Source organism: Faecalibacterium sp. PGM34 (assembly GCF_054456555.1).
Genome location: NZ_CM136898.1, coordinates 282,355 through 391,882, shown reverse-complemented (window position 1 = coordinate 391,882; position 109,528 = coordinate 282,355). Strand labels below are relative to the sequence as shown.

Sequence of the window (109,528 nt, the reverse complement as noted above, 5' to 3'; positions counted from 1 at the left end):
AGCCTACCAGGCAAAGGGTCAGGGCCAAAACCATGGCCAGCAGGATCGGGGCGATCTTTTTCATAGAAAAGCACTTCCTCTCTTTCGGTATGTTGGTTTCTGTTTCTCGGAGAGTCCTCTCTAGATTTATTGTACCATACTGCTTTATTTTTTCAACTATCATCTTATTTTTTTGTGCTCATTTACATCTTCTCGGTCTTGCACCAAAGAGCTGTCTGCTGTGTTTTTTGCCCCACCGGGGTCGGGGGTCCCACCTTGCATCCCGGTTTGTCAAACTTTTATCAAAATGTCGGTTTTTCCCCGTCCCGCCTTATTTTTCACAGTCTGCATCCCTGCCGGGTTTCGTGAAATTACTTTATGTGGGAAAGCCTGTTTATGAAATTTGTTTCTTTTTTGCAAACAGAACCTTCCATTTATTGCTTTTGGAAAGCTTTTGTGTATAATGATAGACAGGAGAATTTGCATTGCACCGTTCTGTGCTGTCTCCCCCTTATGCGGTGTCCGTACCATAAATGGCGCTGCATCTCCTAGGGTGCATCTGAAAAGTCGAAAATTTAGTCTATTTCTACAAGCACAGCTGGATTTTGCGTGAAACAGCCTTGAAATCCACAAAGGATTCCTGCGGCTGTTTGCCTTAAATCCCGCTTGCGCTTGCGAAATATTCGTCATTTTCTTTGTTTTCAGATACACCTCACACAGAGTTATGTAAGGATCAAACGAAAGTAGAGGTACGCAAATATGGCAAAGTTGGATCTTACCAAGTATGGCATCACCGGCACGACTGAAGTCGTGCACAACCCCTCCTACGAGCAGCTGTTCGCAGAGGAGACCAAGCCCGAGCTGGAAGGCTACGAGAAGGGTCAGGTCAGCGAGCTGGGTGCTGTGAACGTGATGACCGGTATCTACACCGGCCGTTCTCCCAAGGATAAGTTCATCGTGATGGACGAGAACTCCAAGGACACCGTGTGGTGAACCAGCGATGAGTACAAGAACGACAACCACCCCGCTTCCGAGGAGGCTTGGAAGGCTGTCAAGGAGATCGCTCAGAAGGAGCTGTCCAACAAGCGCCTGTACGTCGTGGATGCTTTCTGCGGCGCCAACAAGGATACCCGCATGGCAGTGCGTTTCATCATGGAAGTGGCCTGGCAGGCACACTTCGTTACCAATATGTTCATCCGTCCCACCGCTGAGGAGCTGGAGAACTTCGAGCCTGATTTCGTTGTTTACAACGCTTCCAAGGCTAAGGTCGAGAACTACAAGGAGCTGGGCCTGAACTCCGAGACTGCTGTGCTGTTCAACATCACCAGCAAGGAGCAGGTCATCGTCAACACCTGGTACGGCGGCGAGATGAAGAAGGGTATGTTCTCCATGATGAACTACTTCCTGCCGCTGAAGGGTATTGCTTCCATGCACTGCTCTGCCAACACCGATATGAACGGCGAGAACACCGCCATCTTCTTCGGCCTGTCCGGCACCGGCAAGACCACCCTGTCCACCGATCCCAAGCGTCTGCTGATCGGCGATGACGAGCACGGCTGGGACGACAACGGTGTGTTCAACTTCGAGGGCGGCTGCTACGCTAAGGTCATCAACCTGGATAAGGACTCCGAGCCCGATATCTACAACGCCATCAAGCGCAACGCTCTGCTGGAGAACGTCACTCTGGATGCCGAGGGTCACATCGACTTCGCTGACAAGTCTGTCACCGAGAACACCCGTGTGTCCTACCCCATCAACCACATCAACAACATCGTGCGTCCCGTTTCTTCTGCTCCCGCAGCAAAGAACGTGATCTTCCTGTCCGCTGACGCCTTCGGCGTTCTGCCCCCGGTCTCCATCCTGACCCCGGAGCAGACCCAGTACTACTTCCTGTCCGGCTTTACCGCAAAGCTGGCAGGCACCGAGCGCGGCATCACCGAGCCCACCCCCACCTTCTCCGCTTGCTTCGGTCAGGCTTTCCTGGAGCTGCACCCCACCAAGTACGCTGAGGAGCTGGTCAAGAAGATGAAGGCCAGCGGCGCAAAGGCTTATCTGGTCAACACCGGCTGGAACGGCACCGGCAAGCGCATCTCCATCAAGGATACCCGCGGCATCATCGACGCCATCCTGAGCGGTGCCATCAACGAGGCTCCCACCAAGAAGATCCCCTACTTCGACTTTGAGGTTCCCACCGCTCTGCCCGGTGTCGACCCCGCCATCCTCGATCCCCGCGACACCTACGCAGATGCCGCTCAGTGGGAAGAGAAGGCAAAGGATCTGGCCGGCCGCTTCGTGAAGAACTTCGCTAAGTACGAGGGCAACGAGCACGGCAAGGCTCTGGTCTCCGCAGGCCCCCAGCTGTAAGCTGAAAGTCGCATTTTTCTTCTGAACTCCATATAAAATAAGCGCCCGCCCCGTGGTTCTGCTCGAACCATAGGGCGGGCGCTTTGCTGTTTGCGCGTATTGTATTTTTAACCGGTTTATGTTATTCTATAAAAAGAAAGGCACTGCGCTGTAGTTGCAGGTGGTCAAGTTCCTCCCGGCATCCAATGTCCGGGGGGTGCTCAATTTTTTGTGTTCCTCCGGACGGTTTGAATGTTCTTACAGGATACCGAAAGGAGGAATCCGTTATGGATTTGTTAAATATTGTTTTCAGTGTACTGAACCTTCTGGCTACCGTCATCATTGGTGTCGTTCAGGTGACATGGATGATTTCGCGGGATGTCTTTCGGAGCAGACCCAAAGCAAAGCATTGTTTCAAAAACAAAAAAGATTGACCGCCTCTGTTCTTCCCCAACCGAGCGGTCAATCTTTTGACATAATCCCGGGAAGGAACTGACCACATCTACAGCCAGTGCCTTTCCTCTGTTTTTATTATAGTAGCATCGCCGCTTTTTGTCAAGGCACCCTCAGGGTGCCTTTTCTTGTATTCAGCCCAGCAGCTCCAGCACACCTGCCTTGGGGCGTGCGCCCACAGCCTGACGCACCAGCTTGCCCTGCTCAAACACCAGCAGGGTGGGGATGCTCATCACCCCGAACTGCGCCGCCAGATCCGGCTGCTCGTCCACGTTCACCTTGCCCACCTTTACATCGGTGCGCTCTTCAGCTACTTCGTCCACCACGGGGCTCAGCATCCGGCAGGGGCCGCACCAGCTGGCCCAGAAGTCCAGCAGTACCGGCTTTTCGCTGTGGAGCACTTCCTGTGCAAAGTTTTCCTTGGTAATGTTGATGACTGCCATATTTTTTCCCTCCTGAATGGGTGTTGTGTTTTTACTGACAGCATCAGTATACCCCATACGCCGCCCGCTTTTCCGTGACCGGGTCACGCAGGCAGCAAATACCAGCCGTGCCGCATCGGGCGTTGCAACTGCTGTCATAGAAATTTCCTCCGTTTCGTGATTTTTGGCTGCACTTATCCAAGCCGTCCGGCAAAACCCGCCGGGCAGTTTACTTCTTGTTGTTTATGTGGAGCGGTTTACTCCATGTATGCGCCCTTCATGGGGCTGACAGCGTGCTGAGAGTAGAGCTTCAGCAGACCCTTGGTGTACTTGGGAGCCTTGGGCTTCCAGTTGGCGCGGCGCTCGGCAAGGATGGCGTCCATCTCCTCGGGGGTCTTGGGCTCGCCCTTCACGCCCACAATGGCCAGCTTGCGGTTATGGACGTCGATCTGGATCAGGTCATCCTGCTCCACCAGTGCGATGGGGCCGCCCACCGCAGCCTCCGGGCTGACATGGCCGATGACCGGGCCGCGGCTTGCGCCGGAGAAGCGGCCGTCGGTGATCAGCGCTACGCTGGAAGCCAGCTTCGGGTCGGCGCAGATGGCCTCGCCGGTGTAGAACATCTCGGGCATACCGCTGCCGCGCGGGCCCTCGTAGCGGATAAAGATGGCGTCGCCGGGCTTTACCTCGCCGTGCAGCACAGCGGAGATGCACGCCTCCTCGCTGTCGTAGGGCTTGGCGCGCAGGGTGGCTTCGAACATATTCTTGGGGCAGGCGGTGTGCTTGATGACGCAGCCTTCCGGGGCAAGGTTGCCCTTCAGGATGGCGATGCTGCCGTCGGTGCCCTTGGCGTGATCAAAGCTATGGATGATATCCTCGCGGCTGACCGGACGGGCAAAACCGGCGGTCTTTTCCGCCAGAATGGCATCGCAGTGCTGGTAGAAGCCGTTCTTCTTCAGCTCTTCCAGATTCTCGCCCAGCGTCTTGCCGGTGACGGTCATCACGTCCAGATGCAGCATGGACTTGATCTCCTCCATCACCCGGGGCACGCCGCCTGCATAGTAGAAGTACTGGGCGGGCCAGTCGCCGGAGGGACGGATGTTCAGCAGGTAGTGTGCGCCGCGGTGCATCCGGTCAAAGGTGTCGGCGTCGATCTCGATGCCGAACTCGTGGGCGATGGCGGGCAGGTGCATGGTGGCGTTGGTGGAGCCGGAGATGGCGGCGTGCACCATGATGGCGTTCTCAAAGCTCTTCTTGGTCACGATATCCTTGGCGGTGATGCCCTTCTTGACCAGCTCCATCAGCTGCTTGCCGGCATCGTAGGCGGCCTGCTTCAGCTCCGGGGCGGTGGCGGGCATCAGGGCGGTGCCCGGCAGCATCAGACCCAGTGCCTCGGCCATGATCTGCATGGTGGAAGCAGTGCCCATGAAGGAGCAGGCACCGCAGCTGGGACAGGCGTTGTGCTTGTAGTAGTCCAGCTGGCTGTTGGGGATGACGCCGGTCTTCTCCCATGCATCAAACTTGCCGATCTGCTCCAGCGTCAGCAGCTCGTTGATGGCGCAGGCGGGGTCGCTGACCACATACTCCTTGGGCAGGGTGTGGGCTTCCATGACGCCGCCGGTGACCACGATGGCGCTCATGTCCTTCAGGCGGCCGATGCTCATCAGCATGGCGGGCACGGACTTGTCGCAGCTGGCGATGAACACGCCGCCATCGTAGACGCTGGCGTTTGCCTGTGCCTCCACCAGATTCACAATGGCGTCACGGTGGGGCAGCGAGTAGTTGATGCCGTCATGACCCTGTGCAATGCCGTCGCACATATCGGTGGCAAAGTAGCGGGCAGCCTTGCCGCCGTTTTCGTTGACCGCCTGCACAGCCTCCTTGACGAACTGATCCAGATGGGCACTGCCGGGGTGGCTGTCGCCGAAGGTGCTCTCCACCATGATCTGGGGCTTTGCAAGGTCATCGACCTTCCAGCCCATACCCATCTTCAGCGGGTCATTCTCGGGTGCTAAAGTGCGGACTTCCTGTGAGCGCAACTCCATATCCATACCTCCAAATACTGCTTGCTTTTGTCCTTTTTTCTGTTGGGCCTTTTTGTGGCTTTATTGTAAATCCGCAGACGTCTCTTTGCAAGTTGTCACGGGTATGTCCTACTTTTTGTGCAAAAACTCTGGGATACATCATGCACACTGCCCAAATCCGGGCGAATTTTGCCCAAAATCAGCCGTCAAAGCGGCTTTTGAGAAAAACGCGGAGGAAAAGTCATCTGATGACTTTGAAAGAACCCTCTCAGTCACGCCTTGCGGCGCGACAGCTCCACCGAGGGGACGCCCTCTCAGGCGCTCCTGCGCCAGCTCTCCCGAAGGGAGAGCTGGCAAAGCCGTAGGCTTTGACTGAGAGGGCGCACGCCGTTAGCCCTGTCACTAATGTATCAAAGGTAACGAGAAACTTTCCCGGCATCACCAAAAGCCGTCCCCTTGGGGAAGGTGGCTGCGAACGAAGTGAGCAGACGGAAGGGGTGAGCTGCCGCTAGCTTTCCCCATCAAAAGTATTCTTTCCTCTGATGATAACGAAAAAAGCTCCCCCTTTCGGGGGAGCTGGAGAGGGTTCAGTCCTCTTTCTTATCCATGACATACGCCGCCATACCGATGGTGCCGTCATCCGGGTCCTCGCCATCGTAGACCTTTTTGATGTAGCTGCGGTTGAAGTTCAGGTGCATCACCATGGCAGCCTTTGCGCCGATGGGGTCGTGGTTGGCAATGGCTTCGGTGATCATGCGGTGGGTCATGATGGTCTCATCAATGAGCTTTTTGTGGGTGACGTTCACGAACATCATCACCGCCGTGTCGATGACCGGGATCAGCTGCCCCACCACCAGATTCTTGCTGCTCTCGGCGATGCAGGTGTGAAAGGCGATGTCGTCCTCGATGTAGCGCTCGCCGCTGTGGATCTTGTTCTCCACCCGCTCGCACAGCCGCCGCAGCCGCTCGATGTCCTCCGGGGTGGCATTCTGCGCCGCCATCTCCGCAATGCCCGGCTCCAGCAGCAGACGGACGTTTACCAGATCAAAAGCCAGCGCGTTCTTGTCCTGCACGCTGCGCAGGTTCAGCGGGTCGGAAAGACCCTTGACCGTGGTCACCACATAGGTGCCGGAGCCCTGCCGCACCTCCACGATGCCCTTGCTGGACAACAGTTTCACCGCTTCGCGGATGGTGCTGCGCCCCACCCGGAACTTTTCTCCCAGCGCAAACTCGTTGGGCAGCTTTGCCCCCGGTTCCAACGCTTCGTCCAGAATATAATGGTAGATCTGGTCCTCCACCTGCTCGGCCAACAGCTTGTTTTTCAGGTGTGAAAATTCACTCATGGCAGCTTCCTCCGCGTCCTGCGCATCTGATGGTTTGGTTACCTGCACACACTGCCGTCCGGGGCAAAGAACTGAACGTGCTTTTGCCACTGGGTGGGGCTGATGGTGCGGCGGTAGCAGTCGGCCAGCGCCTCTACCACAGTCTCTGGGGCAAGGGAGGCGCAGCCCGGGCAGTCCAGCACCAGAATGCGGAACCATGCGTCAAAAAGATGCTCGGTGTAGTGGGTGTCCCATGCGCCGCAGCGGGCGTAAAAGCCCAGACGCCGCACGGCCATAGCGGCGTCCTCGGCCTTTTCCGGCATCTCGGCCTCGATGAGGATCGCTTCGGCATCGCCCTCCTGGGCGGGCAGCTGTGCCAGCAGCTGTGCTCCGATGCCGTGGGCGCGGTAGGCGGGCACTACGGCAAAATAATCCAGCTGGCTCACCCGGCAGCCCTCCGGCCGCACCATCAAAAGATAAGCCGCCAGCGTGTCGCCGTCAAACACGCCCCATGTGTGGGCGGTGCCCTCCGCTTCGCTGGTCAGGATCATGCTCAAAGGCTTCAGCTCCCCGGCGGGAAAGTCCCGGCGCATCTCGTTCAGATACACCGCGGTCAGCTCGGGGCCGGTGAGCAGCCGCCATGTGAAGGTTTTGGTACACATACGATAAAGATCCCTTTCCGATGCTCCTTTGCGCAGCATCACATTTTTTCCTGTCCTGTATAGCATACCGGATGTTCTGCCGAAAGTCAATCTGTGCGCCTTTTCGGGCGGCAGCGCCGCCGGTTTTGCCGGGGGGCTTGCATCCGGGCGCAGAATCGGGTACTATACAGGTGACAGAATTTTTCCCTCCGGCGCTGCCGGAAGGGCTAAGGTGTATCTGAAAACAAAGAAAATGACGAATATTTCGCAAGCACAAGCGGGATTTAAGGCAAATAGCCGCAGGAATCCTTTGTGGATTTCAAGGCTGTTTAACGCAAAATCCAGCTGCGCTTGTAGAAATAGACTAAATTTTCGACTTTTCAGATACACCCCAGGATACAAAAAGGAGACTTGTACTATGGAATGGACCGATATCCGCCTGACCGTGGCCAAGGCTGATGCCGAAAACGCCGAAGCCGTTGCCACCCTGATCGCCGAGGGCGGCATCTACATCGAGGATTACAGCGACATCGAGCAGCAGGTGGCCGAGATCGCCCATGTGGACCTGATCGAGCAGGAGCTGCTGGACAAGCCCCGGGATACCGTGATCATCCATCTGTATCTGGAGCCGGGCGCTTCTCAGGTGGAAACGCTGGCGCTCATCGCCGCCCGCATGGAAGCCGCCGGCATCCCCTACACCGTGGAGACCGAGGGCGTGGAGCAGGAGGACTGGCAGAACGGCTGGCGCAAATACTACCACCCCATGGAGATCGGCAGCCGTCTGGCTGTGGTGCCCTCGTGGCAGCAGTACGACACCGACCGGGTAAAGCTGATCCTTGACCCCGGCCTTGCCTTCGGCACCGGCGGTCACGAGACCACCAGTCTCTGCCTTGAAGCGCTGGACGAGCAGGTGCGCGGCGGCGAGCGGGTGCTGGATATCGGCACCGGCAGCGGCATCCTTGCCATTGCCGCCCTCAAGCTGGGCGCTGCCAGCGCCGAGGGCGTGGACATCGACCCCGTGGCGGTGCGCACCGCCGGGGAGAACGCCGCCCTGAACGGCGTGCAGGATAAGCTCACCGTGCTGGTGGGCGACCTGTCCGATAAGGCCAGCGGCACCTATGATATCATCACCGCCAACATCGTGGCCAACGCCATCCTCAGCCTTGCCCCCGCCGTGCCCGGCCTGATGGCCGAGGGTGCAACCTTTATTGCCAGCGGCATCATCGACAGCCGCAAGGACGAGGTGATCGCCGGGCTGGAAAAGGCTGGGCTTGCCGTGGTGGAAGTGAAGGAAAAGCGCGGCTGGGAGTGCATCGTCTGCAAAAAGGCCTGAGATTCAAATATTGTAAGAAGGAGCGTACAGTATGCCGCACCGCTACTTTACCACTGAAATTGCCGACGGCACCGCCACCCTGCGGGGTGCGGACGCCCATCACCTTGCCCGGGTGATGCGGGCAAAGCCGGGAGATACCGTCATCCTCTGCGACGGCAACGCCGTAGAGTACACCGCCACCATCACCGGCTTTGGGGAGGACAGGGTGGATTTTGCCGTAGAACCGGGCTACCCCAGCGCCGCCGAGCCCACCGTGGAGGTGACGTTGCTGGCGGGCTATCCCAAGCAGGACAAGCTGGAACAGATCATCAAGCACGGGGTGGAGCTGGGCGCTGCCCACATCGTACCCTTCTTCAGCCGCTACTGCGTGGCTGCACCCAAAAAGGAGGAGCAGAAGAACGAGCGCTACAACCGCATTGCGCTGGAAGCCGCCAAGCAGTGCGGCCGGGGCGTTCTGCCGGACGTAGCCCTGCCGCTGCCGAACTTCGGGGCGGTGTGCCGCAGCTTTGACCAGTACGACCTGGTGCTGTTCTGCTACGAGTGCGGCGGCGCACCCCTGCGCCAGCTGCTGGCCGAAGCAAAGCCCGCCGACGGGCAGAAGCTGCGCCTTGCCATCGTGACCGGCGCAGAGGGCGGCTTTGCCGCCGAGGAGGCCGAAATGGCCGCGTGCGCCGGGGCAAAAACGGTGGGCCTTGGCCCCCGCATCCTCCGCTGCGAGACCGCCCCGCTGGCGGTGCTCTCTGCCGTCATGACCCTGACGGGGAATCTGGAGTAATAAACAATAAAAGGCTGCTGCACAGGATTTTGTGCAACAGCCTCTTATTATTTTTCTGTAAATCCGTTATAAGTAGAAAAGCCCAGCATATAAAATGCCATTGCAATCGAAATGCCCTTCTGGTCTGCGATTTCTTGCAGTTCCTGCATGACTGTATCATGCGGAATACGGATATCTGCGGTATTCACTACCGATTCAATAACATCGGGCAACACCATGCACATCTGATAAAAAGCGTCCTCCTGCCCTGTAACCAGTGCATAGAACCGATCCAGACTAACCCTGCGAATCAACCGGTGCGACACTTTTCTCTTGTCTACCGTGGTTTCCCATTTTATATCCTGCGAACGCTTGGCGATTGCTTCCACAAGATAGCAGGCACAGTCATCATCTTGCAGCAGCTGATTCTGCATTTTGATATATGTCTTGCCAGCAGCGGCAGCATTCATGGTATTGTGCTTGTTCTTCATCTCGACGTAGATGGTGTGCACGCGGTCTCCCGTTGCCAACAGAATCCCATCCGGGTCTTGAAAAATCACATCCCAGCCACCTTCTTTTCCATTTGGTGGAACATGGCACTTATCCATATACTGAAAAATGCGCTGATGAAAATATCCGATATCGTTATTATTGGATTTATCCCGCTGACGGAAAATTTCGTTCTTTACAATTTCTTCCCATGTGGAACGATATACCATCTTATCAAAAATAAGCTTGACAGGGTCAACAATATTGCTGTTAAACCTGCGTATATCGTAAGAATCAAGCTTTTCGCCGTACTTCTCAATGGTAGCAATCACATGATTCCTGAAATCTGCTTCGGAAATGAAGGTCAGCGGCCAAGACATTATAACTCCTCCAATGTTGACTTGATACTCAATCCAATCTCTTTTGCTAAATTGACAGGTACAGCATTACCAACTTGCTTATACCGTTCCGAAAGTTTGCCGCAGAACTCCCATTCATCTGGGAATGTCTGAAAACGAGCATTTTCACGGTAAGAAAAAGGTCTTACCTCAAGTGGATGGCATCGGTCAGTTTGCTTCATGCCGGGATTCGTAAGAACAGTCAAAGACGGTTCATCAAGACTCAACCTACGCAAAATACCGGTTCGTCCACCTTCCATATCCCAACAAGTTTTCATGTAGGCTTTAGCAATCGTGGGGTCGATATTGCGCCAATAGCCACCCGGAGGAACCAAGGCAAAAACAGCAGCTTTATTTTCAGAATATTTTGCGCACTCTGTTGAAGGAGGTGCAACATCAAGTTTAATATCTCGGACTACGGGCTTATAGTCGTGCTTTTTGGGAAATTCAAAATAGGCTTTATTTACAAGGTCGTTTCTGATGCCAATTGTAATGAGACGTTCTCTTTTTTGCGGTACGCCATAATCCCAAGCGTTCATCACTTGATGATATGTGGTATAGCCCTCATCCTCAAAAATACCAAGAATTGTTTTGTAGGTTCGGCCACTATCATGCGACAGCAACCCCTTTACATTCTCAAATAAAAACATTTTGGGCTGAAGCTTGTGTAAAAAAGTAGCATAGTGATAAAACATTGTGCCACGCACATCTTGAAGTCCCAGCCGCTTGCCCGCATAACTGAACGATTGGCAGGGTGCGCCACCCGACAGCAAATCCAGTTCATACTTTTTTATGGAAAATTCTTTTTCCAAATCCCTTTCTGCTGTTTGTGCAATATCTTCACAAAGAACATTCCAATTGGGTCTGTTCTTCTTCAAGGTTTCAGCGGCATCACGATTGAACTCAACAAGTCCAATATGTTCAAAACCAGCTTGCTCCAATCCCAAAGCAAGCCCGCCTGCTCCGGCAAAAAGTTCAATCGATTTGTACATTATACTTGTTCTCCTCAAATAGGATATTATCTTTGACATTATACCACAAACCCGATTTTTTTCAATCCAAACCGCTGCCATCAGCGCAGTTCACTTGTCGTTGAAAAAAGACATCTGTACCCTTTCTGGCAGCACGAAAGGATACAGATGCCTTATTACTTCGCATTATATTACGCTTCGTAAAACTTTCTCAGTTGTTTTCCCCTGCATCCGGGTGGGCATCGGTGTCCAGCAGGGCTCGCTTTACCTTGAGCAGGTTCTGCGGGCTCACCGAGAAGCTGCGCAGACCAAGGTGCAGGTACTGCGCCGTGTTGGCGGGGTTGCCCACGGCAAGGCCGCAGATGGTCACCGGGACGTGGTGCGCATTGGCGGCATCCATCACCATGGTGATCAGCTTTTTCATGGCAGGGCTGGCGGGGCGGTAGTAGTGCTCTGCGCTGGCAAGCTCCCGGTCGGCGGCGTGGGTGTACTGGGTCAGGTCGTTGGTGCCGATGACCAGAAAATCGCAGCCGTGGGCTACAAAGTCCTCCACGGTCAGGCAGGCGGCGGGGATGCTCAGCATCACGCCGAACTGGGTGTTTTCGTTAAAGGGCACGCCCCGCTCCTGCAGGCTCTGGCGGCAGTGCTCCACGATGCTCATGGCGGCGTCCCAGTCCTCTACATCGGTCACCATGGGGAACATCACCCGCAGCGGCCCCCGGGCGGCTGCGCGCAGCAGGGCGCAGATCTGGGTCTGGAACTGCTGGGGCTGGCGCAGGCTGTTGCGGATGCCGCGCAGGCCGAGCTTAGAGGACTGCGGCCCCTGATTGGCATCGGCCACGGTGCGGTCAGAGCCAAAGTCGAAGGTGCGCACGGTCACCGGGCAGCCGTTTGCCGCTGCCAGACAGGAGCAGTAGAAGAAATACTGCTCCTGCTCGTCCAGAATGCGCCCGGGCAGCATCATGTAGCCGCTGCGCAGCAGCCCCACGCCCTTGGCACCGGACTGCATGGCGGTGTCGATATCCTCCGGGCCGAAGCAGTTGGCCAGCAGCTCAAAGGGTTCGCCGTCCCGCGTTTCGTCCGGCAGGCTGTGCAGCTGCTTCATCTCCGCGTCCTCGCGCTGGAGCTGGCAGATCCTGGCTTCCGCCTGCTGGCGGGCTGCGGCGTCCGGGTCAAGGATGCAGTTGCCGTTGGTTGCGTCCAGAATGACGGTGCGTCCGTCGCAGTCGTCCAGAAAATCCTTGCCCACCTGCATGATGCCCGGGATGTTCATTGCCCGGGCAATGATGGCGGCATGGCTCTGGCCGCTGCCCTCGGCGGTGATGACACCTAAGATCATGCCGGAGGGCACACTGAACAGGTCGGTGGGCATCAGCCGGTCGGCGGCAAGGATCACCGGATGATCCAGCGCCAGCCACACCCGGGGGCGGTTGTTCAGGATATTGATCACCCGGCGGGTGGCGTCCAGAATATCCACGCTGCGCAGCTGCATATAGGGGTTATCCTTCATGTTGGCCAGCTGGTCGGCGTAGCGCTGCCCTACCTGATGCATCGCCGCCGAGGCGCTGATGCCCGCATTGATGCAAAAGCGCACCTCGTTCATCATGCCCTCATCGTCCAGCATCATGCTCTGGAACAAAAAGATGGCCTGCTCGGTGGGGGCGGCGCGCTCCGCCATGGAGTCCAGTTCCTTCTGCGCCGTGTGCACGGCATTTGCCAGCAGCTGCAGCTCCCGCTCCGGGTTGAAAGGCCCGTGGCTGAAGGTCTCCACGTGGTGCTCCAGTCGGCTCACCTGACCCAGCACCAGCCCAGGGGATGCGGATACGCCTTTATAAACCTTCATCTTCTGTCACCTCCGGCAAAGCCGATGCGGTCAAAGTGCGCCACACCAGTGCCTGTAAGAATGTATTGGGCAGCAACGCGGCCAGCGCCGCCTGCCCGGCGGTGCTGCTGCCCGTAAACAGCGGGGTAAAACTTTCCATACGGTCCTTATCGCACGCTGTCAGAAACGCCTCGGCCAGCGTCCGGGTGGTGTAGAAGTGGGTGGGGTCTACCCCGGCGTCCTCGGCGGCGGCTTCCAGCGGGGCAAGCTGGGCGTCCTTCATCCGCGCCAGCAGCAAAGCGGCATCGGCGGTAAGGGTAACAGGGTACTTCTCCCGCACCTCCTTCTGCACTGCGTCAAAGGCTGTGCGGAAGGCTTCGGCATCGGCGCTGCTGTCCGCGCCGCTGTCCACCGCGTAGGCACAGCCCCGGATGCGTCCAAAGGCGCGCAGGGTGTCGTAATAGCCCAGCTCCATGTTGCGCTTTGCGGTGTCGGGGTCGAAGTGGAGGATATCGCCCAGTTCCCAGTAGCTGCGGATCATGGTGGTGGGCAGGCCGGTCAGGTTGGGGCGGGTGATGCCCACGCCCTCAAGATCCACACAGACCAGCTCCTCTGCGCCCATGGTCTTGGCAAGGCCGGTGGGCATGTTATCGCTGTACCCGCCGTCCAGAAACTTGACCCCGTTGATCTGCCGCGCCCGCAATGCGGGGAAGCAGGCCGCCGAAGCCATCAGGTAGTCCCGCACCTGCCCGGCGGGAATATCCTCCAGCGTCAGCTCCCGGGGGCGCAGTCCGCGCTGCTCCACCGTCACGATGCCGAACCGGATGGGCGCCGCCCGCAGCGCGTCCTCGTCCAGCACCCGCTCCACGATCTCCTCCAGCGGGGTCACGTCCATGCCGCCTTCCTTTACCACCCGGCGCAGAAACTGGTGCAGGGCGGAAAGGTCGGCGTTTTCCTCCGGCAGCTCCATCACATCCCGGCTGCGGATGGTCAGCCACATATCCCGGGCAGTCTCGTACAGGTCCAGCACGAACATGGCACCGTTCAGCCCGCCCACGCTGGTGCCGGTGATGATCTGCGGGTGCCAGTCCAGCTCCATCAAAGCCCGCCAGACGCCCACCTGATAGCTGCCGCGCGCACCGCCGCCTGCCAGCACCAGCGCCTTTTGCGTGGGATCTCTGCGTTCCATATCAAACCCTCCCGTGCACGTTCCCGGTATTTCCGATATTGTTATAATTATACCATACTTTTGCGGAAAATTCTCCCGAATTTTCGGATATCATGCCTTTTTCCTGTGAAAGTTTCGTGCTATACTAGCCGGAGATAAGTATAGAGGCCGCCCGGAGGGGCGCACAACAGGAGGAAAGTATGCACTGCAAACAATGGATCTTTGATATGGACGGCACCCTGACCGACAGCATGGTGGTGGTGTGGGAGAGTGCCCCGGAGGCGCTGCTGGCGCGCTTTGGCCGCACCCCGAAGGCAGACCTGCACGAGACCCTGCTGACCATGGGCATGGAGGACGGCGCACAGTATCTTATCCGGGAGTATGCGCTGCCGCTGGATATGGACAGCTACCGGGACGTGATGTACAAGGTGATCGCCGCCCTGTACGAAAAGGTGGAGCTGAAGCCCGGCGTGCGGGACACCCTTGCCCGGCTGCGGGCCGAGGGCGCACGGATGTGCGTGTGCTCCAATACACGGAGCAGCCAGTGCCGCACCGTGCTGACCCGCCTTGGGGTGGACGAATACTTTGATTTTTATATCGAAGCACGGGGCGCTATGAGCAAAAGCAGCCCCGCGCCCTTTATGGAGGCGCTGCACCGCCTTGGCGGCGCAGACCCCGCCGGGTGCGCCGTGTGCGAGGACGCCCTTTACGCCGCCCAGACCGCCCACGATGCCGGTTTTTATCTGGTAGGCATTCAGGACACTACCAGCGGCGCAGATGCCCCCGCCCTGCGCCGGGTATGCGATCAGTTCTTGCCGGACTGGAACGCGCTGGACTGGGCGCAAGTATAAACTGCCTGCTCCCGGATGGATAAAACGCCCATCCTCTTGCATTTTGCGTGCCACAGGAGTATGATATTATAAATAATTACGTCTTTTTTACAAAGACGTGCTTTGGTGAAGCGAAAAAACCAAACCTTATCGTCAAAAGGAGACTCCTGTCATGACAAACCCGCTTGTCAGCGTTATTGTGCCTGTGTACAACGCGCGGAATAGTGTTGCCCGCTGTCTGGAAAGTATTTGCAGCCAGACCTATCAGGAACTGGAGATCATCGTGCTGAACGATGGCTCTACGGATGACAGCCTTACCATCTGCAATCAGTTTTGTGCAAAAGACCCCCGTGTGACGGTGGTGGACAAGGAAAACGAGGGCCTTTCCATCACCCGCAATGTGGGTATGCGGCTGGCACAGGGCAAATATTTGCAGTTCGTGGACAGTGATGACCACCTTGCTCCGGATTTCACCCAGCGTATGGTGACTGCCGCCGAGCAGTATGATGCCACGCTGGTCATCTCGCCCTACTGGATGGAGATCCCCCGGGATACCCAGAAGGAGCAGTTGCGGGAAAAGGCCAAGGCAAGCAACCCGGAGGACATCGCCAAAAAGAAGCTGCGCCGGAAAAAGCCGGAGGTGGAGTACCGGGAGTACGGCTTTCTGCCCGCCGGTGTCTACGACCAGAAAAGCTATGCGCTGCACCTGATGGAAAAGCCCGTGACCTTTTTTTATAATGTGGTGTGGAACAAGCTCTACCGCCGGGACGTATTGAACGCCCACGGGCTGGAGTTTACCAACGAGCTGATCCACGCCGAGGATCAGCAGTTCAATATCCTGTATCTGGAGTTTGTGGAGCGGGTGGTCTCGCTGGAAGAGCCGGGCTATTACTATGTCCAGAACCCCCAGAGCATCTGCCACACCCAGATCAATCTTTCTACCATCATGCAGAACCGTCTGCAAATGATAGATTACTATAAGGATCTCTATACGAAACTCGGCCTTTACGAGGAGGTGCAGACCCAGCTGCACGCCTCGCTGCTGGGTCTGGCAGAAAGCGTAAGCCCCACCCTCAGCATCCAGAAAGCATTGAGCGACGCGGCAGAGTACTGGTACGCCTTTTTTGCCGGCAGCGACGAGGAAGCGGAGCTTGCCGCCGAGCGCAGCGCACGAAAAGCTGCCGCCAAGAAAAAGCAGAGGCTCGGAACGGAGTAAGCCTGTGAAGGAGGAACCCCATGAACACCCCGCTCGTCAGCGTGATCGTGCCCGTTTACAACGTGGAAAAGACCCTTGCCCGCTGTCTGGAAAGCATCTGCGGCCAGAGTTACCAGAACCTTGAGATCATCGTGGTGAACGATGGCTCCCCGGATGGCAGCCTTGCCATCTGTGAGCAGTTCCGGGCAAAAGACCCCCGTGTGACGGTGGTGGACAAGGAAAACGAGGGCGTTTCCCGCACGCGGAACGCCGGAATGTGCGCTGCCCACGGCAAGTATTTGCAGTTCGTGGACAGCGATGATTATATTGAACCCACCTTTACAGCCCGCATGGTGGAAGCTGCCGAGAAGAACTATGCCGATCTGGTCATTGCACCCTATTGGATGGTGATCCCACCGGATTCCAGCAAAAGCGGCCAGCGCACCGAAAAGCTGCTGATGCAGCTGGGCGTACAGACCGGCACCGCCGAGCCGGAGGTGAACGTTTACAGCTTTCTGCCCGCCGGGAACTACGGCCAGAAGGCGTTTATGCAGGAGTACATGAAAAAGCCCTCCTCCTTCTATTTCAATATTGTGTGCAACAAGCTGTACCGCCGCAGCCTTTTGATGAACGCGGGGCTCTGGTTCACCCGCGAGATCTACAACGAGGATCAGCTGTTCAACGTGCGGTATTTCCGGCTGGCAAAGGCGTACACTGCCCTTGCCGACCCGGGTTATTACTACATCCAGAACCCCCAAAGCTTGCTGCACACCAATGTGGATCTTGGTAAGATCGTGAACAGCCGCTTGCAGATGTTCCCTCATTACAAGCAGATGCTGACCGAGCTGGGGCTCTCCCGGGGCAATCAGATGCGGCTGTACCACACCCTCATTGCCCAGTCGGAGCGTTTCACGCCTGCAGGCCCTGTCCAGACCCTGCTGAAACGCAAAAACCAGCCCAAGTGATAATTTTCCGTAAAACAAAAGCCGATGCAAATGTCTTTTTCCTCTATGCTCCTTTTATGAAAATGCGTTTGTCGCGCTCGGTAGAGCGCGACAAACGCGAAATGAAAAATATTCTTTCCGCTGAATATGGCTAAAGCGCAGCGGAAGCCATTTTGAATCGTCAAGCAAAAAAGTCGCTGCACGAATGTGCAGCGACTTTTTTCTTTTTACCCCACCCGGGCGCAGAAAGCCTCCCGGACGGCGGCTTCCCGCCCGCGGGGGATGGGGATGCGTGCCCCGCTGCGCATCCGTACCTCGCCGGGTGTCAGCAGCTGCACTGCTTCCAGATTGACCACATAGGAGCGGTGCGGCTGCACAAAGCGTCCGTCCGCCAATAGCGGCTGTGCCACGGCGGAAAAAGGTACCCGCAGCGAGAGGGAGGCCACATCCTCCCCGGTGGTCAGGTGGAAGTGCACGATGTGGTGGGTGCATTCCAGATATTCGATCTCTGCATAGGCCAGCGCCCGCACACCGTCTGCGGTGGTCACGGTAAGGGTGGGGCCGTATTCCGGCTCCACCGCCCGCTTGAGCAGGGCAGAGACTTCCGTCTGGTGCACCGGCTGCAGCAGGTACTGCATGGCGTCCACCCGATAGGCGCTGTATGCGTGGGCCGGGGTGCGCGCCACAAAGGCCAGCGGCGCGCGGCGGCCCCGGCGGCGCAGTTCTGCCGCCGCCGTAAGCCCTTCGGGCCGGGCCACCGCCGCAAGCTCGATGAGGTACAGCTCGTACCGCAGCCCGGCGGCATCCTGCTGCAAAAGCGCCTCCGGGCTTTGCAACTGCTCCACGATGCAGGCGTCCTCCCGCCGGGCGAAGAACTCCATGCACTGGTGTTCCAGCCTGCTGCGCAGCGCCCCGTCCGGACTGCAGATCGCAATATGAAAGATCATGGTTCGGTTTCCTTTGCAGGGTAGACGAGCTACCGCAATTTTCAAAAAATGCTGTCAAAACGGAACGTGTCCGCAGCTCAGTGGGTGCCTGTGGCAGGTTTGAACTCAACATGAAGGATCATCCCCATGCCTGTCGCCAAGCGCTGCAGGGTCTTGATGGAAGGATTGCCGCCGCCTGTTTCGAATTTGCTGATGTCGGATTGAGAGATGCCGGTTTTTTCTGCCAGCTGCTGCTGCGTCAGACCGGTGCGCTTGCGTGCATCGATCATGGCCTGAACCAGTGCGCGTTCCGGCTGCAAAGTATCCCATTCAGCCTTGAGCTCCGGATCCTCAAGCTGTTCATCAAGGAATTTTCTAAAGTCACTCATGAGAGATTCTCCTTTCGCTCTATGTATTCCGCGCGGTATTTTTTCGCGGCCGCTATCTCAGCACGGGGTGTTTTCTGGGTTTTCTTTGTGAATCCGTTTGTAAGGACGATCTTCTTTCCTACAAAAAAGAAGTACAGCACGCGTGTGATGTCCGACCCCTGCTTCGCCCGGAGCTCAAAGATCCCGTCCTCAAGATGCTTTGAATAGGGCTCTCTGAGCTGTGGACCGTTTTCTTCCAGCAGGTCGAGTTCCACCAAAAGCTTTGCCCGCATCTTCTTGTCAAGAGAGAGCAAAAACTCTTTTACCGGACAATCGCCATTTTCCTTTATGAAGAAGTCAACATCGTATTCCCGCATTTTTATATCCTCACATCGAAGCTTTCCATCTATATTTTATCGGATAAAACCGATAATGTCAAGGAGCGTCCTGCCGTAAAGAGATATTTTACAAAAAACGGCCTGAACCCTGTACCATACAGGCTCCAGACCGTTTGGTTTTTATAATAGTTTACGCCTTAACGTACAAGCGCAGCTACTTTTCAGCAGCCGATGGCGGCGCACTTCTCAGCCAGCCATGCGCGCTCGTCTTCGTTCAGGCGGGGCGCCAGCTGCTCGAACACCTTGCGGTGATAGTCGTTCAGCCAAGCGACCTGCTCCTTGTCCAGCACGCCGGGCACGATGGGAGAGGTAGCGATGGGCACAAAGGTGAGGGGACGGAAGGCAAGGAAGGTGCCGTACTGGTTGTCGGCCTTATGGTAGCACTCGATCTCGTTCTCGATGCGGATGCCCACCTCTCCGGCCTCGTACACGCCGGGCTCGTCGGTGACGATCATGCCTGGGCGCATCAGGGTGGTGTTGCGGCCGTTCAGAGCGTGGGGACCCTCATGGACGTTGCCCACAAAGCTGACGCTGTGGCCGGTGCCGCAGCGGTAGTTGATGAGGTGACGCCACAGCGGCTCGCGGGCGATGGTGTCCAGCATGTGGCAGTCGCAGTAATCCAGCCAGACGGCCTTGGCAATGTCGATGTGGCACTGCAAGGTCCAGGTATAGAACAGCCGCTCGTCCTCGGTCAGCTCGCCCAGCGGGTAGGTGCGGGTGATGTCGGTGGTGCCGTCCATGTAGGTAGCGCCGCTGTCCACCAGCAAAAAGCCCTTGCGCTGCAAGGTGGCGTGATCCTCCGGGGTGGCATGGTAGTGCATCATGGCTGCATTGCCGCCGTAGGCTGCAATGGTGCCAAAGCTCTCCACAAGGAACTTCTCGTCCGCGCTGCGGTACTTATGCAGGATCTCGTCCACGGTCAGCTCGGTCAGCTCTTCCCCGGCAGCCAGACGGTTTTCCAGCTCGATCTGGAACCGCACCATGGCAACAGCGTCCCGCAGATGGGACTCGCGCAGATGTGCCAGCTCCACCTCGTTCTTTACGCCCTTCATGGCCAGCAGGGGGTCGGCGGCGTCCTTCACGGTCAGGGCGGGATTGTTTTCCAGCACCTGATACACGGCGTAGTTCACGGTAGCGCTTTCTGCCAGCACGGTCTGCGGCTCGGTCTCGGCGGCCATCACGTCCAGAATGCTGTCGTAGTCGGCCAGCGTCACGCCGTTGGCTTCCAGCTCTGCCTTAGCCTCCGGGGTGATCCGTGCCTGATTGATGAACAGCACGGCGCGGCTCGGGGTAACGTAGCAGTAGGCCATGGCGTAGGGGGTGCACTCGATATCCATGGCGCGCAGATTCAGAAGCCAAGCCAGATTATCCAGCTTGCCCACCAGCTGGGCGGTGCAGCCCTGCTCCTTCAGCTTTGCGCGCAGCTGCTCCAGCTTTTCCGCCGGGGAGAAGCCTGCGTACTCCTTGGGCAGGATCCATGCCGGAGTAGCCGGGCGGGCAGGGCGGCCCTCCACCCACAGCTCGTCCTCCAAAAACAGGGTCTTGATGCTGCCGTGCTTGGGCTCCAGCTCCTTTTTCAGGTTGTTGACCAGTGCGCAGTTGGCGGTCAGGCCGCACAGACCCAGCGTGCCGCCCTCGGGCAGCACCTTGCCGCAGTATTCCTCAGCGGTGGGCACGCCCGGCTCGCCCATGCGCATCAGCTGGATCTCGGTGCCGGCGATCTCCTTTTCTGCCTGCACGAAGTACCGGCCGTCTGCCCAGACGGCGCTCTCGGTCATGGTGACCACAAAGTTGGAGTTTTCACCATGGAAGCCGGAGAAGTAGGTCAGGGAGGTGTAGTGGTCGGGCAGATACTCGCTGGAATGCGGGTCGCCCACCGGGATCAGATAGACGTCCACGCCGTTTGCCTGCATAGCGGCACGCAGCGCGGCCAGACGCTCGGGAACCGTGTTCATACTCATAACAAAAGCCCTCTTTCTATTATTTGCCGGAAAAACGTCCGGCGGCGATGGTTTGCTGCTGCTATTGTATCATTCTGCGGGGAAGAATGCAATGCGGGGGAGGGGACGCACGCTATTTTCAGCGGGCTCGCCCTCTCAGTCAAAGCCTACGGCTTTGCCAGATTCCCCCTTTTGTCGCTGCGCGACATCTTCCCCCGGAGCGGGGGAAGTCTTTCCTCAAAGGGAGAGCCAAGAGCACTGCCGGGAGCTTTCTCGTTATACCTAATACTTTAGTAACGAGCTTAACGGCTTGGCTCCCCCTTTGGGGGAGCTGGCGCGGGAGCGCCTGAGAGGGCGTGCCGCTGCCGGGAGTTCGTCCACGCCCCAAAACGCCGTCAATTTGCAAAAAAAGTTACAATTTTTTCTTGAAAAAGGGCGGTTTCCCATTGACAGGCTTGTTATAATAGAGATGTAGTATTTTTATGGGTCAGCACTCTGCGGCCCTTTGCGCTAACAACTGCGAATATTGCGATAAAAAGAAAGAGGCATCTGGAACATGACTAAAATCGATATCTTCTCCGGCTTCCTTGGCGCCGGCAAAACGACCCTGATCAAAAAGCTGATCACCGAGGCCTTTGCAGGCCAGCAGGTGGTGCTGATCGAGAACGAGTTCGGCGAGATCGGCATTGACGGCGGCTTTCTGAAGGAAAGCGGCATCCAGATCAACGAGCTGAACGCCGGCTGCATCTGCTGCTCTCTGGTGGGCGATTTCCGCACCGCGCTGCAGCAGGTGGTGGAGCAGTACCACCCCGACCGCATCGTCATCGAGCCGTCCGGTGTGGGCAAGCTCAGCGATGTGACCCGCGCCGTGGAGGGCGTGGCCGAGCATCTGGACGTGCAGCTGAACAGCTTTGTCACCGTGGCCGATGTGAACAAGGTCAAGATGTATATGAAGAACTTCGGCGAGTTCTACGATGACCAGATCAGCCACGCAAGCTGCATCCTGCTCAGCCGCACCCAGACCGCCAGCGAGGAAAAGATCGCCGCTGCCGTGGCAATGCTGCGCGAAAAGAACCCCACCGCCACCATCGTGACCACCGCATGGGATCACCTGACCGGTGAGCAGATCCTGAAGGCCATGTCCACCAAGGACGACTTCAAGGCTGAGCTGATCGCCATGGCTGCCAAGGCCAACGAGGAGCACGCCCACGAGGACGAGGAAGAGGAGCACGAGCATCACCATCATCACTACGATGAGAACGGTGTGTGCAGCTGCGGCCATCATCATGATGATGACGAGGATGAGCACGAGCATCATCACCACGACCACGACGAGCATGATCATGATGACCACTGCTGCTGCGGTCACCACCACGATCATGACGATGATGACGACGAGCACGAGCACGAGCATGAGCATCATCACCATGACCATGACGAGCATGATCACGAGGAGCACGAGCATCATCACGACCATGACGGTCATTGCTGCTGCGGTCATCATCATCACGACCACCACGCCGATGAAGTGTTCACCAGCTGGGGCGTGGAGACGGCCCGCAAGTTCACCAAGGCCGAGGTGGAGCACGCCCTCACCGAGCTGGATACCGGCAATTACGGAATGATCCTGCGCAGCAAGGGCATCGTGGACGGCGGCGCAGACGGCTGGCTGGAGTTCGATTATGTGCCCGGCGAGTGGGAAGTGCGCAGCCGCAGCGCAGACGTGGGCGGCAAGCTGGTGGTCATCGGCTCCAAGCTGAACGAGACCGCCATCGCCCAGCTGTTCGGCTGCTGAGAACCCCATTATTGAGAGAAGGAGCAACCATTTATTATGGCAAAAGAGATCCCGGTCTACCTGTTTGTGGGCTTTCTGGAAAGCGGCAAGACCAAGTTTATTCAGGAGACCTTTGAAGACCCCAATTTCGACTCCGGCGACAAGACCCTGCTGCTGATCTGCGAGGAGGGCGAAGAGGAATACAACGAGAAGAAGTTTGCCTTCCCCGGCGTGACCGTGAAGGTGCTGGAGGATAAGTCCGAGCTGAACCCCCAGAACCTTGCAAAGCTGGGTAAGGAAGCAGACGCAGGCCGCGTGGTCATCGAGTACAACGGCATGTGGCTGCTGCAGGACTTAGCCGAGGCCCTGCCCGAGAACTGGCTGGTGTACCAGTGCATCGCCACCGCCGACGGCACCACCGCCCTGACCTACGCCCGCGACAACTCCATGCGCAGCCTGATGCTGGACAAGATCGCCCGCAGCGAGCTGATCGTGTTCAACCGTGCCGAAGCCGTGAACAACGATGACGCCCGGCAGGAGCTGCACAAGCTGGTGCGGCAGGCCTCCCGCAAGTGCGATATCGCCTACGAGTTCAAGGACGGCAGCGTAGCCTATGACGATATCCCCGACCCGCTGCCCTTTGATATCAACGCCGACCCCATCGACATCCCGGATGACGATTTCGGCATCTGGTACATGGACTGTCAGGACGAGCCCCAGAAGTACACCGGCAAGACGGTGCGTTTTCTGGCACAGGTCTGCCAGACCAACCGCGCCGGTAAAAACAGCTTTGTGCCCGGCCGCTTTGCCATGACCTGCTGCGTGCAGGACATCCAGTTTGTGGGCTTCCCCTGCAGCTACGATGGCTACAAGGCGCTGGAGCAGCGCGCATGGGTGCGGGTGACCGCCAAGGTGGGCTACAAGTTCCACAACATTTACCGGGGCAAGGGCCCGGTGCTTACTGCCGTGTCGGTAGAGCCTGCCGAAAAGCCCCTGGAAGAGGTCGTAACGTTCTCTTAACGTTTCTTTATAACAAGGAGGTTCTGGTATGAAAACTCTGTTCCGTATTCTTGGCACGGCTGCTGCCGTGGCCGTCACCGGCGCTGCCATCGTGGTGCTGGACAAGATCCTGAACCAGAAAGACCCGCTCCATGTGGAGGAGGTCGAGTTCCCGGAGGAAGCCGAGCAGGACGCCGAGGAGGCCGAAAAGACTGCCGAAGCCTACGCAGAGGCTGAGGCCAAGGAAGAGGCAAAGGCTGCCGATGCCGCCGCAGAAGCTGCCGAAGAAGCCGCACCGGAGACACCCGCCCCTGCTGAGAACGCACCCCAGACCCAGCCGGAGACCGCCGCCGAGCGCCCGGTGTACGACCCCGAAGCCCCGAACGCCAACCCCGTGGAGGCCGGCCCCGCCGTTGCCCCCAAGGACGAGAACGGCAAGTTTGATGCCACCAAGATCGCCGATGCCAACGATTTCGGCGACTGGGAAGAGCAGGGCTGCAAGGGCTGAGAAAACGGCATAGACCCTATCCGGCTCCCCCGAAAGGGGGAGCTTTTTTGTGCTTGCAAAATGCCGCGCAGTTCACTATACTGGAAGAAAAAACACCGATGGAGGGCAGCACCATGGCATACACCGATGATTGGGAAAGCTTGATGAACGGCGTGTTCGGCGCGGGCGGCAAACTGAAGTTCGGCGGCGCACAGCCGCAGCCGGAAAAGCCGCAGCCCGAAAAACCGGCGGGCAGCAGCCTGCCGGACCTGAACGCGGCGCTGCTGGAACAGCAAAAGCAGCTGGACGAATTGCTGAAGCAGCAGAACGCCCGGCTGAAGGCGCAGGATGCCGGGGTGCAGACGGCGCTGGAGGACAGCCGCCGGATGCTGCGGGATATGGAAGCAGACGGCCTGCTGGCAAAGGGCACGGCAGACACAAAACCGGAGCAGCTCGGCAGCTTTGAAGGCCTTGTCGCCGAGGTGAAAAAGACCGTCCTCGGGCAGGATGCCTTTGTGGACAGCGTGGTACGGGCCATGCGCCGCCCCTTTGTGCTGGGCACCGGGGGCGCAGCCGCCCGCAATGTGATCCTGCTGTGGGGTGCACCGGGCACGGGACGGCACTTTGCGCTGGCCGAGACCGCCCGCATCATGGCGGCGCGGGGGCTGCTGCAAAGCGACCGGATGGCGGTGATGGATCTTGCACTCTACCCCGACCCCGGTGCGGAAAAGCTGTTTTTGCAGGACCTGTACGCCGCCCTGCACGCCCCGGGCGAGATCGTGGTGTTCGAGCACTACGAGAGCTGCCACCCCGGCTTTCTGCGCATCCTCTCCGACCTTGCGGTCAAGGGCAGTGCGCCCCTGTCCAGCCGGTATCTGGTGAACAAAGAGGGCATTCTGGTGGAAGCCGGTACGGCGCTTGCCCCCGGCGCAGTGAGCTGCATCGACCCCTGCGGCAAGTACCTGATTTTCTTCTCCCGCAAGGGACGGGAGGCGCTGGCAGATAAGGTCGGCGCGTCCTTTGTGGCGGCGGTAGGGGATGTGTGCCAGACCGCCCCCTTTACCCCGGAAGCACTGGCTGCGCTGGCGGCGCAGCAGCTGAACGCGCTGGCGCAGCGGGTGCACAGCCGTCTGGGGCTGACCCTCGCCGCCGGGGCAGAGGTGCGGGACTATGTGGCGGCGCAGTGCTCCAAGGAAAAGGGCGCAGAGGGGCTGGCAGACTGCTGCGAGCGCATCTTCCGCGCTCTGAGCGAGTACTGCTTGCAGACCGATGCAAAGCTGTCCGGCACGGTGGCACTGACCGCCGCGCCCGAGGGGCTGCAATTTGCGCTGAACGGCGCCGCCCCGGCAGACCTGTTCAGCCTGCTTCCGGCGGCCTACACCGGCGCGGTGGAGCAGATCCGCGCCGAGCTGGATGCGCTGGTGGGGCTTGCCCCGGTCAAGGAGTATGTGTTCGGTCTGGCAGACAATTTACAGGTGCAGCAGCGCCGCGCGGCGGCGGGCTTTAAGACCGCAAGCCTGTCCATGCACATGATCTTTACCGGCAACCCCGGCACCGGCAAGACCACCATTGCCCGGCTGGTGGCAAAGTACCTTAAGGCCATCGGCGCGCTGGGGGGCGGGCAGCTGGTGGAGGTGACCCGCGCCGACCTTGTGGGGCGCTACACCGGTCACACCGCTCCGCTGACCAACAGCGTCATCGAGAGCGCACTGGGCGGTGTGCTGTTCATTGACGAGGCGTACAGCCTGTACCGCGGCCAGCAGGACAGCTTTGGGCTGGAAGCCATCGACACCCTTGTAAAGGGCATGGAGGATCACCGGGACGAGCTGGTGGTCATCCTTGCGGGCTACACCAAGGAGATGGAGGTGTTCCTCACCGCCAACAGCGGCCTTGCCAGCCGCTTCCCCAACAAGATCGAATTCCCGGACTACACCGCGGACGAGCTGCTGGACATTACCACCGTGCTGGCCAAGGGCAAGGGCTACCGCCTTGCCGAGGGCTGCACCTTCCCGCTGCTGGGCTACTACAAGCGCCGTCAGGCGCTGGACAGCCGCACCGCCGGCAATGGCCGTCTGGCGCGCAACACGCTGGAAAAGGCTATTTTCAACCAAAGCCGCCGCCTTATCGCCGAGCCCGCCGCTCCCCTTGACCTCATCCAGCCCGGCGATCTGGAACTGAATGAGTAAAATTTCTTATCCATTGTCGTTGGATTTTATAAAAAAAGCTGGAAATCTCTGTCTGTTTTTCCAAATTGCGCTCCTCCCGTTTGGCATGATATAATCAAACCAAAGGAGGGATCTGCATGAAAAAAATCTTCAAGGGCATTTTGCTGACGCTTCTGGTTCTGGTACTCGTTGCGGTCTTCGGCTTTGCGGCATTTTATTTTTCCCGCATCCGCACCATCCAGAGCCTGAAAAAAGTGACCGACTACGAAGACTACAACCTTTACCGGATGGATGTCCGGTATTCATACGACCTCGACCGCCTCATTTCCTATGGCATCTCCAGCAATCAGGACATGCTGGACGCCATCCTGAAGGAGTCTATCCCGCTTCTGCCCATCCACATGAAGGCTCCGAATTACGGATGCAGCGCCTTCAGCATTGCGGACAGCAGCCAGAATATCCTGATGGGGCGGAACTACGATTTCAAGATCGACACCTCTTCGCTTCTGGTTCACTGTACCCCAAAAGACGGCTATGAGTCGGTGGCCTTTGCCGCTCTGAGCAACATTTCGGCCAATCAGCCAGACGCCAGTCTGACCAAGAAGATCGCCACGCTGACGGCTCCGTTCATCTGTCTGGACGGCATGAACGAAAAGGGTGTTTCCATCGCTGTGCTGACGTTGGACAGTGAGCCGACCGTCCAGCAGACCGGCAAACAGACCATCTTTACGACGCTGGCTATTCGTCTGGTGCTGGATCGTGCGGCTACCACACAGGAAGCCGTAGATCTGCTGGACAGCTACGACATGTTCGCCACCAGCGGTCGGGACTACCATTTTTATATCACGGATGCGAGCGGCGATGGACGTGTCGTGGAATATGACTGCGACGACCCCGCCCGCCCCCTTGTGGCGACCCCCATCCGCGCCATTACGAATTTCTACGGCCTGTATGCAGACCGTGTTCTGCCCAACCAGAGAAACGGTATCTACGGCCACGGTCGGGAGCGCTATGACAGCATCGAAGCCGTTCTGAACGAGACGGACACCTACACCGTAGACACCGCATGGAACGCCCTGAAGGCTTCGGCACAGAACCCCAACCCCAACGATGTGACCAGCAACACCCAATGGTCGCTCGTTTACAACGATACCCAGCGCACCGCGCAGTTTGTTCTTCGGCGGGACTGGGACAACCTCGTTCTTTATGACCTCAACACCAATACCGTGACTCTTCGCCCGGAGAGCTGAATCCATCGCAGCAAAAAACGGACCGCCGAAACGGTCCGTTTTTTCTTGTTTAGCGATGTTCTTTCGCCAGCCGTTCGGCCAGTGCCCGCATCCCGGTGCGGACTTTTTCGGGCGCGGTGACCTCTACCTTGCCGCCAAAGCCGCACACCCAGCCGAAAAACTGCTGGCTGACGCAGATGGGTACGTCAAAGTGGAAGTGCTCTGCGTCCTCCGGGCAGAACACCGGCTCCCGGCCAAAGCGCTCCCGCATGACCGGCTCAAGGTCGGCAGCGCACCGCAGGGTGACCCGGTACTCGGTGCCGCCGAACATATTGAAGTGCTTGCGCAGGTAGGCGGGCAGGTCGAAGGTACGGAAGAACTCCTTGCCCCGGCGCGGCTCGTCCAGCACCAGCACCCCGGCCATCCGGTCCACCCGGTAGTGGCGCACCGGGGGCGCTTTTTCGTCCTGATAGGCGATCAGGTAATAGCAGCCGTTTTCCCATGCCAGCTGCCACGGGCTTACGATGCGCACGGCGCTGCTGCCCTTGTAGCGGAACTGCACCAGACACCCCCGGTTGATGGCGGTGTGCAGCGCGTCGATGCTGTACAAAAGGGTCTGGCTGTCGGTCTTGGGGCGTCCGTCCACATACACCTGACGCTGCAATTGGGTACCCTCGTAGTCGGAGCAGAGGGCTTCCAGCTTGTGGATGATGCGCTTGCTGGTGCGTGCCGAGATGACGCTGCTGGACTGTACCGCATCCACCAGCAGTTTCAGCTCCGAAAGCTCGAATGCACGGCTGGCCATCCAGTACCCGCCGCCGCGCCCGCGCTGCAGCTGGATGTCGTAGCCCAGACTGCGCAGGGTGTCGATATCGCTGTAAATGCTCTTGCGCTCGGCCAGAATGCCCTGATTTTCCAGCAGCTGCACCAGCTGGGGCACGTTCAGGCGGTGGGTCTCGTCGGTGCGCTGCTCAAGGATGCGCAGCAGTGTTACCAGCTTGGATTTCTGTCCTTCCTGCTTGGGCATGGGGCAATACCTCCGTCACGGTTTATTCCGGCAGCTTTTTGTCAAAGGCGGCGCGGCGCTGGGTGGAAAGGCGGAACATCTGTTCCAGCTTGTCCCGGTCGTCCGCCACAAGGGCGGCGCGCATCTCCTGCAGGGCAGAATCAAACTGGTCGATCTCGCTGATCAGGTTCTGCTTGTTCCACAAAAACAGTTCTGCCCACATTTTATCGTTGATGCGTGCAATGCGGGTCAGGTCGCGGAAGGAGTCGCCGGTGTACTCGCACAGCGAGGAGTTGTCGTTGGCGCACATCAGGCTTACGGCGATGGCGTGGCACAGCTGGCTGACATAGCCGATCATCCGGTCGTGCTCCTGCACCGTCAGGGTGCAGATGTGCTTGAAGCCCAGCACCTCGGCCAGCTCCCTTGCCCACCGGATGCCCGCCGGGGTGTTTTTCTCGGTGGGGGTGATGATGAAGTTGGCCGGGGCAAAATTCACCTCGGCGGCGTGCTCCACGCTGGAGGTCTCGCGGCCCGCCATGGGGTGGCTGGCGATGAACTCCACCCCCGCCGGGCACAGCGCCTGTATCGGCTCCACAAGGCCGGTCTTGACGCCGGAAACATCCGTAAAGATGCACCCGGGCTTGAGCAGGTGGCCGTAGGTACGGAACCAGTCCAGCAGCGCGGTGGGGTACAGGCCAAAGATGATATGGTCGGCCTGCCGGACAAGGTCCTCAAAATCATGGGTCTTACCGCTGGCGATATAGCCGTGCTCCAGCGCGTACTGCAAATGTCCCTCGCTGCGGTTGATGCCGTCCACATGGAAGCCGGCGCGGGTCAGCTCCAGCGCGTACTTGCCGCCCAGCAGACCCAGACCCACTACGAGATAACGTTTTGTTTTATCAAGCATCTTCTACCTCCACGCCAAGCGGCGCTGCATCTGCAAAAAAGCCGGGCCAGCTCTTCTGGATGGCTTCGGCGTCGTCCACGGTCAGGGGCAGTGCGGCGGCAGCAGCCAGCACCGCAAGGCTCATGACCACCCGGTGGTCGTTGTGGCCGTGCAGGGGCGCGGCGGGGGCGTGCAGAAGCCCGGCACAGCCGTGCACCGTGATGGTGCCGCCGTCGCTTTCCAGCACGCCGCCGCAGGCGCGCAGCTCGGCTTCCATGGCTGCGATGCGGTCACTCTCCTTCAGGCGCAGCCGCTCGGCGTTGCGGATGACGGTGGTGCCCTCGCACAGCAGACCCAGCACCATCAGCACGGGGCCAAGGTCGGGGCAGTCCGCAAGGTCGATGTCCACCCCATGCAGGGGAGCTTTTGCAAAGGTGACGCTGTCGCCTTTGCGGGTGAACACCGCGCCGCACCGGCGCAGGATGTCCAGAATGGCAGCATCGCCCTGCAAGGTGTCCGGCGCAAGGCCGGTGATGGTCACCCCGCCGCACACCGCGCCCAGCACCGCCGGAAAGGCGGCCTGACTGTAATCGCCCTCCACGTTGTAGTCGCAGGGGCGGTACTGCTGCCCGCCCGGCAGCAGCAGGGTGGTTTCGTCCAGCCAGCGGCTGTGCACCCCAAAGGCGGCCTGCACGGCGCGGGTCATGTCGATGTAGCTGCGGCTCTCCACCGGGGGGATGAGGTGCAGCTGGCTGTCCCCGGGCAGCAGCGGCAGCGCGAACAGCAGCCCGCTGATGAACTGGCTGGACACGTTGCCCGCCAGCCGGTAGTCCCCGGGTGTCAGCGCACCTTCCACGGTCAGCCCGGTGGGAGACTGCTCAAACCGTAGATCCTGCTCACGATATAACGTTTCGTATACGGATTGCGGGCGCTCCATCAGCCGTCCGCGCCCGGTAAAGGTGACCGGCTGGCCGGTCAGGCTGGCAATGGGGATCAAAAACCGCAGGGTGCTGCCGCTTTCGCAGCAGTCCACCGGGGCGGTCAGGGGCAGAAAATGCCCAAGCCCCTGCACGGTGGCATCGTCCGCGCCGGTGTCCACGGCGGCGCACAGCTGCGCAGCGGCGGACAGGGTGGCAGAGATGTCCTTGCTGAATTCCAAATGGGTGATGTGGGAGCGCCCCACGGCCAGCGCGGCGCACAGCACGGCGCGGTGCGCCATGCTTTTGCTGGGCGGCGCGGCGATCACGCCCCCGATGCCGCCGGGGGCAGGTCTGATGGTTACAAGCATAGCGGTGTTATCCTTTTGCAGATTTCCCCCGGGCAACGCTTCAGGCGCCCCCTTGGGGGAGCTGGCGCGTCAGCGCCTGAGGGGGTAAACGGTTTACATCTCCCGGCCGATGGCCCAAGCCACCTGACGGCACTTGGCCATGGCCTGTGCAAAGGCGTCCGGGGTCAGGCACTGTGCGCCGTCGCTCCATGCGTGCTGGGGGTCGTAGTGCACCTCCACCTCCAGACCGTCCGCACCGGCGGCTACGGCGGCGATCATCATCGGCTCTACCAGATTGGCCTTGCCGGTGGCGTGGCTGGGGTCTACCACGATGGGCAGATGGGTCTTTTCGTGGATGATGGGCACAGCGGAAAGATCCAGCGTGTTGCGGGTGTACTTTTCAAAGGTGCGGATGCCGCGCTCGCAGAAGATGACCTGCTCGTTGCCGCCGGCCATGATGTACTCGGCGCTCATGATCCACTCCTCGATGGTGTTGCACAGACCGCGCTTGAGCAGCACGGGCTTGTGCATTTTGCCCACCGCCTTGAGCAGCTGGAAGTTCTGCATATTGCGTGCGCCGATCTGCACCACGTCCACATACTCCTCAAATTCCGGGATGCGGTCCTCGCTCATCAGCTCGGAGACGATGGGCAGGCCGGTGGCTTCGCGAGCCTTTACCATGTCTAAGATGCCCTCGGTCTCAAGGCCCTGAAAGGCGTAGGGAGAGGTGCGGGGCTTGTAGGCGCCGCCGCGGAACAGCGCCGCGCCGCCCGCCTTGACCCCCTGCGCGATGCGCAGTGCCTGCTCGGCGTTCTCAATGCTGCAGGCCCGCCATGACGGCGATCTTTTCCTTACTGCCGATCTTCACGCCGCCGCAGTCGATGACCGAGTCTGCGGGGTGGAACAGGCGGTTTGCGCGCTTATAGGGCGCAGACACGCGGGTGACGTTGTCGATCCACGGGTTTGCCAGTACGTCCCGCTCGTCGATCTTGGTGGTGTCGCCCACCAGACCGAACACATTGTAGTCCTTGCCGGTGATCAGGGTCACGTCCAGACCCTGCTTTTCGAATTTGTCAACGATCTTTTCCAGCTCCTCTTTGGGAGTGCCTTTTTTGGTGGAGATGATCATGAGAGGTCGTTCCTTTCCTGTTTTTAAGATTGAAGTCTGCTTTGAATGGTATTGTCTATCTGTGTACAGACGGCATTAAAATGGTTGTCCACATCGTTATTTGCAAAACGGAAAACCAGCAGTCCATACTGTTCAAGAACCGCACTTCGTTCTGCATCGTAAGCCTTGCCCTGCTCGGTATAGTGTTGAGAACCGTCCAACTCGATCACAAGCCGTGCCTGTGCACAGTAAAAGTCAACGACAAAGGATTCAATGATCCGCTGCTTGTAGATTTTTACAGGATAATCACGCAGAAACAGATACCAAAGCTTTCGCTCCTGCGCAGTAGATGTGCGGCGCAGAGCACGTGCAGTACCAAGCATTTTATAATTTTTGTTGACTGTGGCGTGTTTCATGAACGGCTTCCTTTGTGGTAACGGGCACGCCCTCTCAGGCGCTCCCGCGCCAGCTCTCCCAAAGGGAGAGCCAAGGTCTAAGGCTCGTTGCTAAAGCATTAGGAGCAATGAGAAAGCTTCCGGCAGTGCTCTTGGCTCTCCCTTTGGGAGAGCTGTCACCGCAGGTGACTGAGAGGGCGCACGCCGTTGGCTTCGTTGCTGAAGTTTTAGGAGCAATGAGAAAGTTTCCGGCAGTGCTCTTGGCTCTCCCTTTGGGAGAGCTGTCACCGCAGGTGACTGAGAGGGCGTACGCCGTTGGCTTCGTTGCTGAAGTTTTAGGAGCAATGAGAAAGTTTCCGGCAGTGCTCTTGGCTCTCCCTTTGGGAGAGCTGGCACCGCAGGTGACTGAGAGGGCGCACGCCGTTGGCTTCGTTGCTGAAGTTTTAGGAGCAATGAGAAAGCTTCCGGCAGTGCTCTTGGCTCTCCCGCTGGGAGAGCTGTCACCGCAGGTGACTGAGAGGGTTCGTCCTTTACATCACGATATGCGCCTTAGTGGAGCCGTCGGTGCGCAGCAGCTGCGCCAGCCAGATGCAGGCGTGCAGGTAGCCCTGCGGGCCTTCGCCGATAAAATGTCCCTGACAGCCAAAGGACACCACGTCCGTTTTGCGGAAGGGCTCGCGCTCGTCCGGGGCGTCCAGCATCACCTCTACGGCGGGCACGCTGCACAGCCGCAGCGCGTCCAGAATGGCCACACTGTAATGGGCGTAGCCGCCGGGGTTCAGCACGATGCCGTCCACCCGTCCCGGGGCAGACTGGATCTCGTCGATGAGATCGCCCTCGTGGTTGGACTGGCAGATGTCCGTCTCGATGCCAAGCTGGTCGCAGCCCGCCTGCACATAGTCCATCAGGCCGGTGTAGTCCACTTCGCCCGGCACGCCGGGCTCAGTCCAGCGCGCCAGATTGATGTTTGGCCCGTTAAGAATCAAAAATTTCATCCAGTGCCTCCTGTGCAGCCGCCAGCGCTTCGGCCAGCGTGCCGGTGTTAGAAATCACCGCATCTGCGGCGGCAAGGTACAGCGGGCGGCGCTGGGCTTCCATGGTGCGCAGCGCCTCGGCGCTGGAAGAAAGCGGACGGTTGCCGCCCACAGCCAGCGCTTCCACCGGCCGGTCAATGAACAGCACCACGCCGTTCTGGCGCAGGGCGCGGACATTCTCTGCCCGCTTTACCGCACCGCCGCCGCAGGAGAGCACAAGCCCCTTTTCCTTGCCGAAACGGGCGATCTGCGCGGCTTCCTTTGCGCGGAAGCCCGCTTCGCCCTCGGCGGCAAAGATATCCGGGATGCTGCGCCCGTCTGCCTTGACGATCTCCTCGTCCAGATCCACAAGCGGTCTGCCCAGCTGCTTTGCCAGCAGGCGGCCAAGGGTGGATTTGCCGCAGGAGGGCATTCCCACAAGGGCGATGTTCAGCGTCTCGCGGCGCAGCGCAGCGGTAATGCGCCGCACCTCGCCCGGGGCGTCCTCGAACTTGCGGCTAAGGAAGTATTCGGCGGCGTACACCGCCTGTGCCACCAGCATCTCCAGCCCGCCTACGGCTACCGGCACACCGGCTTCCTCGGCGCGGAGGATGAGTTCCGTCTTGTTGGGGTTATAAACTACGTCCACCACGGCTTCCAGCCCGGGCATGGCAGCCACGTCCAGACTGCACACGCCCACGTTGGGGTACATCCCGGCGGGGGTGGTGTTGAACACCACCTGTGCGCCGCTGCGCACGGCTTCGGCGTAGCTCAGCTCGCCCTTTTCCGGGTCGGGGGTGCGGCTGACCGTCAGCACTTTTGCTGCGCCCTTGTCCAGCGCCACCGCGCGGGTGGTGTTGTGGGTGCCGCCGGTGCCTAAAATGAGTATCGTCTTGCCCGCAAGTTCTACGCCATGGGCTTCGCATAAATGGGCAAAGCCCAGATAATCGGTGTTGTAGCCGTAGAGTAGGCCGTTTTTGTTCACCACCGTGTTCACCGCGCCGATGGCGCGGGCGCGGGGGTCGATGAAGGAGCAGTACTCCATCACCAGCTTTTTGTAGGGGATGGTCACATTGATGGCCTTGAACTGCCGCCGCCGCAAAAAGGCGCGGGCGTCTGCCTCGGTGGGCAGGGGGCACAGCTCGTAGCTGTACCCGCAGAGCAGCTCATGGATGGTCTTGGAGTAGGAGTGTCCCAGCTTGCCGCCGATGAGTCCGTATTCCATCTCAGTCCTCCTTCCGGTAGCCGGTGGGGTCGGTCATCCACCGGGCACCGTACCGGGCGGTGAGCAGATCGCCCACCGCAAGGGCGGCGGCGCAGGTCTGCACAATGGCGGCCCGGGGCACGATGCAGGGGTCGTGCCGTCCCTGAATGGACAGCTGTGCGTCCTTTTTTGCAATGTAGTCCACCGTATCCTGCTGCTTATAGATGCTGGGGGTGGGCTTGACGGCGGTGCGGAACACCACCGGCATACCGTTGGCGATGCCGCCGTTGATGCCCGCGTTGTGGTTGGTGGCGGTGACCACCGCGCCCTCTGCCGTCATGCGGAAGGCGTCGTTCGCTTCCGAGCCGCGCAGCCCGGCAAAGCCGAAGCCGGTGCCGAACTCGATGCCCTTGACCGCCGGGATGGAAAAGGCCAAGTGGGCGATTTCGCTCTCTACACTGTCAAAGTAGGGCTCGCCGATGCCGGCGGGCAGGCCGAGGATGGCAGTTTCCAGCACGCCGCCCACGCTGTCGCCCTCGGCACCGGCGGCACGGATAGCGGCTTTCATGGGCTCTTCCACGGCGGCGTCCAGCACCGCAAAGCCTTCGGTCTTGGCGGTAAGTGTCCCCAGCTGTGCCGCAAGGGCGGCGGGGTCGTCCAGCGCAAAGGGGGTATCTGCAAGCCCTGCGCACCGGGCGATGTGGGTGGTGATATCAATGCCCGCCCGCTGCAATGCGGCAAGCACGATGCTGCCGCCTGCCACGAGGGCGGCAGTCACCCGGCCGGAAAAATGCCCGCCGCCCCGGGCGTCCTGAAAGCCGTGGTACTTTGCATAGGCGGTAAAGTCCGCGTGGCCGGGGCGCAGAAGGTCGGCGGTCTTGGCGTAGTCCGCGCTGCGGGTGTTCTGGTTTTCGATCATCAGGGCAATGGCGGTGCCGGTGGTGTGGCCGTTCACCACACCGGACAGCAGCTGCACCGCATCCGCCTCCACCCGGGGGGTGGAAAGGCCGTCGCCCCGGGCGCGGCGCTTATCCATGCAGGCGGCGAGGAAGCTCTCGTCCACCGGCACACCGGCGGCCATGCCGTCCAGCACCGCACCTACGGCGCGGCCGTGGCTCTCGCCGAAGATGGTCAGCGAAAGGTCGCTGCCAAAGGTATTTTTCATGGGTCAGTCCTCCATGCCCAGCAGCGGGCGCAGCCCCTCCACAGGGATGGTCTCGGCGCGCCAGCAGCCAAGGCCGGGCACCTTGATGATGGTGATCTGCCCGCCCTGCGCTTTTTTGTCGTGCAGCATCTCGGCCAGCACCTTTTCCTTATCGTAGGCGGTGCGGGTGGGCAGGCCTAAGCGGCGGTACACATTGCGCACCCGCTTTTGCAGCGCTTTGGATTCGATCATGGGCAGCATGCCCAGCGCCACGCACTCGCCGTGGAACAGGCCGGTGGTGCGGCGCCCTTTGATGCCCTTCACGGCCTCGATGCCGTGGCCGATGGTGTGGCCGAAGTTCAGCGCTTTGCGCATGCCCTGCTCGGTCTCGTCCTGCTCCACGATGCTCTTTTTAAAGCGCAGACTGCGGCAGATGATGTCGCCGATGCGGTCGTCCACGTCCTCTTTTTCAAAGATGGAGAACAGCTCCGGGTCGGCCAGAAGCCCGGCCTTGACCGCCTCGGCCAGACCGTTGATGAAGTGGCGGCGGGGCAGGGTGGACAGGGTGTCCGGGTCCACGATGACCAGCTTTGGCTGCCAGAAGGCACCCACGATGTTCTTGGTGTCGCCCAGATCCACAGCGGTCTTGCCGCCGATGGAGGAATCGATCATGGAAAGGGTGGTAGTGGGGCAGTTGATAAAGTCGATGCCGCGCATATAGATGGAAGCGGCAAAACCGGCAAGGTCGCCCACCACGCCGCCGCCTACGGCCACCACAAGGTCGCCCCGGCCCATGCCGAAGTCCAGCATCTGCCGCAGCACGGTCTCAAGAATTTTAAAGCTCTTGCTGGCCTCGCCCTGCGGTACGGTGATGATGGTGGCGTCCTTGCACTGGTCGGCCACCATCTGGGCGTACTGTGCAGGCACACCGCTGTCGGTGACCACCGCCACCCGGCGGTCCAGCCGGGCGAACTGGTACAGGTTTTCCAGCGAGCCGCGCTTGACGATGATGTCGTAGCTGCGCTCGCCCAAGTTCATGGTCAGCTTGGTTCCGATAAAATCACTCATTTTGTATACACTCCTAACAGCCGCACCGTCCGGCAGGTGCGGTCAAGCTCGCGCAGCAGCGCGGCGGTCTCGCCGGCGGCGGCATCGCCCACCAGCTCTACATAAAAATAATATTCAAAGGGGACGTGCGGCATGGGGCGGCTCTTGATGGACTCCATATTGAAGCCGCTGGCACCGATGACCTGAATCACCTCCGCCAGCTTGCCGGGTTTGTTGTCCACCGTGAACAGCAGCGAGAACCGGTTGCCCGCCGTGGGCTTTTCGCGGCTGAGCACGATGAACCGGGTGGTGTTGTCGCCGTCGGTGTTGATGTTGGGCACCAGAATTTCCAGCCCGTACAGGGCGGCAGTCTCGGCGCTGGCAATAGCGGCCTTTGTCGGGTCTTTGCTTTCTGCCACGAACTTTGCAGCCATGGCGGTGTTTGCCATGGCGGTGGCGGGCAGACGGAACTGCTTTAAAAAGGTCTCGCTCTGAGCGATGGCCTGCTGGTGGCTGTACACCGTGCGCAGCTGGGAAAGCTGGGTGCCCGGCAGCACCAGCAGGTTCTGGGAGATGGGCAGGTCGTACACGTCCACCACCCACAGCTCCGGGTGGTTGTAGCACAGGTCCAGCACGGCGGAAACATCCCCGGCGTGGCTGTTTTCAAAGGGCACTACGCCATGGGCGGCTTCGCCGGAGACCACGGCCTCGAACACCTCGTCCCATGTGGAGTAGCTCACGGCTTCGGCGTGGGGGAACAGCGCCTTGAGGGCGATGTGGGCAAACGCCCCCTCCACCCCCTGATAGGCAGCGCGGTTGCGTCCCAGCACAGCGGCCTCGTACTGCTTGGCGAGATCCATCATGTGCTGGACATGGTCTTTATAGTAAGGGCGCAGCGCGGGCTGCTGGATGCGGGCTGCGGCCTTTTCCAGCACGGCGGCCTCCCGGGCGGCATCGTAGATGGGCAGGCCGTGCGCCCGCTTATATTCGGCCACCTGTAAAACAGCAGCCATCCGGCGCTCGAACAGCGCAGCCAGCTGCGCATCCACCGTGTCAATTTCGGCACGGGCTTGTTCCAGTGCGTCCATGGGGGTCACATCCTTTTTGGTCGGTTTTTGCGGGGATACCTAGTAAGTATACCATAACCGGGACAGGGAAACAACAAACCGCTCTTTATTGAGGGTGGAGAAAATTTCAAATCAGCCATGGGTAAAAAGACGAAAATAGAAAACAGAAAAGACGAACCCTCTCAGTCTGCTCCCGGAAACTTCCTCATTGCACCTGACACTTTAGTGGCAGGGCTAACGACATGCGCCCTCTCAGTCAAGCCCTGTCGGGCTTGACAGCTCTCCCAAAGGGAGAGCCAAGCCGTAAAGTTCAACACTAAAGTGTTAGGTGAAATGAGAAAGTTTCCGGTAGTGTTCTTGCCTCTCCCTTTGGGAGAGGTGGCATCGCGCAGCGATGACGGAGAGGGCGCACGCCGTCAGCCTTGTTTTCTAAAGTGTTAAATGCAGGGAGAAAACTTCCGGGCGCGCCAAAAGCTCCCCCTTTCGAGGAAAGACTTCCCCCGCTCCGGGGGAAGATGTCACCATAGGTGACAAAATGGGGAATCTGGCGCGGGAGCGCCTGAGAGGGCGAGGACGCTGCACTGCGGAGAGGGTTCGTACCTTGCAAAAAAAGCTGCCGCACAAAATGCTGTGCGGCAGCCCGGGTCAGTCTGTTGTTTTATTCTTCAAAATATCCTCCCAGCTGCGGGCTTTGCCGTAATAGCGCCCGTAAGGGTTATCAAGGTCTGCGGCGCGGAGGACAGGCGGCACGGGTGGCTGGGGCTTTGGGGTGCGGTCAAAGGTAAACCGTGCGGCGGGGCCGCCGGTTTTGATGCGGAAGCGCATCTTCAGTGCCCCTCCCCGGCGGTGGACACTGCCCCGGCGGTCAGGTTTGCCCAAAGGGTCTCGCTGTTTTCCAGCAGGGAAGCGGATTCCTTCAGCCATGCGCCCCGGATGCCGATATAGTAATCTGCCAGCAGCTGCTGGCTGTCGCCGCTGGCGCTCTGCACCGCGTCCGAGGTGTAGCTGCCCAGCTCCAGCCCGGTCAGCACCGGGCAGTCCGTCCAGCGGTAGACCATGTTCCACCAGTCGCTGTCGGCGTCGGACTTGGGCAGGTGGCCGTCCAGATACCGCAGCGTGCCGGTGGTCTGCTGGAAGCCGGCGGGGTCATACAGGATAAAGATGGAGCTGAGGGAGCTTTGGATATCGGTGGAAAGCTTGGTGGTGCCCGCCATATCCAGATAAGCGTCCGAGTCCTCACTGTTGAAGGCCATGGTGTACTGGTTCAGTTTCACTACCACCTTGCCGTCGCCGTTGCAGTCCTCGCCGTAGGCGGCAAGCTGCTGTTGCAGGGCGGTGACGGTGGCTTCGGGCAGGTAGTAGGGGCTTACCACCGCCACGTTGTAATCCGGGTGGGTGGTCAGGAAATACTGCCCGATAAAGCAGTACGCCACGAACGCACCCGCAATGCCGAAGAGGAGCACCCATTTCAGGTTATAGTCCCACCAGTTTGCCCAGCGCTCCTTGCGGCTGTACTGCCGCTCCTTGCGGGGCTTGAGGTCCTTGGGGTCGATGTCGCGTTCGTAACGGTAGCTTGCCATAAAATAGTTCTCCTGTGTGATGAAACAAGCGGGAAAGGCTGTTACTTCAGGGCAGCCAGAATGGTCTGGCGCACGGCATCGGGCAGCTGCTTCTGCTCGGCCTTGCTCATGCCGGCGGTCTGGATGGGGGGCATGATCTTGATGCGTACGCTGCCCGGGCGGCAGCGGTTGCCATTGCTCTCAAACAGGGCGCGGGCACCGGTCACAGCCACCGGTACCACCGGGGCGCCGGTCTTGACCGCAATGCGGAAAGCACCGGCCTTGAACTCGCCTGCGCCGCCCTCTTCACCCTTGTAGCGGGTGCCCTCAGGGAAGATGACAAAGCTGCGGCCTCCCTCCACGATGGCGGTGGCATCGTTCAGTGCCCGCACCGAGGCGCGCACATCGTCACGCTGCACGAACACGCAGCCCAGCAGCTTCATCCAGCGGTTGAGCAGGAAGATCTTTTCCAGCTCCTCCTTGGCAAGGATGCCGTGGGGCTTTTCCAGCCCGGCCAGCAGCAGGGGGATGTCGTAGTAGCTGCGATGGTTTGCCACAAACACGCAGGGGCGGTCTTTGGGGATGTTTTCCAGCCCGTCCACCGACAGGGAAACGCCAGTCACTTTTAAAATGCCCCGGCTCCAGCGGGGGATATGCTGGTTCACGATCTGCTCCACGGTGGCGGTATCTCCGGCGGCTGCGGCGCGCTCGGCGCGGCGCAGGACGCCGTAATGCAGGATCATGTATCCGAACAGATAAATAAACATCGCAATGGTGCGAAGAATGCTCATAATGGTTTCCTCCTATTGCAAAAAATGCCATTGTCATTGTAGCACACTTTGGGCAAAAAAGGGAGAGATAAATATTTTTTTACAATTCGCCCCGGTTGTATCTTGCAAAGTTGACAAAATACAGGTATATTTATATCTGTAAAGTTAGCACAATGGCACTTTCCAGACAAAACGCCTGCGGTGCCGGTTAAAAACGTAAGAAAGGTACCGCAGTTATTATGGGTCTTTTTCCTTCTGCCAATGATTTCAAGGCTGGTAAGGGTGTCGAAAAGGATGCCCCCCGCAAGACCGGCATCGGCCGCTTTTTTGAGCTTGTAGGCCGTGATATGAACGGCATGTTCCTTGCAAACCTGCTGACCTGCATCGGGTTTGCACCGGCCATCTGCTTGGTGTACATCGGCTTTTTGCAGAACAGCCTGCCGGTGATGCTGGGCAGCGCCGCCGTGGGCGGTCTGCTGGCCTGGCCCGCACTGGCCGGAATGTATGATACCGTTCTGCGCGCACTGCGCGACGAGGCGGGCTACTGGTGGGTGACCTACCGCAAGGCCTTTAAGCGCAACTTCAAGGCCAGCCTTGTGCCCGGTGTGCTGTACACCGTGGTGGTCACGCTGCAAATTTTCCTTGTTTATTTCTGCTTCAATATGCTTTACCACGGCACCAACGTAGGCGTCCCGCTGTGGGTGGCTACGGTGCTCAATCTGGTGCTGTTCCAGATGCTGTTTGCCTATATGTGGCCGCAGGTGGTGCTGCTGGAACAGCCTTTGAGCCTGACTTTGAAAAACAGCATCAACTGCATGATCGCCTTTCTGCCCCACGCACTGGCTGCCGCCATCGTGCAGGTGCTGTTCTGGGGCGTGGTGATCCTGTGCATGCCGCTGGGGCTTTTCCTGATGCTGATCTTCGGCTTCTGGTTCGTCACCGAGGTGTCCTGCCAGATCGTGTACGGCGACATCGACCGGGTATTCCACATTGAGGAGAACATCCGCAAAATGAAGGATGCCGCGCTGGAAGCCGCCCTCAAGGAGGACTACGCCGACGACGACACCCCGGAAGAATAAGCGCTGACACTGCGGAAAGGAGCGATGTACCATGGAACAACGGAATAATCTTGTGCTGCAGGGGACGGAGACCTTTTCCCGCGGGCAGCTGGACAACGTTGCGCTGGAAAACGGCGCACTGGTGCTGGACAGCGTGGCAGGGCGCAGCCTTTTGTACGGCAGCTACACCACCCCGGAGTTTGCCATGCCGGCCTTCTGCAACCTGAACGTCAGCTGGAACGCCCATGCACCCCGGGACACCATGGTGGAGGTGCGCTGCCGGGTGTACGCGGCAGGGGCGTGGACAGGCTGGATGAGCTTTGGCAAGTGGGCACCGGATTACCCCCGGTGCAGCGTGTCCAGCCAGAGCGAGGACGGCATGATCTTTTTGATGGGCGATACCGTCACGGTAGCCGCCCCGGGCGGCGGCACCGGTGTGCAATTGCAGGTGAACCTTTCCACCAACAACGATAAAGTCACCCCGGCGGTGCGTCTGCTGGCGGCGGCGGTGCGTCCTCTTGCGTGGGAAAAGCGCAACGGCCATGCGCTGAACCGGCGGCTCTATCTGCCGGAATACTGCCTTTCCGCCCACGACCCCAGCTTTGGGCGGGAGATGGATCTGCCGCTGGTCATGGCGGCGCTGATGAACCGCTGGGGCGAGGATATCCTGCCGGAGGAAGTGGCCTACGCCATGGAGGACGGCAGCACCCGCAGCACCGGCAACACCGCCTTTGCGGCGGCCGCCGCAGGCTGCTGCGGCTACCCCTGCTGGCAGGCATGGATGAACCTTGCCGACCTGCGGGAGCAGATCCACGACGGCTGCTCGGTGGCAGTGCAGGTGGAGCGGCGGGTGCGCGGCCAGCGCGACCCGGTGCGGCTGTGGATGGGCTTGCGCGGCTTTGGCCACGATGACGCCGTAATGGCAGATTTTGTGCTGCTGAACGACCCCACCGCCGATACCGACGGCGCAGTGAACTGCACCATGGCGCTGGTGGATTTTATGCGTTACTTTACCGGCAAGGCCATTGCCCTGCGGCCAAAGCGGCGGGAGGCCGAGGCCGACCGTCCCCGGCGGCTGCGCTGCGACCTGCGCGCCGGCAGCGAGCCGGGCGTTTACTACTTTGAGCGGCGGGGAGAGCCCGCAGACCTGCCGGAGGATTTTTCCGGCTGGATCGCCTGCGCGCCCCACGATGGCGTGGCGCACGCCACCACCGCCCACCGCACCTTTTTGCGCTGTACCCGCACCGAGGACGGCGGGGTACAGTTCCCGCCGGAGCTGCTGGCCGCAGGCGGGCGCTACAGTGTGTATGCAGTGAACCAGACCGGCACCATGCGGGTAGCAGAGGTGCGGCTGCCGAAGCCGACCCCCGCGCCCGCCAGCACAGAACCCCAAGCCAGCGGCCAGACCGGGGACGCCCCGGCACAGCCGTAAGCTTTTTCAGGGCATATATGAAACAGGAGGAACACATTATGGCAAAGACGATCATCACTTTGGGTCGTGAGTACTGCACCGGTGGACGCTACATCGCAGAGGATGTGGCAAATGCGCTGGGCATCAAGCTTTACGACAAGGAGCTGATCACCATGGCAGCAAAGAACTCCGGCTTGTCGGAGGAGGCTGTTGCCGCCAGCGAGAAACGGCATACCCACAGCCTGCTGTACAGCCTGTACACCATGGGCAACGAGCTGCCGCTGGGCGATCAGGTGTTCATTCTGCAGAGCCGTATCATCAAGCAGTTGGCCGAGGAAGGCCCCTGCGTGATCCTTGGCCGCTGCGGTGACTACGTTCTGCGGGAGCGCAAGGACGTGCTGCGGGTGTTCGTGTATGCACCCAAGGAGTGGCGCCTGCAGTACGCCAAGACGAACCCCTTGGTAAAAGCCAAGGACGAAAAGGGCATCAAGGACGAGGTGGAAAAGACCGACCGCAACCGCTCGGCCTACTACAACTACTATACCCAGAACCGCTGGGGCGATGCCCATAACTACGATCTGGCCATCAACGCCGCCCTTGGCCGCGAGACCTGCGTAAAGATGATCCTGGACGCAGCCGCCGCAAAGGAAAAGATGCTGTGAACCCCGGCAAGACCCAATAAACTACGACAGAACGTGGGCAGGGCGCTTCTGCGCTCTGCCCATGTTTCCGGCAAGGAGAAATCGTGAAAACAAGTCAATCGCAGACCGCACCCGCCGAGGTGCGGGAAAACATCATGGGCACCATGGAGATCAACCCCCTTTTGCTCAAGCTCAGCATCCCGATGATGATCTCCATGCTGGTGCAGGCGCTGTACAACGTGGTGGACTCGGTATTCGTGTCCCATGTCAGCGAGAGCGCCCTTACCGCCGTATCGCTGGCCTTTTCATTGCAGAACGTCATGATCGCCGTAGGCGTGGGCACCGGCGTGGGCGTGAACGCCCTGCTGAGCAAGAGCCTTGGCGAAAAGAACCAGAGCCGCGCCAACGCCACCGCAGAAAACGGCATCTTCCTTTCCCTGTGCAGCTTTGTGGTGTTTTTTGTCATCGGCCTTACCTGCATGAAGCCCTACTTCTACGCCCAGACCAGCGACGCCGTCATCGCGCAGCAGGGCATCCGGTATTTGTCGGTGTGCTGCATCTTCAGTCTGGGCATTTTCACCCAGACCATGGGCGAAAAGCTGCTGGCGGCTACCGGCCGCACCTATCTGAGCATGATCAGCCAGCTGGTGGGTGCAGTGGTCAACATCATTCTGGACCCCATCTTCATCTTCGGCTACTGCGGCGAGGCACTGTCCGGCACCACCGGCGCAGCGGTGGCAACGGTCATCGGCCAGTTCTGCGGCGCAGGCATGACCCTGTACTTCAACACCCGCAAAAACCCGGATATCCAGATCAGCTTCAAGGGCTTCCGCCCCAGCGCCAAGGCCATTGGCCGCATCTACACGGTGGGTCTGCCCAGCATCGCCATGCAGTGCGTGGGCAGCCTGATGACCTTCGGCATGAACCTGATCCTGATGGCCTTCTCGGCTACGGCGGTGGCGGTGTTCGGCGTCTACTTCAAGCTGCAAAGCTTCGTGTTCATGCCCATCTTCGGCCTGAATAACGGCATGGTGCCCATCATCGGCTACAACTACGGTGCCCGCAGACCGGACCGCGTGAAAAAGACCATCAAGCTGTCGGTGTGCTACGCCGAAGGCATCATGCTGGCGGGCTTCTGCGTGTTCCAGTTCGCGCCCGGGCTGGTGCTGAGCATCTTTGCCGCCAGTGACGCCATGCTGGCCATCGGCATCCCGGCCATGCGCATCATCTGCCTGCATTTCCTGCTGGCAGGCGTCAGCATCGTGCTCAGCTCGGTGTTTCAGGCGCTGGGCAACGGCGTTTTCAGCCTGATCGTTTCGGTCTGCCGTCAGCTGTTCGTGCTGCTGCCGGCAGCGTGGCTGCTGGCACAGACCGGCAGCGTCAACAATGTCTGGTGGGCCTTCCTCATTGCGGAAGTCGTCAGCATCCTGATGAGTCTGGCCTTCTATGCCCGTATCAACAAGACCACCATCGCACCCCTGTACCACTGACCCGGGTGCGGGCAGCGGCCCTGCAAACGAAAGGAACGTGATCTCTATGGTAAAAAAGCTGAAGTGGAACCTGATCCTTATGAGCCTGTTGTATGTCGGGCTGGGCATTTTTCTGGTCATGAAGCCCGGCACGGCGCTGAACATCGTCTGCTACGCGCTGGGCGGCGTGGTGCTGGCCTGCGCAGCCGTACAGCTGATCCGCTACTTTGTGGTGGGGCGCGGGGTGTTCCAGAGCCAGCTTACCCTGATCTCCGGCCTTGTCTGCCTTGCACTGGGCGTTTTTCTGCTGCTGCGCAGCGATATCGTGGTAAGCATCCTGCCCATCGTGTTCGGCCTGTTCGTCGTCTTTGACGCCATTGGCCGGGTGCAGAACGCCTTGGATCTGCGCCGCTGCGGCTACGACAGCTGGAAGGGCTTTCTGCTGCTGCCGGTGCTCAGCGTGGTGCTGGGCGTCATCCTGATCGCCAACCCCTTCGGCGCCATGGAAACACTGGTGATGGCTATCGGCGTCATCCTGATCGTGGAAGGTGCCATCAACCTGCTCAGTGCCCTGTACACCATCCTTGCGGTGCGCCGCTTTGCCAAGCTGCACCCGGAGACCCAGTCTGTGCTGGAAGCCATTGCGGGGGATGACCTGAACGGCGATGGCGTTGTCGCCCCGGACGTGACCTGCACCGATGCAGAAGCTACCGCCGTAGAGCTGGATCATGTGGACGAGAGCGCCACCGTGGAGCAGGAGGAACGGGAGTAAGGAAAACAATCCCGCCCTCTCAGGCGCTCCCGCGCCAGCTCTCCCGGAGGGAGAGCCAAGGTCTAAGGCTTGCTGCTGAAGCTTTAGGTTAAATGAGAAGGTTTCCGGTAGCGCTCTTGCCTCTCCCTTTGAGGAAAGACTTCCCCCGCTCCGGGGGAAGATGTCGCGCAGCGACAAAAGGGGGAGTGTGGCATCGCGCAGCGATGACGGAGAGGGCAAGCACATTCCACCAAATCATAAATGAGTAAATCTATAACAAGAAAAGGAACAAAATCATGGAAAAGTACGATCTGATCATCGTGGGTGCGGGCCTGCCGGCATCTTTACCGCTGTGGAGCTGCTGCGCCGCGGCAGCAAAAAGAAGATGCTGCTGGTGGAAAAGGGCAAGCCGGTGGAAAAACGCCACTGCCCCAAGGCAGAGGTGGGCCATTGCGTCAACTGCCGTCCCACCTGCGCCATCACCACCGGCTTTTCCGGTGCGGGCGCGTTCTCGGACGGCAAGCTGAGCCTTTCCTATGAGGTGGGCGGCGACCTGCCCACCCTCATCGGGGAGGAGCTTGCGCAGGAGCTCATCGACTACACCGATAAAATCTATCTGGAGTTCGGCGCAGACCCCCATGTGGAGGGCATCTACACCGGCGAGGACATCAAGGAGATCCGCAAAAATGCCATCCATGCAGGTCTGAAGCTGGTGGACTGCCCCATCCGCCATCTGGGCACCGAGAAGGCACAGGAGCTGTATCTGGCTATCCAGAACTATCTGGCAGACAACGGCGTGGAGATGCGCTTCAATACCGAGTGCGAGAATATCATTCTGGAAGAGGAAGGCTGCAAGGGCGTGCTGCTGAAGGACGGCGACAGCCTGCTGCCCGTGTACGCGGACGAGGTGGTCATTGGCACCGGACGCCGCGGCGCAGACTGGCTGGAAAAGCTCTGCGCAGAGCACCACATCGCCCACAAGCCCGGCACCGTGGACATCGGCGTGCGCGTGGAGTGCCGTAACGAGGTCATGGAAAAGGTGAACAAGGTGCTATATGAGTCCAAACTCATCGGCTATCCGAAGCCGTGGAAGAACAAGGTGCGCACCTTCTGCCAGAACCCCGGCGGCTTTGTGGCGCAGGAGAACTATGACAACGACCTTGCGGTGGTCAACGGCCACAGTTTCAAGGAAAAGAAGAGCCCGAATACCAACCTTGCCATTCTGGTGTCCCACAACTTTACCGAGCCCTTCAACCAGCCCATCGCCTACGCCCAGAAAGTGGGCGAGCTGACCAATATGCTGGGCGCAGGCCACATCATGGTGCAGCGCTACGGCGATATTCTGGACGGCAAGCGCACATGGCAGAAGGAGCTGGCGCAGTCCAACGTGAAGCCCACGTTGAAGGACGCCGTGGCGGGTGATATCACCGCCGCCATGCCCTACCGCGCCATGACCAACATCATCGAGTTCATCAAGATGCTGGATATGGTCGTGCCCGGCTTTGCCGCCAACGAGACGCTGCTGTACAGCCCGGAGCTGAAGTTCTACTCCAACAAGGTCAAGATGGACGAGAACCTCGACACCAACATCAAGGGCCTGCACTGCCTGGGCGACTCCTCCGGCTGGACCCGCGGCTTGATGATGGCGTCCGTCATGGGCGTGCTCATGGGCCGGAAGCTGGCTGAAAAAGAAGGCTGCTAAAAGTTATCTATAATAAAAAATCCCGACACCGCAAGGTGTCGGGATTTTTTGTTATCACATTTTAGCCCTCGATGAGTTCCACGGTCTTCATCTTGACCGGGGTGGTGGGCTTGTCGTTCCAGTCGGTGCGGACGGCTGCGATCTTATCCACAACGTCCATGCCGGCAACGACCTTGCCAAAGGCGGCGTACTGGCCGTCCAGATGAGGTGCATCCTGATGCATGATGAAGAACTGGCTGCCTGCGCTGTTGGGATTCATGCTGCGGGCCATGCTGATCACACCGCGGGTGTGCTTGAGGGGGTTGTTCACGCCGTTAGCGGCAAACTCGCCCTTGATGTTCCAGCCCGGGCCGCCGGTGCCGGTGCCCAGCGGGCAGCCGCCCTGGATCATAAAGCCGGGGATGACACGGTGGAAGGTCAGGCCGTTGTAAAAGCCTTCCTTGACCAGCTTTTTGAAATTCTCACAGGTGATGGGGGCAACTTCCTCGTTCAGCTCGATGTCGATGATGCCGCCGTCTTCCATAGTAATGCGAACCATAACGCTACAATACTCCTTTTGTGTTGACCCCGCAGCGGGGGTGTTGGTGGCAGAAATGACTGCCCGGATATCCCTTATAGTATACCATAGGTTTTGCCCGTTGCAACGATGCAGATGCAACGTTTTTGTGAATTATCTGCCCCAATAGGCTGAAAATGTGCGCCGCAACCGGAGTTTGCGCTCTGGTTGGTGGACGCAACCGGGCTTTTGTGCTAGAATCGTGCCACAGAAAAAATAATTACAATTCCCCCTGCATCTCCACCATATCCGCCCAGAAGCGCTTGGGGCAATGGGTCATGCGGCCTTTTTCGTTGTGGCGCGCCTTGATTTCCAGCGTTTTGTAGAACTGCGTCCACAGCGCCTGAAACTGCTGCTCCCGCGCGCTGGGCGGCGGCAGCTCCAAGGGTGCTGCCAGCTCCAGCAGCCGGGTGCTGTGCCCCTCGTGCAGCAGCACTGCCTGATGGACGGCATCGTAGATCATAAAGTCCTCCTCCGGGAAGCGTCCGCAGAAGTGTGGGCGCAGCAGGGGGAGGATATAATTTTTGGGGTGGATGACCGCGCCCAGCATGCCGTCGTGCTCCTCGAAACGCACAAAGCCCTGAAACTTGTCCACCTCCCAGTCCAGACTTTTTTTCATGGCGTAGAGGGGTGCGACCACCGGATGCCCCTCCCGTTTGACCGTGCCCGGGCCCAGCGCAAAGGCCAGATGCAGAAAGCGGAGCAATAGTAGCTCCTTGTCCTCCTGCCCGGAAAGAAAATCCCGGCTGACGAGGTACTCGGTCTCTGCACCCAGCTTTTTGCCAAAGCTTGCGAACACCCGCCGGGCAACGGCGGGGTCGGTGGCGATCTCCTTGACCGGGTAAAGGGTAGCAGTCTCCCGCTGGGGCGTCCACACCGCAAAGGGAAGCTCGTGCTGGGCAAAGCTTTCGTACACGCAGCACAGAAAGCCCTTAAAGCTGCCGTCGTACAGGTAGACCACGTCGGCATCGTGCAGCTTGCGCGCCCCCTTGGGGCTTACAGCGCCTTGGCAAGACATTGCACAGCCTCCTCCCTTACCATGCGGACAGCCGCCCGGGGCGGCACGCCCTGCCCGATGAGGTTGTCCACGGCGGGCGGGCTGAACAGGCTCAGCTGCTCGCAGCTGCCGCTGAATACGTTGGGGTCGATGAGCGCCCGGGTGATGCGCTCTCGCCCGGCGGTGCCGCGCCCCGGGTGCGCCCCGGAAAAACCCCGGCAGGTGATGAAGTACTGCGCCCGCTTGAGCACCACGCCCATGCGTTTCAGCTCGTCCAGACCCAGCGCCGCCTGCTTGCGGGCGCGCCAGATGCGCCGGGCGCTTTTCGGGCCGATGCCCGGCACCCGCAGCAGCATCTCGAAGGGGGCACGGTTTACGTCCACCGGGAACAGCCCGTAGTGCTGCACCGCCCAGTTGCATTTGGGGTCCAGATAGGGGTTGAAGTTGGGGTTATCCTTATCTAAGATCTCGTCCGCCTCGAACTGGTAGAACCGCAGCAGCCAGTCTGCCTGATACAGCCGGTGCTCCCGCAAAAGGGGCGGCTTTGTGTCCAGCGCGGGCAGGCGGATGTCCTCGGCTACCGGGATGTAAGCGGAGTAGAACACCCGCTTCAGCCCGTATTTGTGGTACATCCCCTCGGTCAGCTTTAAGATATGGTAGTCCGTCTCCGGCGAAGCACCCACGATCATCTGGGTGCTCTGCCCGGCGGGGGCAAACTTGGGCGCATGGCGGTAGAGGGTAAGCTCCTCCCGGCTGGCAGCGCCGGACACCGCGATCTGCTTCATGGGGCGGAAGATGGAGTGCCGCCCTTTGTCCGGGGCCAGCAGGTTCAGGCTGCGCTCGCTGGGTAGCTCCACGTTCACGCTCAGACGGTCGGCCAGATACCCCAGCTGCTGCACAAGCTCCGGGCTTGTTCCCGGGATGGCCTTGGCGTGGATGTAGCCCCCAAAGCGGTATTCGCCCCGCAGCAGCCGCAGCACCGCCAGCATCCGCTCGGTGGTGTAGTCCGGGGTGCCCAGCACCGCGCTGGACAAAAACAGCCCCTCGATATAGTTGCGGCGGTAGAACTCCATGGTCAGCTCTGCCAGCTCCCGGGGCGCAAAGGTGGCGCGGGGGATATCGTTGGAGCGGCGGTTGACGCAGTAGCCGCAGTCGAAGGAGCAGCAGTTGGTCATGAGCACCTTGAGCAGGCTGACGCAGCGGCCATCGGCTGTAAAGGCGTGGCAGCAGCCTGGGGCATAGCAGCTGCCCACCGTGCCCGGGCGCGCGGTGCGGGATGCCCCGCTGGAGGTGCAGGCAACGTCATATTTGGCGCTGTCCGCCAGAATGGTCAGCTTGTCCGTCAGGGTCTGTTCCATGCAGAATGCACCTCCAAAAAGGATAAAACCGGGAAAAAGGGTCAAAAAATAAAGCCATGCGCAAAACAGCAGATGGCTTTATGAAAAAATAGGGGGAACTCCCTCAGGGAGGGAGCCCCTTTGGCACACACACAACGTTTCCGGTGTGCCGGAAACTGTGCCGTTGCCGCCGAAGCCTTCCCCCGTCCGGGGGAAACCTTTAACAGCGAAATCTTAAATCGCCCGACTTACCACTTGGCCTTGGTCTCTACCACGCGGCCTGCAATGTGCAGGTGGTTCAGCTCCTCGCCCTTGATGACCATTTCATGATAGGCGGGGTTGAAGGGCTGCAATACCACGCAGTTGCCGCGCTGGATGTAGCGCTTCAGGGTGCCCTCGCCCTCGTCGCCGTAGATCAGCACGCCCAGATCACCGTTTTCCAGCGTGTCCTGCTTGTGCACCAGCGCAAGGTCGCCGTCCTGAATGCGGGGCTCCATGCTGTCGCCGCGCACCACCAGATAAAAATAGTTGGCGGGGTCTTTCACCCGGGCGTACTCCTGCCCGTAGTCCTCTTCAAAGGCCAGTGCGCCGTAGCCGGCCTTCACCGTGCCGATGACCGGGATCAGGCTCTCGGTGTAGCTGCCGAAAAAGCGCTCCTCGGGGGCAGAAACGTTGCTGACCGGGCGGTACAGCCCCAGCAGATAGTCCGCCGTGGTGTTCAGCAGCTCCGCAATGCGGGCCACGGTGGAGGGGTCGGGGGAGGACTTGCCGCTTTCCCACTTGCCGACAGCCTGCTGGGTGACCCCCAGTCTGGAGGCAAGCTCCGCTTGGCTGACGCCCTGCTTTTTGCGGCACTGCTTCAATAGCTCTGAAAACGACATGATGATGCTCCTTTTCCCGATGGGTGGTTTATGTTGGTTTTATTATACAACAAAAAGGTGTTTCTGTAAAGAGAGATTCCAAAAAAACTTCGAATAAAGGTTGTGATAATTGCGCCCGTTGTACAGTTGCCGTACAGAAAAAAGAAAAAATTTGCATAAGGGCTTGACAGAACGGCGTAAATCTGGTAAAGTAAGTAGGCATTCGACACGGCGTAACGCGAGTGTCCACAAGGAGAGATGTCCGAGTGGTTTAAGGAAGCAGTCTTGAAAACTGCCGTACGGCAACGTACCGTGGGTTCGAATCCCACTCTCTCCGCCATTTTTTATTGAATAAGTGTAATGCACTTTGCTCTGGAGTAGTACTCAAGAGGCCGAAGAGGCGCCCCTGCTAAGGGCGTAGGTCGTCTAAACAACGGCGCGAGGGTTCAAATCCCTCCTACTCCGCCAAGAAAATCCCTCGTAGTTTCGTGAAAACTGCGGGGGATTTTCCTTTTTGTAGCGTTTTTACGCGTAAAAAAGGGTCCTGAAAAGCCCACAGGCTTTTCAGGACCCCAAAATTATAAATGCCTGTTCGCAAAAACTTTACAGCAGCAGGTTCGTGATAGCCGCCAGCACCAGCAGGTGCACCGGGTAGAACCAGTAAAAGGCCTTCTTTTGCAGCGGACTGCACGCGCCGCGCTGCCCGTTATAGAACCAGACCAGCACAAAGGCCAGCGGGGCGGTGAGCTCGAACAAAAACAGCAGCGCGCCCGCAAGGCACTGCTGCTTGCGGTCTGCGCGGGTGAGGTACAACGCGCAGATGATGATCACGCCGCTGGCGTTGTAGTCGGTATTGGCAGCCAGTGCCAGCGCGGCGCACCCGCCCGCCCACACAAGCCCCTGCCAGCCGGGCAGGCCGTTTTCCTTTTCAAAGCGCTTGAGCCCTGCCATAGCCAGCACGCCCAGCGCCAGCGTCCAGTAAACGTTCTGCGCATCCGAGTAAAAGGGGGTGCGGAAGAACGCAAGATCAAAGGGTACTTCGCTCACTAGGCCGAACAGCACCAGCCGCCCAAGGTAGCCTTTGACGTTGTGGGTGTGCACAAAGCCCTCCACCAGTAAAAAGCAGAACAGAGGAAAGGCCAGCCGTCCGGTGAAGCGCAGCACCATGTCCAGCCGGTACAACGGGTAGGCGGAAAGGGTGTCCTGCGAAAGGACACCGGCGTCCAGTCCGGGCGTAAGGATGCCTGCCTCGATGCAGGACGCACCGATGTGGTTCACCAGCATAGTGATGCAGGCAATGGTTTTCAGAGCGGTGCCGCTGAAGCTGCGGTGCGGGGATAGTGCGGCCATAAAAAACACCTCGTTCAGGTCGTTAAAAATCGTTACAGGAACCATAACGGAGGAAAGGCGGCATTTCCTGCAAAAATCGCGGCAAAATCTGCACAGAACGTGCAAAAATCGGGGCAAAATGCTTGACAGAAAAGGCGCGGGATAGTACAATCAAGAAGATAATTGAACTATCTCAAATGAAAGATGAAAAAGATTCACAGAGAATCGGGCGTCTCCGAACCAGTATAGACGGAAGGAGGCTTTGGGCATGACGCTATTTTCCTACGAAATTTTTGATGCTGTGGCGCGGCAGGGCAGCTTCAACAAGGCGGCACAGCAGCTGCACCTGACCCCCTCGGCCATCAGTCACGCCATTGCCGTAATGGAGGAGGAGCTGGGCTTTGCCCTGTTCAACCGCGGCAAAAACGGCGTATCCATGACCAGCTACGGCGCTTCCCTGTACCCCTCTATCCGCGATGTGCTCAACAGTGACGAGGCGCTAAAGCAGAGCATCGCCCGCCTGAACGGCTTGGAAAAGGGCAAGGTGAAGCTGGGTGTATTCAACTCGGTGTGCGCCTCGCTGCTGCCCGGGCTGCTGAAAAGCTTTGCGGCGCATTATCCGCAGATCGAGATCGAAGTATATCAGGGCACCTACGATGATGTCAAGGAGTGGCTGCGCACCGGTCAGGTGGATATCGCCTTCCTGTCCTCCACCTGCCGGGAGGAGTTCAACCTCACCGAGCTGTTCCGGGAGCCGCTGCTGTGCATCGTGCCGCAGGACTGGCCGGAGCCGCAGGACGGCGTAATGACCCCGGCGCTGATGAACGGCCAGAGCTTTGTAGTGCAGTGCGACGCCACCGATGCCGAGATGCGCCAGTTCCTCAAGAAATACAAGATCGGCACCGAGCGCCGCTGCCATGTCATCGACGACCAGTCCAACATTGCCATGGTGGAAGCCGGGCTGGGCATCTCCATCATGCCGCGGATGCTGCTGCGGGACTGCAAGGCCGCCGTCAAGGTGTACCCCATCGAGCCGGAGGAGTACCGCGTGGTGGGTCTGGCCGTGCAGCGCCCGGCCTCTATGGCCCCTGCCGTGGAGCAGATGTTCCACCATATCGTGGAATACTGCCACGAGCTGGATCTTTCGCTGTAATAAAGAATATTCTTGTATCTGTCAACCGGGAAGTTCTGCGGAGCTTCCCGGTTTTTGTTGACTGCCGCAAGTAAAAATTGCATCCGGCGGTAAAAAGGATTATACTATAAAAAAGCCTGCGGGGTACAGGCCGCAGAAGCGGATGTGAGGGGATGGAACCATGAAACGACGGGATTTTTGCAAGGGTCTTGCGGTGACCCTTGCGGCGGGGGCGCTTGCTCCCGCTGCGGCGCTGCCGCAGGCCGGGGCAGCTACGGCGCTGGTCGGCCGCGCCGTGCCGGACGACTACTATACCCTGTGGTACCGCAGTGACCGCAACAGCGCCGACCTGCGGCACGACTACTATTACAGCGACAGCCTGTTCGACCACCCTGCCACGGAGTACGACAACCAGCTGGCGCTGGCCACCTTGGGCATGGCGGCAGCCGCCGATTGTCCATGGGAGAGCGACCAGCGCTATTGGATGGAGGGCGAGGTCGGCCGCGCCGACCATATCCGGGACGCCTTTGCAAAGCTGGGCTTTACCGAGGTGCAGCTGTTCAACTATACCCACAGCCTGAACAACACCCCGGACACTGTGGCCTGTGCCATCGCCCGCAAAACGCTGGTGCGCGGCGGAAGACAGGTGACCATCATCGGGGCGTTTTTGCGCGGCTCCGGCTACGGTGCCGAGTGGTCCGGCAACCTTCATGCGGGGCCCGGCAGCGCCCATACCGGCTTTGTGACGGCGGCGCGGCAGCTGGTTGAAAAAATACGCGGATACGTTCAGGCATCGGCAAAGCGTCAGCCGCTGGGCACTTTGAAGCTCTGGATGGGCGGGTACAGCCGGGGCGGCGGCGTGACCAACCTTGTGGCGGCGCGCCTGCCCGCCGTGCTGCCGCAGTTGGAAAAGAAAAACACCTACGTCTATACCTTTGCCGCTCCGGCAGCCCTGACGGCGGCAGACTGCCCCGATTTACAGCAGGATTTTAACAACAACCACGCGGCAGACGGCAGCCTGAAAAAGAACTGGGGCACCAGCAATATCTTCAATATCGTTTCCAGCGGCGATGTCATCCCCCGCATTCTGCCCGCAGAGTGGGGATTTTACCGCAACGGCAATGACCGCTTTCTGCCCTCCACGGTCATCCCGGAGGAGCTGGAGAAGCTGAACGACCGCAGCGCACGGATGGAGGGCACGCCGATGGACTTCGGGCGGCTGGCGGTCACCGAGGAGACCGATGCCGTGCTGCAATCTATGCTGAACCTGTTCTGCGACCGTCAGACCTACTACGAGGATTACGAGGACGCCATGCGCTGTATGCTGCAATGCGCCAACACCCGCTCGGAGGCGGAGGTGACCCGGGGCATCGTACGGGGCGATACCGCCGTGGTGGCGCAGCTGCGCAGCATGGAGCTGATGCGGCGCTTCCCGCAGGAAAAGGTGGAGCGCTGCGTACAGGCAGCCTCGGCGCTGAGCCGTCCTGTACTGGAAAAGCTGGGCAGCGCGGTGCCGCTGCAGGCGCAGCAGGTCGTCATCCCCATGCTGGCGGTTGGTCTGTGCTTTGAATTGCAGCCGGATACTGTGCAGCTGGTGGCAGACTTTGTCCTGTCCACCATCACGGTAAAGGGGCAGCTGAGCGGCATGCTAAAGACGGTGATGTGCCACTTTCAAGAAAACTACATCACCGTGCTGGAATCCTACGACCCCGCCGACCACGGTATGGAGCCCTACACCCGGCAGGAGGAGCTATAAGCAAAAGGCCGCTGCGCAAACATCGCGCAGCGGCCTTATTTTTTACAAAGCAGCTCAGAACTTGAACAGGTTCAGCCCGGTAACGGGGTCGTACTGGCGGTCTACCGTTCCGTCCAGAACATCCACCACCATCTCACAGGTGGCGCTGACCACCGCCCGGTTCAGATGCCCGCCGAACACCTCACCCTTGTCGTTGCCGGCGCTCATGTGCAGGTGGGCGTAGAATTCACCGTTCATGGTGTTGATGGTGCCAGTCAGGGACACGATCTCAAAGCTGCCGCTGAAGGTGTTGGCGTAGTATTTCTTCTCCGCTACATTATATACGCCCACCGTGAAGCTGTTGGCGGCGCCCAGCGCCTGCACAGCGGCAAGGCGGATGTTTTCCTTCAGGGCAAGCTCTTTGACCTGTTCAAGAATCTCCTCGTCCTTGTCGATGCGGACAATGATCTTATTGCCAAAACGTTTGTATTCCATGGTGAAGGTTCTCCTTTATGTGGTTTTTTGTGCGCTGTTCTTTGCCGGGAACGCGTGCAGCTTTATTGCTCTTCTGAATCTGATCCGAGTTTTTCCAGTTCTTTTTCGTTTTGGATATCTTCATCGGTTTTCTCTCCCGTGATAGCACGGTAAGCTTCTTTGATGCCGTTTCTCACTGCCCATTTGATAACGTAATACAGCGCGATCAAAATAACAATTGCGGTTCCACCGCTGATACCTAATTCATTCCACATGATTCGCCCCTCCAAATTCCGATTTGTTGAACTAAGCCGAGTATATCACACCCGCCAAGGAAAGAACACCCCCGATAAGAGTGAAATTCCCGGTTTGCTGTTCCGGGCTGGCGAACGACAACAAAAAATCCCCAGACCGAATGGTCTGGGGATGTGGTGGAGCATTGTCCAAGGCAGTCGAACCTTCAGGCGGGCATATCGTTGCTGCGGTCAGAGCGCTTCAAACCGAGAAACGGCGGCACTTCGGAACGCTTCAGCCCTTGTTCGTGTGCTTTTTTCAGTTGGTATTCGTGCAGGGCAATGCTGTCCAGCAGATCACGCTGATTCTGGGAGACTGCATAGTAATCAACGCTGAACCGTTTGCAGACTGCACTGAGTTGGTCAAGCATTTCAACAGCAGTAGGGGACATTCGTTTGACCTCGATATCCATAGGAGCACCACCTTTCAGGAAAGATATGTATTGAAAAGAGAAAGCGCCGCATTATCGGCAACCATCAACATGATCGGTCCACCGGACTGTTTGGCAAAGACCTGAATTGCGCCAAAATCCCGGATATAATGTTTTGCGAGTTCATCCGTCTTGGCTTCAAAGGTGACAACACCATTTTTACCGGAATCAATGGAAAGCTGGATGCCGAATGCGATCATCATGCGCCCAATATCCAGATATTTGCGTTTTGCAGTTAACGTAGGGTTACTTTCTGGGTGACTTTCGATGTATTCAATATACACGAACATACTGGCTTCTGTTTCGCGGTAAGCACCCAATGCTACGATTTCGCCGCCTTCGGTCTTGGCGGTATACTTTTCCAGTGCGGGATCACCGATGAACTCGCTTGTCCAGTCGGTCTGCCAACTCTCTTGGGTCGCTGCAAGGTCGGCAGAAGTTGATTTTTCGATTTCAACCGGAATCTTATTGCCCGTATCGGATGCTATGACAAAATACTGCAAAATTATAGTGCCCACCTTCTTTCAGTTTTATTATAACGAAAATACGGTGGATTTACAAGCGGTGCAGCACCCACCACAAACAAAAAACCCAGACCGAATGGTCTGGGGATGTGGTGGACGGTACAGGACTCGAACCTGTGACCTCCTGCACGTCAAGCAGATGCTCTACCAGCTGAGCTAACCGTCCATATTCTGTTTTGCTGAAATCAGCTAGATTATAATACCATAGCCTGTGACAAAAAGCAAGGGCTTTTTTCAAAAATTGTAAAACTTTTTTGAAAAAAGCACCCCGGAACCCGGCTTCTGTGCGGTGCAGCGCGGGTTTTGGGACGGCGGGCGACAGCTTTCTTGTTGCCCCCAACCAGACGTTGTGCTATAATAGAAAACTATAATAGGAGTAGTGTCGGAAAGGGAACGCAGCATGAGAGTTTTGGGCATCGACCCCGGTTACGCCATCGTGGGCTGGGGCGTGGTGGAGTATGCGGGCAACCGCTTTGCGCCGGTGGATTTCGGCGCGGTGTGCACGGACGCGGGCGTGCCGTTTGAACGGCGGCTGGACGAGGTGTATACCGGCATCAAGGAGGTCATCGAACGCACGCAGCCCGAGGTGCTTGCCATCGAAAAGCTGTTCTACCAGCACAACCAGACCACCGTGATCGGCGTAGCTGAGGCGCGCGGGGTCATTCTGCTGGCGGCGGCGCAGGCGGGGCTGCCCATCTACGAGTACACCCCCATGCAGGTCAAGCAGGCGGTCACCGGCTATGGCAAGGCCGTGAAAAAGCAGGTGCAGGAGATGACCCGGGTGCTGCTGCATCTGCCTGCCGTGCCAAAGCCGGACGATACCGCCGATGCGCTGGCCATGGCCATTACCTTCTGCCATACCAACGGCAACCAGCTCAACCGCTACACCCGCCGGGTGGCGGGGCCCATCTGACCGCATACCACAGCCGCCCTGCGGGGCGGCGGGTCTTGACTGAGAGGATTCTATGATCTACTGTCTGACTGGAAAAATCGTGAAAAAAAGCCTGAACGCCGTGGTGCTCAGCTGCGGCGGCGTGGGTTACTATACCCAGTGCCCGGCCAGTGTGGCGGGGGCACTGCCCGGTGTGGGGCAGGAGGCTACCCTGTACACCGTGATGAGCGTGACCGAGAACGATGTAAGCCTGTACGGCTTTGCCACCGAGGAGCAGCAGGCCTGCTTTGAGATGCTGACCGCCGTGTCCGGCGTGGGCCCCAAGGTGGGGCTGGCTATCCTCAGCGTCATGGAGCCGCAGCGGGTGGCGCTGGCCATCTCGGCGGTGGACCACAAGGCCTTTAAGGCTGCTTCCGGCGTGGGGCCGAAGCTGGCGCAGCGCATCGTGCTGGAACTGAAGGATAAGGTGGCGCGGGGCTTTGTGGACGGCATCTCACTGGAGGATGTGGCGGGCTCTGCCGCCGACACGCCCGCGACTCAGAGCAGCGCACAGGCCATTGCGGCGCTGGTGTCGCTGGGGTACAGCCAGAGCGAGGCGGCGCTGGCCATCGCAAAGATCGACGCCGCGCTGCCGGTGGAAGAGATCATCAAGCTGGCCTTGCGCAGCATGGCAGGCAGGAGGTAAGCAATGCAGGACGATACCGCGCTGTACGGCGCAAAAATGATGCAGCCCGTCATGACCCCGGCGGACAGTGAGGAAAATAACCTCCGCCCGCAGCATCTGGAGGACTACATCGGGCAGGAAAAGGCCAAGCAGAACCTGAAGATCTATCTGGAAGCCGCCAAGCGCCGGGGCGAGCCGGTGGATCACATTCTGCTCTATGGCCCGCCGGGTCTGGGCAAGACCACGCTGGCGGGTATCATTGCCAACGAGATGGGGGTGCAGATCCGCATCACCAGCGGCCCTGCCATTGAAAAGCCCGGCGACCTTGCTGCCCTGCTGACCAACCTGCAGGAGGGCGATGTGCTGTTCATCGACGAGATCCACCGCCTGTCCCGGCAGGTGGAGGAGGTGCTGTACCCCGCACTGGAGGACTACGCGCTGGATATCATGATCGGCAAAGGCCCCAGCGCCCAGAGCATCCGCATCAACCTGCCCCGGTTCACGCTGGTGGGCGCTACCACCCGCGCCGGACAGATCACCGGCCCGCTGCGCGACCGCTTTGGCGTGCTGCTCAAGCTGGAACTGTACAGCCCGGACGAGCTTTCCCGCATCATCATGCGGTCAGCGGGCATTCTGGATCAGCCCATCACCCCGGAAGGCGCTTACGAGCTGGCAAAGTGCAGCCGGGGCACGCCCCGCGTGGCGAACCGCTTTTTGAAGCGCATCCGCGACTTCGCCACCGTGCTGGGTGACGGCATCATCGATCAGGACGTGGCGCTGCTGGGGCTCAAGCGGATGGACGTGGACGCACTGGGTCTGGACGAACTGGACCGCAGCCTGCTGCGTGCCATCATCGAGATGTACAACGGCGGGCCGGTGGGTCTGGAAACGCTGGCTGCCGCGCTGGGCGAGGAGGCCGTCACGCTGGAGGATCTGTGCGAGCCGTATCTGATGCAGATGGGCTTTTTGACCCGCACCCCCCGCGGACGCTGCGCCACCCGCCTTGCCTACGAGCATCTGGGTATGAAGGCCCCGGAGACCGGCAGCGCCGAGGAAAACGGCCAGCAGAGCCTGTTCTGACCTATCATATAAAGGAATTAAACGGAAGGAGGACGCTATGCGCCCTGCAGATACTTGGAAAGACTACGAACTGCTGGATGCCACCGACGGCAACCGGCTGGAACGCTGGGGAGAGACCCTGCTCATCCGCCCCGACCCGCAGGTGGTGTGGAAGACCCCCAAGCAGAGCCCCCTGTGGGCAAAGGCAGATGCCATCTACCACCGCTCCAATCAGGGCGGCGGCGAGTGGGAATACCGCCGCCGTCTGCCGGAAAAGTGGAAGATCAGCTGCGGCGAAGGGGAGGATAAGCTGACCCTCATCGTCAGCCCCACCGGCTTCAAGCACACCGGCGTGTTCCCGGAGCAGGCGGTCAACTGGGCGTGGTACCAGCAGAAGATCCGCGCCGCGAACCGCCCGGTGAAGGTGCTGAACCTCTTCGGCTACACCGGCGGCGCTACGCTGGCCTGCGCCGCTGCCGGTGCCACCGTCTGCCATGTGGATGCCTCCAAGGGCATCGTGGCATGGGGCAAGGACAACGCCGTGGCAAGCAGCCTGACCGATAAGCCCATCCGCTGGCTGGTGGACGACTGCGCCAAGTTCGTGGCGCGGGAAAAGCGCCGGGGCAACACCTATGATGGCATCATCATGGACCCGCCCAGCTACGGGCGCGGCCCCGGCGGCGAGATCTGGAAGCTGGAGGACTGCATCTACGACCTCATCAGCCAGTGCGAAGAGGTGCTCAGCGATACCCCGCTGTTCTTTGCGGTCAACAGCTACACCACCGGCCTGTCCCCGGCGGTGATGGAGTATATGCTCAAAACCACGCTGGTGCCCCGCTTTGGCGGCAAAACCAGCTGCGATGAGATCGGCCTGCCGGTGTCTGCCACCGGCGGCGTGGTGCCCTGCGGCGCCACCGCCATTTGGGAAGAATGAAAGTAAAGTATTATCTCAGTCACGGCGACAGCCGTGACTGAGATAAATATATGCTAAGAATGGGGTACAGCCCTTTTCGGAGGGGCGCACCACCAGAAAGAGAAACAAAGCATGAGTGATACGATTTTAACTGCTGAAAATTTGAAGTTCCGCTACGATGCTGAGCAGCCGGTCTACGCGCTGGACGGCGTATCCGCGCAGGTGAAGCGCGGGGAGTTCGTGGCGGTGCTGGGTGCAAACGGCTGCGGCAAATCCACGCTGGCCAAGCACTTCAACGCCATTTTGCTGCCCGAGAGCGGCAAGGTGTATGTGGAGGGCATGGATACCGCAGACGAGGACAAGCTCTACGATATCCGCCAGACCGTGGGCATGGTGTTCCAGAACCCGGACAACCAGATCGTTGCCACCGTGGTGGAAGAGGACGTGGCCTTTGCGCTGGAAAACCTCGGCGTGCCGCAGGACGAGATGCGCCGCCGTGTGGACGACTCCATGAAGATGGCGGGTATCTACGAATACCGCGAGCGCGCACCCCACAACCTTTCCGGCGGTCAGAAGCAGCGCGTGGCGATTGCCGGTGTGGTTGCCATGCGCCCGGACTGCCTGATTTTGGACGAAGCCACCGCCATGCTGGACCCGCGCGGCCGCGAGCAGGTGATGCAGACCATCCACTACCTGAACAGGAACATGGGCATCACGGTGGTGTCCATCACCCACTATATGGAAGAAGCCGCACAGGCCGACCGTGTGCTGGTGATGAGCAAGGGTCATGTGGTGATGGAGGGCACCCCGAAAGAGGTGTTCAGCCAGACCGAGAAGGTGCGTTCTCTGCATCTGGACGTGCCGCAGGCCGCTGAGCTGCGGGACGAGCTGGTGAAGGCCGGTATCCCGATGCCGGAGGGCATCATCGACACCGGTGCCTGCGCACAGGCGCTGTATGAACTGCTGCAGTAAGGGGGGCGGACGAAATGGCAGATATCATTAAGGTAGAACATCTGAGCTACGTCTATAACCCCGGCCTGCCCACCGCAGTGACCGCGCTGGACGACGTGAGCTTTACCGTAGAAGAGGGCGATTTTGTGGGCATCATCGGGGCCACCGGCTCCGGCAAAAGCACCCTCATCACCCACATGAACGGCCTGAACAAGCCCACCAGCGGCAAAATTTACATCGACGGCCGCGACCTGTGGGCAGACCCGGAAAAGATCCGGGATTTCCGCTTTCTCACCGGCCTTGTGTTCCAGTACCCGGAATACCAGCTGTTTGAGGAGACCTGCTACAAGGACATCGCCTTTGGCCCTAAAAATATGGGCTTGGACGAGGCCGAGGTAGACCGCCGCGTCCACGAAGCCGCAGACTTTGTAGGCTTGGACCCGGCGCTTTTGGAGCGAAGCCCCTTTGAGCTGTCCGGCGGTCAGAAGCGCCGGGTGGCGGTGGCCGGTGTGATGGCCATGAAGCCCCGCATCCTTGTGCTGGACGAGCCTGCCGCCGGTCTTGACCCGGAGGGACGGGATGATATCCTTTCCGAGGTGAAGGAGTACCACAAAAAGACCGGCACCACCGTGCTGCTGGTGTCCCACAGCATGGAGGATATCGCCAAGTACGCCAACCGCGTGCTGGTGATGAGCAACAAGAAAATTGCCATGTACGACACGGTGGAAAAGATCTTTGCCCGCGCCCCGGAGCTGCTGGAACTGGGGCTGTCGGTGCCGCAGGTGACGAAAATCTTCCTCAAGCTGCGGGAGATGGGGGTGGACGTCCCGGCGGACGTGTACACCATTCCCTACGCGGTCAAGACCCTGCTGGAGGCCAAGCGCCGCCGCGATGCCGGGGAAAGCCTTGTGCTGCCCCGCAGCGCTGTCCAGAAAGGGGGTGCTGTCTGATGCTGCGAGATATCACCATCGGTCAGCACTTCCCGGGCAACAGTCTGGTGCATCGGTTCGACCCCAGACTGAAGCTTGTGCTGACGGTCGCTTATATCGTGCTGCTGTTTGCAGCCTCCAACCCCTTGGGGCTTACTTTGTCCATCCTCTTTCTGGGGGTCATGTACAAGGTGGCAAAGATTCCGGTCAAGATGATCGGCAAAAGCCTGAAACCTATTCTGCCCATCGTGCTGTTCACGGCGGTGCTGAACCTCTTCTTTGTCTCCGGCGAGGGCGACCCGCTGGTGCATTTCTGGTTCTTGACCATCTACGCCGAGGGCGTGCGCTATGCGGTGCTGATGGCGGTGCGCGTGATGGCGCTCATCGCGGGCACCAGCCTGCTTACCTACACCACCAGCCCCATTGTGCTGACCGATGCCATTGAGCAGCTGCTCAAGCCCTTGGGCAAGCTGCACTTCCCGGTGCACGAGCTTGCCATGATGATGAGCATTGCCCTGCGCTTCATCCCCACCCTCATCGAGGAAACGGATAAGATCATGAACGCGCAGAAGGCGCGCGGCGCGCAGCTGGACACCGGCAAAATGACCGACCGGGTCAAGGCGCTGGTGCCGGTGCTCATTCCGTTGTTCATCTCGGCTTTTCGCCGCGCAGACGAGCTGGCCATGGCCATGGAGTGCCGCTGCTACCGCGGCGGCACGGGTCGCACCCGCCTGAAGGTGCTGCGTTGCGAAAAACAGGACTACATCGACCTTGCGGTCTGCATCGCCTGCTTTGCCGTCATCCTTGCCTCCCGGCTGGTGTTCCCGAATTATTAAAGAGGAGAACTCCTTTTAAGCCTTCCCCCGACCGGGGGAAGGCTTCAGTGGTAACGGCAAAGTTTCTGGCTAAAGTGAAAAGCTTCCGGGCGCGCCAGTTTCGCCCTCTCAGGCGCTCCCGCGCCAGCTCCCCCAAGGGGGGAGCCAAGCCGTAAAGTTCAGCACTAAAGTATTAGGTATAATGAGGAAGTTCCCGGCAGTGCTCTTGGCTCTCCCTTTGGGAGAGCTGTCACCAAAGGTGACTGAGAGGGCGCATGCCGTTACCCTCCGTGCTAAAGGGTCAAGTGCAATGAGAAACCTTCCGGGCGCGCTAAAGCCTTCACCCCTTGGGGGGAAGGCTTTCCGCAAAGAGGCCATTTTAAATCAGAACTATGAACTTTTTACTTACCCTTGCCTACGACGGCACAAATTACTGCGGCTTTCAGGTGCAGCCCAACGGGCGCAGCGTGGCTGCTACCTTTCAGGATGCACTGGAAGCGGTGCTGGGCGCACGCCCGGATATCAAGGGCTGCAGCCGCACCGATGCCGGGGTGCACGCGCTGGGCTTCCGGCTGAATTTCCATGCCGATACCCGCATCCCGCCACAAAAGCTGCCGCTGGCGCTCAACCAGCATCTGCCGCCGGATATCCGTGTGCTGGCGGCGCAGACCGTGCCGGAGGATTTTCACGCCCGGTACGCCGCCCATACCAAGACCTATTTATACCGCATCCATAACCACCCCATCGACTCGCCCTTTGACGCCGCCTACTACACCCGTGTGCCCCGGCGGCTGGACGAGGCTGCCATGCAGGCGGCGGCGCAGCAGTTCGTAGGCACCCACGATTTTCTGGCGCTGTGCGCGGCGGGCTCTTCTGCCGCCGCCCACGGGGACACCGTGCGCACCATCACGGACTGCCGCGTCACTCGGCGCGGGGACGAGGTGGACATTGAGGTGACCGCCGACGGCTACCTGTACAACATGGTGCGCATTCTGGCGGGCACCTTGTGCGAGGTGGGCGCGGGGCGGCTGTGTGCGGCGGACATCCCCGCCATTCTGGCAAGCCGGGCCCGCAGCCGGGCCTGCCCCACCCTGCCTGCAAAGGGCTTGTTTTTAAAGTGTGTGGATTACCCGGAAAGAAAGGAAGAGCAGCCATGAAAAAGCTTCATCGCGGCGGCAGCAACCCGGACGGAGAGCCGCTTTCTGCCGGGCGTGTGGAATATCTGGAAGCAGCGCGCCAGCGGGTGCGCCGCCGCCGTCTGCGCCGCACCGCCATCATTCTGGCGGCGCTGATACTGGTCACCCTGTTTGCCACCGGCGCGGTGGGCGCATCCATCGCACGGGTAAAGGATCTGGTGGATACGGTGCATATCGCCCTGTCCCCGGCGGTGGGCTGGCCGCAGCAGACCGGCTTTGGCGATTTGACCGCAGTGCAGCCCATGTCCGGCAGCTTTGTAGCCATGGACGAGGATGCCTGCGCGGTGTACAGCCTTGGCGGTACCCGCCTTGCCAGCATCCAGAGCGGCTACGCCCGCCCGGCGCTGGCTGCGGGCAAGACCCGCTTTGTGCTGTACAACCGTTCCGGCAACGAGCTGCGGGTGGAAAGCCGCACCCAGAACCTGTACAGCAAAACGCTGGAAAACAGCATCTATCTGTGCGCCATGTCGGACACCGGCACGCTGGCAGTGGCCACCGATTCCGCCGACAGCACCGCCCGGCTGACCGTGTACACCCCCACCATGAGCGAACAGCTGCACTGGGATATGACCAGCGCGCAGGGCACCCCGGTGCGGATGGCGTTTGCCGCCGACAGCCGCCGTCTGGCGGTGGCTGCGGTCACCTCCAGTGCGGGGCAGTTACAGGCAAATCTCTTTGTGCTCAGCCTTGCGCAGGGCGACCCGGTGCAGCTGAGCAGCGGGGACAGCGTGCCCCAGTGGCTGGGCTGGCTGAACAACGACACCGTGCTGGCTGTGTACGAGAACTGCGCCGTGGTGTACGGCGCGGACGGCGGCGAGCGGGGACGCTTTGACCTTGGCGGCGGCAGCCTTGTCAGTGTTTCGCAGGACGGTGCAAACGCCGCCCTGCTGCTGGAAAACGGGCAGGTGTGCACCGCCGTGCTGCTGGATAAGGACCTGAACGTGCAGTACAGCGGCAACGTGCCGGCGGCAAACCAAATTTTGCGCCGGGGGCAAAACTTTTATCTGCTCACCGACAGCAGCGTGGAATGCTTTGCCGCAGATGGGGTGTACCAGTGGGGACAGGAGCTTTCCGTCCGTCCGCAGGCGCTGCTGGCGGGCAAGCAGCTGCTGGTGCTGTGCGGAAACACGGTGCAGCAGATCACCCCGCCGGAGCAAACGGCTTCCAGCGCCCGGTGAACGAGGGAAAAAACGGTATTTTTGCGGGGAAAGTGATCTTTATAACAGGGAAAACAAGATATGTTCAAGAATCCGTCATTTCTTTTTGATATCCTATGTACGGTGGTATGGCTGGTGCTGATGGTACGCTACGCCCGCAAGGGCTTTCTGGCGTCCATCGTGCAGCTGTCCGGCAACCTCATCAGCCTTCTGGGCGCACGGCAGTGTTCTGCCGCCTGCGCGGGCTGGGTGTTCGAAAATCTGCTGGCCGGGGGCTTCCGCACCCAGATCGCCGCCCACCTTTCGGCGGACGGCGTGGTGAACCTTTCCGGCATTGCCCAGCAGTACGCGGGCTTTCTGCCCGAAAGCTTCCGCGCCTCCATCGTGGCGGCCTGTGAGCGCAGCATCAACGCCGTGCTGGCCGATAACGCCGTGGTGCTGGCCGATACCATCGTGGAAAAAGTATTGCAGCCGCTGCTCACCCCGGTGATCATGCTGGTGCTGTTCTTTGTGTTCTACGCGGTGCTGCGGCTGCTGGTCAGCATGCTGGTCACCGTGCTGGGGCTGGTGAACAAGCTGCCGGTTATTGGTACTGTCAACCGGGGTCTGGGTTGGCTGACCGGCGGCATGACCGCCATGCTGGACTTATACCTCGTGCTGTGCGTGGTGTGGGGGCTGGTGGTCATTACCGGCGGCAATCTGAATGTGCTCAACGACACTGTGATGCACAGCAGTCTTTACTATAAAGCGTTTAATATGTTCAACCCCTTTTTGTAACAGGGGCGACAAGGAGGAACTATGGTCTGTATTCGATGCCAGAAGCGTCCGGCAATCATCTTTATCCAGCGGATGGAGAATGGTCAGATGAAGCAGGAGGGGTACTGTCTGCACTGTGCCCGGGAGCTGCACATCAAGCCTGTGGACGACCTGATGAAACAATTCGGGATGTCGGAGCAGGATCTGGATAACATGGAAAACCGCATGGAGAGCATGATGGAGGAGTTGGGCGATTCCAACCCCCTTTCCATGCTGATGAATATGTCCGGCGCCGGCGAGGATGCCGATGCGGAGAACATGGACGAGGATCTTGTACCCGGCAGCAATGCCACCTTCCCGCTGGGCTTTACCGGCACGGAGAAGCAGGACGGCGAAAAAAAGGCCGACCGCAAAAACGGCAAAAAGCCGCCCAAGCGCAAATTTTTGGATACCTACTGCGAAAACCTGACCCGCAAGGCGCGGGAGGGTAAGCTGGACGATATCATCGGCCGCGACCGCGAAATTTACCGCACCATCCAGATTTTGAGCCGCCGCCAGAAGAATAACCCCTGCCTCATCGGTGAAGCCGGTGTGGGCAAGACCGCCATCGCCGAGGGCATTGCCGAGCGCATTGCCAAGGGACAGGTGTCCATCGGCCTGCGGGATAAGGAAATTTTTCTGCTCGACCTCACCAGCCTTGTGGCGGGCACCCAGTTCCGCGGCCAGTTCGAGCAGCGGGTCAAGGGCCTGCTGAGCGAGGTAAAGGCCGCAGGCAACGTCATCCTGTTTATTGACGAGATCCACACCATCACCTCTGCCGGTGAGAGCGAGGGCGCCATGAACGCGGGCAACATCTTAAAGCCCGCCCTTTCCCGCGGCGAGATTCAGGTCATCGGCGCCACCACCTTTACCGAGTACCGCAAGTATATTGAAAAAGATCAGGCGCTGGAGCGCCGCTTCCAGCCCGTGCGGGTGGAAGAGCCCAGCGTGGCGGACACCCTTGCCGTGATGAACGGCATCAAGCGCTACTACGAGCAGCACCACCATGTACAGGTGCCTGCCGAGGTGCTTTCGGCGGTGGTCACCCTGAGCGAGCGGTACATCACCGACCGTTTTCTGCCGGATAAGGCCATTGACCTGCTGGACGAAGCCTGTGCCTGCTGCAATCTGGCGCACCCGGTCATCTCCGAGTATCTGGGGATGCAGAAGGAGCTGGACGCCCTGAAGCAGGAAGAAGCCGAGATGGAAAGCGCGGATGTGAACGAAGCCATCGACTACGAGCGCGTGGCCGAGCGCAAGACCCGCATCGCCAAGCTGGAATCCGAACTGCCCGCCAAGCAGGCTGCTGCCAGCGAAATTCAGGTGACCATGGACGATGTGGCCAAGGTCATCGAGCTGTGGACGGGCATCCCGGCGGTGAAAATTCGTGAGACCGAGTTCGTCAAGCTGGCAGGGCTGGAAAACGCTTTGAAGCAGAAGGTCATCGGTCAGGACGAGGCCGTGCATCTGGTGGCGCAGGCCATCAAGCGCAGCCGCGCCGACCTTTCCGGCCGCCGCCGTCCCGCAAGCTTCATCTTTGTGGGTTCCACCGGCGTGGGCAAGACCGAGCTGGTCAAGCAGCTGGCAGATCAGTTGTTCGACGGTCCCGACCCGCTCATCCGTCTGGATATGAGCGAGTACATGGAAAAATACGCGGTGTCCCGTATGATCGGTTCTCCTCCGGGCTATGTGGGCTACGAGGAAGCCGGTCAGCTTACCGAGAAGGTGCGCCGCCGCCCGTACAGTGTGGTGCTGTTTGACGAGATCGAAAAGGCACACCCGGACGTGATGAACATTCTGCTGCAGATTCTGGACGAGGGCAAGATCAACGATGCGCAGGGACGCACGGTGGATTTTTCCAACACGGTCATCTGCATGACCTCCAACGCCGGCAGCAGCGACCAGAGCGCGGGCAGCCTTGGCTTTAACAAGAGCGACGCCCAGCGCAGCGAGGAAAAGACCCGCAAGGCGCTGGCGCAGTTCCTGCGCCCGGAGTTCCTTGGCCGCGTGGATGAGGTGATCGCCTTCAAGCCCCTGACCGAGGAGACCCTGCAGGGCATTGCCGCCCTGATGCTGGACGAGTACAAGCCCGGCATGGAGGCCAAGGGCATCGCTTACAGCTACACCCCGGCAGCGCTCAAGGCACTGGTGCAAAAGAGTCAGGGCGGGCGCTTTGGTGCGCGCGACCTGCGCCGCACCATCCGCAAGGCGGTGGAGGACCCCGCCGCCGAGCGCCTGATCGACGGCACGCTGGCATCCGGCGGCACCCTTGTGGTGGATGCCGATGAAAACGGCGAGATCATCTTGAAGTAAACAAGAGAAAGCCCCTGCATCCGTTTTGGAATGCAGGGGCTTTTTGGTTCAGCACTGTACGGCAAGCTGGAAGTTGGTGTGTGCTTTATAAATTTTTTCCGATCCACTCAAGTTCGTTCATGGAATCCTTATTTTTTTCAAGTTCATCTCTGGCGGTTGCGTAATATGATTTTTTGAAAAGCATATCCCATGAAAGATATTTTGCCATACAGTCAAACTGCTTATCAATCAGCTCATACTGGATACTGCCTACGGGAGAACCACCTACAACAATCGTGCCAACTTTTTTGTTTTTTAACTGCAATCCACGGCAGTAGCACTTATCAATGATAAGTTTCAATTGTGCTGACATTCCCCACCAATAAACTGGTGTAGCAAAAAGAATCATATCTGCGGCAGCAATTTTATCAATTGTAGGATTTGTATCATCCTTATCGACGCATCCCTTAGAGCATTGACAGACACCACATCCCTTGCATGGTGCAATGTTGAGTTTGTCGGGTTCAATGATTTCAATTTTATTCTTTTCTGACGCTCCTTTTATAAATGCATTGATTGCTGCCAGCGTATTTCCTTTTCTGGCACTTCCATTAATGATTACAATTTTCATGCGTGTATCCTCCAACTTCCGATTTGTCGAGTTGAGTATAGCATATTGCGAACAAAAAGAAAAGCGGAGCAGGGAACGTATGATATTATCCCGCATTGACAAATCTGCGCAGAATAAGTACAATAAAACATAGCTATCCGCAAATTTTTTGCATGAGAATAAAGGAGCGTTTTTCTATGCCGAGCAATAAAGTCCGTACCCGTTTTGCGCCGTCGCCTACGGGTTATATGCACGTTGGCAACCTGCGTACTGCCCTGTACACCTACCTGATGGCCAAGCACGAGGATGGCACCTTCATCCTGCGCATCGAGGATACCGATCAGGGCCGCTATGTGGAGGGCGCTGTGGATGTCATCTACAACACCCTGCGGGAGACCGGCCTTCTGTGGGACGAGGGCCCGGATATCGGCGGCCCCGTGGGCCCCTATGTGCAGAGCGAGCGCATGGGTATGTTCAAGCAGTACGCCGAGCAGCTGGTGGCAGAGGGCAAGGCCTATTACTGCTTCTGCACCGAGGAGCGCTTGGAGGCTCTGCACGCCGAGCAGCGCGCTGCCGGTGAGATGACTCACTACGACGGCTGCTGCCGCGAACTGCCCAAGGAGGAAGTGGAAAAGCGCCTTGCCGCAGGCGAGCCTTACGTCATCCGCCAGAAGATCCCCCGCGAGGGCGTGACCGGCTTTGACGATGTGGTGTACGGCCACATCGAGGTGAACAACAGCGAGATGGACGACCAGATCCTCATCAAGACCGACGGGATGCCCACCTACAACTTTGCCAACGTTGTGGACGACCACCTGATGGGCATTACCCACGTCATCCGCGGCAGCGAGTATCTGTCCTCCACCCCCAAGTATAACCTGCTGTATCAGGCCTTTGGCTGGGACATCCCCACCTATATCCACTGCCCGCCGGTGATGAAGGACGCACAGAATAAGCTGTCCAAGCGCAACGGCGATGCCAGCTATCAGGATCTGGTGGAAAAGGGCTACCTGACCGAGGCGGTGCTGAACTATATCTGCCTGCTGGGCTGGAGCCCCCGCGGCGAGTACGCCGAGCAGGAGATCTTCTCCTTGCCGGAGCTGGTCAGGATCTGGTCCCCGGAGGGCATCTCCAAGTCTCCCGCCATCTTCGACCCCCTCAAGCTGCGCGCCATCAATGCGGAGTATATCCGCCGCCTGAGCCCCGAGGAGTTCCAGAAAAAGGCCGAGCCGTGGATCAACAGCGCCGTGCACAGCACCATCGACAAAAAGCTGCTGTGCGCAAACCTGCAGCCCCGGTGCGAGGTGCTGGGCGAGATCCCCGAGCAGCTGGATTTCTTTGACGCGATGCCGGAGTACGACGTGAGCCTGTACGCCAACAAAAAGCAAAAGACCACCCCGGAAACTGCCAAGGAAGCACTGGAAGCCCTGCTGCCGGTGCTGAGCGACGAGACGCTGGATTTTGCGAACCGCGATGCCGTGTTTGATGCCTGCAAGGCCAAGGCAGAGGAGCTGGGCAAAAAGAACGGCTGGCTGCTCTACCCGCTGGGCATTGCCCTGTCCGGCAAGCAGCGCACCCCCGGCGGCGGCACCGACCTTGCCTGCATGATGGGCCGCGAAAAGACCCTGCAGCGCGTGCAGGCTGCCATTGCAAAGCTGAACGGTTAATTTTCAAAATACCCCCAAAGCCCTGCGGCAAAATGACGGCCGCAGGGCTTTTTTGCGTCTTTGGGCGGGTTTGGGGCGGTTCTATGCACCGCGCCAAAAAGCGCCGCTGCCCCGCGTTACAGTATATGCAGACAGTGCGGGGAACAGAACAAAATTCCCCGCCGGAAAGCGGGGGATTTTTATGACAGAGCGGATGGGTGTTTTATCTTCGGACGGGCGGTGCTTGCAGCCTTCACCCTTGGCGGCACGGGCAATGCTGCGCCCGGCGGCGCGGCGGCTGGCAGCGGTGGGCATCGGCTTTGCTGGCGGCTGGGCGGTGCTGTACGGGGCGCTGATGCCCTTTGGACTGGGGCTGACCCTTGGTCTGGCAGAGGACTGCTTTGCCCCCTGCGCGGCAGGGGCGGCGCTGGGGCTGCTGCTCCATGGGCTGGGGGCGCTCTCGCTGCGCAGCCTGTGTCAGCTGTGTGCGCTGGGCGCTGCTGTGGCAGCCCGCTGGCTGCTGCCGCAAAGGTTTATGCCCGCCGTGCTGGCGGGCTGCGGCACCCTGACCGGCATGGCGCTGTGCTTTGCGCTGGGCAGCAGCGGCGGGGCAGACCTTTTGCTGTACAGCGCGGCGGACGCATTGCTTGCGGCGGGCATCGGCTTCGGGCTGCGCAAATTTGCCCCGGAGCGCCCGGGCATGGGTACGCTGCTGGTGGGCGCAGCCGTGGCGGCGGCGCTGGGCAGTGTGCGGTGGGGGTGGTTTTCGCCCGGGGTGCTGGCGTGTGCCGCCGCGGAGCTGGCGCTGTGCTGCCGGGCGCAGAGGCTTGCCGCCCTGAGCGGCAGCGCGGTGCTGGGTGCAGCCCTCTGCGCCGCAGACCCCGCCCTTGCCCCGGCGGCAGCGGGGCTGGGCTGTGCCACAGCAGCGGCGGCGGTGCTGGCACCCGGACGGCGGGTGGAGACCCTTGCCGCCTACGCGGGCGGGTGCGTGTCCGGGGTGCTCTGCGTACAGCCGCCCGGAAACGCCTTTGGGCTGCTGTTCAGCGCCTGTGGCGGCATGGCGGTGGTCTGTCTGCTGCCCGGCGGGTGGCTGGCTCCGGTGGCGGAACCCTCACAGAGCGGGGAAAACGCCCCCGCGCCCGCCCGCAGTGCGGCGGCGTCCACCCGGCTGGAAGCCGTGGCGCAGAGCCTTTCCTCACTGGCGGAGACGGTGAACGCGGTCTACGAGGGCCTGCCCCGGCGGCGGGAGGGTTTCCGCTGGGTCATAGACAATGTACATGATACGCTTTGTTTTAACTGCGGGCGGCGGGAGACCTGCTGGAAGCAGGAATACACCGCTACCATGGCGGGCATGGAAGCGCTGCGCCCGCTGCTGGAACAGAATGGCAGTGTGGAAGCGGCGCAATTGCCCGGGCAATTGTCCCGCTGCATCCACCCGGCGGCGCTGTGCGCGGCGGCGGGACGCAGCTTTGCGCTGTACCGCAGCCGCAAGGAGGCGCGCATCCATTCCGAGGCCATGCGCACCGCCCTGACCGAGCAGTACAGCGCCGTAGCCGAGGCGCTTGGGGTGCTCAGCGAGCAGCTGGGACGCCCCGGCGACCCGGAGCCCTATAAATCCAGCCGGGTGGCGGAGTTCTTCACCGGGCTGGGTGCCCCGCCGCAGGAGTGCGCCGTCACACTGGACGACCTTGGGCGCACCCATGCCGCCGTCACCCTGCCGCGCACCCGGTTCACCCCGCAGGAGCTGGCAGCGCTGGCGGGGGAGGTGGGACATATCTGCCGCCGCACGCTGGAGGTGCCGCAGGTGCTTTCCTGCAAGGGCATGACCACCCTGCTGTTCAGCGAAAGACCGACGCTGCGGGCGGTGTTCGGGGCGGCAAGCGCTGCCGCCCGGGGTGAGGTTTCCGGCGATGCAGTGCAGCAATTTTGCAGCCCTACGGCGGCGCAGATGATCTTATGTGACGGCATGGGCACCGGACGCCCGGCGGCGGTGGACGGCAATCTTGCGGCAGAGCTGACCGCCCGGCTGCTCAAGGCGGGCTTTACCGCCGAGCTGGCGGCGCGGCTGGTGAACGTGGCGCTGGCGCTGAAAAGCGAGGACGAGAGCGGCGCAACGCTGGACCTGATCAGCGTGGACTTATACACCGGCACGGCGCGGCTGTTCAAGGCCGGGGCTGCCCCGGGGTTTCTGGTGCATGGCGGGCGGGTGCGGGCTGTGGGCGAAGCTACTCTGCCCATGGGGGTGCTGGGCGGGGTGAACGGACAGAGCCGGGTGGTGCACCTGACCGCCGGGGACTACGCGGTGCTGGTATCGGACGGCTTGCTGGTGGACGGCGCGGGCTGGGTGGCAAAGCAGGTGGAGCTTTCGGCGGCGGCAGGGGACGCACCGGAAAAGCTTGCCGAGACGCTGGTGGAGACCGCCCGCATCCGCGCACAAAAGACCGGCCGCCCGGACGATATCACCGCCGCCGTGCTCCGGCTGGAAAAGAGCGGGTGACAGCGGCAGAGTTTCCGTTGCAATTTGCGGGAAGGAGGGGTATACTGGAAACATATTTTTCAGCCCGGCAGTGCCGGGCACAGGAGGCGGCTTATGCTTACCATCAACGTTGCACCTGACGGCAGCGGACAGTTTACCACCATTTCCGAGGCGGTGCTGGCGGTGCCCTACGACTGCCCTGCGGTCATCCGCATCGCGCCGGGCATTTACCGGGAAAAGCTGGTTTGTGAGAAGAAGGAGATCACCCTTGCGGGCGCGGGCATGGATGCCACCCGGCTGGTATGGAACGACGGCGGCAAGCTGCTGCACCCGGACGGGCGGCCTACCCACACCTTCCGCAGCTACACCGCCTTTTTCAGCGGCGAAAAGCTGCGGGTGGAGGATATGACCATTGAAAACGATGCAGGCCCCGGTGCGAAGGCGGGGCAGGCCATCGCGGCCTATGTGGACAGTGCCCGGGCGGCGTTCAGCCGGGTGCGGCTGCTGGGCAATCAGGATACCCTGTTCTGCGCCCCTCTGCCGGAGAAAGAGCGGGAGAAGGACGGCTTTCTGGGCCCGCGCGCGCTGGCACCCCGCCGGGCAAGTGCGCAGTATTACCACGCCTGCGAAATTGCCGGGGACATTGATTTTATCTTTGGCGGGGCAGACGCCCTGTTTGAGCACTGCACCCTGCGCACGGTGGATAACGGTCTTGCGCACAGCTGGGTCACCGCGCCTTCCGGTGCGGCGGATGGGCTGGGCTTTGTGTTCTGGGACTGCGATTTTGTCTCGGACTGCCCGGCGGGCAGCGTGTATCTGGGCAGGCCGTGGCGGCCTACCGGCAAAACGGCGGTGCTGGACTGCCGCCTTGGGGCGCACATTGCACCGGAAGGCTTTGCCGGCTGGAACGACCGCACCGACACGGCGCTGGCCGGCTTTGCCGAAGCAGGCAGCACCGGCGCGGGTACAGGGGAGCGCCCCGGCTGGGTGCAGGCGCTTTCGGCGGCTGAAGCCGCTGCACTGCTGCGCACTGCCCGGCAGAAGTGCCGCATGGAGACTACGGAAAGGATAACGGGATGAAAAAATTACCCAATGCAGTAAAATGGCTCATCATTCTGGTGGTGCTGGGTGCCATGGGCGCTATGATGTGGGCGGTGAACGACCGCGCCTCCCGGGTGGAGATGCCCGCCCCGGACAACACCTTTGGCATCTACCATACGGCAGAGAGCGGAACATAATAAAAGCACCGGCAGTTTCCCGATTGGAAGATCTGGAAAACTGCCGGTGCTTTTTCTGTATCACAGGGGGTGCTCACTTGCCCTCAAAATCGTCCACATAGGGTAAATCGCTCATGACGAACCAGAAGGTGGTGCCCTTGCCTACGGTGCTTTGCACGCCAAAGCGGAAGCTGTGCTGCTGGAAGATGGCCTTGGTGATGGAAAGCCCCAGACCGGTGCCCTGCTTGCCTGCGTCCGAGCGGGAGCGGTAGTACCGGTCAAAGATATAGGGCAGGTCGGCGGCGGCAATGCCCGGGCCGTGGTCCTCCACCTCTACCCGCACGCCCTCAGAGCAGCGGAAGGCGCGCAGGATAAAGATTCCGTCCTTGCCGATGTGGTGCATGGCGTTGCCCAGCAGGTTGTGCAGCGCACGCTGCATCATATCCGGGTCGGCATAGACCGGCAGTTCTTCTTCCGGCAGTTCCAGCTGCAATTGCCAGCCGTTCTGGGCGCAGACGGCGTCGTAGCGCTCGCTTACTTCATCACACAGCTGCCCCATGTCAAAGTGCACCCGCTCGCACTTGTAGGTGCCGCTGGTCACTTTGCTCAGCTCCATCACGCTGGACACCAGCGCGGTCAGGCGGTCGGCCTCGTCCACGATGATATTCATCTGCTCGTCCCGGTGCGCCTTATCGTCGCCGGTCAGATCGCGCACCGTCTCGGCGTAGCCCTTGATAAGGGTCAGCGGGGTGCGCAGGTCGTGGGAGACGTTAGCCAGCAAATCGCGCTGCATCTGCACCGCGTGCTGCACCTCCTCGGCCATGTGGTTGAAGTCCCGGGCAAGGTCGCCAAGCTCATCGTTGCGGCGGTTGTCCACCTGCACGGCGTAGTTGCCCAGCGCCATCTGCCGCGCCGCGCTGGAAAGCTGGCGCAGCGGCTTTGTGAACCACTCGCTGAACAGCCACGCTGCCGATATGGCAAAGCCGAAGATGAGCGCTGCCGCCAGCGGCAGCAGGGTGCTGAGCACCTTTCCGGCCTCGGCAACGTGCACAAGGCTGGTGGTCACCAGTACGGTGTAGCTGCCGTCTGCCGTGGTGCGCCCCACCAATAGCTGCGCCGAGCCGGAGAGCCGGGGCGGGTTGAGCGTCTGCACAAAGCTGCCCATGCTGCGGCACTTGCGCCGCATGGCAAGGGCGGTGGCAATGATCTTATCGTTGTTGGCAGAATCCGAAAGATAGGTGCCGTGCAGGTTGCAGAAGGACTGGTTCTCGATCTTATAAATGGTGTGCAGGGTGGTGTCCGAGATATCCACGCAGAAGCTGTTCAAAGTGCCCTTGGTGTACAGTTCCAGCGTGAGCTTATCAAAAAAATCGCTGTTGACCGCAAGCTGCCCAAAAGACCAGCTGGACAGCACCTTGCCCTCGGCAATGGCGTCGTCCAGCCGCTCCACGATGCTGTCGGCCTGATTGGTGAGCTGGGTCTCGATGTGCTTGGTGTACAAGGGCTCCAGCAGCTGGGTGGACAGCAGCCAGAACAGCCCCAGCAGAAACAGGCAGATGAAGCACAAAAACCACATCAGCTGCCCGCGGATGCCAAGGGTATGCCGTGCTTTGGTGGTTTGCCGCATGAACCGCACGCTCCTTCAGTCAACGGGCGGCATCGGGGTCGAACTTATAGCCGATGCCCCATACCGTAGCAATGTAGCTGCGGCATTTGCCCAGATGGCCGCGCAGCATCTTTACATGGGTGTCCACGGTGCGGTCCTCGCCGAAGTAGTCGTAGTTCCACACCTTCTGCAGGATCTTTTCCCGGCTCAGGGCAATGCCCTTGTTGGAGGCCAGAAATACCAGCAGGTCAAACTCTTTGGGGGTCAGGGCGATCTCCTCGCCGGACACCCGCACGGTATGGCTGGCAGTGTCGATGGTCAGCTCGCCAAAGGTCATGGTGTCGGCGGCCTCGGTGGGGCGGGGCATGGTGCGGTTCAGCACCGCGCGCACCCGCGCCACCAGCTCCCGGGGGGAGAAGGGCTTTACCACATAGTCGTCTGCGCCGCTTTCCAGCCCGGCCAGTTTGTCGTACTCTTCGCCCCGGGCGGTCAGGATGATGACCGGGGTATTGATGTGGCGGGCGCGCATCTCCCGCAGGCAGGTCATGCCGTCCATAAAGGGCATCATCAGGTCTAAGATCACCAGATCAAACCCGCCGCCGGACAGCTGTGCCAGCGCCGCAGAGCCGTCTCCGGCTTCCTCGCAGACGTAACCGGAATATTGCAGATGCTCGTGGATCAGCTCCCGGATGCGGGGCTCATCGTCAACGATCAGGATCTTTGCCATAAAACAGGACTCCTCCTATCATATATCAATATACAGCTCTATTTTAATGCAAGAATTGGAAAAAGCTGTGAATTTTAAGTGAATGGTTTGGAAAAACAAAACCGTCTGCACCCAGTATACCACACCGGGCGGCGGGGCGGCAATCTTTTTACGGGAAGGCACGGAGCAAAAATCACACTCCGCTTGCCCTTTTTGCGCAGGAATGCTATACTTTAGCGATAAAGGACAGTGCGCTGTCCGCAGGTTTTTCAGAGATAAGGAAAAGCGCTTATGCGAATCGGACTGATCGAATTTTTGCTCATACTGGCCATTGCGTCCCTCACGGTGGGGCCGCGGGTGGCTTTGTTCGTGAACCGGTGGATGCGCCGCGCCAACCGCGCCAACGCCATGGCGGCGCGCCGCCGGGCGGAGTATGCCGCCCAGATGGCTGCCGAGCGGGACGCCATGCTCAAGCGGTTCCGCACCGCCAGCACCGTGTTCGGGGTGGGCATTCTGCTGGTGCTGGTGTATGCGCTGGGCTTCCGTCCCATCGACACCCCGCCGCAGGCCTATAAAGCCCCCGATCTCCGGCAGGAGACGGGCGCGATGCAGACGGCAGTTTCCACCGACCGCAAGACCCGGCTGGAGCTGGGGGAGTATCAGGGCGTGGACTGCATCCGCGCCAAGGACGGCCTGTTATATGCCGCTGCGTGGAACGGTGCTGCATTGAAAAAGCGCACCACCGACCTTGTGCGTACCGACGGCGGGCACGCTGCCGCCATCCTGAGCGTGGAGGGCGAGCTGACCGGCTTTGCCTTTGACGCCGCCGGGGATGTGTGGCTGACCCAGCTGACCACCGCCGGGGGAACTTTGTGCCGCGCCAAGCACGACAGCTGGGGCGCAGCGGTGGAGCAGGTGGTCACCCAGCTGGATGGTGCGCCGCTGGGGGCGGTATCTGCCGTGGAGGTAAGCCCGGCGGGCAAGGTGTATTTTGCGGTGGCTGCGGCGGCAGGCGCGGAGAACGGGCTGGAAAGCGCCCTGCGCACTGAGCTGCTGGCGCACACCGCCACCGGCTGCGTGTATGTGTATGACCCCGCCGCCCGCACGGTGGAAAAGGTGCTGGGCGGGGTGGCAGGTGCTGCCGGTTTGGCACTCAGCCCGGACGGCAGCACCCTGTATGTCTCCGACCTTGGCAGCCGCTGCATCTGGGCGGTGGATGCCGCTGCCCGGGAGCTGACCGCCGGGGGACGGGGCTGTACTGCCGCCTTTGCCGGTCTGCCGGGCTATCCCGGTGCGCTGGCTGCGGACACGGACGGTACGCTGTACATCAGCTACCGCTGGGCGCGCAGCAGCTGGCTGGAAAAGAACGCGGACAGCACCCTGCTGCGGGGCATTGCCCTGCGGGCGGGGCAGAATACGCAGGAGCGGCTGTTCCGGCGCACGGCGGACACCCCCTGTGCCGAGGCGGTAAGCCTTGCCACCGGAGCTTGGGAGCAGACCTTTACCGGCCTTGCACAGGACAGCTGCGCGGCGGTGTGTCTGATGGAAAGTAAAGTATATTTCGGTGCAGCAGGGGCAAACAGCCTGCTGGCTGCAAACCGATAAGCGAGGTGTTTTTGTATGACCGAAGCATTTGCAAAACAGATCGAGACCGAGGCGCGGCAGGCAATGACCGAGCTGGTGGCTGCGGCAAAGCTGAAAAAGGGAGATGTGCTCGTGGTGGGCTGCTCTTCCAGTGAGATGGTGGGCGGTCACATCGGCAAGGATTCCAGCCTGGAAGCCGCCCGGGCGCTGTACGCGGGCGCTGCGCCGGTGCTGGCAGAAAAAGGCATCTGGCTGGCAGCCCAGTGCTGCGAGCACCTGAACCGCGTCATCATCCTTGAGCGGGAAGCCGCAGAAAAATACGGCTGGGAAGAAGTGTGCGTCGTGCCCCGTCCCCATGCGGGCGGAAGCTGGGCCACTACCTGCTGGAAAAACTTCAAAGACCCGGTGGCGGTGGAGGAGATCCGCGCCAACGCGGGCATGGACATCGGCGGCACCCTGATCGGGATGCACCTGAAGCGGGTGGCGGTGCCGGTGCGGCTGAGCCTTAATAAGATTGGCGAAGCAAACATTCTGTGCGCCTACACCCGCCCGAAGCTGATCGGCGGCGAACGCGCCCGCTATACCGAGGAGGATTGAGCGAGATGGCAGAAAAAACGTTGGAAGAGATGCGGCAGGCTGTCGCCGGGATCCGGGAAAAGATGGCAGCCGCCGCCCGGGAAGCCGGGCGCGACCCGGCAGCGGTGCAGCTGTGCGCCGCCTGCAAGACCCGCACGGCGCAGACCATTGCAGCCAGTGCTGCCCTGCCTATTGACTTGTTTGGCGAGAACCATGTGCAGGAGCTGTGTACAAACTACGATGCCGGGGCTTACTGCGGTAAGCCCAGCCATTTTATCGGCCATTTGCAGACCAATAAGATCAAAAAGGTGCTGGGGCGGGCAAGCCTGATCCAGAGCGTGGACAGCGAACATCTGCTGCTTGCCATCGAGAAGGAAGCCGCCAAAGCCGGCATCGTGCAGGACATCCTGCTGGAGGTGAACATCGGCGGGGAGGAGAGCAAGGCCGGCGCCGCGCCGGAGCTGCTCTGGCCGCTGCTGGACACCGCCGCCGCACAACAGCATATCCGGGTCAAGGGCCTGATGGCCATCCCGCCCGTAAATGACGATGATGCCCGGAACCGCCGCTATCTGGCGCAGGTGTATCAGCTGTTCGTCCGGGCGGGGGAGCGCGGTTACCGCAACGTGGAGATGCAGACCCTTTCCATGGGCATGAGCGGCGATTTTGAAAACGCCATCCGCGAGGGCGCAACCCTTGTGCGCATCGGCACCGCCATCTACGGCGCGCGGGATTACAGTAAAAAGTAACGATAAAAACGGAGGAACCATGTCGAAAACCAAGACCAACGACCCCGGGGCGCACCACGCAAGCAGCGGTGCGCTGATCCGGCGTTTTCTGCCCTATCTGGCAAACTATAAGATGGTGCTGTGCCTTGATCTGTTCTGTGCAGCACTGACCACCCTGTGCGATATCGTGCTGCCCAAGATCATGAGCATCATCACCAACTCCGCTATGGGGGTGGGCATCACCCTGACGGCGGGCATCGTGCTGAAGCTGGCGGCGCTCTACTTTGTGCTGCGCATCATCGACGGCGCAGCCAGCTACTATATGTCCAGCATCGGCCATATCATGGGCGTGCATATTGAAACGGATATGCGCCGGGATGCCTTTGACCATCTTTTGCAGCTGGATCACACCTACTACAACAACACCAAGGTGGGCACCATCATGGGGCGCATCACCAACGATTTGTTTGACGTGACCGAGTTCGCCCACCACTGCCCGGAGGAATTTTTCATCGCGGGCATCAAGATCGTGGCTTCCTTTGTCATTTTGTGCCGCGCCAGCATCCCGCTGACTTTAGCGGTGTTTGCCTGCGTGCCGCTGATGGGCGTGGTGTCGGTGTACCTGAACGGCCGTCTGCGGGCGCGGTTCCGCCAGCAGCGCGTCCAGATCGGCGAGCTGAACTCCACCATCGAGGACAGCCTGCTGGGACAGGGCGTAGTCAAGGCTTTTGCCGCCGAGGACGAGGAACAGGAGAAGTTTGCCAAGGGCAACCGCGCCTTTGAGCAGATCAAGACCCTTGGCTACTACGCCATGGGCGCCTTCAACACCTCCACCCGCCTGTTTGACGGCCTGATGTATCTGGTGGTCATTCTGGCGGGCGGCCTGTCGCTGGTGTACGGTAAAATTACTGCCGGTGACTTGGTGGCGTATATGCTCTACGTCACCACCCTTATCGCCACCATCCGGCGCATCGTGGAGTTTGCCGAGCAGTTCCAGCGCGGCATGACCGGCATCGAGCGCTTTGCCGAGATCATGGATACCCCGGTTGCCATCAAGGACGCACCGGACGCAGTGCCATTGCAGCCCGGCCCCGGCGAGATCCGGTTCGAGAAGGTGTGCTTTGAGTACCCGGACGACCACAACAAGGTGCTGCACGACGTCAGTCTGGACATCCGCGCCGGGGAGCGTCTGGCGCTGGTGGGAGCCTCCGGCGGCGGCAAGACCACCCTGTGCAACCTGATCCCCCGCTTTTATGAGGTGACCAGCGGCCGCATCCTCATTGACGGGCAGGACATCCGCCGTGTCACCCTGAAGAGCCTGCGGCAGGATATCGGCATCGTGCAGCAGGACGTGTACCTGTTCAGCGGCACGGTGGCGCAGAACATCGCCTACGGCAAGCCCGGCGCCACCCGGCAGGAGATCGAGCAAGCCGCCCGTCTGGCGGGCGCGGAAAAGTTCATCCTTGCGCTGAAGGACGGCTACGACACCTATGTGGGCGAGCGCGGCGTCAAGCTTTCCGGCGGACAGAAGCAGCGCATCGCCATTGCCCGGGTGTTCTTGAAGAACCCGCCCATCCTGATTCTGGACGAAGCCACCAGCGCACTGGATAACGAGAGCGAGATCCTTGTGGGGCAGAGCCTTGAAAAGCTGGCGCACGGCCGCACCACCCTGACCATCGCCCACCGCCTGACCACCATCAAGGACTACGACCGTATCCTTGTGCTGGGCGAGGAGGGCATCGTGGAAGAGGGTACCCACGCCCAGCTGCTGGAAAAGCAGGGCGTCTACTACCGCCTGTGGAACCAGCTGCCCGCAGAGGATGGGGAATAAAGAAGCCTGAAATACAAAAAAGACACCCGGAAGGGTGTCTTTTTTCGTATGGGCCAGGCAGGACTTGAACCCGCGACCAAGCGGTTATGAGCCGCCAGCTCTGACCAGCTGAGCTACTGGCCCGTATGTGGTGCTGCATTGCTGCAACACGCACTAGTATAGCAAAAACCGCGCAAAAAGGAAAGCATTTTCCGCAAAAATCATTTGGTGCGGCGGGCATCCAGCTTTTGCAGCATAAATTCGTCCAGCATGGCGGGCGGGAACAGAGGCTCCTTGTAGCCAAAGGCCTCCCGGATAAAGATGAGGGTTACCACGGTCTGGCGGCCGGGGTCCAGCCGCAGGGTGTACAAAGTGTCCAGCGGCTGCTGGCTGGGCTGGTGCAGCGTCAGGTGCAGCAGAAAGCCGCCGTCGTTCTCCCGGCGGCACTCGTAGGCAAAGAGGTCTGAGTCGCTGTGGGTGTCCAGACGGTCAAAGCATTCGTCCAGCGCAAGGCTAGTGCGGAACTCGGACAGGCCGGCGGGGCCGTACTGGCTGCGGCGGTTTGTCTCCCGCCGGGAGAGCAGATACACGATGATGCCCAGCGCACAGGCTAAAAGACAGACGGAAACGACAGCGTTCATGGAAAGACCCTCCCCAAAAGAGTTTTCCTTATTGTAACACAACCTGCGGGGGTTTGTGCTATAATATTTACAATTCTTTTTTAAATTTTTCTGCAAGCCGGGCGCAAACGCCCGGGGGGAGGGGCTCATGAAGCTTAAATTTACACGCAAGACATGGTATTTCTTTTTACTGGCTGCGGCGGCAGTGTCCATGCTGGGCGGCTTTGCCGTGCTGGGCGGGATGGATTTTTCCGGGCTGGAAATGATCGTATTCTGCCTTACCGGCATCGCGGTGCTGTTTCTGGCGGCGCAAAAGGGCGCACCGGCAAGGGAAAAACGCAACTACACCGGCGTGTTCGTGGTGCTGATGCTCAGCAAGCTGGGTGCCAGCGGCTGGGCGGGCGATATCTGCTCGGCGCTGGTGTGGCCTGCGCTGCTTGCCACCGAGTACGAGCGCGGCAGACCCATCCAGCGGCAGCTGCAGCTGGTGAGCGCCGCCGAGGTGCTGCGGCTGGTGTTCTGGATGCTGACCAAGTACGCGGGCATGAGCGGCCTTGCCTTCTGGACGAATATCATGTTCGTGCTGCTGACCTGCGCCCGGGGCTGGGCAGGGCTTACCCTGTATAAGACCCAGGAGGAGACCCTGTGACCCAGCGCCGCAGGACGTCTAAAGCCAAGGCAAAACGCCGCTTTGGCCGCAGAGCCTTTCTGGCTGGTGCGGGCGCAGCGGCCTGTGCGGCAACGGGGTGGTACCTGCGGCAGAAAAGCGATGCAGACCACACTGCCGCCTCAGGGCAGGATACGCCTCCGGCACCCAACCCCGCCCTGCCCGCCGGGGAGTGGCGGGCGGTGTGGGTGAGCTATCTGGACTGGGCACTGCTGGATTTCTCCACCGAGGACACCTTCCGCGCCGGGGCGGCGCAGCTGCTGGACAATTGCGCCGGGCTGGGACTGAACACCGTACTGGCACAGGTGCGCCCCTTCGGGGATGCACTGTACCGCAGCAGCCTGTTCCCGTGGAGCCATCTGTGCACCGGGGTGCAGGGCAAAGACCCCGGCTTTGACCCGCTGGATGTCTTTCTTACCGAGGCGCACCGCCGGGGCATCGGGGTGGAGGCGTGGGTCAACCCCTACCGCCTGCGCTCCTCGGCGGCGATGCCGCCGAATCTGGCGGAGAATAATCTGGCCAACACCCACCCGGACTGGTTGTGCACCGCCGGGGAGGGGCTGTACCTGAACCCCGCCGTGCCCGCCGCCGCAGACTATGTGGTGCAGGGGGTGGCAGAGCTTGTGCAGAACTATCCGGTGGACGGCATCCACTTTGACGATTACTTTTACCCCACCACCGATGCCGCCGTGGACGCGGTGCAGTTTGCGGCAAGCGGCGCAGCCGACCTTGCCGCGTGGCGGCGGCAGAACGTTACCGCGTTGGTGGCGAAAGTGTACCGCACCGTAAAGGCGGCAGACCCCACATTGCGGTTCGGTATCAGCCCGCAGGGCAACCCGGATAACGACCTTGACCAGCAGTACAGCGATGTGACCGCATGGCTGGCGGCGGGCGGGGAGGAGAAGGTCATCGACTACCTCTGCCCGCAGGTGTACTGGGGCTACGGCTTTACCCTGCACTCCGGCAGCACCCGCTTTGCCTTTGAAAACATCGTCCCGGCGTGGCTTGCCTACCCCCGGGCGGGGGATGTGGCGCTGTATTTCGGGCTGGGCGCGTACCGGGTGGGCACCGGGGACGGCGGCGCGAACCCGGACAGCGTGTCCGGCTGGAGCACCGGCAGCGCGCTGGCGGCACAGGTAAAGGACTTGCGGCAGCAGGCGGCGGGCGGCTGGGCGCTGTACCGCTACGGCAGCCTGTTCGGGCCGGAGGCTCCCGCGCTGGCCGGGGCCGAGTGCGCGGCGCTGCGGGCGCTGAATGGGTGAAAATTTGTGCAGAAACAGGCGGCAAACCGCACAAAATAAATGCAGGTATCTTGTGCAGAGCGGCAAAATGCGGTATACTTACCCTGTATCTGCCCGTTGGCAGAGACGCACGAAAAAGAAAAGTTTCTTTGTTTCTATGAGGAAAGCTATGAAGATGAAAAAACAGCTTTTGGCACTGCTGCTGGCGGCGGTGATGGTGCTTAGCCTGACCGGCTGCAAGGAAACCCTGAAAAAGGTGGCGCAGAAGGTGACAGGTCACTCCGAGGAAGTGCAGGAGGAGGACACCACCCGCTGGGCGGAATCCACCACCGACCCACTGATCATTCAGGGCATTGCGGATGCCTCGGCAAAGTATGCCACCGCCACCGCAGACGGCTGCCTGTACGCGGTATTCAATGGCATCTGGAGCCGCAACACCGGCTACTTTACCGTGCCGGGCGGCAGTTTGAACATTATGGCCTGCGGCACCGCCGAGGGCACCCAGAAGTTCAAGGTTGCACTGTGGAAAAAGGTGGACGGCGGCGCAGCGTATGTGCCGGACAGCACCTACTACGTCAAGACCGATGGCACCGACTACCGCTGCACCATTTCCGGGCTGGACCCGGCGGCGCAGTACCGCGTGACCATCTCCTATGATTCCAGCCGGTACTACCTGTACGGCCTGCTGAAGGTGGAGGGCATTGCCGGATGACGAACCAGACGAAAAATTCAATGTTACTGATGCTGTGCGCCCTGATCTGGGGCACAGCCTTTGTGGCGCAGAGCGCCGGTTCCGGCATGGGCGCGTTCTCCTTTCTGGCGGGGCGCAGCTGGATGGCGGTGCTGGTGCTGATCCCCACGGTCAAGGCGTTTGACGCCTTGCACCACCGGCAGGGCAGGCCGGACGGCAAGCCCAAGACCGCAGCCGAGCGCAAGCTGCTGCTGAAAGCCGGGCTTGTGTGCGGCACGCTGCTGTTTTTGGCCAGTGCGGCGCAGCAGCTGGGCATCACGCTGGACCCCTCCACCGCAAAGGCGGGCTTCCTGACCGCTATGTATGTGGTGCTGGTGCCGGTGTTCGGCCTGTTTCTGGGCCGCAAGGGCAGCGCGCAGCTGTGGGTGAGCATGACCATTGCCGTAGTGGGGCTGTACCTGCTGTGCATGAAGGACGGCTTTGGCAGCATCCAGAGCAGCGACTGGCTGCTGCTTTTGTGCGCGGTGCTGTTCAGCTTCCAGATCATGGCGGTGGATCATTTCTCCCCGCAGATGGACGGTGTGCGCCTGAGCCTCGTGGAGTTTTTTGTGGTGTCGGTGGAAAGCACCGTGGCGGCGTTTTTGTTCGAGCAGCCTGCCATGGCAGAATTTGTCACCTTCGCCGTGCCCATCCTGTACTGCGGCATCATGTCCAGCGGCGTGGCCTACACGCTGCAGATTCTGGGTCAGCGGGGCCTGAACCCCGCTGTGGCAAGCCTGATTATGTGTCTGGAAAGCGTATTCAGCGCCTTGGGCGGCTGGCTGCTGCTGCACCAGAACCTTTCTTTCCGGGAAGCCTCCGGCTGCGTGCTGCTGTTTGCCGCCGTGGTGCTGGCACAGCTACCCCTTGGCCGCCTGATGCGGAGCAAGGCCTGAGGTGGCGGCAAAGCCGTGCGCCCAGCTGCGCAGCGTGGAGGGCATCCAGTACGAGCTGGTGCGCAAAAAGGTAAAGCAGCTGCATCTGCGGGTGCGCAGCAACGGCACCGTGATGGTAAGCATCCCTTTGACGGCCAGTCTGGAGCAGGCTGACCGTTTTGTGCTGCAAAACGCCCAGTGGATCCGGGACACCCGGGTGAAGAACATCGCCAAGCGGAACAAGGATAACGCCGACCTGCCGGACAAGGCCACGGCGCTGGCCTACTTTACCGCCATGAGCGATAAGGTCTACCCGGCCTTTGCCGGGGTGCTGGGTGGGCAGAAGCCCATCCTGAAAGTGCGCAGTATGACCAGCCGCTGGGGCGTGTGCTGCCCGGCCAAGCGGCAGATCACCCTTGCCTTGCAGCTGTATAACCAGCCCCCTGCGGCGCAGATCTATGTGGTAGTACACGAGTACTGCCACTTTTTGCAGTTGAACCACAGCCCGGCTTTCTGGGCAGAAGTGGAAAAGCTGCTGCCGGACTGGAAAGCCCGGCGGGAACTGCTGAAAAAATAATCTATCGTAAAAACGGAGGGAAATTCCCTTGGAAAACGAAAAAAAGACCGGCGATAAATATTCCAAGCTTGCCGGTAATACTTTGATCTTTGCAATCTCCAGCTTTTCGTCCAAGCTGCTTACCCTGATCGTACAGCCCTTTCTGACCTACGCCATGGCGGAGATCTCGGATCTGGGTCTGTCCAAGATCCTGAGCCAGTACGCAAACCTGCTCATCCCCTTTGTGTCCATGGGCATGTCCAACGCCATCATCCGCTTTGGTCTGGACAAGGGCAACAGCGAAAAACAGGTGTTCACCAATGGCCTGCTGACCATTCTGGGCGGCTTTGGCATTCTGGTGCTGTGCTGGCCGGTCACCCAGTTTTTGCCGGATATGGCGCAGTACGGCCTGCTGATCTACATTTATGTGCTCATGAGCTGCCTACGTACCCTGTGCACCCAGTTCGTGCGCAGCCGCCAGTGGAATAAGCTTGTGGCAGTGGACGGCGTGCTGTGCACCGTGGCGACCATGGCGTTCTATGTGCTGTATCTGGTGGGCTTCAAGTGGGGCGCCAACGGCTACCTGCTGGCCATCATCAGCGGTGACCTGACCAGCGTGCTGTTTTTGCTGTTTACCGGCAAGCTGTGGAACTATGTGGAGCTGAAGGGCATCAACAAAAAGCTGTGGCGGCAGATGCTCAACTTCTCGCTGCCCATGATCCCGGCGCAGATCAGCTTCTGGATCATCAACGCCTCCGACCTGTTCTTTGTGCGCGAAATGTGCGAAGGACTGGATGGGCGCACCGGCAACGCATGGAGCGGCCTGCTTTCCACCGGCTACTTCCTGCCCACCATCCTGACCACGCTGGGTCTGATCTTCTACGATGCGTGGCAGCTTTCCGCTGTCACCGAGGAGGAAGGGCGCGCCCGGTTCTTTACCCAGATCTTCCGCACCTATTCCAGCGTGCTGTTCTGCTGTGCGGCGGGCATTATCTGGCTGTGCCGCCCGGTGATGCACGTCATGAAGTCCAACTACTATTACGCATGGCACTTTGTACCGTTCCTTGTGATGGCTTCCACCTGCAGCTGCTTCAACCAGTTCATGAACAGCGTCTATGTGGTGACCAAAAAGTCTGACCGCAGCATGGTCACCATGATGGCGGGTGCTATCAGCAACTGCATCATGAACTATTTCTTCATCAAGCTGTGGGGGCCTGTGGGCGCGACCTATGCGTCCTTCCTTGGCCTTGCGCTGGTGTTCACCCTGCGTGCGGTGGACGCCCGCCGCATGATCGGGATGCACGTCCACCCGGCGCGGGTGCTGGCAAATGCCGCCGCACTGGTATTTGAGGCCTTTGTGCTGCTGGCAGAGCCGCCGCTGTACGGGCTGTGGACGGGGCTGATTACGCTGGTTATCATCCTGTACAACTTTGCGGGCGTATGGGCGATGGCGCGGGTGCTGCTGCCCCGCCTGCTGGGCCGCCGGGGCAAGGCACTGGTAGCCGCCGTGGACGGCTGGCTGAAGCCGAAAAAGGCGTAAAGCGGGACGATTTTGAATGGCCGCCGCGTGCGCTTTGGCCATATTCAGCGGAAAAATTATTTATAAGTTCGGAATACCGGAGCGTCTGCGGACGCTCCGGTATTCCATTTTCACGGGGAAGAACATAAAGGTGAGTAATATATTTTTACAATTTATGGAACTTGCTCAAGCTTTTTCCTTTTGGGGATTAACGGCATCTCCCTAAATCCGTATACTATAAATATATCTTGTGCAAAAGTGTACAAACAGGATACAGACGAAAGGCGGTGGACATCATTCTCAGACGATCACTCCCCAAGCTGCGGGAAAAGCTTTTGGAGGCGCCGCAGGCGGTGCTGCTGGCCGTGGTAATGGCAGAAAGCTGGCAGAAGATCCAGAAGGATCTGCGCCGCAAAATGCAGATCGATGTGCCGGGCACCGGCATGGAGGGTGCAGCCGCCTTTTTGGGCGTGGAGCTGGTGAACAAAAAGGAGCTGGTGCTCATTGTCAGCCGCACCAGCCAGAAAAACACCATCATGAAAGCCATCATGGAGGGGGCAAACCCCAAGGCGGGTGCTATCGTGTTCTCGCTGCCGGTGACCGATACCGCCGGTCTGCGGCTGATGGAAGAGGACGAAGCCCAGCCGGAAGCCGCCCTGTGACCCCCTTAAAAATTGATCCCGATATCCGCATTTATCGCTGAAGGCTTGATAAATGCGGATATTTTCGTTATCATAGTAGAAGAAACTTCAACTATAAACAAAGGAAGATGAAGATGACGCAATTAACACGCAAGCAACAGCAGCTCTTCAACGCACTGTCCATCGTGGTGGGCAACGCGATGTATGCGCTGACTGTGGTATTATTTCTGATGTCCTCCGGCCTCATCACCGGCGGTGCCACCGGTATCGCACTGGCTTTCAACAAGGTCACCGGACTGTCGGTGTCTGCAATACTGTTCGTGGTCAACGTGGCCATGCTGCTGCTGGGCTGGTGGGTGCTGGGACGCCGCTTTGCCCTGAACACCCTTGCAAGCACGGTGCTCAGTCCCTTTTTTATGGCACTGTGGGAGCGGCTGCTGGGCAATCTTGTGCTGACCGATGATCTGGTGCTGAACACCGTATTCGCGGGCTTTGGCATCGGCATTTCGCTGGGCATCACCATCCGCGCCGGTGCTTCCACCGGCGGCATGGATATCCCCCCGCTGGTGCTGAACAAGTGGTTCCACCTGCCGGTGTCCAGCACCATGATGGTTTTCGACTTTATCATTCTGGCGGCGCAGGCGGCGTTCAGCCCGGTGCGGCAGTCCCTGTACGGCGTGGTGATGGCTATCATCTACACGGTCGTGCTGGACAAGGTGCTCATGCTGGGCACCACCCGCACCGAGGTAAAGATCATCAGCGCCAAGTCCGACGAGATCTGCGCGGCTATTTTTGCGCAGTTGGACCGCGGCGTGACCATCCTGCACGGCGAGGGCGGCTACCTGCGGGAGCCGGAGTCGGTGCTGCTGAGCGTGGTCTCCAACCGGCAGCTGCCAAGGCTGGAAAAGCTGGCGCACGCCATCGACCCCACCTGTTTTATGATCGTGAGCCATGTTACCGAGGTAAGCGGGCGCGGTTTCTCGCTGGAAAAGGACTATCAGGCGGAGGAGTAAGCGGATTTCCGCAAGGCTCTTGCAAAACTGCCCCGGTTTGGGGTATAGTATAGAGGAACAGTAGGTTATGCTGTATCTCACCCAAAACAGAAAGGAAAAGCTATCATGTTTGATATTTTCAATATGCTCAAAAAAGAGGAACACACCGCACCCAAGCAGGTGACCCGCGATACCATCATCGGCGACATTCTGGATATGGACCAGACCACCGCACCCTACTTTATGGAGATCGGAATGCACTGTCTGGGCTGCCCGGCTTCCCGCGGGGAGACCATCGAGGAAGCCTGCGAAGTGCACGGCGTGAACTGCGACGAGCTGCTGGAGAAGCTGAACACCCATCTGGCAGCCAAGAAGGCCTGAGTGCTGCCCACACTGGATGCGCGTCTGACCGCAGCGGCAGAGCTGGTGCGCCCGGGACAGCCGGTGGCGGACATCGGCTGCGACCACGGCAAGCTGACGGCAGTGCTGGCGGCTTCGGGTAAGTACCCGAAGGTCATCGGGTCAGACCTGCGCCCCGGCCCGCTGGCAAAGGCAAAACAGACGCTGGAAAATGCAGGCTGTCTGGACCGCGCTGAGCTTCGGCTCGGCGACGGTCTTTCTGTGTTGTCTGCCGGGGAGGTGGGCAGCATCGTGCTGGCAGGCGTGTCCGCACAGACCACATGGGAAATCATCGAAAAAGCGCCGTGGGTGTCCGCCATGGGCGGGCCGCGCCTTGTCATGGTGCCTGCCACCCGCCACAGCGAGCTGCGCCGCTGGCTGTGGCAGCACGGCTTTGCCCTTGTGGCAGACCGCCCGGTGCTGGCCGCTGGCCGCTGGTATGCGGTGATGGCGGCAGAGTACACCGGTAAGGTGACAGAGCCTACCTTTACGCAGTGTCTGCTGGGGGACACCGCCCGCTGGCCGGAGGGCGCGGGCTACGCCGCATGGCAGCGGGCAAAGCTGCCCCGGATGCGGCTGGGCGTGCCGGACGGCAGTCCGCTTGCCGCAGAGATGGATGCTATTCTGAAAGAGGGAAACTGAAATGACCACGGTACAGCAGGTATACGAAGTAATGCAGCGGCTTGCCCCGCCGGAGCTGGCAGAGCACTGGGATAACCCCGGCCTGCTGGTGGACTGCGGCGGCAATGTGCGCCGGGTGCTGGTGACGCTGGACATCACCCCGGAGGTGGTGGCGGAGGCTGCGGCAAAGCAGTGCACGGTCATCGCAGCGCACCACCCGGTCATCTTTGACCCGCTCAAGCGGCTGTGCCCCGCCGATGTGCCCTATCAGCTGGTGCGGGCGGGCATTTCTGCCATCTGTATGCACACCAATCTGGATGCCGCCGAGGGCGGGGTGAACGATGTGCTGGCCGACCTTTTCGGCATCCGGCAGCGCACCGCCTTTGCAGACGGCTGCGGCCGGGTAGGGGACATCGAACCCATCACCGTGCCGGAACTGGCAGCATTGGCGCAGCACAAGCTGGCTGCCCTGTGTAACGCGCCGGATACCGGCACGGCAGTACAGGTGAAGTTTGCCGATACCGGAAAGCCGGTGCACCGGCTGGCGGTCATCAGCGGCGCGGGCGGCAGTCTGTTTGCCGAAGCCATTGCCGAGGGTGCGGACTGTCTGCTGACCGGTGAAGCCAACCACCACCATGCGCTGGATGCCAAGCGGCTGGGGCTGTCCCTCATTGCGGCGGGGCATTACGCCACCGAGTTCCCGGTGACCGCCGCCGTGGCGGCTGCCCTGCGCACCGCCCTGCCGGAGGTAGAGGTGCTGGTGAGCACCGAGAACCGCGACCCGTATACTTATTTATAAAGAGAAAGCCCTCTCCGTCATTGCTGCGCAATGCCACCTCCCCCGAAAGGGGGAGGTCTTTCAGCATAAATCGAAAAACTGGCAACGCCGCAGGCGACCGAGAGGGTTATAGATAAAACGAGGTAAACACTATGGCACTGGATGCCGCGACACTGGCGCTGACGGCTGCGGAGCTGAAAGCCACCCTGACCGATGCCAAGATCGCAAAAATTTTTGAACCTACCCGGGATGAGCTGGTCATCACCCTGCGCACCCGCACCGATACCTACGCGCTGCTGCTGTCTGCCCGCAGCGGCTCTGCCCGGGTGTGCCTGACCGAGGAAACCTTTGAAAACCCCGAAACGCCGCCCTCCTTCTGTATGCTCATGCGCAAGCACCTGACCGGCGGCAGACTGCTGGACGTGCACATGGAGCCGGGCGACCGCATCGTCTACTTTGATTTTCAGTGCACCAACGAGATGGGCGACCTTGTGCGCAACACCCTGTGCGCTGAGCTGATGGGGCGCTACTCCAACCTTGTGCTGGTACAGAGCGGCAAAATTATCGACGCCCTCAAGCGGGTGGATTTTGAGGACAGCGATGTCCGGCAGCTGCTGCCGGGCTTGCCCTATACTACGCCCCCCAAGCCTGCCCGCCCGGATTTTTTGCTGGTGAGCAGTGCATCCATTGTGGCAGCGGCCTGTCAGCGGGAGCTGCCGGTGGCAGATGCGTTGAACAAGACGGTGGCCGGCGTAGGGCCGGTGGTCTGCCGCGAAGCCGCATGGCGCGCCTTTGACGGGGAACATCTGCCCGCCAACGAGCTGACCGATGCCCAGAAGCGCAGCCTGATGGCGGCAATCGACGAGCTGAAGGAGCTGCACGCGCAGGGCGGCTGTCCATGCAGCGTCACCGCGCCGGACGGCAAGCCGGTGGAGTATACCTTCTTCCGGCCGCAGCAGTACGGCGAGCAGTACACCATCCGGGAGTGGCCGTCCTTCAACGGGATGCTGGAGGGCTACTATGCCGAAAAAGACCGCGCCGAGCGGCTGCGCACCAAGAGCAAGGAGCTGCACAAGGCGGTGCACAATATGTACGACCGCGCCCTGCGCAAGCAGGCAGCCCGGCAGGAGGAGCTTGCCGCCAGCGGCAAAAGCGAAAAGCTGCGCCTGTACGGTGAGCTGCTGTCCGCAAACCTCTATCTGGCGCAAAAGGGCATGAAGAGCCTGACCGTGCCCAACTGGTACGACGAAGGCAAAGAGGTGACCATCCCGCTGGATCTGCGGTTCAGCCCCAGCCAGAACGCCCAGAACTTCTTTAAGAACTACAAAAAGAAGCAGACTGCCGCCCGGATGCTGGTAGACCTGCTGGCCGAGGGCGAAAAGGAGATCGCCTATCTGGAAACGGTGCTCTACGAGGTGGAAAGCGCCTCCGGTGAAGCTGCCCTGAATGAGATCCGCATGGAGCTGAAAAATCAGGGCTACCTGAAGTACTACAAGCAGCGGGACAAAAAGCAGAAGCCTGCGGACTTCCTGCGCTATACCTCCAGTGACGGCTTTGAGATTTTGGTAGGCCGCAACAACGCCCAGAACGACAAGCTCACCCTGCACACCGCCCGGGGCAAGGATTTATGGTTCCATGTGCAGAAGGCACCCGGCAGCCATGTTGTGGTCATGAGCCATGGCGAGGACATCCCGGACACCACCAAACAGGAAGCGGCGGAGCTGGCGGTCATCCATTCCAGCGCCTACAAGGCGGGCACCGGTGCCAAGGTGGCAGTGGACACCACTGAGGTGAAGAACATCTGGAAAGCCAACGGCGCCAAGCCCGGCATGGTGCTGTACGAGGTGTACACCACCGTCTACATCACCCCGCGCGAGGGGCTGGAAGAGCAGCTGAAGAAGAATGATTTGAATTTTGGGGTTCTGAAAAGCCTACGGAGTTTGGAGAGGCAAAGCCCTCCATCTGCTAACGCAGACCACTCCGCTGCTTGAAAGCCCCACTGGGGCTTTCATTGCTACGCAACCGCAGCCTTTTCAGAACCCCTTTTTCACGGAAGGGAGTTCCCTATATAATAGGTATACCCCCCGCTTTTCCCGCCCATACTGATGCTGCAAAGGGGCACGGCGGAGTTTTCCACCGGCAAAAAGCGCCGGGATTGTGCATCTTGCACAGAAAATACGGCCATTGACAAAACAGAGAAAATAAAAAAGAAAAATCGTAATTTTCCGCAAAAAACACTTGCCAAATAGACGAAGATGTGATAAAATATCTCTCGGCTGCAAAAGGCTTGTGCGATACAAGTCGTGCAGGCCAGCGATATGCGTTGATGCGGGAGGTTGTCATCCGGCGATAGCTGCGATGGGTTATTTCCGCGGAGTATGTCCGATCTTAGAACCGGGCGAAAAAATTACTGACAGCGATGGAATACGTTCCCTCGGCAGAGAAGTTACTCCTCTGCGAAACGGGCGGAACCAATGTTCGGATTTGATTTGCTAATATGTTTCCGGGAGAACTGCCATGCGGTTCACCGGTTTTTATAGCGCCAAATCGAGGAACACCCGGAACTGTGTAGAGCAATTTATCGGCTCGCCTAGGGCAAAAACAATTTTTCAGGAGGCGTAAGCAATGGCAGTCAAAGAGAAAATCAGAATCCGTCTGCAGAGCTATGATGCTCAGCTGATCGATGCCGCAGCAGAGAAGATCGTGGAGACCGCAAAGCGCACCGGCGCCCGCGTGTCCGGCCCCATCCCCCTGCCCACCGATCGTGAGGTCGTTACCGTTCTGCGCGCTACCCACAAGTACAAGGATAGCCGCGAGCAGTTCGAGAGCCGCACTCATAAGCGTCTGATCGACATTCTGAAGCCGTCCAACAAGACGGTCGAGGCTCTGATGAGCCTCCAGCTCCCCGCTGGCGTGGACATCGAGATCAAGCTGTAAACCATACACGATCAAATTCGATGCCCTCGTTTCCCGAGGGGTCATGTTGGCAGTGACGTGCGCTGCCAACCAATAACCTTTACAGGAGGAAAAGAAAATGGTTAAAGGCATTATCGGCAAGAAAGTCGGTATGACCCAGCTGTTCGATGAGAGCGGCAAGGTTATCCCCGTCACCGTCATCGAGGCAGGCCCCTGCACCGTCGTGCAGAAGAAGACTGTCGAGAGCGATGGCTATCAGGCTGTTCAGCTGGGCTTCGGCGAGGTTTCCGCCAAGAAGGTCAACAAGGCAGCTGCAGGTCACTTCAAGAAGGCAAACGTTGCCCCCAAGAAGACCCTGCGTGAGTTCCGTCTGGACGACGTTTCCGCAATGAACGTTGGCGACATCCTGAAGGCTGACGTCTTTGCAGCAGGCGACAAGGTTGACGTTGCAGGCGTTTCCAAGGGCAAGGGCTACCAGGGCGTTATCAAGCGCTTTGGCCAGCACCGTCTGCGTGAGAGCCACGGCACTGGCCCGGTGGCACGTCATGCAGGTTCTATGGGCGCTATTTCCAACCCCTCTCGCGTGTTCCCCGGCAAGCGCCTGCCCGGCCACATGGGCTGCGTGCGCGTTACCGTGCAGAACCTGACCGTTGTCAAGGTTGACACCGAGAACAATCTGATCGCTGTCAAGGGTGCGGTCCCCGGTTCCAAGGGCACCATCATCACCCTGGCCAACAGCGTCAAGGCGTAAGGAGGAAAGCTACAATGGCAAAGTTTAATGTAGTCGATATGAACGGTCAGCACGTTAGCGAGATCGAGCTTTCCGACGCCGTGTTCGGTATCACCCCGAATGAGAAGGCTGTCCACATTGCTGTGGTGAACTTCCTGGCCAACCAGCGTCAGGGCACCCAGAACACCAAGATCCGCATGGAAGTTTCCGGCGGCGGCAAGAAGCCTTGGCGTCAGAAGGGCACCGGCCACGCTCGTCAGGGCTCCATCCGTGCTCCGCAGTGGACCCACGGCGGCGTTGCTCTGGGCGCCAAGCCCCGCAGCTACAACTACCACATCAACAACAAGGTCAAGCGTCTGGCTCTGCTGAGCGTGCTGTCCGACAAGGCTGCCAATGGCAACATGGTCGTCGTTGACAAGTTCGCTTGCGACGAGTACAAGACCAAGGCTGTGGTCGCTATGCTGAACGCTGTGGGCGCCGGCAAGAAGAACCTGCTGGTCAACGAGACTGTCGATGCAAAGTTCGTCAAGAGCGCTGGCAACATCGCCGGTGTCAAGACCACTTTCGCAGGCAGCGTGAACACCTACGATGTGCTGAACGCCGACAAGCTGATCATCAGCGTCGACGCAGCTAAGAAGCTCGAGGAGGTGCTTGGCTAATGAAAACCGCACATGATATCGTCCTGAAGCCGGTCATTACCGAGAACTCCATGGCTGGCATCGCTGACAAGAAGTACACCTTCAAGGTCGCTACCGATGCTACCAAGGTCGAGATCGCTCAGGCAGTTGAAGTTCTGTTCCCCGGCGTCAAGGTCGCTAAGGTGAACACCGTTTCCGTCCGCGGCCGCTTCCGCCGTCAGGGTATGCACGCCGGTTACACCGCTGCATCCAAGAAGGCGATCGTGACCCTGACTAAGGACTCCAAGGAGATCGAGTTCTTCAACAGCATGGTCTGATAGAACCCGCCGAGGGTTCCTCTATGGGGATATGACCCCGATAATAATTCATAAGATAAACAAAGGAGAATAGCACAATGGCTATCAAAAAGTATGGCCCCACTACTCCGGGCCGCCGCGGCATGACCGTCACGGATTACAGCGTCCTGAGCAAGGTCGCTCCTGAGCGCAGCCTGCTGGAGCCCATGAAGAAGCACAGCGGCCGCAACAACACCGGTCGTATCACCGTCCGCCATCAGGGCGGCGGCAACCGCACCAAGTATCGCGTCATCGACTTCAAGCGTCAGAAGACCGATATCCCCGCTACCGTCAAGACTCTCGAGTACGATCCGAACCGCAGCGCATTCATCGCTCTGGTCGAGTACACCGACGGCGTCAAGAGCTACATCATTGCTCCCGATGGCCTGAAGGTGGGCGACGTGGTCGTCAGCAGCAAGTCTGCCGATATCAAGCCCGGCAACTGCCTGCCCTTCGAGAACATCCCCGTCGGTACCATCATCCACAACATCGAGCTGTATCCCGGCCGCGGCGCTCAGCTGGTTCGTTCCGCTGGCAACATGGCTCAGCTGATGGCTAAGGAGAATGGCTACGCTCTGGTTCGTCTGCCCTCCGGTGAGATGCGCAACGTGCCCATGAACTGCACCGCAGTCATCGGTCAGGTTTCCAACATCGACCACGAGAACGTCAACCTGGGCAAGGCAGGCCGCAAGCGCCACATGGGCGTGCGTCCCGGCAGCCGTGGTACCGTTATGAACCCCTGCGACCATCCCCACGGTGGTGGCGAGGGCCGCGCACCTGTTGGTCACTCCGGTCCTATGACTCCCTGGGGCAAGCCCGCTCTGGGTCTCAAGACTCGCAAGCATCATAAGCGCTCCGATAAGCTGATCGTGAAGCGTGCAGGTAAGTAAGAGAGGAGTTTAAGACAATGGGTAGAAGCATTAAAAAAGGACCTTTCGTCCAGGCTGCTCTTATGAAGCACGTTGAAGCGATGAACGCTTCCGGCAAGAAGCAGGTCATCAAGACCTGGAGCCGCGCCTCCACGATCTTCCCCGAATTCGTTGGTCACACCTTTGCCGTCCACGACGGCCGCAAGCATGTGCCTGTGTATGTGACTGAGGACATGGTTGGCCACAAGCTGGGTGAGTTCGTTCCCACCCGTACCTTCAAGGGCCACACTGGTAATTCTAAGTAATAGAGGGAGGAACACAACATGGAAGCTCGGGCAATTCTTCGTTATGCCCGCATTAGTCCTCGTAAGGTGTCTATCGTTATGGACCTGATCCGTAACAAGCCCCTGGACGAAGCGCTGGCAATCCTGCAGTACACCCCGAAGGCCGCTTGTGAGCCCCTTCTGAAGCTGGTGAAGTCTGCAGCCGCAAATGCGGAAAACAACTTCAATATGGACAAGAACAACCTCTACGTCGCCGAGTGCTACGTCTGCCCCGGCCCGACGCTGAAGCGCATGATGCCTCGTGACCATGGTCGCAGCTACCGCATCCTGAAGCGCACCAGCCACATGACCGTTGTTCTGAAAGAGAAAGAGTAAGGAGGGAAAACAATGGGCCAGAAAGTAAATCCGCACGGCATTCGTGTCGGCGTTATTAAAGACTGGGACAGCCGCTGGTTTGCCTCCAAGAAGGATTTCAGCGATAACCTCGTCGAGGATCACAAGATCCGCACTGAGCTGAAGGCTCAGCTGAAGGACGCTGGCGTCCCCAAGATCGAGATCGAGCGCACTGTGGATCCTTCCACTTCCGCTCCTCGCGTTAATGTTAACATCTACTGCGCTAAGCCCGGTATGGTCATCGGCAAGGGCGGCGAAGAGCGCATCGCCCTGCAGAACAAGCTGACCAAGGAGTATGGCAAGACCGTTATCGTCAATGTCATCGAGGTGAAGAGCCCCTCCACCAACGCACAGCTGGTTGCTGAGGACATCGCTCGTCAGCTGGAGAACCGCGTCACCTTCCGTCGTGCTATGAAGCAGTGCATGCGCAATGCCATGAGCCCCCGCGATCGCGCAACCGTTCCCGCAAAGGGCATCAAGGCAATGTGCTCCGGCCGTCTGGGCGGCGCTGATATCGCCCGCACCGAGAGCTACCACGAGGGCACCATCCCCCTGCAGACCCTGCGCGCCGACATCGACTACGGCTTTGCAGAGGCTGCTACCACCTACGGCCGCATCGGCGTTAAGGTGTGGATCTACAAGGGCGAGGTCCTCAAGAGCGCAAAGACCGCTCCTAAGAAGGAAGGAGGCAACAAGTAATGTTACTGCCTAAGCGTGTTAAGTACCGCCGCGTTCAGCGCGGCCGCATGACCGGCAAGGCTACCCGCGGCAACGTGGTGTGCCAGGGTCAGTATGGCCTTGTTGCTCTGGAGCCGGCATGGATCTCCTCCAAGCAGATCGAGGCTGCCCGTGTTGCCATGACTCGTTACATCAAGCGTGGCGGCAAGGTTTGGATCAAGATCTTCCCCGATAAGCCCGTGACTGAAAAGCCCGCTGAGACCCGCATGGGCTCCGGTAAGGGCTCTCCCGAATACTGGGTTGCAGTCGTGAAGCCCGGCCGCGTGATGTTCGAGCTGGCAGATGTCGATGAGGCAACTGCTCGCGAGGCTCTGCGTCTGGCTATGCACAAGCTGCCCATCAAGTGCAAATTTGTTGTCCGTGAGGACTCCGTGAAGGAGGATGGCACCAATGAAGGCTAATGAACTCCGCGAAATGCAGACCGCAGAGCTGACCAGCAAGCTGGCAGATCTGAAGGCTGAGCTGTTTAACCTGCGCTTCCAGCATGCCATCAACCAGCTGGAGAACCCCGGCCGCATCGAAGCAGTCAAGAAGGACATCGCCCGCGTGATGACCGTTCTGGCTGAGAAGCAGTAAGGAGGTTAAACGATGGAAGAACGTAATCTGAGAAAGACCCGCGTCGGCGTTGTCGTGTCCGACAAGATGGATAAGACCATCGTGGTTGCCGTTAAGGATAGCGTGCAGCACCCCCTGTACAAGAAGATCCTGAAGCGTACCGTGAAGTTCAAGGCTCGTGACGAGCAGAACGAGTGCGGTATCGGTGACCGTGTTGAGATCATGGAGTGCCGCCCCCTGAGCAAGGATGTGCGCTGGCGCCTGGTCCGTATCGTTGAGAAGGCAAAGTAATCTTTGCCCGCTGCTTTGAACAGTTTGAAAGGAGATATCTGATATGGTTCAGATGCAAACTTATCTCAAAGTTGCCGACAACACCGGTGCCAAGGAGCTGATGTGCTTCCGTGTGCTGGGCGGCACCCGCAAGAGATACGCAAACATTGGTGACGTCGTGGTCTGCTCTGTCAAGAAGGCAGCCCCCGGCGGCTCCGTTAAGAAGGGCGACGTCGTCAAGGCTGTCATCGTGCGCAGCAAGCATGGCGTGCGCCGCGACGACGGTTCCTACATCCGTTTTGATGAGAACGCCGCCGTTATCGTTATGGCCGACAAGAACCCCAAGGGTACCCGTATCTTTGGACCTGTTGCTCGCGAGCTGCGTGATGCCGGCTACACCAAGATCCTGAGCCTGGCTCCGGAATCGCTGTAAGGAGGTTTTAAAAATGAATAATCTTCATGTTAAAACCGGCGACAACGTGATGATCATCAGCGGCAAGGACAAGGGCCACACTGGTAAGGTCCTGCAGGTCAGCCCCGCTGAAGGCAAGGTCATCGTTGAAGGCCAGAACATGGTTACCAAGCACGTCAAGCCCCGCCGTCAGGGCGAGCAGGGCGGCATCGTTAAGGCCGAGGGCGCTATCTACGCTTCCAAGGTCATGCCCGTCTGCCCCAAGTGCGGCAAGGCCGTGCGCGTGGGCCACGTTGAGAAGGACGGCAAGATGGTTCGCGTCTGCAAGAAGTGCGGCGCTGAGCTGTAAGAAAGGAGTAAGGAACAATGGCTCGTTTGAAAGAACAGTATGTCAATGAAATTGCTCCTGCTCTGAACTCCAAGTTCGGTTACAAGAGCGTTATGCAGATCCCCAAGCTGGACAAGGTCGTCATCAACGTTGCCTGCGGCGAAGCCAAGGAAAACGAGAAGATCCTGGAAGCAGTTATGAAGGATCTGGGCCAGATCACCGGCCAGAAGGCAGTCGTCTGCCGTGCCAAGAAGAGCGTTGCTAACTTCAAGCTGCGTCAGGGCACTCCCATCGGCTGCAAGGTCACCCTGCGTGGTGAGCGTATGTACGAGTTCGTGGATCGCTTCTTCAACGTGGCTCTGCCCCGTGTGCGCGACTTCCGCGGCATCAACGGCAACGGCTTTGACGGCCGCGGCAACTTTGCCTGCGGCATCAAGGAGCAGATCATCTTCCCCGAGATCGACTTCGAGAAGGTCGATGCTGTCCGCGGCATGGATGTCTGCTTCGTCACCACCGCAAAGACTGACGAGGAGGGCAAGGAGCTGCTGAAGGCTCTGGGCGCTCCGTTCGCAGAGAACAACTAAGGGAGGAGATTTGTAAAATGGCTAAACTGTCTATGAAGCTGAAGCAGTCTCGTCCTGCTAAGTTCTCTACCCGTGCATACACCCGCTGCCGCATCTGCGGCCGTCCCCACTCCGTGCTGCGCAAGTACGGCGTGTGCCGTGTGTGCTTCCGTGAGCTGGCCTACAAGGGCGAGATCCCGGGCGTGAAGAAGGCTTCCTGGTAATTTACCAGAGGGCTGGATAGAATGTCGGATATCCGCCCCGGGGCAAACAACTTGTTTCGGGGCGGTATCATTATAAAACAAATGAGAGCTAATCTAAGGAGGTTAGTGGCAAATGCAGATTACTGATCCTATCGCGGACCTGCTGACTCGCATCCGCAACGCTAGCACTGCCAAACACCCTTCTGTGGAGATCCCCGCTTCCAACATGAAAAAGGCTATCTGCCAGATCCTGGTTGACGAGGGCTACATCAAGGGTATGCAGGTCAAGAACGACACTGTTCAGGGCACCATCGTTGTCACCCTGAAGTATCAGGCAAACGGCGAGCCCGTTATTGCCGGCCTGCGCCGTGTGTCCAAGCCCGGCCTGCGCATCTACACCAACTGCGAGGATATGCCCAAGGTCATGAAGGGCCTGGGCACCGCGATCATTTCCACCTCCAAGGGCATCATGACTGACAAGGCCGCTCGTGCTGAGCACGTCGGCGGCGAAGTCCTGGCCTACGTGTGGTAAGAAAGGGGTAAAAGACAATGTCGAGAATTGGAAGAAAACCCATCGTCATTCCTGCCGGTGTCACTGTCACTGTCGATGAGGCAGCACACACTGTCGCCGTCAAGGGCCCCAAGGGCAGCCTGAATTCCAACTATCATCCCCTGATGACCGTTAAGGTCGAGGGCAATGAGGTTTTGGTTACCCGCCCCAATGACGAACCCAAGGCCCGCAGCCTGCACGGCCTGACCCGTACCAACATCGCCAACATGGTGAACGGTGTTGTGAACGGCTACGAGAAGAAGCTGGAGATCGTTGGCGTTGGTATGCGCTGCCAGAAGCAGGGCTCCAACCTGGTCATGAACCTGGGCTTCTCTCATCAGGTGAACGTTCCCGATACCGAGGACTGCACCATTGTGTGGCAGGATCCCAACCACTTCTCTGTTACCGGTATCGACAAGCAGAAGGTCGGCCAGTATGCTGCAGAGATCCGCGCCAAGAAGCCGCCTGAGCCGTACAAGGGCAAGGGCATCCGCTACGCTGGCGAGGTCGTCAAGCACAAAGAAGGCAAGGCCGGTAAGGGCAAGAAATAAGGTAAGGAGTGAAAGACAATGGTTAAGCAGATCGACAAGAACGAAGCTCGTCTTCGTCGTCATCGCCGCGTTCGCAACAAGATCAGCGGCACCGCAGCACGTCCTCGCCTGGATGTTTTCCGCTCCGCCAAGCACATCTACGCTCAGATCATCGATGATGAGCAGGGCGTTACTCTGGTGTCGGCGTCCACTATGGACAAGGACTTCAACGGCAACGGCGGCAACGTCGAGGCCGCTGCTGAGATCGGCAAGAAGGTTGCAGCAAAGGCTCTGGAAAAGGGCATCACCGAGGTCGTGTTCGACCGTGGTGGCTACGTTTATCATGGCCGTGTTAAGGCCCTGGCTGATGGCGCCCGTGAGGGCGGCCTGAAGCTGTAATGAGAGGAGGAAACACATTATGGCTATGAGAAACCGTGAAGACGACGGCATGATCACCAAGGTTGTGTCTATCAACCGCGTTTCCAAGACTGTCAAGGGCGGCCGCATCATGAAGTTTGCCGCTCTGGTTGTCGTTGGCGACGGCAAGGGCACCATCGGCTACGGCATCGGCAAGTCCGGTGAAGTTCCCGAGGCTATCCGCAAGGGTGAGGCCGCTGCCAAGAAGAACATGCACAAGGTTGCCCTGAAGGGCACCACCATCCCCCACGAGATCGTCGGCAAGTACGGCGCAGGCGCTGTTCTGCTCAAGCCGGCTGCACCCGGTACCGGTATGATCGCCGGCGGCCCCGTGCGTGCCGTCATTGAGGCTGCTGGCATCAAGGACGTTCGTGCGAAGTCTATGCGTTCCAACAACCCCATCAACGTTGTTTCTGCTACCTTCGCAGGTCTGTGCGGCCTGGTCAGCGCCGAGTCTGTCGCTGAGAAGCGCGGCAAGACCGTGAAAGAAATTCTGGGTTAAGGAGGTAACTAACCATGGCAGATAAGATGCTCAAGATCGAGCTGAAGAAGAGCCTGATCGGCCGCGGCGCTAAGCAGATCGCTACCGCTGAGGCTCTGGGCCTGAAGAAGCCGGGCGACGTTACCGTTCAGCCTGACAACGCCGCTACGCAGGGCAAGATCGCAAAGATCAGCTTCCTGCTCAGCGTCACCGAAGCCTAATAGCAGGGGGTATACGCACAATGAAGCTTCATGAATTGCACGCCAGCAAGGGCGCCAATAAGGCTGCAACCCGCAAGGGCCGCGGCATTGGCTCCGGCAATGGCAAGACTGCCGGCTTCGGCAGCAAGGGCCAGAAGGCCCGTTCCGGCGTGAAGCACGCTGGTTTCGAGGGCGGCCAGATGCCTCTGGCACGCCGCCTGCCCAAGGTTGGCTTTAACAACATCTTTGCTACCCAGTACGCCATCGTCAACGTGGCCGATCTGGAGGCTGCTTTCAATGCCGGCGATGTCGTCGATACCGAGGCTCTGAAGGCTAAGGGTCTGGTAAAGAAGACCCTGGACGGCGTTAAGGTTCTGGGCAACGGCGAGCTGACCAAGGCTCTGACCGTGAAGGCCGCAGCCTATTCCGCTTCTGCCAAAGAGAAAATCGAGAAGGCAGGCGGAAAGGCTGAGGTGATGTAAGGTGTTCCAGACATTCCGTAACGCATGGAAGATCCCCGAGCTTAAAAATCGTCTTCTGTTCACGCTGGCGATCCTCGTGGTTTACCGTCTTGGCTGTGCCATCCCCGTGCCGTTCGTTTCCGGCTCTGCACTGACGCAGATGTTTGCAAACGGCGATATGCTCTCGTACCTCAATATGATGAGCGGCGGCGCACTGGCAAGATGCACGCTCTTCGCGTTAGGTGTGACACCCTATATCAACGCCTCTATTATTGTGCAGCTGCTGACTGTGGCCATTCCCGCGCTGGAAAACCTGGCAAAGGAAGCAGACGGCCAGCAGAAGCTGCAGCAGATCAACCGGTACGCCGGTGCCGTGGTCGCACTGATCATGAGCATTGGCTACTACTTCGTGATCCGCAATATGGGCGCACTGAAGTATGTTTCCGGCGCAGCCGGCGTGTTCGCCGCTGTGGTCATCATCGCCACCTTCGTTGCAGGTGCTCAGCTGATCACCTGGGCGGGCGAGCAGATCGATGACAAGGGTATCGGCAACGGTGTTTCCCTTCTGATCTTCGCCTCCATCGTTTCCAACTGGTCCTCGCTGTACACCTCTGTCACGGGTCTGCTGACCCGCGCAGCGGCTGGCGAGCCGCAGTTCTATATCCTGCTGCCCGTTCTGGTGATTCTGGCACTGGTCGCTGTGGTCTTTGTGGTGGTCATGACCAATGCAGAGCGCCGCATCACCATCCAGTACGCCAAGCGTGTGGTGGGTCGGAAGCAGATGGGCGGCCAGAACAGCTACCTGCCCCTGAAGCTGAACATGAGCGGCGTCATGCCCATCATCTTCGCTTCGGCACTGGTGTCCATCCCGGGCACCATCGGCAGCTTTTTGCAGATCGATCAGACCGCTCACCCGGTCTGGTATGCGTTCTTCCATACCTTCAACTACACCTCTTGGCTGTACGTTGTGATCTACCTGCTGCTGATCCTGGCATTCAACTACTTCTATGTGGCCATCCAGTACAACCCTGTTGAGATCGCCAACAATCTGCGCCGCAACAACGGCTCGATCCCCGGCTTCCGTCCCGGCAAGCCGACCAGCGATTTCATCACCCGCACCCTGAACAAGATCACCCTCATCGGTGCCATCTTCCTGGCTGCGGTGGCTGTACTGCCGATCATTCTGGGCAACCTGACCGGTATGAGCATTCAGCTGGGCGGTACCAGCCTGCTGATCGTGGTTGGTGTGGCACTGGATACCACCCGCAGCCTCGATAGCTTTATGACCATGCGCAACCACAAGGGTTTCCTTGGCTGATCTGAAGCAATAAAGATGTAAGAAAGCACTGGAAAGGAGAGCACGCTCATACTTTTCAGTGCTTTTTTGCTTTTGTACGGTATGTTTCTATCATGTGACATATAAGAAAGGAAGCGATCCTATGAATCTGATCCTGTTGGGCGCACCCGGCGCAGGCAAAGGCACGCAGGCCGAGATCATCTGCGCAAAGCTGAACATCCCTTCCATCAGCACCGGCAACATCCTGCGCGCTGCTGTCAAGGAGGGCACCGAGATGGGTCTGAAGGCCAAGAGCTTTATGGACGCCGGCGCACTGGTGCCCGATGAAGTCATCATCGGCATCCTGAAGGAGCGTCTGGCACAGGCTGACTGCGCCAACGGCTTCATTCTGGACGGCGTGCCCCGCACTATTGCGCAGGCCGAGGCCATCGAGACCATGGGCATCCGCATCGACAAGGTGCTGGAGCTGCAGGTTGAGGACAGCGTGATCGTGGAGCGCATGAGCGGCCGCCGCGTCTGCGAGAAGTGCGGCGCAAGCTACCACATCCTGAACAAGAAGAGCAAGGTGGAGGGCGTCTGCGACCTGTGCGGCGGCAAGACCGTCATCCGCAAGGACGACCAGCCCGCGACCGTGCTGGATCGTCTGAAAGCCTACCATGAGCAGACCGAGCCGCTGGTGGAGTTCTACCGCACCCGCGGCAAGCTGGCAGAGATCAAGTTCTGCCCCTCCATCGAGGAGACTACGGCTGAAGTCATGAAGGCTTTGGAGGCATAAGCGTGATCCAGATCAAAAATGCAAAAGAGCTGGACGGTATGCGCCGGGCAAACGCCCTGAGCGCAGCTGCCCTGAAGTACGGCGGAGAGCATATCGAAGCAGGCATGACCACCTGGGAGCTGGACAAGCTGATCTACGACTTCATCGTGAAGCACGGCGGCATCCCCAACTTCAAGGGTCTGTACGGTTTTCCCGGCACAGCCTGCATCAGCCTGAACGATACCGTCATCCATGGCATCCCCTCTCATGATATCGTCATCCGCCCGGGTGACATCGTGAGCATCGACACCGGTGCCAAGGTGGACGGCTTCAACGGCGACAACGCCTGCACCTACGCGGTGGGCAAGGTGGACTTGGAAGCCCAGCGCCTGCTGGAGGTGACCAAGGCTTCTCTGTACAAGGGCATCGGGCAGGCCGTGGCGGGCAACCGCATCGGCGATATCGGCTACGCCGTGCAGAGCTACTGCGAGGACGCGGGCTTCTCTGTGGTGCGTGACTTTGTGGGTCACGGCACCGGCAAGGAGCTGCACGAGGACCCCGAGGTGCCCAACTACGGCCATCAGGCCGCGGCCCCGGCTGGTGCCCGGCATGACCATCGCCATCGAGCCGATGATCTGTCAGGGAGACTACAAGATCAAGCAGCTCAGCGACGGCTGGACTGTCAAGACCAAGGACGGCGGACTGGCTGCCCACTTCGAGCACTCCATCGCCATCCTGAAGGACTGCACCGAGATCATGACTCGTAGCTGGGATGACCCGGATTTTGACCCGGCCACCTTCAGCCTGAAGTAAGCAACCTTTATAAAGGAGCCGCTGCACAGATGATGTGCAGCGGCTCCTTTCTCTTTTCACCCCTGCAATTTGTGCAATTGTGACAAGTTTTCGTGAAAAAGTTTCACCTTCACGGTGGAGAAACGCGAAAGCCGGACGGGGCAGAAAAGAGCTTTGACACAGAATAATTTTTTATCGGAAATACGGAAAAAACCTCTTGCAAATTGACAACAAAAGGTGTATAATCTATAAATGGCTGTGGAAGCCAGATACTTCCTCGACGGACAGGCTCAGTCTGCCCGTTTTGCGGATTTTGTGCCGCAGGAGATGAAGTATGTGGCGCTCATCGCCACCTGTCCGTCTGAGGATCGGCGTAAAGGCTCTTGAAAAGAGAAGCGGCAAACTGCACAAAAACGGGCGCAGGCACGGAGGAATGCAGTGCTTTCTGTTTTCTGGGGCGGGAGCACCGGTGCTCAATTATGACAAACTGAGCGGATCCAATAAGGAGGCAAATAGCTTGTCTAAAGAAGACGTCATCGAGATCGAAGGCATTGTGCGTGAAGCCATGCCCAACGCCATCTTTAAGGTGGAAATGTTGAGCGAGGATAAGAACACCGGGAAGCTCACTCCCAGCGGTCACATCCTCTTAGCGCACATCTCCGGCAAGCTGCGGACCAATTTCATCCGTATCCTGCCCGGGGACAAGGTAACCGTGGAAATGTCGCCCTATGATCTTTCTAAGGGCCGCATCACCTGGCGCTCCAAATAAGCGTCAGGGCATCAACCAAAAGGAGGTTCAACATCATGAAGGTCAAGCCTTCCGTGAAACCCATCTGCGAAAAGTGCAAGGTCATCCGCCGCAAAGGCCGCGTGATGGTCATCTGCCAGAACCCCAAGCACAAGCAGCGCCAGGGCTAATTCGGGCGCTTGGGGGTCAAGTGCGTAGAGTCCCGGCGCAGACCCCGACACTGACATGGGATGATTTTTGGAGGAAACTACTATGGCACGTATTGCCGGCGTTGACCTGCCCCGCGAGAAGCGCGTTCAGGTGGGTCTCACCTACGTTTATGGTATCGGCCAGACCACTGCTAACAAGATCCTGGAAGCAACTGGCATCAACCCCGATACCCGCGTCAAGGATCTGACTCTGGACGAAGAGGCTAAGATCCGTGACTACATCGATCAGGCAAACATCATCGTTGAAGGCGACCTGCGCCGCAACGTGGCTCTGGACATCAAGCGTCTGGTCGAGATCCAGTCCTTCCGTGGCACCCGCCATCGCAAGAATCTGCCCTGCCGCGGCCAGCGCACCAAGACCAATGCTCGTACCTGCAAGGGTCCCAAGCGCACTGTCGCAAACAAGAAGAAGTAAGGAGGATTTGAGAAATGGCAAGTGCAAATAACGCCAAGAAGGGCGCAAATGTCCGCATGAAGCGGAAAGAGCGCAAGAACATTGCTGCTGGTCAGGCTCACATCCAGTCTACCTTCAACAATACTGTCGTTACTATCACCGACCTGCAGGGTAATGCAGTGTCTTGGTGCTCCTCCGGCTCCCTGAACTTCCGTGGCAGCCGCAAGAGCACCCCGTTCGCAGCTCAGTCCGCTGCCGAGACCGCAGCTAAGACTGCGATCGAGCACGGCATGAAGACTGTTGAAGTTTACGTCAAGGGCCCCGGCGCTGGCCGCGAGTCCGCTATCCGTGCGCTGCAGGCTACCGGTCTGGAAGTCACCCTGATCAAGGACGTGACTCCCATCCCCCACAACGGCTGCCGTCCCCCGAAGCGCCGTCGTGTCTGATCGAAGGAGGAAATTGAATTATGGCAAAGAATACGCAGCCTATCGCAAAGCGTTGCAAGGCCCTGGGCATTTCTCCTGCGGTCATGGGCTATGCAAAGAAGAATACCACCCGCAACTCCAACGGCAACGTCCGCAAGAAGCAGTCTGAGTACGCATCTCAGCTGAAGGAGAAGCAGAAGGTCAAGTTCATCTACGGCGTTCTGGAGAAGCAGTTCCACAACGCTTACCTGAAGGCAGAGTCTCGCCCCGGCAAGACCGGTGAGAACCTGCTGCAGATCATGGAGTGCCGTCTGGACAACGTCGTGTTCCGTCTGGGCTTTGCTCAGACCCGCCGCGACGCTCGTCAGCTGGTGTCTCACGCTCACTTCACCGTCAACGGCAAGAAGGTCAACATCCCCTCTTACCAGGTGAAGGCTGGCGATGTGATCGAAGTGCGCGAGTCCAGCCGCAGCTCTGCAAAGTTTGCAAAGCTGACCGGTGCCGAGGCTCCCGTCGTGGCTCTGCCTGCATGGCTGAACCGCGAGACCGGTTCTCTGAAGGGCGTTGTCGCTAAGCTGCCCGAGCGCAGCGATATCGACTACGAAGTCGCAGAGCACCTCATCGTCGAGCTGTACTCCAAGTAATCCATTAAGAAGGCGGTGCCTTCCTTTTGGATGGTACGCTTTCGCATTCTTTTTTTGAAAGAATTCAATAATGGGCCGGTGGCAACACCGGTTTGACAAGGAGGGCATAGATATGATGGAGATTGAACGTCCCAAGATCGAAACGGCAAGCCTGTCCCCGGACGGTCGCTACGGCAAATTCGTGGCAGAACCTCTGGAGCGTGGCTTTGGCATCACACTGGGCAATAGCCTGCGTCGTGTGCTTCTTTCCTCTCTGCCCGGTGTCGCCGTGACCAGCGTCAAGATTGACGGTGTGGTCCACGAGTTCTCCACCATTGAGGGCGTCAAGGAAGACGTTACCGAAATTGTCCTGAACCTGAAGGGTATTGCTGCAAAGCTGTACACCGATGGTCCGAAGACAGTGCGTGTTGAGGCAGTTGGTCCCTGTGAGGTCACTGCTGACAACATCAAGCAGGGCGACGACATCGAAATTCTGAACCCTGAGTGGCACATTGCAACTCTGGGCGAGGGTGCCAAGCTCGTTATGGAGCTGACTTTCGACAAGGGTCGCGGCTATGTGCCCGCAGAGCGCAACAAACAGGCTATCATCGAGAAGAACGATATCAACACCCTTCCCGTTGACAGCATTTACACCCCTGTGCTCAAGGTGAATTATAACGTCGAGAGCACCCGTGTTGGACAGGCCATTGATTACGACAAGCTGACCATTGAGGTTTGGACCGATGGCACGATCAACGCACAGGAGGCCGTTTCTCTGGCTGCCCGTGTGCTGGCCGAGCACCTGAACCTGTTCGTCAACCTGTCGGACGAGGCCGCCGGCGCTGAAATCATGGTAGAAAAGACCAACGACGACAAGGAGAAGGCTCTGGAGATGACCATCGAAGAGCTGGATCTGAGCGTGCGTTCCTTCAACTGCCTGAAGCGCGCAGGCATCAACACGGTGGAAGATCTGGTCAGCAAGAGCGAGGACGAGATGATGAAGGTCCGTAACCTCGGTCGCAAGAGCCTGGAGGAAGTCATGGCTAAGCTGGACTCCCTTGGCTTCAAGCTGAACACGGATGACGAATAACTAAAATAATTTAAGGAGTGAAACGGGATGCCCGGTACCAGAAAGCTCGGTAGAACCAGCGACAGCCGCAACGCTATGATGCGCGCTATGGTTACCTACCTGTTAGAGAATGGCAAGATTGAGACCACTGTCACTCGCGCTAAGGACGTTCGTTCCATGGCCGAGAAGATGATCACCCTTGGCAAGGCCAGCGACCTGCACACCAAGCGTCAGGTCTACGCCTACATCACCAAGGAAGATGTTGCAAAGAAGCTGTTTGACGAGATCAGCCCCAAGTACGCTGACCGCAACGGCGGCTACACCCGCATCATCAAGATCGGCGCTCGCCGCGGCGACGCAGCTGAGATGGCAGTTCTGGAGCTCGTCTGATCCTGCTCTGACTGTTTGATACAGTAACAAGAGAAACCATTGCACAGCTTTTGTGCAGTGGTTTCTTTTTTGTTATAGGGGCTGGTACCCCCTCAGTTGCTGCGCGATGGATTCCAAAAGGGGGAGCCTTTCGATGCTGCCGCAAAGTTTCCCGCC

118 protein-coding genes, 4 tRNA genes and 4 pseudogenes (1 of these 126 cut by a window edge) are annotated in these 109,528 nt (G+C 59.5%); 85 read left to right on the top strand and 41 right to left on the bottom strand.

Annotated elements, in window-relative coordinates:
- A protein-coding gene (locus ACXPUX_RS01985) for a hypothetical protein (RefSeq protein ID WP_458829622.1) crosses the window boundary here: on the bottom strand, positions 1-64 show its beginning. It extends 338 nt beyond the left edge of the window; only the first 64 of its 402 coding nucleotides appear in the window; its start codon is at positions 62-64; its stop codon lies beyond the left edge, outside the window.
- 674 nt (positions 65-738) lie between these two features.
- On the opposite strand from ACXPUX_RS01985, the pseudogene pckA reads away from it, so the two are divergent.
- Positions 739-2,343: pseudogene (pckA, locus tag ACXPUX_RS01980) on the top strand (phosphoenolpyruvate carboxykinase (ATP)).
- A gap of 266 nt (positions 2,344-2,609) precedes the next feature.
- The gene (locus ACXPUX_RS01975) at positions 2,610-2,756 is read left to right on the top strand and encodes a hypothetical protein (protein WP_458829620.1); all 147 of its coding nucleotides are present in this window, start codon (positions 2,610-2,612) and stop codon (positions 2,754-2,756) included.
- A 153-nt stretch (positions 2,757-2,909) separates the two neighbouring features.
- On the opposite strand, the gene trxA is transcribed toward ACXPUX_RS01975, so the two are convergent.
- The 4 genes from trxA to ACXPUX_RS01955 form a co-directional block, all read right to left on the bottom strand.
- Positions 2,910-3,275, bottom strand: coding sequence for a thioredoxin (gene trxA, locus ACXPUX_RS01970; RefSeq protein ID WP_458831133.1), 366 nt, complete (start codon positions 3,273-3,275; stop codon positions 2,910-2,912).
- Positions 3,276-3,454: 179 nt separating this feature from the next.
- Complete coding sequence (gene ilvD, locus ACXPUX_RS01965; RefSeq protein ID WP_458831131.1) at positions 3,455-5,236, bottom strand: dihydroxy-acid dehydratase; 1,782 nt, start codon at positions 5,234-5,236, stop codon at positions 3,455-3,457.
- Between the two features lie 572 nt (positions 5,237-5,808).
- A complete protein-coding gene (locus ACXPUX_RS01960; RefSeq protein ID WP_458829618.1) occupies positions 5,809-6,564 on the bottom strand; it encodes a FadR/GntR family transcriptional regulator in 756 nt (251 codons plus the stop codon).
- A 38-nt stretch (positions 6,565-6,602) separates the two neighbouring features.
- Positions 6,603-7,205, bottom strand: coding sequence for a GNAT family N-acetyltransferase (locus ACXPUX_RS01955; protein ID WP_458829616.1), 603 nt, complete (start codon positions 7,203-7,205; stop codon positions 6,603-6,605).
- Between the two features lie 397 nt (positions 7,206-7,602).
- Here ACXPUX_RS01955 and prmA point away from each other — a divergent pair, with 397 nt between their 5' ends.
- Positions 7,603-8,517 (top strand): 50S ribosomal protein L11 methyltransferase, encoded by a 915-nt coding sequence (gene prmA / locus ACXPUX_RS01950; RefSeq protein WP_113991790.1) that lies wholly within the window; start codon positions 7,603-7,605, stop codon positions 8,515-8,517.
- A 31-nt stretch (positions 8,518-8,548) separates the two neighbouring features.
- Positions 8,549-9,292 carry an RsmE family RNA methyltransferase gene (locus ACXPUX_RS01945; protein WP_458829614.1) on the top strand — a complete coding sequence of 248 codons (744 nt, stop codon included), beginning with the start codon at positions 8,549-8,551 and terminating at the stop codon, positions 9,290-9,292.
- Between the two features lie 47 nt (positions 9,293-9,339).
- On the opposite strand, the gene ACXPUX_RS01940 is transcribed toward ACXPUX_RS01945, so the two are convergent.
- The 4 genes from ACXPUX_RS01940 to ACXPUX_RS01925 form a co-directional block, all read right to left on the bottom strand.
- Positions 9,340-10,140: an Eco47II family restriction endonuclease gene (locus ACXPUX_RS01940; protein ID WP_458829612.1), complete on the bottom strand. Its 801-nt coding sequence runs from the start codon at positions 10,138-10,140 to the stop codon at positions 9,340-9,342.
- Complete coding sequence (locus tag ACXPUX_RS01935; RefSeq protein WP_458829610.1) at positions 10,140-11,150, bottom strand: DNA cytosine methyltransferase; 1,011 nt, start codon at positions 11,148-11,150, stop codon at positions 10,140-10,142. Before ACXPUX_RS01935 ends, ACXPUX_RS01940 begins: the two co-directional genes overlap by 1 nt.
- 190 nt (positions 11,151-11,340) lie before the next feature.
- Positions 11,341-12,972: a phosphoenolpyruvate--protein phosphotransferase gene (locus ACXPUX_RS01930; RefSeq protein ID WP_458829608.1), complete on the bottom strand. Its 1,632-nt coding sequence runs from the start codon at positions 12,970-12,972 to the stop codon at positions 11,341-11,343.
- Positions 12,959-14,140: a patatin-like phospholipase family protein gene (locus ACXPUX_RS01925; RefSeq protein ID WP_458829607.1), complete on the bottom strand. Its 1,182-nt coding sequence runs from the start codon at positions 14,138-14,140 to the stop codon at positions 12,959-12,961. Before ACXPUX_RS01925 ends, ACXPUX_RS01930 begins: the two co-directional genes overlap by 14 nt.
- 179 nt (positions 14,141-14,319) lie before the next feature.
- On the opposite strand from ACXPUX_RS01925, the gene ACXPUX_RS01920 reads away from it, so the two are divergent.
- The 3 genes from ACXPUX_RS01920 to ACXPUX_RS01910 all read left to right on the top strand — a co-directional run bounded on the left by ACXPUX_RS01920 (position 14,320) and on the right by ACXPUX_RS01910 (position 17,109).
- A complete protein-coding gene (locus ACXPUX_RS01920) occupies positions 14,320-14,970 on the top strand; it encodes an HAD family hydrolase (RefSeq protein ID WP_458829605.1) in 651 nt (216 codons plus the stop codon).
- Between the two features lie 151 nt (positions 14,971-15,121).
- Positions 15,122-16,165 (top strand): glycosyltransferase family 2 protein, encoded by a 1,044-nt coding sequence (locus tag ACXPUX_RS01915; protein WP_458829603.1) that lies wholly within the window; start codon positions 15,122-15,124, stop codon positions 16,163-16,165.
- Between the two features lie 20 nt (positions 16,166-16,185).
- Complete coding sequence (locus ACXPUX_RS01910) at positions 16,186-17,109, top strand: glycosyltransferase family 2 protein (RefSeq protein ID WP_458829601.1); 924 nt, start codon at positions 16,186-16,188, stop codon at positions 17,107-17,109.
- Between the two features lie 206 nt (positions 17,110-17,315).
- Here the strand turns inward: ACXPUX_RS01910 and ACXPUX_RS01905 are convergent, their stop codons facing one another.
- The 4 genes from ACXPUX_RS01905 to ACXPUX_RS01890 form a co-directional block, all read right to left on the bottom strand.
- Complete coding sequence (locus tag ACXPUX_RS01905) at positions 17,316-18,035, bottom strand: LytR/AlgR family response regulator transcription factor (RefSeq protein ID WP_458829599.1); 720 nt, start codon at positions 18,033-18,035, stop codon at positions 17,316-17,318.
- A gap of 77 nt (positions 18,036-18,112) precedes the next feature.
- Complete coding sequence (locus tag ACXPUX_RS01900; RefSeq protein ID WP_458829597.1) at positions 18,113-18,403, bottom strand: helix-turn-helix domain-containing protein; 291 nt, start codon at positions 18,401-18,403, stop codon at positions 18,113-18,115.
- Positions 18,400-18,759 (bottom strand): type II toxin-antitoxin system RelE/ParE family toxin, encoded by a 360-nt coding sequence (locus ACXPUX_RS01895; RefSeq protein WP_249241148.1) that lies wholly within the window; start codon positions 18,757-18,759, stop codon positions 18,400-18,402. Before ACXPUX_RS01895 ends, ACXPUX_RS01900 begins: the two co-directional genes overlap by 4 nt.
- 182 nt (positions 18,760-18,941) lie before the next feature.
- Positions 18,942-20,741 carry an aminopeptidase P family N-terminal domain-containing protein gene (locus tag ACXPUX_RS01890; RefSeq protein WP_458829594.1) on the bottom strand — a complete coding sequence of 600 codons (1,800 nt, stop codon included), beginning with the start codon at positions 20,739-20,741 and terminating at the stop codon, positions 18,942-18,944.
- A gap of 535 nt (positions 20,742-21,276) precedes the next feature.
- Between ACXPUX_RS01890 and ACXPUX_RS01885 the strand changes: the two genes are divergently transcribed.
- The 5 genes from ACXPUX_RS01885 (at position 21,277) to ACXPUX_RS01865 (ending at position 27,395) form a co-directional block, all read left to right on the top strand.
- Positions 21,277-22,515 (top strand): CobW family GTP-binding protein, encoded by a 1,239-nt coding sequence (locus ACXPUX_RS01885; RefSeq protein WP_458829592.1) that lies wholly within the window; start codon positions 21,277-21,279, stop codon positions 22,513-22,515.
- Between the two features lie 36 nt (positions 22,516-22,551).
- Positions 22,552-23,514, top strand: coding sequence for a TIGR03943 family putative permease subunit (locus ACXPUX_RS01880; protein ID WP_349186393.1), 963 nt, complete (start codon positions 22,552-22,554; stop codon positions 23,512-23,514).
- 28 nt (positions 23,515-23,542) lie between these two features.
- Positions 23,543-24,001 carry a hypothetical protein gene (locus tag ACXPUX_RS01875; RefSeq protein ID WP_458829590.1) on the top strand — a complete coding sequence of 153 codons (459 nt, stop codon included), beginning with the start codon at positions 23,543-23,545 and terminating at the stop codon, positions 23,999-24,001.
- 98 nt (positions 24,002-24,099) lie between these two features.
- Entirely contained in the window at positions 24,100-26,166 is a 2,067-nt protein-coding gene (locus ACXPUX_RS01870) for an AAA family ATPase (protein WP_458831129.1), read from the top strand.
- A 116-nt stretch (positions 26,167-26,282) separates the two neighbouring features.
- Positions 26,283-27,395 (top strand): linear amide C-N hydrolase, encoded by a 1,113-nt coding sequence (locus tag ACXPUX_RS01865; protein WP_458829588.1) that lies wholly within the window; start codon positions 26,283-26,285, stop codon positions 27,393-27,395.
- A 49-nt stretch (positions 27,396-27,444) separates the two neighbouring features.
- Here ACXPUX_RS01865 and ACXPUX_RS01860 read toward each other — a convergent pair whose 3' ends face one another.
- The 13 genes and pseudogenes from ACXPUX_RS01860 to ACXPUX_RS01800 form a co-directional block, all read right to left on the bottom strand.
- Positions 27,445-28,401, bottom strand: a complete 957-nt coding sequence (locus ACXPUX_RS01860) for a helix-turn-helix transcriptional regulator (RefSeq protein WP_458829586.1) — start codon at positions 28,399-28,401, stop codon at positions 27,445-27,447.
- Between the two features lie 22 nt (positions 28,402-28,423).
- Positions 28,424-29,287: a prephenate dehydrogenase gene (locus ACXPUX_RS01855; RefSeq protein WP_458829584.1), complete on the bottom strand. Its 864-nt coding sequence runs from the start codon at positions 29,285-29,287 to the stop codon at positions 28,424-28,426.
- Complete coding sequence (gene aroA, locus ACXPUX_RS01850; RefSeq protein ID WP_458829582.1) at positions 29,280-30,554, bottom strand: 3-phosphoshikimate 1-carboxyvinyltransferase; 1,275 nt, start codon at positions 30,552-30,554, stop codon at positions 29,280-29,282. The genes ACXPUX_RS01855 and aroA overlap by 8 nt, the downstream gene beginning before the upstream one ends.
- A gap of 93 nt (positions 30,555-30,647) precedes the next feature.
- Positions 30,648-31,662, bottom strand: a pseudogene (aroF, locus tag ACXPUX_RS01845) (3-deoxy-7-phosphoheptulonate synthase).
- A gap of 23 nt (positions 31,663-31,685) precedes the next feature.
- Positions 31,686-32,057, bottom strand: coding sequence for an endonuclease domain-containing protein (locus ACXPUX_RS01840; RefSeq protein WP_458829581.1), 372 nt, complete (start codon positions 32,055-32,057; stop codon positions 31,686-31,688).
- Positions 32,058-32,566: 509 nt separating this feature from the next.
- Positions 32,567-33,031 (bottom strand): type II 3-dehydroquinate dehydratase, encoded by a 465-nt coding sequence (locus ACXPUX_RS01835; protein WP_458829580.1) that lies wholly within the window; start codon positions 33,029-33,031, stop codon positions 32,567-32,569.
- Positions 33,012-34,274: a shikimate kinase gene (locus ACXPUX_RS01830; RefSeq protein ID WP_458829578.1), complete on the bottom strand. Its 1,263-nt coding sequence runs from the start codon at positions 34,272-34,274 to the stop codon at positions 33,012-33,014. Before ACXPUX_RS01830 ends, ACXPUX_RS01835 begins: the two co-directional genes overlap by 20 nt.
- 1 nt (position 34,275) lies before the next feature.
- Positions 34,276-35,418: a chorismate synthase gene (gene aroC / locus ACXPUX_RS01825; RefSeq protein WP_458829576.1), complete on the bottom strand. Its 1,143-nt coding sequence runs from the start codon at positions 35,416-35,418 to the stop codon at positions 34,276-34,278.
- Between the two features lie 3 nt (positions 35,419-35,421).
- A complete protein-coding gene (aroB, locus tag ACXPUX_RS01820) occupies positions 35,422-36,465 on the bottom strand; it encodes a 3-dehydroquinate synthase (protein WP_458829574.1) in 1,044 nt (347 codons plus the stop codon).
- On the bottom strand, positions 36,462-37,532 hold the full coding sequence (locus tag ACXPUX_RS01815) for a bifunctional chorismate mutase/prephenate dehydratase (RefSeq protein ID WP_458829572.1): 1,071 nt from the start codon (positions 37,530-37,532) through the stop codon (positions 36,462-36,464). The genes aroB and ACXPUX_RS01815 overlap by 4 nt, the downstream gene beginning before the upstream one ends.
- A gap of 624 nt (positions 37,533-38,156) precedes the next feature.
- Positions 38,157-38,336, bottom strand: a complete 180-nt coding sequence (locus ACXPUX_RS01810; RefSeq protein WP_458829570.1) for a hypothetical protein — start codon at positions 38,334-38,336, stop codon at positions 38,157-38,159.
- A gap of 2 nt (positions 38,337-38,338) precedes the next feature.
- A complete protein-coding gene (locus tag ACXPUX_RS01805) occupies positions 38,339-39,091 on the bottom strand; it encodes a hypothetical protein (RefSeq protein WP_458829568.1) in 753 nt (250 codons plus the stop codon).
- Positions 39,092-39,132: 41 nt separating this feature from the next.
- Positions 39,133-39,861, bottom strand: coding sequence for a lysophospholipid acyltransferase family protein (locus tag ACXPUX_RS01800; protein WP_458829566.1), 729 nt, complete (start codon positions 39,859-39,861; stop codon positions 39,133-39,135).
- Positions 39,862-40,079: 218 nt separating this feature from the next.
- Between ACXPUX_RS01800 and ACXPUX_RS01795 the strand changes: the two genes are divergently transcribed.
- The 6 genes and pseudogenes from ACXPUX_RS01795 to ACXPUX_RS01770 all read left to right on the top strand — a co-directional run bounded on the left by ACXPUX_RS01795 (position 40,080) and on the right by ACXPUX_RS01770 (position 46,872).
- Positions 40,080-40,919: a YesL family protein gene (locus ACXPUX_RS01795; protein ID WP_458829564.1), complete on the top strand. Its 840-nt coding sequence runs from the start codon at positions 40,080-40,082 to the stop codon at positions 40,917-40,919.
- Positions 40,920-40,950: 31 nt separating this feature from the next.
- Positions 40,951-42,330 carry a hypothetical protein gene (locus tag ACXPUX_RS01790; protein WP_458829562.1) on the top strand — a complete coding sequence of 460 codons (1,380 nt, stop codon included), beginning with the start codon at positions 40,951-40,953 and terminating at the stop codon, positions 42,328-42,330.
- Positions 42,331-42,368: 38 nt separating this feature from the next.
- Positions 42,369-42,971 carry a cytidylate kinase-like family protein gene (locus ACXPUX_RS01785; protein WP_458829560.1) on the top strand — a complete coding sequence of 201 codons (603 nt, stop codon included), beginning with the start codon at positions 42,369-42,371 and terminating at the stop codon, positions 42,969-42,971.
- A gap of 83 nt (positions 42,972-43,054) precedes the next feature.
- Positions 43,055-44,440 (top strand): MATE family efflux transporter, encoded by a 1,386-nt coding sequence (locus tag ACXPUX_RS01780; protein ID WP_458829558.1) that lies wholly within the window; start codon positions 43,055-43,057, stop codon positions 44,438-44,440.
- 46 nt (positions 44,441-44,486) lie between these two features.
- Positions 44,487-45,191: an HdeD family acid-resistance protein gene (locus ACXPUX_RS01775; protein WP_458829556.1), complete on the top strand. Its 705-nt coding sequence runs from the start codon at positions 44,487-44,489 to the stop codon at positions 45,189-45,191.
- A gap of 275 nt (positions 45,192-45,466) precedes the next feature.
- A pseudogene (locus ACXPUX_RS01770) lies at positions 45,467-46,872 on the top strand (NAD(P)/FAD-dependent oxidoreductase).
- Positions 46,873-46,933: 61 nt separating this feature from the next.
- Here ACXPUX_RS01770 and ACXPUX_RS01765 read toward each other — a convergent pair.
- From ACXPUX_RS01765 to ACXPUX_RS01750, 4 genes are all read right to left on the bottom strand, one after another.
- Positions 46,934-47,410 carry a peptidylprolyl isomerase gene (locus ACXPUX_RS01765; RefSeq protein ID WP_055186307.1) on the bottom strand — a complete coding sequence of 159 codons (477 nt, stop codon included), beginning with the start codon at positions 47,408-47,410 and terminating at the stop codon, positions 46,934-46,936.
- A gap of 238 nt (positions 47,411-47,648) precedes the next feature.
- Positions 47,649-48,446, bottom strand: a complete 798-nt coding sequence (locus ACXPUX_RS01760) for a TIGR03915 family putative DNA repair protein (RefSeq protein WP_458829554.1) — start codon at positions 48,444-48,446, stop codon at positions 47,649-47,651.
- A complete protein-coding gene (locus ACXPUX_RS01755; protein WP_458829552.1) occupies positions 48,425-49,783 on the bottom strand; it encodes a putative DNA modification/repair radical SAM protein in 1,359 nt (452 codons plus the stop codon). The genes ACXPUX_RS01760 and ACXPUX_RS01755 overlap by 22 nt, the downstream gene beginning before the upstream one ends.
- 227 nt (positions 49,784-50,010) lie before the next feature.
- Entirely contained in the window at positions 50,011-50,643 is a 633-nt protein-coding gene (locus tag ACXPUX_RS01750; protein WP_055186311.1) for a LexA family protein, read from the bottom strand.
- A gap of 231 nt (positions 50,644-50,874) precedes the next feature.
- On the opposite strand from ACXPUX_RS01750, the gene ACXPUX_RS01745 reads away from it, so the two are divergent.
- Both ACXPUX_RS01745 and ACXPUX_RS01740 read left to right on the top strand, forming a co-directional pair.
- Positions 50,875-50,962, top strand: a tRNA-Ser gene (locus tag ACXPUX_RS01745).
- A 34-nt stretch (positions 50,963-50,996) separates the two neighbouring features.
- A tRNA-Ser gene (locus tag ACXPUX_RS01740) sits at positions 50,997-51,090 on the top strand.
- A 135-nt stretch (positions 51,091-51,225) separates the two neighbouring features.
- Here the strand turns inward: ACXPUX_RS01740 and ACXPUX_RS01735 are convergent.
- Entirely contained in the window at positions 51,226-51,972 is a 747-nt protein-coding gene (locus ACXPUX_RS01735) for a TraX family protein (protein WP_458829549.1), read from the bottom strand.
- 247 nt (positions 51,973-52,219) lie between these two features.
- On the opposite strand from ACXPUX_RS01735, the gene ACXPUX_RS01730 reads away from it, so the two are divergent.
- Both ACXPUX_RS01730 and ACXPUX_RS01725 read left to right on the top strand, forming a co-directional pair.
- The gene (locus tag ACXPUX_RS01730) at positions 52,220-53,104 is read left to right on the top strand and encodes a LysR family transcriptional regulator (protein ID WP_249241174.1); all 885 of its coding nucleotides are present in this window, start codon (positions 52,220-52,222) and stop codon (positions 53,102-53,104) included.
- A gap of 160 nt (positions 53,105-53,264) precedes the next feature.
- Complete coding sequence (locus ACXPUX_RS01725) at positions 53,265-54,839, top strand: lipase family protein (RefSeq protein ID WP_458829547.1); 1,575 nt, start codon at positions 53,265-53,267, stop codon at positions 54,837-54,839.
- A 54-nt stretch (positions 54,840-54,893) separates the two neighbouring features.
- Here ACXPUX_RS01725 and ACXPUX_RS01720 read toward each other — a convergent pair whose 3' ends face one another.
- From ACXPUX_RS01720 to ACXPUX_RS01700, 5 genes are all read right to left on the bottom strand, one after another.
- Positions 54,894-55,313 carry a PPC domain-containing DNA-binding protein gene (locus ACXPUX_RS01720; protein WP_458829545.1) on the bottom strand — a complete coding sequence of 140 codons (420 nt, stop codon included), beginning with the start codon at positions 55,311-55,313 and terminating at the stop codon, positions 54,894-54,896.
- Between the two features lie 62 nt (positions 55,314-55,375).
- Complete coding sequence (locus tag ACXPUX_RS01715; RefSeq protein WP_458829543.1) at positions 55,376-55,567, bottom strand: DUF6019 family protein; 192 nt, start codon at positions 55,565-55,567, stop codon at positions 55,376-55,378.
- 185 nt (positions 55,568-55,752) lie between these two features.
- Positions 55,753-55,998 carry a hypothetical protein gene (locus ACXPUX_RS01710; protein ID WP_458829541.1) on the bottom strand — a complete coding sequence of 82 codons (246 nt, stop codon included), beginning with the start codon at positions 55,996-55,998 and terminating at the stop codon, positions 55,753-55,755.
- Between the two features lie 14 nt (positions 55,999-56,012).
- Complete coding sequence (locus tag ACXPUX_RS01705) at positions 56,013-56,519, bottom strand: hypothetical protein (RefSeq protein WP_458829540.1); 507 nt, start codon at positions 56,517-56,519, stop codon at positions 56,013-56,015.
- 111 nt (positions 56,520-56,630) lie between these two features.
- A tRNA-Val gene (locus tag ACXPUX_RS01700) sits at positions 56,631-56,706 on the bottom strand.
- Positions 56,707-56,940: 234 nt separating this feature from the next.
- Between ACXPUX_RS01700 and ruvC the strand changes: the two genes are divergently transcribed.
- The 11 genes from ruvC (at position 56,941) to ACXPUX_RS01645 (ending at position 68,224) form a co-directional block, all read left to right on the top strand.
- Positions 56,941-57,453, top strand: a complete 513-nt coding sequence (ruvC, locus tag ACXPUX_RS01695) for a crossover junction endodeoxyribonuclease RuvC (RefSeq protein ID WP_458829538.1) — start codon at positions 56,941-56,943, stop codon at positions 57,451-57,453.
- Positions 57,454-57,505: 52 nt separating this feature from the next.
- Entirely contained in the window at positions 57,506-58,117 is a 612-nt protein-coding gene (gene ruvA, locus ACXPUX_RS01690) for a Holliday junction branch migration protein RuvA (RefSeq protein ID WP_458829536.1), read from the top strand.
- A 3-nt stretch (positions 58,118-58,120) separates the two neighbouring features.
- The gene (gene ruvB, locus ACXPUX_RS01685) at positions 58,121-59,176 is read left to right on the top strand and encodes a Holliday junction branch migration DNA helicase RuvB (RefSeq protein WP_113620686.1); all 1,056 of its coding nucleotides are present in this window, start codon (positions 58,121-58,123) and stop codon (positions 59,174-59,176) included.
- Positions 59,177-59,213: 37 nt separating this feature from the next.
- Positions 59,214-60,089, top strand: coding sequence for a class I SAM-dependent methyltransferase (locus ACXPUX_RS01680; protein ID WP_097779083.1), 876 nt, complete (start codon positions 59,214-59,216; stop codon positions 60,087-60,089).
- A 111-nt stretch (positions 60,090-60,200) separates the two neighbouring features.
- Positions 60,201-61,040: an energy-coupling factor transporter ATPase gene (locus ACXPUX_RS01675; RefSeq protein ID WP_112090966.1), complete on the top strand. Its 840-nt coding sequence runs from the start codon at positions 60,201-60,203 to the stop codon at positions 61,038-61,040.
- Positions 61,041-61,054: 14 nt separating this feature from the next.
- Entirely contained in the window at positions 61,055-61,969 is a 915-nt protein-coding gene (locus ACXPUX_RS01670; protein ID WP_458829533.1) for an energy-coupling factor transporter ATPase, read from the top strand.
- Positions 61,969-62,784, top strand: coding sequence for an energy-coupling factor transporter transmembrane component T family protein (locus ACXPUX_RS01665; protein ID WP_112090965.1), 816 nt, complete (start codon positions 61,969-61,971; stop codon positions 62,782-62,784). Before ACXPUX_RS01670 ends, ACXPUX_RS01665 begins: the two co-directional genes overlap by 1 nt.
- Positions 62,785-63,155: 371 nt before the next feature.
- A complete protein-coding gene (truA, locus tag ACXPUX_RS01660; RefSeq protein ID WP_458829531.1) occupies positions 63,156-63,920 on the top strand; it encodes a tRNA pseudouridine(38-40) synthase TruA in 765 nt (254 codons plus the stop codon).
- Positions 63,917-65,137, top strand: a complete 1,221-nt coding sequence (locus ACXPUX_RS01655; RefSeq protein ID WP_458829529.1) for a DUF5711 family protein — start codon at positions 63,917-63,919, stop codon at positions 65,135-65,137. The genes truA and ACXPUX_RS01655 overlap by 4 nt, the downstream gene beginning before the upstream one ends.
- Before the next feature lie 60 nt (positions 65,138-65,197).
- A complete protein-coding gene (locus ACXPUX_RS01650; protein ID WP_458829527.1) occupies positions 65,198-65,893 on the top strand; it encodes a hypothetical protein in 696 nt (231 codons plus the stop codon).
- Positions 65,894-65,914: 21 nt separating this feature from the next.
- A complete protein-coding gene (locus tag ACXPUX_RS01645) occupies positions 65,915-68,224 on the top strand; it encodes an ATP-dependent Clp protease ATP-binding subunit (RefSeq protein WP_458829525.1) in 2,310 nt (769 codons plus the stop codon).
- 85 nt (positions 68,225-68,309) lie between these two features.
- Here ACXPUX_RS01645 and ACXPUX_RS01640 read toward each other — a convergent pair whose 3' ends face one another.
- Positions 68,310-68,834, bottom strand: a complete 525-nt coding sequence (locus ACXPUX_RS01640) for a flavodoxin family protein (protein ID WP_117538434.1) — start codon at positions 68,832-68,834, stop codon at positions 68,310-68,312.
- A gap of 176 nt (positions 68,835-69,010) precedes the next feature.
- Here ACXPUX_RS01640 and gltX point away from each other — a divergent pair, with 176 nt between their 5' ends.
- The 4 genes from gltX (at position 69,011) to ACXPUX_RS01620 (ending at position 74,173) form a co-directional block, all read left to right on the top strand.
- Entirely contained in the window at positions 69,011-70,480 is a 1,470-nt protein-coding gene (gene gltX / locus ACXPUX_RS01635; protein ID WP_458829523.1) for a glutamate--tRNA ligase, read from the top strand.
- 181 nt (positions 70,481-70,661) lie between these two features.
- Entirely contained in the window at positions 70,662-72,956 is a 2,295-nt protein-coding gene (locus ACXPUX_RS01630) for a SpoIIE family protein phosphatase (protein WP_458829521.1), read from the top strand.
- 93 nt (positions 72,957-73,049) lie between these two features.
- Positions 73,050-74,015, top strand: coding sequence for a pectinesterase family protein (locus ACXPUX_RS01625; protein ID WP_458829519.1), 966 nt, complete (start codon positions 73,050-73,052; stop codon positions 74,013-74,015).
- Complete coding sequence (locus ACXPUX_RS01620; RefSeq protein ID WP_005921947.1) at positions 74,012-74,173, top strand: hypothetical protein; 162 nt, start codon at positions 74,012-74,014, stop codon at positions 74,171-74,173. Before ACXPUX_RS01625 ends, ACXPUX_RS01620 begins: the two co-directional genes overlap by 4 nt.
- A gap of 73 nt (positions 74,174-74,246) precedes the next feature.
- On the opposite strand, the gene ACXPUX_RS01615 is transcribed toward ACXPUX_RS01620, so the two are convergent.
- Together ACXPUX_RS01615 and ACXPUX_RS01610 are read right to left on the bottom strand one after the other, a co-directional pair.
- A complete protein-coding gene (locus ACXPUX_RS01615; RefSeq protein ID WP_458829517.1) occupies positions 74,247-75,779 on the bottom strand; it encodes a sensor histidine kinase in 1,533 nt (510 codons plus the stop codon).
- 19 nt (positions 75,780-75,798) lie between these two features.
- Positions 75,799-76,485, bottom strand: a complete 687-nt coding sequence (locus ACXPUX_RS01610) for a response regulator transcription factor (RefSeq protein ID WP_458829515.1) — start codon at positions 76,483-76,485, stop codon at positions 75,799-75,801.
- A gap of 270 nt (positions 76,486-76,755) precedes the next feature.
- Here ACXPUX_RS01610 and ACXPUX_RS01605 point away from each other — a divergent pair, with 270 nt between their 5' ends.
- From ACXPUX_RS01605 to ACXPUX_RS01590, 4 genes are read left to right on the top strand one after another with little or no spacing between them, the layout of a single operon-like run.
- Positions 76,756-78,069 (top strand): SMP-30/gluconolactonase/LRE family protein, encoded by a 1,314-nt coding sequence (locus ACXPUX_RS01605; RefSeq protein ID WP_458829513.1) that lies wholly within the window; start codon positions 76,756-76,758, stop codon positions 78,067-78,069.
- A gap of 15 nt (positions 78,070-78,084) precedes the next feature.
- Positions 78,085-78,645, top strand: a complete 561-nt coding sequence (locus ACXPUX_RS01600; RefSeq protein ID WP_458829512.1) for a TIGR01440 family protein — start codon at positions 78,085-78,087, stop codon at positions 78,643-78,645.
- A gap of 5 nt (positions 78,646-78,650) precedes the next feature.
- Positions 78,651-79,370: a YggS family pyridoxal phosphate-dependent enzyme gene (locus ACXPUX_RS01595; protein WP_458829510.1), complete on the top strand. Its 720-nt coding sequence runs from the start codon at positions 78,651-78,653 to the stop codon at positions 79,368-79,370.
- A gap of 19 nt (positions 79,371-79,389) precedes the next feature.
- Positions 79,390-81,180 carry an ABC transporter ATP-binding protein gene (locus ACXPUX_RS01590; RefSeq protein WP_458829509.1) on the top strand — a complete coding sequence of 597 codons (1,791 nt, stop codon included), beginning with the start codon at positions 79,390-79,392 and terminating at the stop codon, positions 81,178-81,180.
- A 49-nt stretch (positions 81,181-81,229) separates the two neighbouring features.
- Here ACXPUX_RS01590 and ACXPUX_RS01585 read toward each other — a convergent pair.
- Both ACXPUX_RS01585 and ACXPUX_RS01580 read right to left on the bottom strand, forming a co-directional pair.
- Positions 81,230-81,303: transfer RNA gene (locus ACXPUX_RS01585), tRNA-Ile, on the bottom strand.
- Positions 81,304-81,380: 77 nt separating this feature from the next.
- Positions 81,381-81,800 (bottom strand): hypothetical protein, encoded by a 420-nt coding sequence (locus tag ACXPUX_RS01580; protein WP_458829507.1) that lies wholly within the window; start codon positions 81,798-81,800, stop codon positions 81,381-81,383.
- Between the two features lie 127 nt (positions 81,801-81,927).
- On the opposite strand from ACXPUX_RS01580, the gene ACXPUX_RS01575 reads away from it, so the two are divergent.
- The 44 genes and pseudogenes from ACXPUX_RS01575 (at position 81,928) to rplQ (ending at position 109,372) form a co-directional block, all read left to right on the top strand.
- Entirely contained in the window at positions 81,928-82,428 is a 501-nt protein-coding gene (locus ACXPUX_RS01575) for a conjugal transfer protein TraD (protein WP_097779100.1), read from the top strand.
- Positions 82,425-83,708, top strand: coding sequence for a glycoside hydrolase family 10 protein (locus ACXPUX_RS01570; RefSeq protein ID WP_458829505.1), 1,284 nt, complete (start codon positions 82,425-82,427; stop codon positions 83,706-83,708). Before ACXPUX_RS01575 ends, ACXPUX_RS01570 begins: the two co-directional genes overlap by 4 nt.
- A 148-nt stretch (positions 83,709-83,856) precedes the next feature.
- Entirely contained in the window at positions 83,857-84,399 is a 543-nt protein-coding gene (locus ACXPUX_RS01565; RefSeq protein ID WP_458829503.1) for a hypothetical protein, read from the top strand.
- Positions 84,396-85,313, top strand: coding sequence for a DMT family transporter (locus tag ACXPUX_RS01560; protein WP_458829501.1), 918 nt, complete (start codon positions 84,396-84,398; stop codon positions 85,311-85,313). The genes ACXPUX_RS01565 and ACXPUX_RS01560 overlap by 4 nt, the downstream gene beginning before the upstream one ends.
- Position 85,314: 1 nt before the next feature.
- The gene (locus ACXPUX_RS01555) at positions 85,315-85,869 is read left to right on the top strand and encodes a M48 family metallopeptidase (protein WP_458829499.1); all 555 of its coding nucleotides are present in this window, start codon (positions 85,315-85,317) and stop codon (positions 85,867-85,869) included.
- A gap of 28 nt (positions 85,870-85,897) precedes the next feature.
- The gene (locus ACXPUX_RS01550; RefSeq protein ID WP_458829497.1) at positions 85,898-87,388 is read left to right on the top strand and encodes a lipopolysaccharide biosynthesis protein; all 1,491 of its coding nucleotides are present in this window, start codon (positions 85,898-85,900) and stop codon (positions 87,386-87,388) included.
- Positions 87,389-87,654: 266 nt separating this feature from the next.
- Positions 87,655-88,029: a hypothetical protein gene (locus ACXPUX_RS01545; protein ID WP_458829495.1), complete on the top strand. Its 375-nt coding sequence runs from the start codon at positions 87,655-87,657 to the stop codon at positions 88,027-88,029.
- A gap of 113 nt (positions 88,030-88,142) precedes the next feature.
- Positions 88,143-89,021: a YitT family protein gene (locus ACXPUX_RS01540; protein WP_458829494.1), complete on the top strand. Its 879-nt coding sequence runs from the start codon at positions 88,143-88,145 to the stop codon at positions 89,019-89,021.
- Positions 89,022-89,126: 105 nt separating this feature from the next.
- A complete protein-coding gene (locus ACXPUX_RS01535; protein WP_097782918.1) occupies positions 89,127-89,381 on the top strand; it encodes a DUF1858 domain-containing protein in 255 nt (84 codons plus the stop codon).
- Positions 89,382-90,041, top strand: coding sequence for a class I SAM-dependent methyltransferase (locus tag ACXPUX_RS01530; RefSeq protein WP_458829492.1), 660 nt, complete (start codon positions 89,382-89,384; stop codon positions 90,039-90,041).
- Position 90,042: 1 nt separating this feature from the next.
- A complete protein-coding gene (locus ACXPUX_RS01525) occupies positions 90,043-90,819 on the top strand; it encodes a Nif3-like dinuclear metal center hexameric protein (RefSeq protein ID WP_458829491.1) in 777 nt (258 codons plus the stop codon).
- A 131-nt stretch (positions 90,820-90,950) separates the two neighbouring features.
- Positions 90,951-92,789 carry an Rqc2 family fibronectin-binding protein gene (locus ACXPUX_RS01520; RefSeq protein WP_458829489.1) on the top strand — a complete coding sequence of 613 codons (1,839 nt, stop codon included), beginning with the start codon at positions 90,951-90,953 and terminating at the stop codon, positions 92,787-92,789.
- 634 nt (positions 92,790-93,423) lie between these two features.
- The gene (rpsJ, locus tag ACXPUX_RS01515; RefSeq protein ID WP_005921888.1) at positions 93,424-93,735 is read left to right on the top strand and encodes a 30S ribosomal protein S10; all 312 of its coding nucleotides are present in this window, start codon (positions 93,424-93,426) and stop codon (positions 93,733-93,735) included.
- A gap of 97 nt (positions 93,736-93,832) precedes the next feature.
- On the top strand, positions 93,833-94,465 hold the full coding sequence (gene rplC / locus ACXPUX_RS01510) for a 50S ribosomal protein L3 (protein WP_005921887.1): 633 nt from the start codon (positions 93,833-93,835) through the stop codon (positions 94,463-94,465).
- 14 nt (positions 94,466-94,479) lie between these two features.
- Complete coding sequence (gene rplD / locus ACXPUX_RS01505) at positions 94,480-95,103, top strand: 50S ribosomal protein L4 (RefSeq protein WP_458829486.1); 624 nt, start codon at positions 94,480-94,482, stop codon at positions 95,101-95,103.
- Complete coding sequence (gene rplW, locus ACXPUX_RS01500; protein WP_005921885.1) at positions 95,103-95,399, top strand: 50S ribosomal protein L23; 297 nt, start codon at positions 95,103-95,105, stop codon at positions 95,397-95,399. The genes rplD and rplW overlap by 1 nt, the downstream gene beginning before the upstream one ends.
- Positions 95,400-95,476: 77 nt before the next feature.
- Positions 95,477-96,307, top strand: coding sequence for a 50S ribosomal protein L2 (rplB, locus tag ACXPUX_RS01495; protein ID WP_458829484.1), 831 nt, complete (start codon positions 95,477-95,479; stop codon positions 96,305-96,307).
- 17 nt (positions 96,308-96,324) lie between these two features.
- On the top strand, positions 96,325-96,591 hold the full coding sequence (gene rpsS / locus ACXPUX_RS01490) for a 30S ribosomal protein S19 (protein ID WP_005921883.1): 267 nt from the start codon (positions 96,325-96,327) through the stop codon (positions 96,589-96,591).
- Positions 96,592-96,609: 18 nt separating this feature from the next.
- On the top strand, positions 96,610-96,945 hold the full coding sequence (gene rplV, locus ACXPUX_RS01485) for a 50S ribosomal protein L22 (protein WP_458829481.1): 336 nt from the start codon (positions 96,610-96,612) through the stop codon (positions 96,943-96,945).
- Positions 96,946-96,957: 12 nt separating this feature from the next.
- A complete protein-coding gene (rpsC, locus tag ACXPUX_RS01480; protein ID WP_005921881.1) occupies positions 96,958-97,662 on the top strand; it encodes a 30S ribosomal protein S3 in 705 nt (234 codons plus the stop codon).
- Positions 97,662-98,102: a 50S ribosomal protein L16 gene (rplP, locus tag ACXPUX_RS01475; protein WP_005921880.1), complete on the top strand. Its 441-nt coding sequence runs from the start codon at positions 97,662-97,664 to the stop codon at positions 98,100-98,102. The genes rpsC and rplP overlap by 1 nt, the downstream gene beginning before the upstream one ends.
- Positions 98,092-98,277: a 50S ribosomal protein L29 gene (gene rpmC, locus ACXPUX_RS01470; RefSeq protein ID WP_005921879.1), complete on the top strand. Its 186-nt coding sequence runs from the start codon at positions 98,092-98,094 to the stop codon at positions 98,275-98,277. The genes rplP and rpmC overlap by 11 nt, the downstream gene beginning before the upstream one ends.
- A 12-nt stretch (positions 98,278-98,289) precedes the next feature.
- Positions 98,290-98,547 (top strand): 30S ribosomal protein S17, encoded by a 258-nt coding sequence (gene rpsQ / locus ACXPUX_RS01465; RefSeq protein ID WP_005921877.1) that lies wholly within the window; start codon positions 98,290-98,292, stop codon positions 98,545-98,547.
- Between the two features lie 43 nt (positions 98,548-98,590).
- Entirely contained in the window at positions 98,591-98,959 is a 369-nt protein-coding gene (rplN, locus tag ACXPUX_RS01460) for a 50S ribosomal protein L14 (protein WP_005921875.1), read from the top strand.
- A gap of 13 nt (positions 98,960-98,972) precedes the next feature.
- Positions 98,973-99,287: a 50S ribosomal protein L24 gene (gene rplX / locus ACXPUX_RS01455; protein ID WP_015537247.1), complete on the top strand. Its 315-nt coding sequence runs from the start codon at positions 98,973-98,975 to the stop codon at positions 99,285-99,287.
- A gap of 17 nt (positions 99,288-99,304) precedes the next feature.
- Positions 99,305-99,850 (top strand): 50S ribosomal protein L5, encoded by a 546-nt coding sequence (rplE, locus tag ACXPUX_RS01450; RefSeq protein WP_112090933.1) that lies wholly within the window; start codon positions 99,305-99,307, stop codon positions 99,848-99,850.
- Between the two features lie 17 nt (positions 99,851-99,867).
- Positions 99,868-100,053, top strand: a complete 186-nt coding sequence (locus tag ACXPUX_RS01445; RefSeq protein ID WP_005921866.1) for a type Z 30S ribosomal protein S14 — start codon at positions 99,868-99,870, stop codon at positions 100,051-100,053.
- Between the two features lie 112 nt (positions 100,054-100,165).
- Positions 100,166-100,564, top strand: a complete 399-nt coding sequence (rpsH, locus tag ACXPUX_RS01440; protein WP_005921861.1) for a 30S ribosomal protein S8 — start codon at positions 100,166-100,168, stop codon at positions 100,562-100,564.
- A 17-nt stretch (positions 100,565-100,581) separates the two neighbouring features.
- Positions 100,582-101,133, top strand: a complete 552-nt coding sequence (gene rplF, locus ACXPUX_RS01435; RefSeq protein WP_212791861.1) for a 50S ribosomal protein L6 — start codon at positions 100,582-100,584, stop codon at positions 101,131-101,133.
- 18 nt (positions 101,134-101,151) lie between these two features.
- Positions 101,152-101,511, top strand: coding sequence for a 50S ribosomal protein L18 (gene rplR, locus ACXPUX_RS01430; protein WP_005921856.1), 360 nt, complete (start codon positions 101,152-101,154; stop codon positions 101,509-101,511).
- Between the two features lie 19 nt (positions 101,512-101,530).
- Positions 101,531-102,031, top strand: coding sequence for a 30S ribosomal protein S5 (rpsE, locus tag ACXPUX_RS01425; protein ID WP_458829475.1), 501 nt, complete (start codon positions 101,531-101,533; stop codon positions 102,029-102,031).
- 14 nt (positions 102,032-102,045) lie between these two features.
- Complete coding sequence (gene rpmD / locus ACXPUX_RS01420) at positions 102,046-102,231, top strand: 50S ribosomal protein L30 (RefSeq protein ID WP_458829473.1); 186 nt, start codon at positions 102,046-102,048, stop codon at positions 102,229-102,231.
- Positions 102,232-102,251: 20 nt separating this feature from the next.
- A complete protein-coding gene (gene rplO / locus ACXPUX_RS01415) occupies positions 102,252-102,692 on the top strand; it encodes a 50S ribosomal protein L15 (RefSeq protein ID WP_097779113.1) in 441 nt (146 codons plus the stop codon).
- A gap of 1 nt (position 102,693) precedes the next feature.
- On the top strand, positions 102,694-103,989 hold the full coding sequence (gene secY / locus ACXPUX_RS01410) for a preprotein translocase subunit SecY (RefSeq protein WP_117553729.1): 1,296 nt from the start codon (positions 102,694-102,696) through the stop codon (positions 103,987-103,989).
- A gap of 121 nt (positions 103,990-104,110) precedes the next feature.
- A complete protein-coding gene (locus ACXPUX_RS01405) occupies positions 104,111-104,743 on the top strand; it encodes an adenylate kinase (protein WP_005921841.1) in 633 nt (210 codons plus the stop codon).
- Between the two features lie 2 nt (positions 104,744-104,745).
- A pseudogene (gene map, locus ACXPUX_RS01400) lies at positions 104,746-105,535 on the top strand (type I methionyl aminopeptidase).
- A 231-nt stretch (positions 105,536-105,766) separates the two neighbouring features.
- Positions 105,767-105,901, top strand: a complete 135-nt coding sequence (locus ACXPUX_RS01395) for a hypothetical protein (protein ID WP_458829470.1) — start codon at positions 105,767-105,769, stop codon at positions 105,899-105,901.
- 130 nt (positions 105,902-106,031) lie between these two features.
- Complete coding sequence (gene infA / locus ACXPUX_RS01390; protein WP_005937979.1) at positions 106,032-106,283, top strand: translation initiation factor IF-1; 252 nt, start codon at positions 106,032-106,034, stop codon at positions 106,281-106,283.
- 35 nt (positions 106,284-106,318) lie between these two features.
- A complete protein-coding gene (gene rpmJ / locus ACXPUX_RS01385) occupies positions 106,319-106,432 on the top strand; it encodes a 50S ribosomal protein L36 (RefSeq protein WP_005921832.1) in 114 nt (37 codons plus the stop codon).
- Between the two features lie 82 nt (positions 106,433-106,514).
- Positions 106,515-106,886, top strand: coding sequence for a 30S ribosomal protein S13 (gene rpsM / locus ACXPUX_RS01380; RefSeq protein ID WP_458829467.1), 372 nt, complete (start codon positions 106,515-106,517; stop codon positions 106,884-106,886).
- A 14-nt stretch (positions 106,887-106,900) separates the two neighbouring features.
- Complete coding sequence (gene rpsK, locus ACXPUX_RS01375) at positions 106,901-107,311, top strand: 30S ribosomal protein S11 (RefSeq protein WP_005921825.1); 411 nt, start codon at positions 106,901-106,903, stop codon at positions 107,309-107,311.
- A gap of 20 nt (positions 107,312-107,331) precedes the next feature.
- Entirely contained in the window at positions 107,332-107,934 is a 603-nt protein-coding gene (gene rpsD / locus ACXPUX_RS01370) for a 30S ribosomal protein S4 (RefSeq protein ID WP_005921823.1), read from the top strand.
- 112 nt (positions 107,935-108,046) lie between these two features.
- The gene (locus ACXPUX_RS01365) at positions 108,047-109,003 is read left to right on the top strand and encodes a DNA-directed RNA polymerase subunit alpha (RefSeq protein WP_458829464.1); all 957 of its coding nucleotides are present in this window, start codon (positions 108,047-108,049) and stop codon (positions 109,001-109,003) included.
- Between the two features lie 27 nt (positions 109,004-109,030).
- The gene (gene rplQ / locus ACXPUX_RS01360; protein WP_005934891.1) at positions 109,031-109,372 is read left to right on the top strand and encodes a 50S ribosomal protein L17; all 342 of its coding nucleotides are present in this window, start codon (positions 109,031-109,033) and stop codon (positions 109,370-109,372) included.
- Positions 109,373-109,528 lie beyond the last annotated feature (156 nt).

Coding starts and splice junctions, on each gene's coding strand:
- ACXPUX_RS01975 (WP_458829620.1), top strand. CDS start 2,610: ATGGATTTGTTAAATATTGTTTTCAGTGTACTGAACCTTCTGGCTACC.
- trxA (WP_458831133.1), bottom strand. CDS start 3,275: ATGGGGTATACTGATGCTGTCAGTAAAAACACAACACCCATTCAGGAG.
- ACXPUX_RS01960 (WP_458829618.1), bottom strand. CDS start 6,564: ATGAGTGAATTTTCACACCTGAAAAACAAGCTGTTGGCCGAGCAGGTG.
- ACXPUX_RS01955 (WP_458829616.1), bottom strand. CDS start 7,205: ATGTGTACCAAAACCTTCACATGGCGGCTGCTCACCGGCCCCGAGCTG.
- prmA (WP_113991790.1), top strand. CDS start 7,603: ATGGAATGGACCGATATCCGCCTGACCGTGGCCAAGGCTGATGCCGAA.
- ACXPUX_RS01945 (WP_458829614.1), top strand. CDS start 8,549: ATGCCGCACCGCTACTTTACCACTGAAATTGCCGACGGCACCGCCACC.
- ACXPUX_RS01940 (WP_458829612.1), bottom strand. CDS start 10,140: ATGTCTTGGCCGCTGACCTTCATTTCCGAAGCAGATTTCAGGAATCAT.
- ACXPUX_RS01935 (WP_458829610.1), bottom strand. CDS start 11,150: ATGTACAAATCGATTGAACTTTTTGCCGGAGCAGGCGGGCTTGCTTTG.
- ACXPUX_RS01930 (WP_458829608.1), bottom strand. CDS start 12,972: ATGAAGGTTTATAAAGGCGTATCCGCATCCCCTGGGCTGGTGCTGGGT.
- ACXPUX_RS01925 (WP_458829607.1), bottom strand. CDS start 14,140: ATGGAACGCAGAGATCCCACGCAAAAGGCGCTGGTGCTGGCAGGCGGC.
- ACXPUX_RS01920 (WP_458829605.1), top strand. CDS start 14,320: ATGCACTGCAAACAATGGATCTTTGATATGGACGGCACCCTGACCGAC.
- ACXPUX_RS01915 (WP_458829603.1), top strand. CDS start 15,122: ATGACAAACCCGCTTGTCAGCGTTATTGTGCCTGTGTACAACGCGCGG.
- ACXPUX_RS01910 (WP_458829601.1), top strand. CDS start 16,186: ATGAACACCCCGCTCGTCAGCGTGATCGTGCCCGTTTACAACGTGGAA.
- ACXPUX_RS01905 (WP_458829599.1), bottom strand. CDS start 18,035: ATGATCTTTCATATTGCGATCTGCAGTCCGGACGGGGCGCTGCGCAGC.
- ACXPUX_RS01900 (WP_458829597.1), bottom strand. CDS start 18,403: ATGAGTGACTTTAGAAAATTCCTTGATGAACAGCTTGAGGATCCGGAG.
- ACXPUX_RS01895 (WP_249241148.1), bottom strand. CDS start 18,759: ATGCGGGAATACGATGTTGACTTCTTCATAAAGGAAAATGGCGATTGT.
- ACXPUX_RS01890 (WP_458829594.1), bottom strand. CDS start 20,741: ATGAGTATGAACACGGTTCCCGAGCGTCTGGCCGCGCTGCGTGCCGCT.
- ACXPUX_RS01885 (WP_458829592.1), top strand. CDS start 21,277: ATGACTAAAATCGATATCTTCTCCGGCTTCCTTGGCGCCGGCAAAACG.
- ACXPUX_RS01880 (WP_349186393.1), top strand. CDS start 22,552: ATGGCAAAAGAGATCCCGGTCTACCTGTTTGTGGGCTTTCTGGAAAGC.
- ACXPUX_RS01875 (WP_458829590.1), top strand. CDS start 23,543: ATGAAAACTCTGTTCCGTATTCTTGGCACGGCTGCTGCCGTGGCCGTC.
- ACXPUX_RS01870 (WP_458831129.1), top strand. CDS start 24,100: ATGGAGGGCAGCACCATGGCATACACCGATGATTGGGAAAGCTTGATG.
- ACXPUX_RS01865 (WP_458829588.1), top strand. CDS start 26,283: ATGAAAAAAATCTTCAAGGGCATTTTGCTGACGCTTCTGGTTCTGGTA.
- ACXPUX_RS01860 (WP_458829586.1), bottom strand. CDS start 28,401: ATGCCCAAGCAGGAAGGACAGAAATCCAAGCTGGTAACACTGCTGCGC.
- ACXPUX_RS01855 (WP_458829584.1), bottom strand. CDS start 29,287: ATGCTTGATAAAACAAAACGTTATCTCGTAGTGGGTCTGGGTCTGCTG.
- aroA (WP_458829582.1), bottom strand. CDS start 30,554: ATGCTTGTAACCATCAGACCTGCCCCCGGCGGCATCGGGGGCGTGATC.
- ACXPUX_RS01840 (WP_458829581.1), bottom strand. CDS start 32,057: ATGAAACACGCCACAGTCAACAAAAATTATAAAATGCTTGGTACTGCA.
- ACXPUX_RS01835 (WP_458829580.1), bottom strand. CDS start 33,031: ATGAAATTTTTGATTCTTAACGGGCCAAACATCAATCTGGCGCGCTGG.
- ACXPUX_RS01830 (WP_458829578.1), bottom strand. CDS start 34,274: ATGGAATACGGACTCATCGGCGGCAAGCTGGGACACTCCTACTCCAAG.
- aroC (WP_458829576.1), bottom strand. CDS start 35,418: ATGAAAAATACCTTTGGCAGCGACCTTTCGCTGACCATCTTCGGCGAG.
- aroB (WP_458829574.1), bottom strand. CDS start 36,465: ATGAGTGATTTTATCGGAACCAAGCTGACCATGAACTTGGGCGAGCGC.
- ACXPUX_RS01815 (WP_458829572.1), bottom strand. CDS start 37,532: ATGGACGCACTGGAACAAGCCCGTGCCGAAATTGACACGGTGGATGCG.
- ACXPUX_RS01810 (WP_458829570.1), bottom strand. CDS start 38,336: ATGCGCTTCCGCATCAAAACCGGCGGCCCCGCCGCACGGTTTACCTTT.
- ACXPUX_RS01805 (WP_458829568.1), bottom strand. CDS start 39,091: ATGGCAAGCTACCGTTACGAACGCGACATCGACCCCAAGGACCTCAAG.
- ACXPUX_RS01800 (WP_458829566.1), bottom strand. CDS start 39,861: ATGAGCATTCTTCGCACCATTGCGATGTTTATTTATCTGTTCGGATAC.
- ACXPUX_RS01795 (WP_458829564.1), top strand. CDS start 40,080: ATGGGTCTTTTTCCTTCTGCCAATGATTTCAAGGCTGGTAAGGGTGTC.
- ACXPUX_RS01790 (WP_458829562.1), top strand. CDS start 40,951: ATGGAACAACGGAATAATCTTGTGCTGCAGGGGACGGAGACCTTTTCC.
- ACXPUX_RS01785 (WP_458829560.1), top strand. CDS start 42,369: ATGGCAAAGACGATCATCACTTTGGGTCGTGAGTACTGCACCGGTGGA.
- ACXPUX_RS01775 (WP_458829556.1), top strand. CDS start 44,487: ATGGTAAAAAAGCTGAAGTGGAACCTGATCCTTATGAGCCTGTTGTAT.
- ACXPUX_RS01765 (WP_055186307.1), bottom strand. CDS start 47,410: ATGGTTCGCATTACTATGGAAGACGGCGGCATCATCGACATCGAGCTG.
- ACXPUX_RS01760 (WP_458829554.1), bottom strand. CDS start 48,446: ATGTCTTGCCAAGGCGCTGTAAGCCCCAAGGGGGCGCGCAAGCTGCAC.
- ACXPUX_RS01755 (WP_458829552.1), bottom strand. CDS start 49,783: ATGGAACAGACCCTGACGGACAAGCTGACCATTCTGGCGGACAGCGCC.
- ACXPUX_RS01750 (WP_055186311.1), bottom strand. CDS start 50,643: ATGTCGTTTTCAGAGCTATTGAAGCAGTGCCGCAAAAAGCAGGGCGTC.
- ACXPUX_RS01735 (WP_458829549.1), bottom strand. CDS start 51,972: ATGGCCGCACTATCCCCGCACCGCAGCTTCAGCGGCACCGCTCTGAAA.
- ACXPUX_RS01730 (WP_249241174.1), top strand. CDS start 52,220: ATGACGCTATTTTCCTACGAAATTTTTGATGCTGTGGCGCGGCAGGGC.
- ACXPUX_RS01725 (WP_458829547.1), top strand. CDS start 53,265: ATGAAACGACGGGATTTTTGCAAGGGTCTTGCGGTGACCCTTGCGGCG.
- ACXPUX_RS01720 (WP_458829545.1), bottom strand. CDS start 55,313: ATGGAATACAAACGTTTTGGCAATAAGATCATTGTCCGCATCGACAAG.
- ACXPUX_RS01715 (WP_458829543.1), bottom strand. CDS start 55,567: ATGTGGAATGAATTAGGTATCAGCGGTGGAACCGCAATTGTTATTTTG.
- ACXPUX_RS01710 (WP_458829541.1), bottom strand. CDS start 55,998: ATGGATATCGAGGTCAAACGAATGTCCCCTACTGCTGTTGAAATGCTT.
- ruvC (WP_458829538.1), top strand. CDS start 56,941: ATGAGAGTTTTGGGCATCGACCCCGGTTACGCCATCGTGGGCTGGGGC.
- ruvA (WP_458829536.1), top strand. CDS start 57,506: ATGATCTACTGTCTGACTGGAAAAATCGTGAAAAAAAGCCTGAACGCC.
- ruvB (WP_113620686.1), top strand. CDS start 58,121: ATGCAGGACGATACCGCGCTGTACGGCGCAAAAATGATGCAGCCCGTC.
- ACXPUX_RS01680 (WP_097779083.1), top strand. CDS start 59,214: ATGCGCCCTGCAGATACTTGGAAAGACTACGAACTGCTGGATGCCACC.
- ACXPUX_RS01675 (WP_112090966.1), top strand. CDS start 60,201: ATGAGTGATACGATTTTAACTGCTGAAAATTTGAAGTTCCGCTACGAT.
- ACXPUX_RS01670 (WP_458829533.1), top strand. CDS start 61,055: ATGGCAGATATCATTAAGGTAGAACATCTGAGCTACGTCTATAACCCC.
- ACXPUX_RS01665 (WP_112090965.1), top strand. CDS start 61,969: ATGCTGCGAGATATCACCATCGGTCAGCACTTCCCGGGCAACAGTCTG.
- truA (WP_458829531.1), top strand. CDS start 63,156: ATGAACTTTTTACTTACCCTTGCCTACGACGGCACAAATTACTGCGGC.
- ACXPUX_RS01655 (WP_458829529.1), top strand. CDS start 63,917: ATGAAAAAGCTTCATCGCGGCGGCAGCAACCCGGACGGAGAGCCGCTT.
- ACXPUX_RS01650 (WP_458829527.1), top strand. CDS start 65,198: ATGTTCAAGAATCCGTCATTTCTTTTTGATATCCTATGTACGGTGGTA.
- ACXPUX_RS01645 (WP_458829525.1), top strand. CDS start 65,915: ATGGTCTGTATTCGATGCCAGAAGCGTCCGGCAATCATCTTTATCCAG.
- ACXPUX_RS01640 (WP_117538434.1), bottom strand. CDS start 68,834: ATGAAAATTGTAATCATTAATGGAAGTGCCAGAAAAGGAAATACGCTG.
- gltX (WP_458829523.1), top strand. CDS start 69,011: ATGCCGAGCAATAAAGTCCGTACCCGTTTTGCGCCGTCGCCTACGGGT.
- ACXPUX_RS01630 (WP_458829521.1), top strand. CDS start 70,662: ATGACAGAGCGGATGGGTGTTTTATCTTCGGACGGGCGGTGCTTGCAG.
- ACXPUX_RS01625 (WP_458829519.1), top strand. CDS start 73,050: ATGCTTACCATCAACGTTGCACCTGACGGCAGCGGACAGTTTACCACC.
- ACXPUX_RS01620 (WP_005921947.1), top strand. CDS start 74,012: ATGAAAAAATTACCCAATGCAGTAAAATGGCTCATCATTCTGGTGGTG.
- ACXPUX_RS01615 (WP_458829517.1), bottom strand. CDS start 75,779: ATGCGGCAAACCACCAAAGCACGGCATACCCTTGGCATCCGCGGGCAG.
- ACXPUX_RS01610 (WP_458829515.1), bottom strand. CDS start 76,485: ATGGCAAAGATCCTGATCGTTGACGATGAGCCCCGCATCCGGGAGCTG.
- ACXPUX_RS01605 (WP_458829513.1), top strand. CDS start 76,756: ATGCGAATCGGACTGATCGAATTTTTGCTCATACTGGCCATTGCGTCC.
- ACXPUX_RS01600 (WP_458829512.1), top strand. CDS start 78,085: ATGACCGAAGCATTTGCAAAACAGATCGAGACCGAGGCGCGGCAGGCA.
- ACXPUX_RS01595 (WP_458829510.1), top strand. CDS start 78,651: ATGGCAGAAAAAACGTTGGAAGAGATGCGGCAGGCTGTCGCCGGGATC.
- ACXPUX_RS01590 (WP_458829509.1), top strand. CDS start 79,390: ATGTCGAAAACCAAGACCAACGACCCCGGGGCGCACCACGCAAGCAGC.
- ACXPUX_RS01580 (WP_458829507.1), bottom strand. CDS start 81,800: ATGAACGCTGTCGTTTCCGTCTGTCTTTTAGCCTGTGCGCTGGGCATC.
- ACXPUX_RS01575 (WP_097779100.1), top strand. CDS start 81,928: ATGAAGCTTAAATTTACACGCAAGACATGGTATTTCTTTTTACTGGCT.
- ACXPUX_RS01565 (WP_458829503.1), top strand. CDS start 83,857: ATGAAGATGAAAAAACAGCTTTTGGCACTGCTGCTGGCGGCGGTGATG.
- ACXPUX_RS01560 (WP_458829501.1), top strand. CDS start 84,396: ATGACGAACCAGACGAAAAATTCAATGTTACTGATGCTGTGCGCCCTG.
- ACXPUX_RS01540 (WP_458829494.1), top strand. CDS start 88,143: ATGACGCAATTAACACGCAAGCAACAGCAGCTCTTCAACGCACTGTCC.
- ACXPUX_RS01535 (WP_097782918.1), top strand. CDS start 89,127: ATGTTTGATATTTTCAATATGCTCAAAAAAGAGGAACACACCGCACCC.
- ACXPUX_RS01525 (WP_458829491.1), top strand. CDS start 90,043: ATGACCACGGTACAGCAGGTATACGAAGTAATGCAGCGGCTTGCCCCG.
- ACXPUX_RS01520 (WP_458829489.1), top strand. CDS start 90,951: ATGGCACTGGATGCCGCGACACTGGCGCTGACGGCTGCGGAGCTGAAA.
- rpsJ (WP_005921888.1), top strand. CDS start 93,424: ATGGCAGTCAAAGAGAAAATCAGAATCCGTCTGCAGAGCTATGATGCT.
- rplC (WP_005921887.1), top strand. CDS start 93,833: ATGGTTAAAGGCATTATCGGCAAGAAAGTCGGTATGACCCAGCTGTTC.
- rplD (WP_458829486.1), top strand. CDS start 94,480: ATGGCAAAGTTTAATGTAGTCGATATGAACGGTCAGCACGTTAGCGAG.
- rplW (WP_005921885.1), top strand. CDS start 95,103: ATGAAAACCGCACATGATATCGTCCTGAAGCCGGTCATTACCGAGAAC.
- rplB (WP_458829484.1), top strand. CDS start 95,477: ATGGCTATCAAAAAGTATGGCCCCACTACTCCGGGCCGCCGCGGCATG.
- rpsS (WP_005921883.1), top strand. CDS start 96,325: ATGGGTAGAAGCATTAAAAAAGGACCTTTCGTCCAGGCTGCTCTTATG.
- rplV (WP_458829481.1), top strand. CDS start 96,610: ATGGAAGCTCGGGCAATTCTTCGTTATGCCCGCATTAGTCCTCGTAAG.
- rpsC (WP_005921881.1), top strand. CDS start 96,958: ATGGGCCAGAAAGTAAATCCGCACGGCATTCGTGTCGGCGTTATTAAA.
- rplP (WP_005921880.1), top strand. CDS start 97,662: ATGTTACTGCCTAAGCGTGTTAAGTACCGCCGCGTTCAGCGCGGCCGC.
- rpmC (WP_005921879.1), top strand. CDS start 98,092: ATGAAGGCTAATGAACTCCGCGAAATGCAGACCGCAGAGCTGACCAGC.
- rpsQ (WP_005921877.1), top strand. CDS start 98,290: ATGGAAGAACGTAATCTGAGAAAGACCCGCGTCGGCGTTGTCGTGTCC.
- rplN (WP_005921875.1), top strand. CDS start 98,591: ATGGTTCAGATGCAAACTTATCTCAAAGTTGCCGACAACACCGGTGCC.
- rplX (WP_015537247.1), top strand. CDS start 98,973: ATGAATAATCTTCATGTTAAAACCGGCGACAACGTGATGATCATCAGC.
- rplE (WP_112090933.1), top strand. CDS start 99,305: ATGGCTCGTTTGAAAGAACAGTATGTCAATGAAATTGCTCCTGCTCTG.
- ACXPUX_RS01445 (WP_005921866.1), top strand. CDS start 99,868: ATGGCTAAACTGTCTATGAAGCTGAAGCAGTCTCGTCCTGCTAAGTTC.
- rpsH (WP_005921861.1), top strand. CDS start 100,166: ATGCAGATTACTGATCCTATCGCGGACCTGCTGACTCGCATCCGCAAC.
- rplF (WP_212791861.1), top strand. CDS start 100,582: ATGTCGAGAATTGGAAGAAAACCCATCGTCATTCCTGCCGGTGTCACT.
- rplR (WP_005921856.1), top strand. CDS start 101,152: ATGGTTAAGCAGATCGACAAGAACGAAGCTCGTCTTCGTCGTCATCGC.
- rpsE (WP_458829475.1), top strand. CDS start 101,531: ATGGCTATGAGAAACCGTGAAGACGACGGCATGATCACCAAGGTTGTG.
- rpmD (WP_458829473.1), top strand. CDS start 102,046: ATGGCAGATAAGATGCTCAAGATCGAGCTGAAGAAGAGCCTGATCGGC.
- rplO (WP_097779113.1), top strand. CDS start 102,252: ATGAAGCTTCATGAATTGCACGCCAGCAAGGGCGCCAATAAGGCTGCA.
- ACXPUX_RS01405 (WP_005921841.1), top strand. CDS start 104,111: ATGAATCTGATCCTGTTGGGCGCACCCGGCGCAGGCAAAGGCACGCAG.
- ACXPUX_RS01395 (WP_458829470.1), top strand. CDS start 105,767: ATGGCTGTGGAAGCCAGATACTTCCTCGACGGACAGGCTCAGTCTGCC.
- rpmJ (WP_005921832.1), top strand. CDS start 106,319: ATGAAGGTCAAGCCTTCCGTGAAACCCATCTGCGAAAAGTGCAAGGTC.
- rpsM (WP_458829467.1), top strand. CDS start 106,515: ATGGCACGTATTGCCGGCGTTGACCTGCCCCGCGAGAAGCGCGTTCAG.
- rpsK (WP_005921825.1), top strand. CDS start 106,901: ATGGCAAGTGCAAATAACGCCAAGAAGGGCGCAAATGTCCGCATGAAG.
- rpsD (WP_005921823.1), top strand. CDS start 107,332: ATGGCAAAGAATACGCAGCCTATCGCAAAGCGTTGCAAGGCCCTGGGC.
- ACXPUX_RS01365 (WP_458829464.1), top strand. CDS start 108,047: ATGATGGAGATTGAACGTCCCAAGATCGAAACGGCAAGCCTGTCCCCG.
- rplQ (WP_005934891.1), top strand. CDS start 109,031: ATGCCCGGTACCAGAAAGCTCGGTAGAACCAGCGACAGCCGCAACGCT.